At 70.0% G+C, this 113207-nt stretch carries 105 protein-coding genes and 1 pseudogene (2 of these 106 running past the window's edge); 59 read left to right on the top strand and 47 right to left on the bottom strand.

Going from position 1 to position 113207, the window contains the following annotated elements:
• The 4 genes from AC069H_RS07010 to AC069H_RS06995 form a co-directional block, all read right to left on the bottom strand.
• Positions 1 to 1029, bottom strand: partial view of a multicopper oxidase family protein gene (locus tag AC069H_RS07010; protein ID WP_478231639.1) — the 5' portion only. 396 nt of this gene lie to the left of the window's left edge; the window shows 1029 of its 1425 coding nt (coding positions 1–1029); it begins with the start codon at positions 1027 to 1029; the stop codon falls past the left edge of the window.
• Positions 1026 to 1817, bottom strand: a complete 792-nt coding sequence (locus tag AC069H_RS07005; RefSeq protein ID WP_478231638.1) for a hypothetical protein — start codon at positions 1815 to 1817, stop codon at positions 1026 to 1028. The genes AC069H_RS07010 and AC069H_RS07005 overlap by 4 nt, the downstream gene beginning before the upstream one ends.
• A 187-nt stretch (positions 1818 to 2004) precedes the next feature.
• The gene (locus AC069H_RS07000) at positions 2005 to 2241 is read right to left on the bottom strand and encodes a hypothetical protein (RefSeq protein ID WP_478231637.1); all 237 of its coding nucleotides are present in this window, start codon (positions 2239 to 2241) and stop codon (positions 2005 to 2007) included.
• A gap of 79 nt (positions 2242 to 2320) precedes the next feature.
• On the bottom strand, positions 2321 to 2443 hold the full coding sequence (locus AC069H_RS06995) for a hypothetical protein (RefSeq protein WP_478231636.1): 123 nt from the start codon (positions 2441 to 2443) through the stop codon (positions 2321 to 2323).
• 264 nt (positions 2444 to 2707) lie between these two features.
• Here AC069H_RS06995 and AC069H_RS06990 point away from each other — a divergent pair, with 264 nt between their 5' ends.
• The 5 genes from AC069H_RS06990 (at position 2708) to AC069H_RS06970 (ending at position 6440) form a co-directional block, all read left to right on the top strand.
• Entirely contained in the window at positions 2708 to 3916 is a 1209-nt protein-coding gene (locus AC069H_RS06990; protein WP_478231635.1) for a site-2 protease family protein, read from the top strand.
• Positions 3917 to 4367: 451 nt separating this feature from the next.
• The gene (locus tag AC069H_RS06985) at positions 4368 to 5114 is read left to right on the top strand and encodes a helix-turn-helix domain-containing protein (protein WP_478225825.1); all 747 of its coding nucleotides are present in this window, start codon (positions 4368 to 4370) and stop codon (positions 5112 to 5114) included.
• A 54-nt stretch (positions 5115 to 5168) separates the two neighbouring features.
• Positions 5169 to 5564 (top strand): VOC family protein, encoded by a 396-nt coding sequence (locus AC069H_RS06980; protein ID WP_340683479.1) that lies wholly within the window; start codon positions 5169 to 5171, stop codon positions 5562 to 5564.
• 58 nt (positions 5565 to 5622) lie between these two features.
• Complete coding sequence (locus AC069H_RS06975) at positions 5623 to 6027, top strand: hypothetical protein (RefSeq protein ID WP_340683478.1); 405 nt, start codon at positions 5623 to 5625, stop codon at positions 6025 to 6027.
• The gene (locus tag AC069H_RS06970; protein ID WP_478231634.1) at positions 6024 to 6440 is read left to right on the top strand and encodes a hypothetical protein; all 417 of its coding nucleotides are present in this window, start codon (positions 6024 to 6026) and stop codon (positions 6438 to 6440) included. Before AC069H_RS06975 ends, AC069H_RS06970 begins: the two co-directional genes overlap by 4 nt.
• Before the next feature lie 4 nt (positions 6441 to 6444).
• On the opposite strand, the gene AC069H_RS06965 is transcribed toward AC069H_RS06970, so the two are convergent.
• Positions 6445 to 7608, bottom strand: a complete 1164-nt coding sequence (locus AC069H_RS06965; protein ID WP_478231633.1) for a DUF418 domain-containing protein — start codon at positions 7606 to 7608, stop codon at positions 6445 to 6447.
• Positions 7609 to 7787: 179 nt separating this feature from the next.
• Here AC069H_RS06965 and AC069H_RS06960 point away from each other — a divergent pair, with 179 nt between their 5' ends.
• Positions 7788 to 8744, top strand: coding sequence for an alpha/beta hydrolase (locus tag AC069H_RS06960; RefSeq protein ID WP_478231632.1), 957 nt, complete (start codon positions 7788 to 7790; stop codon positions 8742 to 8744).
• Here AC069H_RS06960 and AC069H_RS06955 read toward each other — a convergent pair.
• Positions 8690 to 9373: a TetR/AcrR family transcriptional regulator gene (locus tag AC069H_RS06955; protein WP_478231631.1), complete on the bottom strand. Its 684-nt coding sequence runs from the start codon at positions 9371 to 9373 to the stop codon at positions 8690 to 8692. The two genes, AC069H_RS06960 and AC069H_RS06955, sit on opposite strands and share 55 nt — an antisense overlap.
• 103 nt (positions 9374 to 9476) lie before the next feature.
• Here AC069H_RS06955 and AC069H_RS06950 point away from each other — a divergent pair, with 103 nt between their 5' ends.
• Positions 9477 to 9902, top strand: coding sequence for a GNAT family N-acetyltransferase (locus tag AC069H_RS06950; RefSeq protein WP_340683474.1), 426 nt, complete (start codon positions 9477 to 9479; stop codon positions 9900 to 9902).
• A gap of 77 nt (positions 9903 to 9979) precedes the next feature.
• Here AC069H_RS06950 and AC069H_RS06945 read toward each other — a convergent pair whose 3' ends face one another.
• Positions 9980 to 10513, bottom strand: a complete 534-nt coding sequence (locus AC069H_RS06945) for a cysteine dioxygenase family protein (protein WP_478231630.1) — start codon at positions 10511 to 10513, stop codon at positions 9980 to 9982.
• A 92-nt stretch (positions 10514 to 10605) separates the two neighbouring features.
• Between AC069H_RS06945 and AC069H_RS06940 the strand changes: the two genes are divergently transcribed.
• Complete coding sequence (locus AC069H_RS06940) at positions 10606 to 11475, top strand: LysR family transcriptional regulator (RefSeq protein ID WP_478231629.1); 870 nt, start codon at positions 10606 to 10608, stop codon at positions 11473 to 11475.
• A 323-nt stretch (positions 11476 to 11798) separates the two neighbouring features.
• On the opposite strand, the gene AC069H_RS06935 is transcribed toward AC069H_RS06940, so the two are convergent.
• The gene (locus AC069H_RS06935) at positions 11799 to 13091 is read right to left on the bottom strand and encodes an amidase family protein (protein ID WP_478231628.1); all 1293 of its coding nucleotides are present in this window, start codon (positions 13089 to 13091) and stop codon (positions 11799 to 11801) included.
• A gap of 101 nt (positions 13092 to 13192) precedes the next feature.
• On the opposite strand from AC069H_RS06935, the gene AC069H_RS06930 reads away from it, so the two are divergent.
• From AC069H_RS06930 to AC069H_RS06915, 4 genes are read left to right on the top strand one after another with little or no spacing between them, the layout of a single operon-like run.
• Positions 13193 to 14176 carry an ornithine cyclodeaminase gene (locus AC069H_RS06930; protein ID WP_478225816.1) on the top strand — a complete coding sequence of 328 codons (984 nt, stop codon included), beginning with the start codon at positions 13193 to 13195 and terminating at the stop codon, positions 14174 to 14176.
• On the top strand, positions 14167 to 15513 hold the full coding sequence (locus tag AC069H_RS06925) for a type III PLP-dependent enzyme domain-containing protein (RefSeq protein ID WP_478231627.1): 1347 nt from the start codon (positions 14167 to 14169) through the stop codon (positions 15511 to 15513). Before AC069H_RS06930 ends, AC069H_RS06925 begins: the two co-directional genes overlap by 10 nt.
• Positions 15510 to 16562 (top strand): PLP-dependent cysteine synthase family protein, encoded by a 1053-nt coding sequence (locus tag AC069H_RS06920; protein ID WP_478231626.1) that lies wholly within the window; start codon positions 15510 to 15512, stop codon positions 16560 to 16562. Before AC069H_RS06925 ends, AC069H_RS06920 begins: the two co-directional genes overlap by 4 nt.
• Positions 16559 to 17941 (top strand): MATE family efflux transporter, encoded by a 1383-nt coding sequence (locus tag AC069H_RS06915; protein ID WP_478231625.1) that lies wholly within the window; start codon positions 16559 to 16561, stop codon positions 17939 to 17941. Before AC069H_RS06920 ends, AC069H_RS06915 begins: the two co-directional genes overlap by 4 nt.
• On the opposite strand, the gene AC069H_RS06910 is transcribed toward AC069H_RS06915, so the two are convergent.
• Positions 17917 to 18855 (bottom strand): tetratricopeptide repeat protein, encoded by a 939-nt coding sequence (locus tag AC069H_RS06910; protein ID WP_478231624.1) that lies wholly within the window; start codon positions 18853 to 18855, stop codon positions 17917 to 17919. The genes AC069H_RS06915 and AC069H_RS06910 overlap by 25 nt on opposite strands.
• Before the next feature lie 127 nt (positions 18856 to 18982).
• Here AC069H_RS06910 and AC069H_RS06905 point away from each other — a divergent pair, with 127 nt between their 5' ends.
• A complete protein-coding gene (locus tag AC069H_RS06905; protein ID WP_478225811.1) occupies positions 18983 to 19408 on the top strand; it encodes a Fur family transcriptional regulator in 426 nt (141 codons plus the stop codon).
• Positions 19409 to 19432: 24 nt separating this feature from the next.
• Positions 19433 to 21667 (top strand): catalase/peroxidase HPI, encoded by a 2235-nt coding sequence (gene katG / locus AC069H_RS06900; RefSeq protein WP_478231623.1) that lies wholly within the window; start codon positions 19433 to 19435, stop codon positions 21665 to 21667.
• Positions 21668 to 21730: 63 nt separating this feature from the next.
• Here katG and AC069H_RS06895 read toward each other — a convergent pair whose 3' ends face one another.
• The gene (locus AC069H_RS06895) at positions 21731 to 22513 is read right to left on the bottom strand and encodes an ANTAR domain-containing protein (RefSeq protein ID WP_478231938.1); all 783 of its coding nucleotides are present in this window, start codon (positions 22511 to 22513) and stop codon (positions 21731 to 21733) included.
• A gap of 84 nt (positions 22514 to 22597) precedes the next feature.
• The gene (locus AC069H_RS06890) at positions 22598 to 22975 is read right to left on the bottom strand and encodes a VOC family protein (RefSeq protein ID WP_478231622.1); all 378 of its coding nucleotides are present in this window, start codon (positions 22973 to 22975) and stop codon (positions 22598 to 22600) included.
• 140 nt (positions 22976 to 23115) lie between these two features.
• Between AC069H_RS06890 and AC069H_RS06885 the strand changes: the two genes are divergently transcribed.
• Positions 23116 to 23433 (top strand): hypothetical protein, encoded by a 318-nt coding sequence (locus AC069H_RS06885; RefSeq protein WP_478231937.1) that lies wholly within the window; start codon positions 23116 to 23118, stop codon positions 23431 to 23433.
• A 57-nt stretch (positions 23434 to 23490) separates the two neighbouring features.
• A complete protein-coding gene (locus tag AC069H_RS06880) occupies positions 23491 to 23835 on the top strand; it encodes an STAS domain-containing protein (RefSeq protein WP_478225807.1) in 345 nt (114 codons plus the stop codon).
• Here the strand turns inward: AC069H_RS06880 and AC069H_RS06875 are convergent.
• Both AC069H_RS06875 and AC069H_RS06870 read right to left on the bottom strand, forming a co-directional pair.
• A complete protein-coding gene (locus tag AC069H_RS06875) occupies positions 23832 to 25274 on the bottom strand; it encodes an aminotransferase class I/II-fold pyridoxal phosphate-dependent enzyme (RefSeq protein ID WP_478225806.1) in 1443 nt (480 codons plus the stop codon). The two genes, AC069H_RS06880 and AC069H_RS06875, sit on opposite strands and share 4 nt — an antisense overlap.
• 11 nt (positions 25275 to 25285) lie before the next feature.
• Positions 25286 to 25618: a plasmid stabilization protein gene (locus AC069H_RS06870; RefSeq protein ID WP_478231621.1), complete on the bottom strand. Its 333-nt coding sequence runs from the start codon at positions 25616 to 25618 to the stop codon at positions 25286 to 25288.
• A gap of 162 nt (positions 25619 to 25780) precedes the next feature.
• Between AC069H_RS06870 and AC069H_RS06865 the strand changes: the two genes are divergently transcribed.
• Positions 25781 to 26623: an RNA polymerase sigma factor SigF gene (locus AC069H_RS06865; RefSeq protein ID WP_478225804.1), complete on the top strand. Its 843-nt coding sequence runs from the start codon at positions 25781 to 25783 to the stop codon at positions 26621 to 26623.
• Here the strand turns inward: AC069H_RS06865 and AC069H_RS06860 are convergent.
• From AC069H_RS06860 to AC069H_RS06850, 3 genes are all read right to left on the bottom strand, one after another.
• The gene (locus tag AC069H_RS06860) at positions 26613 to 27350 is read right to left on the bottom strand and encodes a maleate cis-trans isomerase family protein (protein ID WP_478225803.1); all 738 of its coding nucleotides are present in this window, start codon (positions 27348 to 27350) and stop codon (positions 26613 to 26615) included. The genes AC069H_RS06865 and AC069H_RS06860 overlap by 11 nt on opposite strands.
• A gap of 53 nt (positions 27351 to 27403) precedes the next feature.
• A complete protein-coding gene (locus AC069H_RS06855; RefSeq protein ID WP_478225861.1) occupies positions 27404 to 27784 on the bottom strand; it encodes a DUF6292 family protein in 381 nt (126 codons plus the stop codon).
• A 77-nt stretch (positions 27785 to 27861) separates the two neighbouring features.
• Positions 27862 to 28302, bottom strand: a complete 441-nt coding sequence (locus AC069H_RS06850) for an Hsp20/alpha crystallin family protein (RefSeq protein ID WP_478225802.1) — start codon at positions 28300 to 28302, stop codon at positions 27862 to 27864.
• A gap of 105 nt (positions 28303 to 28407) precedes the next feature.
• Here AC069H_RS06850 and AC069H_RS06845 point away from each other — a divergent pair, with 105 nt between their 5' ends.
• Together AC069H_RS06845 and AC069H_RS06840 are read left to right on the top strand one after the other, a co-directional pair.
• Entirely contained in the window at positions 28408 to 29022 is a 615-nt protein-coding gene (locus AC069H_RS06845; protein WP_478231620.1) for an HSP18 transcriptional regulator, read from the top strand.
• 65 nt (positions 29023 to 29087) lie between these two features.
• Positions 29088 to 29276: a hypothetical protein gene (locus AC069H_RS06840; RefSeq protein ID WP_478231619.1), complete on the top strand. Its 189-nt coding sequence runs from the start codon at positions 29088 to 29090 to the stop codon at positions 29274 to 29276.
• A 93-nt stretch (positions 29277 to 29369) separates the two neighbouring features.
• On the opposite strand, the gene AC069H_RS06835 is transcribed toward AC069H_RS06840, so the two are convergent.
• On the bottom strand, positions 29370 to 29495 hold the full coding sequence (locus tag AC069H_RS06835) for a hypothetical protein (protein WP_007031507.1): 126 nt from the start codon (positions 29493 to 29495) through the stop codon (positions 29370 to 29372).
• Between the two features lies 1 nt (position 29496).
• Positions 29497 to 30264: pseudogene (locus AC069H_RS06830) on the bottom strand (nucleotidyltransferase domain-containing protein).
• A gap of 87 nt (positions 30265 to 30351) precedes the next feature.
• Between AC069H_RS06830 and AC069H_RS06825 the strand changes: the two are divergent.
• Positions 30352 to 30828 (top strand): TspO/MBR family protein, encoded by a 477-nt coding sequence (locus AC069H_RS06825; protein ID WP_478231618.1) that lies wholly within the window; start codon positions 30352 to 30354, stop codon positions 30826 to 30828.
• On the opposite strand, the gene AC069H_RS06820 is transcribed toward AC069H_RS06825, so the two are convergent.
• Positions 30821 to 32137, bottom strand: coding sequence for a type VII secretion protein EccE (locus AC069H_RS06820; RefSeq protein ID WP_478231617.1), 1317 nt, complete (start codon positions 32135 to 32137; stop codon positions 30821 to 30823). The genes AC069H_RS06825 and AC069H_RS06820 overlap by 8 nt on opposite strands.
• 129 nt (positions 32138 to 32266) lie before the next feature.
• On the opposite strand from AC069H_RS06820, the gene AC069H_RS06815 reads away from it, so the two are divergent.
• From AC069H_RS06815 to AC069H_RS06800, 4 genes are read left to right on the top strand one after another with little or no spacing between them, the layout of a single operon-like run.
• Positions 32267 to 34381 carry a fibronectin type III domain-containing protein gene (locus AC069H_RS06815; RefSeq protein ID WP_478231616.1) on the top strand — a complete coding sequence of 705 codons (2115 nt, stop codon included), beginning with the start codon at positions 32267 to 32269 and terminating at the stop codon, positions 34379 to 34381.
• Positions 34378 to 35331, top strand: coding sequence for an AAA family ATPase (locus tag AC069H_RS06810; RefSeq protein WP_125673415.1), 954 nt, complete (start codon positions 34378 to 34380; stop codon positions 35329 to 35331). The genes AC069H_RS06815 and AC069H_RS06810 overlap by 4 nt, the downstream gene beginning before the upstream one ends.
• Positions 35332 to 35333: 2 nt before the next feature.
• Positions 35334 to 36461, top strand: coding sequence for a DUF58 domain-containing protein (locus AC069H_RS06805; RefSeq protein WP_478231615.1), 1128 nt, complete (start codon positions 35334 to 35336; stop codon positions 36459 to 36461).
• Positions 36458 to 38641, top strand: a complete 2184-nt coding sequence (locus AC069H_RS06800; protein WP_478231614.1) for a transglutaminase TgpA family protein — start codon at positions 36458 to 36460, stop codon at positions 38639 to 38641. Before AC069H_RS06805 ends, AC069H_RS06800 begins: the two co-directional genes overlap by 4 nt.
• Before the next feature lie 48 nt (positions 38642 to 38689).
• On the opposite strand, the gene AC069H_RS06795 is transcribed toward AC069H_RS06800, so the two are convergent.
• Entirely contained in the window at positions 38690 to 40093 is a 1404-nt protein-coding gene (locus AC069H_RS06795; protein ID WP_478231613.1) for a serine/threonine protein kinase, read from the bottom strand.
• Positions 40094 to 40195: 102 nt separating this feature from the next.
• Here AC069H_RS06795 and eccD point away from each other — a divergent pair, with 102 nt between their 5' ends.
• Together eccD and eccB are read left to right on the top strand one after the other, a co-directional pair.
• Complete coding sequence (eccD, locus tag AC069H_RS06790; RefSeq protein WP_478231612.1) at positions 40196 to 41578, top strand: type VII secretion integral membrane protein EccD; 1383 nt, start codon at positions 40196 to 40198, stop codon at positions 41576 to 41578.
• A gap of 4 nt (positions 41579 to 41582) precedes the next feature.
• Positions 41583 to 43016 (top strand): type VII secretion protein EccB, encoded by a 1434-nt coding sequence (gene eccB / locus AC069H_RS06785; RefSeq protein WP_478231611.1) that lies wholly within the window; start codon positions 41583 to 41585, stop codon positions 43014 to 43016.
• A gap of 138 nt (positions 43017 to 43154) precedes the next feature.
• On the opposite strand, the gene AC069H_RS06780 is transcribed toward eccB, so the two are convergent.
• The 5 genes from AC069H_RS06780 to eccCa all read right to left on the bottom strand — a co-directional run bounded on the left by AC069H_RS06780 (position 43155) and on the right by eccCa (position 50695).
• Positions 43155 to 44369: a hypothetical protein gene (locus AC069H_RS06780; protein WP_478231610.1), complete on the bottom strand. Its 1215-nt coding sequence runs from the start codon at positions 44367 to 44369 to the stop codon at positions 43155 to 43157.
• Between the two features lie 10 nt (positions 44370 to 44379).
• Positions 44380 to 44796, bottom strand: a complete 417-nt coding sequence (locus AC069H_RS06775; protein ID WP_478225790.1) for a hypothetical protein — start codon at positions 44794 to 44796, stop codon at positions 44380 to 44382.
• A gap of 12 nt (positions 44797 to 44808) precedes the next feature.
• A complete protein-coding gene (locus AC069H_RS06770; protein ID WP_478225789.1) occupies positions 44809 to 46248 on the bottom strand; it encodes a hypothetical protein in 1440 nt (479 codons plus the stop codon).
• 10 nt (positions 46249 to 46258) lie between these two features.
• On the bottom strand, positions 46259 to 46636 hold the full coding sequence (locus tag AC069H_RS06765; RefSeq protein WP_478225788.1) for a hypothetical protein: 378 nt from the start codon (positions 46634 to 46636) through the stop codon (positions 46259 to 46261).
• 84 nt (positions 46637 to 46720) lie between these two features.
• Positions 46721 to 50695, bottom strand: a complete 3975-nt coding sequence (gene eccCa / locus AC069H_RS06760) for a type VII secretion protein EccCa (RefSeq protein WP_478231609.1) — start codon at positions 50693 to 50695, stop codon at positions 46721 to 46723.
• Between the two features lie 123 nt (positions 50696 to 50818).
• Here eccCa and AC069H_RS06755 point away from each other — a divergent pair, with 123 nt between their 5' ends.
• Together AC069H_RS06755 and AC069H_RS06750 are read left to right on the top strand one after the other, a co-directional pair.
• Complete coding sequence (locus AC069H_RS06755) at positions 50819 to 51148, top strand: hypothetical protein (protein ID WP_478225786.1); 330 nt, start codon at positions 50819 to 50821, stop codon at positions 51146 to 51148.
• 19 nt (positions 51149 to 51167) lie between these two features.
• Entirely contained in the window at positions 51168 to 51476 is a 309-nt protein-coding gene (locus tag AC069H_RS06750; RefSeq protein WP_478225785.1) for a hypothetical protein, read from the top strand.
• 161 nt (positions 51477 to 51637) lie between these two features.
• On the opposite strand, the gene mycP is transcribed toward AC069H_RS06750, so the two are convergent.
• Positions 51638 to 52903 (bottom strand): type VII secretion-associated serine protease mycosin, encoded by a 1266-nt coding sequence (gene mycP, locus AC069H_RS06745; RefSeq protein ID WP_478231936.1) that lies wholly within the window; start codon positions 52901 to 52903, stop codon positions 51638 to 51640.
• Between the two features lie 127 nt (positions 52904 to 53030).
• Here mycP and AC069H_RS06740 point away from each other — a divergent pair, with 127 nt between their 5' ends.
• Genes AC069H_RS06740 through AC069H_RS06725 form a run of 4 tightly spaced genes read left to right on the top strand, consistent with a single transcriptional unit; the run spans position 53031 to position 68979 of the window.
• Positions 53031 to 53390, top strand: a complete 360-nt coding sequence (locus AC069H_RS06740) for a YbaB/EbfC family nucleoid-associated protein (RefSeq protein ID WP_478225784.1) — start codon at positions 53031 to 53033, stop codon at positions 53388 to 53390.
• A complete protein-coding gene (locus AC069H_RS06735; protein ID WP_478231608.1) occupies positions 53387 to 53743 on the top strand; it encodes a hypothetical protein in 357 nt (118 codons plus the stop codon). The genes AC069H_RS06740 and AC069H_RS06735 overlap by 4 nt, the downstream gene beginning before the upstream one ends.
• A 15-nt stretch (positions 53744 to 53758) precedes the next feature.
• The gene (locus AC069H_RS06730) at positions 53759 to 66784 is read left to right on the top strand and encodes a toxin glutamine deamidase domain-containing protein (protein WP_478231607.1); all 13026 of its coding nucleotides are present in this window, start codon (positions 53759 to 53761) and stop codon (positions 66782 to 66784) included.
• A complete protein-coding gene (locus AC069H_RS06725) occupies positions 66781 to 68979 on the top strand; it encodes a YrhB domain-containing protein (protein ID WP_478231606.1) in 2199 nt (732 codons plus the stop codon). The genes AC069H_RS06730 and AC069H_RS06725 overlap by 4 nt, the downstream gene beginning before the upstream one ends.
• On the opposite strand, the gene AC069H_RS06720 is transcribed toward AC069H_RS06725, so the two are convergent.
• The 4 genes from AC069H_RS06720 to AC069H_RS06705 are packed head-to-tail and all read right to left on the bottom strand — an operon-like array spanning position 68980 to position 72165.
• On the bottom strand, positions 68980 to 69900 hold the full coding sequence (locus tag AC069H_RS06720) for a DUF6177 family protein (RefSeq protein WP_478231605.1): 921 nt from the start codon (positions 69898 to 69900) through the stop codon (positions 68980 to 68982).
• Complete coding sequence (locus tag AC069H_RS06715; RefSeq protein ID WP_478231604.1) at positions 69885 to 70241, bottom strand: hypothetical protein; 357 nt, start codon at positions 70239 to 70241, stop codon at positions 69885 to 69887. The genes AC069H_RS06720 and AC069H_RS06715 overlap by 16 nt, the downstream gene beginning before the upstream one ends.
• An 8-nt stretch (positions 70242 to 70249) precedes the next feature.
• Positions 70250 to 71503: a sensor histidine kinase gene (locus AC069H_RS06710; protein ID WP_478231603.1), complete on the bottom strand. Its 1254-nt coding sequence runs from the start codon at positions 71501 to 71503 to the stop codon at positions 70250 to 70252.
• On the bottom strand, positions 71500 to 72165 hold the full coding sequence (locus AC069H_RS06705; protein WP_478225777.1) for a response regulator transcription factor: 666 nt from the start codon (positions 72163 to 72165) through the stop codon (positions 71500 to 71502). The genes AC069H_RS06710 and AC069H_RS06705 overlap by 4 nt, the downstream gene beginning before the upstream one ends.
• Positions 72166 to 72324: 159 nt before the next feature.
• Here AC069H_RS06705 and AC069H_RS06700 point away from each other — a divergent pair, with 159 nt between their 5' ends.
• The 4 genes from AC069H_RS06700 (at position 72325) to AC069H_RS06685 (ending at position 75800) form a co-directional block, all read left to right on the top strand.
• Positions 72325 to 72978: a helix-turn-helix transcriptional regulator gene (locus tag AC069H_RS06700; RefSeq protein WP_478231602.1), complete on the top strand. Its 654-nt coding sequence runs from the start codon at positions 72325 to 72327 to the stop codon at positions 72976 to 72978.
• Positions 72978 to 74627 carry a right-handed parallel beta-helix repeat-containing protein gene (locus AC069H_RS06695; protein WP_478231601.1) on the top strand — a complete coding sequence of 550 codons (1650 nt, stop codon included), beginning with the start codon at positions 72978 to 72980 and terminating at the stop codon, positions 74625 to 74627. Before AC069H_RS06700 ends, AC069H_RS06695 begins: the two co-directional genes overlap by 1 nt.
• Before the next feature lie 9 nt (positions 74628 to 74636).
• A complete protein-coding gene (locus AC069H_RS06690) occupies positions 74637 to 75299 on the top strand; it encodes a winged helix-turn-helix domain-containing protein (protein WP_478225774.1) in 663 nt (220 codons plus the stop codon).
• A 108-nt stretch (positions 75300 to 75407) separates the two neighbouring features.
• Positions 75408 to 75800: a hypothetical protein gene (locus AC069H_RS06685; protein WP_478231600.1), complete on the top strand. Its 393-nt coding sequence runs from the start codon at positions 75408 to 75410 to the stop codon at positions 75798 to 75800.
• 72 nt (positions 75801 to 75872) lie between these two features.
• Here the strand turns inward: AC069H_RS06685 and AC069H_RS06680 are convergent, their stop codons facing one another.
• Entirely contained in the window at positions 75873 to 76574 is a 702-nt protein-coding gene (locus AC069H_RS06680) for an IclR family transcriptional regulator (RefSeq protein WP_007031477.1), read from the bottom strand.
• 79 nt (positions 76575 to 76653) lie between these two features.
• On the opposite strand from AC069H_RS06680, the gene leuC reads away from it, so the two are divergent.
• From leuC to AC069H_RS06665, 3 genes are all read left to right on the top strand, one after another.
• A complete protein-coding gene (gene leuC, locus AC069H_RS06675) occupies positions 76654 to 78072 on the top strand; it encodes a 3-isopropylmalate dehydratase large subunit (protein ID WP_478225772.1) in 1419 nt (472 codons plus the stop codon).
• 49 nt (positions 78073 to 78121) lie between these two features.
• Positions 78122 to 78724, top strand: coding sequence for a 3-isopropylmalate dehydratase small subunit (leuD, locus tag AC069H_RS06670; RefSeq protein ID WP_125673388.1), 603 nt, complete (start codon positions 78122 to 78124; stop codon positions 78722 to 78724).
• Between the two features lie 253 nt (positions 78725 to 78977).
• Entirely contained in the window at positions 78978 to 79643 is a 666-nt protein-coding gene (locus AC069H_RS06665) for an HU family DNA-binding protein (RefSeq protein ID WP_478225771.1), read from the top strand.
• 471 nt (positions 79644 to 80114) lie between these two features.
• On the opposite strand, the gene AC069H_RS06660 is transcribed toward AC069H_RS06665, so the two are convergent.
• From AC069H_RS06660 to cofC, 3 genes are read right to left on the bottom strand one after another with little or no spacing between them, the layout of a single operon-like run.
• The gene (locus tag AC069H_RS06660) at positions 80115 to 81050 is read right to left on the bottom strand and encodes an NUDIX hydrolase (protein WP_478225770.1); all 936 of its coding nucleotides are present in this window, start codon (positions 81048 to 81050) and stop codon (positions 80115 to 80117) included.
• Positions 81047 to 83347, bottom strand: a complete 2301-nt coding sequence (locus AC069H_RS06655; RefSeq protein ID WP_478231599.1) for an RNA degradosome polyphosphate kinase — start codon at positions 83345 to 83347, stop codon at positions 81047 to 81049. Before AC069H_RS06655 ends, AC069H_RS06660 begins: the two co-directional genes overlap by 4 nt.
• A gap of 58 nt (positions 83348 to 83405) precedes the next feature.
• Complete coding sequence (gene cofC / locus AC069H_RS06650) at positions 83406 to 84011, bottom strand: 2-phospho-L-lactate guanylyltransferase (RefSeq protein ID WP_478231598.1); 606 nt, start codon at positions 84009 to 84011, stop codon at positions 83406 to 83408.
• Between the two features lie 90 nt (positions 84012 to 84101).
• Between cofC and AC069H_RS06645 the strand changes: the two genes are divergently transcribed.
• The 3 genes from AC069H_RS06645 to AC069H_RS06635 all read left to right on the top strand — a co-directional run bounded on the left by AC069H_RS06645 (position 84102) and on the right by AC069H_RS06635 (position 86524).
• On the top strand, positions 84102 to 84845 hold the full coding sequence (locus AC069H_RS06645; RefSeq protein WP_340683420.1) for a lysophospholipid acyltransferase family protein: 744 nt from the start codon (positions 84102 to 84104) through the stop codon (positions 84843 to 84845).
• On the top strand, positions 84845 to 85858 hold the full coding sequence (locus AC069H_RS06640; protein ID WP_478231597.1) for an NAD(P)H-dependent glycerol-3-phosphate dehydrogenase: 1014 nt from the start codon (positions 84845 to 84847) through the stop codon (positions 85856 to 85858). Before AC069H_RS06645 ends, AC069H_RS06640 begins: the two co-directional genes overlap by 1 nt.
• A 186-nt stretch (positions 85859 to 86044) precedes the next feature.
• Complete coding sequence (locus AC069H_RS06635; protein ID WP_478231596.1) at positions 86045 to 86524, top strand: cysteine dioxygenase; 480 nt, start codon at positions 86045 to 86047, stop codon at positions 86522 to 86524.
• 74 nt (positions 86525 to 86598) lie between these two features.
• On the opposite strand, the gene AC069H_RS06630 is transcribed toward AC069H_RS06635, so the two are convergent.
• From AC069H_RS06630 to AC069H_RS06605, 6 genes are all read right to left on the bottom strand, one after another.
• Positions 86599 to 87612, bottom strand: coding sequence for an asparaginase (locus AC069H_RS06630; protein WP_478231595.1), 1014 nt, complete (start codon positions 87610 to 87612; stop codon positions 86599 to 86601).
• Positions 87613 to 87686: 74 nt separating this feature from the next.
• Positions 87687 to 88514 carry a class I SAM-dependent methyltransferase gene (locus tag AC069H_RS06625; RefSeq protein WP_478225764.1) on the bottom strand — a complete coding sequence of 276 codons (828 nt, stop codon included), beginning with the start codon at positions 88512 to 88514 and terminating at the stop codon, positions 87687 to 87689.
• Positions 88511 to 88891 (bottom strand): VOC family protein, encoded by a 381-nt coding sequence (locus AC069H_RS06620; RefSeq protein WP_478225763.1) that lies wholly within the window; start codon positions 88889 to 88891, stop codon positions 88511 to 88513. Before AC069H_RS06620 ends, AC069H_RS06625 begins: the two co-directional genes overlap by 4 nt.
• Before the next feature lie 70 nt (positions 88892 to 88961).
• Positions 88962 to 89699 (bottom strand): FAD:protein FMN transferase, encoded by a 738-nt coding sequence (locus AC069H_RS06615; protein ID WP_478231594.1) that lies wholly within the window; start codon positions 89697 to 89699, stop codon positions 88962 to 88964.
• Complete coding sequence (locus tag AC069H_RS06610) at positions 89696 to 90115, bottom strand: FMN-binding protein (protein WP_478231593.1); 420 nt, start codon at positions 90113 to 90115, stop codon at positions 89696 to 89698. The genes AC069H_RS06615 and AC069H_RS06610 overlap by 4 nt, the downstream gene beginning before the upstream one ends.
• A 17-nt stretch (positions 90116 to 90132) precedes the next feature.
• Positions 90133 to 91479 carry a ferredoxin reductase family protein gene (locus AC069H_RS06605; protein ID WP_478231592.1) on the bottom strand — a complete coding sequence of 449 codons (1347 nt, stop codon included), beginning with the start codon at positions 91477 to 91479 and terminating at the stop codon, positions 90133 to 90135.
• A gap of 136 nt (positions 91480 to 91615) precedes the next feature.
• On the opposite strand from AC069H_RS06605, the gene AC069H_RS06600 reads away from it, so the two are divergent.
• Both AC069H_RS06600 and AC069H_RS06595 read left to right on the top strand, forming a co-directional pair.
• On the top strand, positions 91616 to 92311 hold the full coding sequence (locus tag AC069H_RS06600; RefSeq protein WP_478225759.1) for a response regulator transcription factor: 696 nt from the start codon (positions 91616 to 91618) through the stop codon (positions 92309 to 92311).
• Positions 92308 to 93744 carry a sensor histidine kinase gene (locus tag AC069H_RS06595; RefSeq protein WP_478231591.1) on the top strand — a complete coding sequence of 479 codons (1437 nt, stop codon included), beginning with the start codon at positions 92308 to 92310 and terminating at the stop codon, positions 93742 to 93744. The genes AC069H_RS06600 and AC069H_RS06595 overlap by 4 nt, the downstream gene beginning before the upstream one ends.
• Before the next feature lie 81 nt (positions 93745 to 93825).
• Here the strand turns inward: AC069H_RS06595 and AC069H_RS06590 are convergent, their stop codons facing one another.
• Complete coding sequence (locus AC069H_RS06590) at positions 93826 to 94479, bottom strand: pyridoxamine 5'-phosphate oxidase family protein (RefSeq protein ID WP_478231590.1); 654 nt, start codon at positions 94477 to 94479, stop codon at positions 93826 to 93828.
• Between the two features lie 89 nt (positions 94480 to 94568).
• Here AC069H_RS06590 and pdxR point away from each other — a divergent pair, with 89 nt between their 5' ends.
• Both pdxR and AC069H_RS06580 read left to right on the top strand, forming a co-directional pair.
• The gene (pdxR, locus tag AC069H_RS06585) at positions 94569 to 95927 is read left to right on the top strand and encodes a MocR-like pyridoxine biosynthesis transcription factor PdxR (protein WP_478225756.1); all 1359 of its coding nucleotides are present in this window, start codon (positions 94569 to 94571) and stop codon (positions 95925 to 95927) included.
• 33 nt (positions 95928 to 95960) lie between these two features.
• Complete coding sequence (locus AC069H_RS06580; RefSeq protein WP_478231589.1) at positions 95961 to 96929, top strand: zinc-binding dehydrogenase; 969 nt, start codon at positions 95961 to 95963, stop codon at positions 96927 to 96929.
• 4 nt (positions 96930 to 96933) lie between these two features.
• Here AC069H_RS06580 and AC069H_RS06575 read toward each other — a convergent pair whose 3' ends face one another.
• The gene (locus AC069H_RS06575; RefSeq protein ID WP_478225754.1) at positions 96934 to 97476 is read right to left on the bottom strand and encodes a DUF3515 domain-containing protein; all 543 of its coding nucleotides are present in this window, start codon (positions 97474 to 97476) and stop codon (positions 96934 to 96936) included.
• 194 nt (positions 97477 to 97670) lie between these two features.
• Positions 97671 to 97904, bottom strand: a complete 234-nt coding sequence (locus AC069H_RS06570) for an Lrp/AsnC family transcriptional regulator (protein ID WP_007031456.1) — start codon at positions 97902 to 97904, stop codon at positions 97671 to 97673.
• Positions 97905 to 98037: 133 nt separating this feature from the next.
• Between AC069H_RS06570 and AC069H_RS06565 the strand changes: the two genes are divergently transcribed.
• The gene (locus AC069H_RS06565) at positions 98038 to 98994 is read left to right on the top strand and encodes a thiamine-phosphate kinase (RefSeq protein WP_478231588.1); all 957 of its coding nucleotides are present in this window, start codon (positions 98038 to 98040) and stop codon (positions 98992 to 98994) included.
• Here AC069H_RS06565 and AC069H_RS06560 read toward each other — a convergent pair.
• Positions 98991 to 99737 (bottom strand): GNAT family N-acetyltransferase, encoded by a 747-nt coding sequence (locus AC069H_RS06560; RefSeq protein WP_478231587.1) that lies wholly within the window; start codon positions 99735 to 99737, stop codon positions 98991 to 98993. The genes AC069H_RS06565 and AC069H_RS06560 overlap by 4 nt on opposite strands.
• A gap of 51 nt (positions 99738 to 99788) precedes the next feature.
• Between AC069H_RS06560 and AC069H_RS06555 the strand changes: the two genes are divergently transcribed.
• From AC069H_RS06555 to AC069H_RS06545, 3 genes are read left to right on the top strand one after another with little or no spacing between them, the layout of a single operon-like run.
• Positions 99789 to 100259, top strand: coding sequence for a GNAT family N-acetyltransferase (locus AC069H_RS06555; protein ID WP_478231586.1), 471 nt, complete (start codon positions 99789 to 99791; stop codon positions 100257 to 100259).
• A gap of 8 nt (positions 100260 to 100267) precedes the next feature.
• Entirely contained in the window at positions 100268 to 100813 is a 546-nt protein-coding gene (locus tag AC069H_RS06550; RefSeq protein WP_478225750.1) for a gamma carbonic anhydrase family protein, read from the top strand.
• 11 nt (positions 100814 to 100824) lie between these two features.
• Complete coding sequence (locus AC069H_RS06545) at positions 100825 to 101502, top strand: uracil-DNA glycosylase (protein WP_034320386.1); 678 nt, start codon at positions 100825 to 100827, stop codon at positions 101500 to 101502.
• A gap of 238 nt (positions 101503 to 101740) precedes the next feature.
• Here AC069H_RS06545 and rpmB read toward each other — a convergent pair whose 3' ends face one another.
• A complete protein-coding gene (rpmB, locus tag AC069H_RS06540; protein ID WP_007031450.1) occupies positions 101741 to 101932 on the bottom strand; it encodes a 50S ribosomal protein L28 in 192 nt (63 codons plus the stop codon).
• A gap of 133 nt (positions 101933 to 102065) precedes the next feature.
• Between rpmB and AC069H_RS06535 the strand changes: the two genes are divergently transcribed.
• The 6 genes from AC069H_RS06535 (at position 102066) to AC069H_RS06510 (ending at position 108498) form a co-directional block, all read left to right on the top strand.
• On the top strand, positions 102066 to 103649 hold the full coding sequence (locus tag AC069H_RS06535; protein ID WP_478231585.1) for a DAK2 domain-containing protein: 1584 nt from the start codon (positions 102066 to 102068) through the stop codon (positions 103647 to 103649).
• 4 nt (positions 103650 to 103653) lie between these two features.
• Positions 103654 to 105807: an ATP-dependent DNA helicase RecG gene (gene recG / locus AC069H_RS06530; RefSeq protein ID WP_478231584.1), complete on the top strand. Its 2154-nt coding sequence runs from the start codon at positions 103654 to 103656 to the stop codon at positions 105805 to 105807.
• Positions 105808 to 105891: 84 nt separating this feature from the next.
• On the top strand, positions 105892 to 106272 hold the full coding sequence (locus AC069H_RS06525) for a hypothetical protein (protein WP_478231583.1): 381 nt from the start codon (positions 105892 to 105894) through the stop codon (positions 106270 to 106272).
• On the top strand, positions 106269 to 107597 hold the full coding sequence (locus tag AC069H_RS06520) for a caspase family protein (RefSeq protein WP_478231582.1): 1329 nt from the start codon (positions 106269 to 106271) through the stop codon (positions 107595 to 107597). Before AC069H_RS06525 ends, AC069H_RS06520 begins: the two co-directional genes overlap by 4 nt.
• Positions 107543 to 107992 carry a hypothetical protein gene (locus AC069H_RS06515; RefSeq protein WP_478231581.1) on the top strand — a complete coding sequence of 150 codons (450 nt, stop codon included), beginning with the start codon at positions 107543 to 107545 and terminating at the stop codon, positions 107990 to 107992. The genes AC069H_RS06520 and AC069H_RS06515 overlap by 55 nt, the downstream gene beginning before the upstream one ends.
• Before the next feature lie 2 nt (positions 107993 to 107994).
• On the top strand, positions 107995 to 108498 hold the full coding sequence (locus tag AC069H_RS06510) for an N-acetyltransferase family protein (RefSeq protein ID WP_478231580.1): 504 nt from the start codon (positions 107995 to 107997) through the stop codon (positions 108496 to 108498).
• On the opposite strand, the gene AC069H_RS06505 is transcribed toward AC069H_RS06510, so the two are convergent.
• Both AC069H_RS06505 and AC069H_RS06500 read right to left on the bottom strand, forming a co-directional pair.
• On the bottom strand, positions 108488 to 108895 hold the full coding sequence (locus AC069H_RS06505) for a hypothetical protein (protein WP_478231579.1): 408 nt from the start codon (positions 108893 to 108895) through the stop codon (positions 108488 to 108490). The two genes, AC069H_RS06510 and AC069H_RS06505, sit on opposite strands and share 11 nt — an antisense overlap.
• A gap of 144 nt (positions 108896 to 109039) precedes the next feature.
• A complete protein-coding gene (locus AC069H_RS06500; RefSeq protein WP_478231578.1) occupies positions 109040 to 109657 on the bottom strand; it encodes a TetR/AcrR family transcriptional regulator in 618 nt (205 codons plus the stop codon).
• A gap of 31 nt (positions 109658 to 109688) precedes the next feature.
• Here AC069H_RS06500 and AC069H_RS06495 point away from each other — a divergent pair, with 31 nt between their 5' ends.
• From AC069H_RS06495 to AC069H_RS06485, 3 genes are all read left to right on the top strand, one after another.
• Positions 109689 to 110849: an erythromycin esterase family protein gene (locus AC069H_RS06495; protein WP_478231577.1), complete on the top strand. Its 1161-nt coding sequence runs from the start codon at positions 109689 to 109691 to the stop codon at positions 110847 to 110849.
• A gap of 70 nt (positions 110850 to 110919) precedes the next feature.
• On the top strand, positions 110920 to 111819 hold the full coding sequence (locus AC069H_RS06490; protein ID WP_478231935.1) for a S8 family peptidase: 900 nt from the start codon (positions 110920 to 110922) through the stop codon (positions 111817 to 111819).
• 88 nt (positions 111820 to 111907) lie between these two features.
• A protein-coding gene (locus AC069H_RS06485) for a pyruvate carboxylase (protein ID WP_478231576.1) crosses the window boundary here: on the top strand, positions 111908 to 113207 show its start. The gene runs 2078 nt beyond the window's last position; the window shows 1300 of its 3378 coding nt (coding positions 1–1300); it begins with the start codon at positions 111908 to 111910; its stop codon lies beyond the right edge, outside the window.

The raw sequence follows: 113207 nt of genomic DNA, 5'->3' as shown, positions 1-113207 counted from the left end.
AGGCTTCCCGCGCAGCTCGTCCGGACGAATCGACGGCGGGGGAGCGGTGCCGCGGCCGGTGCGCACCAGCGCGAAAGCAGCACCCTCCTTGCCCTCCGCCTGTGCCACCAACGGGAACACGCCGTCGGACAGGGTGATCAGCACGTCGTAGCGCTCGCCCATGCCGATGAGCAGTGCGTCGGTGTCGACCGGTGTGACCGGGAAGCCGTCGGTGTGGGTGACGGTCATGCGGTGGCCGCCGAGCGCGACCCGGAACGCGGTGTCGGAGCCGGCGTTGATGAACCGGATCCGCACGCGGTGCGCGGGCTTGGCGGTGAACGTCGCCGGTGCGCCGTCGACGCGGCCGTTGAGCAGGTAGTGCGGGTAGGTGACGTCTCCGTCCAGTGTTCGGCCGCCCATACCGTGCATCGAGTGACCGCCGCCCCGCTGAAGAGTCGCGAGGACCTGGTCTGGAGTGGTGCCGGTGCCGTCGATCCAGTCGTCGAGCACGACCGTCCACTCCGCGTCGTAGCCGCCGGGTTCTCCCGGGTCCTCGACGATCAGCGGCGCGTACAGGCCACGGTCGAGCTGTGTGCCGGTGTGCGGATGGAACCAGTAGGTGCCCGGCGTCGGCACCGCGAAGCGGTAGGTGAACTCCTCTCCCGGCTTGATCTGGGCTTGGGTGAGGCCGGGAACTCCGTCCATGTCGTTGCGCAGCGCCAGGCCGTGCCAGTGGATCGAGGTGTCCACGGGCAGCCGGTTGACCAGCCGCGCCTCGAGCAGGTCGCCCGCGGTCACGCGGATTTCGCGGCCGGGCGCGACGCCGTCATAGGTCCACGTGTCGACCACGGGGCCGCCGAGGTCGACCTGGCTTGTGGTCGCGGTGAGTGTGGCCGATCGGGTGTGGCCGGTGCCGCCGCGCGCCGTTTCGGTCCTGCCCACCAGTGGGTCGGTGGGCAGGATCAGCGGGTTCTCCGTCGAGCAGGCGGTCAGCCCGGTCACGGCCAATGCGGTCGTGCCGAGAAAGGCGCGGCGGGTGAACGGGCTCATGCGACCGCCTTTCGGAACAACCCGGTCGCCGCCAGCCCGAGCCCGAGCAGCAACGGTCCCGTCTCGTCGAAGCTCGCGGTCAGTCCGCCGTCGAGCAGCACGCGATCGGCGCCGTAGCCGGGCAGGAACCGGGCCCAGTCCGGTGGTTCGCCGCGCAACATCGGGCTCTGCGCGATTCCGACATCGAGGAACGGCACGAGGAACGCGATGAGCACACCGGACACGCGGCCGAAGATCGGGCCGATGCACACGCCGATGAGGGCGTAGATCGCGGCCAGCAACAGGTTGCCGCCCGCGTAGACGATCCACTGCTCGGCATCGAACACGGTGATGGTGACGGCGAGGGACGCCGCGGTCACCAGCAGGACGGTGAAGCCGATCACGCTGAGACGCGCCGACAACAGGGCGCCGGCGCGGAGCCCGGCCAGGGTGAGCCGCCGGTCGCCGGTGCGGGCGTCGAGCACGATGAACAGCCCGGCGAGTGTGGCGAGCGAGGCGACCGCGATCGGTGTCATGGTTCCGGCGTGGACGTCCGGCAGCCAGAACGAGAACCTGCCGCCACCGGTCGCGGCACGCACATCCGCGTGTAGTCGCCTGCGCCGGCGCAGTTCGGCGAAGAGCCCGACCTGGGTGCCGAATCCGCCCAGGATCAGCACCAGCCATGGCCAGTCTTCGACCGCCTGCCGCCCCAGGTGCTCAAGTCCTCCCGCGACACCGACGACCACCGCGTAGAACAGGGCGAGGGCCACGGCTCCGGCGAGTCCCGCGCGCACCGCGTTCGTGCTCATCGCCACCTCCGGGATCGTTCATCTGACGTCGCTCGCGGCCGGGGGAGGAATGCCGGGACACGCGCGGCGTACGCGGTCCACTGCTCGCCGAACCGTTGCGCGACTTCACGTTCCTCGTTGCGAGCCAGCCGCGTGTAGAACATGATCAGGGTGGGAATGGTCGGCCATTGCAGCAGGAACCCGATCATCACCAGCAGGAAGCCGTCGTACTGCGGGTGCCGGACCCGCGCGTGGCCGGCAGCGGGAAGCGCGAGCCGAGCCAACTGCCCATCTCGGTGAACAACGCCACCAGGAACGCGGTGAACGCACCCATCGCCCGCCAGTCGCGCTTCGTATGCGGCCGGAAGAAGCTCATCGCGAACACGACGAACAGCGCGATGTTCAGGATGACCAGAGGCCACAGCCCGTACGCCGCGTCGGCCATTACGACCGGCCGGAGGTGTGGTGGTGATCGCGGTCCTGGTCGCCGGATCCGCCGTGCCCGCCCATCATGAACAGCATCATCAGGGGCAGGCCAGTACCGCCAGGCCGATCAGAATCGTGGTGAGCGGAACTCCGGCGTAGGCGAGCCCGACGATCAAGATCGCCACGGCGATCGCGTACAGCCCGAGGTGTTGGCGCTTCATGATGTTCTCATTTCGTCGGCGGTCTTCGAGCATCACCTTCTGCACCGGTCGGCGTCAGGGCTGGTTGTCGCGAACGGGGAATCCGAAGGTCCCCATCCGCTGCGGACGAAGGCCTCTGACGCACTTCTACTATCTTGGATAGCAGAGCCTTCCCGGTGATGGCGCTTGACGCGGTATGGGACCTTGGGCCGTTCTGGCGGCGACGTTGGGCCCTGCGCTTCAACGAGATGCGCGGTGACTCTGAAATATGCCCTTGGGGACGTGATGACGTCATCTGTGTCGATCGACGGCGAGCGGAGTCCGGACATGGGAGAAGACATCAAACTCGGCCACCTGGCCGGTTTCCCGCTACGCCTCAACTGGAGCGTGCTGGTCGTCCTGTGGTTGTTCACGTGGAGCCTGGCCGGTTACACGCTGCCAGTCGACGCGCCGGGGCATGCGCCCGCGACGTACTGGCTGGCCGGTCTCGGTGGTGCGGTGGTGTTCCTCGGTTCCATCCTGGCTCACGAGCTGGCCCACGCCGTCGTCGCCCGCCGCGCCGGTGTGGAGGTCAAGAGTCTGACCCTGTGGATGTTCGGTGGTATCGCCGCCTTCGGCTCCTCGCCGAAGACTCCGGGAAAGGACTTCCGCATCGCCGCGGCCGGCCCGGCGACGAGCCTCGCGCTCGCGGCGGTCTTCGCCGGTATCGCCGCCGGGCTCGGCGCGTTCGGGGTAGCGCATATCGTCGTCAGTGTCGGCTGGTGGTTGTCGGGTATCAATCTGCTGCTCGGTCTGTTCAACCTGCTGCCCGGCGCGCCGTTGGACGGCGGGCGGATCCTGCGCGCCTACCTGTGGCACCGGCGCGGGGACTTCACGCGGGCTGCACTCGGCGCGGCCCGCACGGGACGCGGCATCGCGTTCGGGCTCATCGCGCTCGGGTTGTTCCAGTTCCTGGCAGGCTCCGGCATGGGTGGTCTGTGGATGGTGTTCATCGGCTGGTTCCTGTTCACCGCCGCCCGTGCCGAAGAGACGGACGTGCTCGCCCGGCAGGCACTGGCCGGAGTCCGTGTCGCCGACGTGATGAGCGCGAACCCGCACACCGGCCCCGGCTGGTTCACCGTCGACGCGTTCATCGAACGCTATGTGCTGGGGCACCGGTATTCGGCTTACCCGGTCGAGCGAGCCGACGGCGGAATCGACGGACTGATCACCCTGGCGCAACTGCGGGCCGTCCCCCGCACCGAGCGGGCCACGACCTCTGTGCGTGACATCGCGATCCCGCTCGCCGACGTGCCGACGGCGGCACCGGAGCAGCCGCTCACCGAGTTGCTCGAGCATCTTTCCCCGGCCACCGGCGGGCGAGTGCTCGTTTTCGACAACGGTGGACTCGTCGGCATCGTCACCCCGACCGACATCGCGCGGACAATCGAGATCAGGATCTCAACGCGCTGCCGCCCGCAGCCGAACACCACCACTGAGCTCACCGACACCTGACGGTGACGAGGGCTCGCCTTCACAATCAGGGGCCTACGACCTCGCATGGTAGCCCGTTGGGCCCTGCAGCCTCGACGGCGTCGGAGAGAGTTGACGCCGCTTGGCTCTGCTGTTCCGCGCGAAGGCGAACAAGGCACTGGATCGCGCTGAGGATCCTCGCGAGATCCTCGACTGCTCAGGGCGGAGGACCAGCGCAGGTGAGTGCTTGCGGCGCTGGTGCTCGCCATGCTGATGAACGCGTTGGCCACCACAATCGTGAACGTCGCGCTGCCGACGATCGCCACGAAGCTGTCACCTCGGGATTCAGGGCCGTGTGGGCGCGGCAGCCCCTCAGTGGACCCGCGGCCGTGTGTCGAAACCGACTGAGGCGAGATTCCCGTCCGGTCCGTTTCCGAATCGCGCTCTTCGCACTCGTGGTGGTAGGTGCCTGTGAACCGCTAGCGTCTTGACCGTGAGTCTTGATCCGGCCAGTGGCGTCGAGCAGCGCCCGTCCGATTCTCCGTATGTGGAGCGGGTTTACCGGGCCGGTACGGAGGCCGTGACGATGCCCGCGCGGATGCGGTCCATCGCGAACTCGAACTGGGAGCTCGTGGTATGGCGTGACCGGGGCGAGACGCATGTGGCGGTGCGTGGCCCGGAGACGAGCCCCACGGTCCTGGACCTGGGCCCCGGCGAAGGTGAAACGGTCGGGATCATCTTCCGGCACGGTGCGTTTTTGGCGCCGATGCCGGTGCCGGACCTGGTCGACACCGCCGTGACGAGTCCGCACACCACGGCTCGCTCGTTCGTCCTGCAGGGGGAGGAGTGGGAAACACCGACTTACGACAACGCCGACGTCTTCGTGGATCGGCTGGTCCGCGCCGGGGTGCTGATGCGTGATCCGCTGGTCACCGATGTGCTTCGCGGCGACGCGGCCACGCTGGTCACACCGAGGTCGGTGCAGCGGCGGGTGGCCGCGGCCACCGGGCTGACCCAGGGGGCGATCCGGCAGATCGAACGAGCGAGGCAGGCCGTGATGCTGCTGGGGCAGGGGATGGCCGCGGTCGAGGTCGTGCAGCGGGCCGGGTATCACGACCAGCCGCACCTGGCGCGCTCACTGACCCGGTTCACCGGCTGCACGGCCTCCCGGCTGCGGCGGGCCGACGGCGACGAGATGCTGTCGCTTCTGTACAAGACCGACGTCGCGGTCCGCCCCTAGATTCGTGGTGACGCCGGGACCACCCGGCACCCGAAACGTCCTGGAGGGCATGTCATGGCCATCGCGCAAATCTACGTCAACCTGCCGGTCACCGACCTGGAGGCGAGCACGAAGGTCTACCTGGCGATGGGGGGAACGGTCAATCCCGATTTCAGTGGTGACACCTCCGTCCAGGTGGCGTTCGCCGACACGATCCTGGTGCAGCTGATGACCCGTGAGACGTTCGCGACGTTCACCAAGCGGTCCACATCGGACGGACCGATCGAGGTGATCAACGCACTGGCCGCCGGATCGCGCGAAGAAGTGGACCGCCTGGCCGACGCGGCGCTGGCCGCGGGTGCCACCGAGCCACGCGAGGCCCAGGACATGGGCTGGCTGTACAACCGGGCCGTCGACGACCCGGACGGCCACTGCTGGGAGCTGCTGGCCTACGACCCGAGCGCCCTGTGACGGACCGCACGGGTCCCCGCGTTGACCTCGAGTTCGGTCGAGGTCCGACCATGAGGCCATGACCCTCGAAGCAGACGAAATGCTCCTGTTCCGGAACACCATGCGGATCACCGACGGCCACCTGGAGGAGTTCACCGCCGCCGTCCGGGAAGCCATCGACTTCGTCGAGCGCAACGCGCCGCAGGTCATGGTGCAGACGTTCGTGGACGCCGATCGCATGCTGGCCTACAGCTACCAGATGTACGCCGATTCGGACGCGGTCCTCGAACACTGGCGGATCTCCGAGAACCACATCAACGCCGTGTCGGCGCACTGCACGGTGGTGGACTTCCAAGTGCACGGATCGCCGGACGAACGAGTGCTGGCGGGGATGCGCGGCATGATCGACGACGGCACCGCTGTCGTCACACCACGGATCGCGGGTTTCGTGCGCCCTCTGCCGAGTCCGCGGGCTGGTCGATGACATCCGCTGACGCGGCCATTCCGCCGACGCTGCTGAGCGCGGTCGTGGCGATCGGCCGCCAGGCCAGGCGGCCGGTCTCGGCCTGGTTCTCGGGGACCGGGCTCCTCGACGACGTCGATGTCCGCGTGGCGCTGGATCAAGCCAGGACGGTGCTCCGCAGGGCCGTCGCGGCGATACCCGACCGGCCACTCGGCCTCGAGGTCACTTCACCGCGGAGGGGCTGGACGGGGTGCGGGAGCCTGATCGCGCCGGAGCGGACCAGGCCCGGAGTCGTGGCCGCGGTGGAGGCGCTGCTGAACACGCACCTCCACCGCCCGGGAGGCCCTCTGGTGGAGGGCATCGACGGCCACCAAGGGCCGAACCGGACACGTTCCGCTTCGGTACTGAAGGACTACACGGCCGTCGCACGCTGAGCCGTCATCGCGCGTAGAGGCGATGCATGAGCAGTTCCAAGGGACCGCGGTCGAAGCGCCGGAGCCACAGGACGGCGAAGCCGATGTTCGTCAGCCCGACGAAGACCCAGAGGCCGACGATCCACCATGGACGGACATCCGCGAAACGCTCGGCGAGGCCGAGACCCCAGCCGTAACACAGGGCGCCGGCCAGCAGGTTCTGCAGTACGTAACAGGAGAGCGCGGTGCGGCCGACCGCGATCAGTCCACTTCGGACCGCTCCGGCCCGCTCGCGCATCCGGAGGGTGAGGTGCGTGACCAGGGCGAGCAGACCCACGGCGACGAGCGGGGGCAACAGGTACCGGTCGACGAGCAGCCAGTCCGGGCCGCCGAACCCGGTCAGCACGTTCAGCGGCAGGCCGACGGCGAAGCCGAGTACGAGCAGGCGCGAGCGGAGCCGTGCTCCCTTGTCCGTGTCGTCGAAAACGCCTGCCCTGCGGAGGCGGGAACCCAGCAGGAACAAGACGACGGCGGAGGGCACGATCAGCACGATCTCCGCCCGCAGCAAGAAGAAATCGTTCAGCCGGACGGCGACCTGTTCGGGCCAGTTCGCGGTCGCGGAGGGGGCGACCGGGGCAGGCTCTCCGGAGACCTCCGGTGTGGCGACGAGCAACGCGGTCGCGGCGAGCAAAAGCGCCACGTACGTGCCGCCCACCACGACGACGACGTTCCGCACGACCCGATCGTTCCGGCCGACGAGGTACGCGACGAGCAGCGAGGTGAGCCCGTAGGCCATGAGCACGTCGCCTTCGAACACGAGCAGGAAGTGCGCGACCCCTTCCAGGAACAGAATTCCCGCCCGGAGCGGATACCTGCCCGGCCAGGGGGCACCGCGCCGCCGGGCGGACTGGTACTGCAATTCCAGGCCCACGCCGAACAGGATCGTCAGCAGCGCGAGGAACTTGCCGTTGGTCAGCACACGTAAGCCGACCTCGGCCCGCTCGGCGAAGGTCGTCGCTGTGCCGACGAAGTCTTGGAAGAAACCCGCGGGCCCGCCGGGATGGGCGAACAGGAACACGTTCGTGCCGAACGTGCCGAGTATCGCCACCCCTCGGAGCAGGTCCAGAGAGGAGATCCGCCCGCCGCGGGAATGCCGCGAGGCAGCGACTGCCGACGTCTGGTGACTCATGGTGTCGAGCCTGTCACCGCACGCTTCCGGCTTCGTCCGTCGTTAGGACGACTCCGCCCCGTCACTTCGTAGCACGCCTGATCGGTGATGCGCTTGCCGTTGCACGCACTGCGTGCATAATGGCGAAGGGGTCCTGGCCAAGACGAGCCCGGTGTGAAGCCGGGAGGGGAGCGGAAGAGATGACCGACGAGATCGCCGCCGAGCTACGACCGCGGGAGCCGGACTTCTCGACGATCACGACCGAGGAGCTGATGGCCTACCGTGAAGCGGAAAACCGGGCACGGGCGTCCAAGGCGGCCCGGGCGTTCCTCGGGGAGCCGGACGACGGCGCCCTGATCGACTGGCGGGAGATCCCGTTGCCCGGCCGCGATCTGCCGGTCCGGGTGTACCGCCCGGCCGTCGGCGGCGACGTCGCCCTGCCGCTCGTGGTCCACGTCCACGGAGGCTGCTTCGTCGGTACCGCGGTGCAATGCGACTGGCCCAACAGTCATTTCGCCGCGCGGCTGCCCGCGGTGGTGGTTTCGGTCGAGCATCGCCTCGTCTCGCCGGGGGTTCCGCTCCCGTTCGCGGCCGACGACGGCTGGGACACGCTGGTGCACGTGGTGCGTCACGCCGCCGAATGGGGTGTCGACCCGGAACGGGTTGCCGTGGTCGGCGAGAGCTTCGGTGGGTTGATCAGCGCGCTGACCGCCATCCGGTCCAGGGAGGGTGGTCCGCGGCTCAAGGCGCAGGTACTGGTCAATCCGGCGGTCGACGTGACCGAGTCGATGTACGACCATCCCTCGATCGCCGAGTACGCCTACAGCCCGACCCGGGCACTGCCCCAACTCCAGCTCGTCCAACGGCTTTCGGTCCCGCCGGGGGTCGACGCCCGCGCGTGGTCGCCCATCCATGCCGACGACCTGAGCGGACTCGCGCCCGCGCTCGTGGTGGTGCCCACCCGCGACGCCCTCGCGGATCACGGTCGTCGCTACGCGGAACGGCTGCGCGAAGCCGGGACCGAGGTGCGGCTTTCCGAATATCCGGGAGCGAGGCACGGATTCCTCACGTTGCCCGGGGTGGAGCCGCAGGCCGCGGCCGCTCAGGCGGAGATATCCGAGTTCCTGCGCGAGGCGCTCGCTTCGACCTCGATCTGATCGAGGTGCGCGGCGAGGATGTCCGCGTAGGCGTCCCGGCGGTCGGCGCCGAGCGGGAGGATTTCACGGGCGAAACGGGCCACCGCGGGGAAGCGTTCCGGGTCGGCCCCGAGGACGGCGACCCGGAACGATTCCATGCCGTGCTCGCGCTCTTCCGCGGCGAGGGTGCCGATACCGCCGTCCGCGGCGTTCAGCGCGGTCACGAGAACCGCGATCCGGTGATAGTGGGCGGGGACCCGCTCATCGGGCAGACCTGATGAGCGCAAAGCCTGGAGCAGTGCTTCCATGACGGCACGCGATCCGCCGCCGCCCGAGGCGTAGCGCCCCCAGACGGTGGCGATCTGGGGCTGCCGGGCGAAGACCTCGCGGAGCCGGAACGCGATGTCGGTGACGCACTGTTTCCAGTCGCCTACGGGTTCGTAGCCCTCCATGGCCGTGAGGAGGGCGCGGTCGGCGACGGCGCGCAGGAGTTCGGTCTTGTTCCGGAAATGCCGGTACAGACTCGAGGAATCGGTGCCGAGCATCGCGGCGAGCTTGCGCACGCTGAACGCCTCCGCGTCGCCGCCCTCCAGGAGTTTTCCTGCCGCGTCGAGGATGTCGTCGCTGGACCAGCGCCGTCGACCTGTCATCACCGGTACTTCTTCCTGTCGCCGTCAGTGGCACAGTTTACGATCGCACGCGCCGGGTGCAACGCCGTCGGCGCGCTGGTTCCCGGGAAAGGGGCAAACGGTCATGGACGACTCCTACCGCCTGGAAGCAGGCTCGCCGTCGGTCGACGACTACCTGCGGCTGCGCCGCGAGGCGGGCCTCACCGAACCGGCGAGGGAGCAGGCCGAGCGTGGGGTCGACGGCGCTTGGGCCTCGGTCAAGGTGATCCACCGGGCCACCGATGAGACCGTCGGGATGGGCCGGGTGATCAGCGACGGCGGGTGGTACTTCCACATCGTCGACATGGCCGTCCTCCCCGCCCATCAGCGGCGCGGTATCGGGGACGCCGTCCTCGACGCCCTCCTCGCCGAGATCGACGCCGCGGCTCCGGGCGCGTACGTCAATCTTCTCGGTGACCCACCCGGGTGGCGGCTTTACCGGCGGCATGGTTTCGTCGAGACCGCTCCCGGGACCGTCGGTATGCGGCGCACGATCGAGGGGAACTCCTGACAAAAGTCCGCGCCGGGAATTGACCGGGTGCCGGTGCCGGAGGCAATAGGCGAAATGGACCCAAATGCTTACGCCTTTTACTGCGAATCGGCGCGCATCCGGTAATTGCGGCGCACGCTGGTCCCCTTGGCGAGGTCGGCGCCGTAGACGTGCAAGGTGATGGCGACGGTGTCGCCTTCGTTGTGCACCTGGTGGATGTCGTCGGGTGGCGCGACGCCGCTGACCGACCCGGCGGGCCGCCGCCGCTGCTCCGTCCGGACGAGCCGGTCGCCGTCGATGTCGAAGATGTTCTCGGTCTCGGTTCCTTGGAGGACAAGGAATGTGCACCACACCAGGTGATCGTGGATCTCGGTGAGCTGGCCGGGCCGCCAGGCCAGCGCGACGATCGAGAAGGCGGACTCGGTGTGCAGGGTGGTGCGGGTGTACCCCTCGGGGGACCCGGCTCGTTCCGCCGCGGTGAGCAGCCGCGAAGTCGGCCGGAGTTCGGTGAGAACGGCCGCCACGGCCTGCGCGGTGGCCAGGGGTTCCGACGTTCTTCCGGTGCATTGGCGAAGACGTTTTATCAGCTCGGCGAGGCCGGGTCTGGCGGCGGTTTCGGGTGCGACGGTCATTTGTTCTCCTTCTCGTCGCTTCTCATCGTGTTCCGTTGTCCGCCCGGCGTCCAATGATGAAGTTCTTCCCTTCGTATAGGTATTCTTTATCCATGCTGAACCTGGTGCAGCTCACGGTGCTGGCGGCGGTCGCCAGGCACGGTTCGATGACCGCGGCGGCGAAGGAACTGCATTACACGCAGCCGGCGGTGAGCCACCATCTCGCGAGGTTGGAGGCCGCGACGGGGGCGAAGCTGGTCCAGCGGATCGGCCGCGGCATCCGGCTCACCCCCGAGGGCGAACTGCTCGCCGCGCGCGCGGCCGAGATCGTCGGCCGGGTCGAAGGCGCCGAGGCCGAGCTGGCCGCGCAGGTGGGCTTGCGCGCCGGGCGGGTCCGGCTGGCGGGGTTCCAGTCGATCCTGAGCACCGTCGTCCCCGATGCGGCCGCCGCGCTGGCCCGCGACCATCCCGGACTCGAATTGGGACTGGTCGACGAACATCCGGGTGAAGCGCTGCGCATGCTGCGGGAAGGGCGGATCGACGTCGCCCTGATCTTCCGGTACGCCGACACTCCGCGCGAGGAGCGGGGACTCCGGCTGGTGCACCTGCTGGAGGATCCGATCTACCTGCTCACCAGCGAACCGGGGCAGACCATCGCCGATCACCGCGACTCGACCTGGATCGGCGGCTGCGCCCGATGCCAGGACGAACTCGTCACGATCTGCGGGCGGGCCGGGTTCGCTCCGCGGATCTCGATGGTGAGCGACGACATCGTCGTCATGCAGGCGCTGGTCGCGGCCCGGATGGGCGTGACCACGCTGCCGCGGCTCGCCCTCCGCGCCCACCGGATGCCGGGCGTCCACGCCACCGAACTGGCCGAGGATCCCCGCCAGATCTACGCCGTCACCTACGGCGACCCACCCGACCCGCCCGCCGCGGTCGCGCTCATCGACGCACTCCGGGCCAGCATCCGGGCCCAGTGAGTCGACTTCGGCCCTGGGTCTCGTGAGTGGTAAGGACGGTTCTAACCGTCCTTACCACTCACGAGGCATGCCCGACCACGCCACCGCTCACCTTGCTCGCCCCTGCACCCCTTCCTGCGGCGCCGCTGTGACTGCTGAGGCTGCTGGTGTTGCTGAGGCTGCTGGTGTTGCTGGGGCTGCGGGTGGCGATCGCGTAGTCCGTGAAGGCCTCCTTCCCTACCTTCAGGGTAGGGAAGGTGGCCTTCACGGACCTGCGACGTCCTTACCACTCACGAGGCAGGGCGGCGAACGCGGTGGTCGGAGCCAGTGTCTCTTGTGGACGGTCACGGGCCATCGAGGATCCGTTCGACGAAAGCTCCGGCCGCCAGCAGGTTCCGGTCATCGCCGACGGCGCCGTCGAGGGCCAGCCCGGCGGGCAGGCCGTCGCGGTCGCGCCCCATCGGGACGGTCAGTCCCGGGAAGCCCGCGATGCTGCCGGGCTGGCAATTGCGGATGAAGGTCGGGAAGGTCGGGACCGCGCGCCCGCGGTGGGCGAACTTCTCGACGGCCGAGAAATCCCGGGCTGTCGCGGGGGTGGTGGGGAAGGCCAGCGCGTCGATCCCGCTGTCGGTGAAGATCTTCGCGTAGGCGTCACGCAAGGCCGAGCGGGTGGCGAGCGCCGCCTCGTAGACGGCCGGCTCGACGCCCGGCACGATCGCCTCGGCGAAGATCGCCCGGACGTCGGCCGCGGCGACTTCGGCGACGAGCCGTTCGAAGGAGACCGCGGGCACGTATTCGGCGAGGTAGGACCGGAGTGCGACGCCCGCTTCATGGATCACCAGCGGCATTCCCTGGTCGGCGACGAGTTCGGCGAGGGGTGTGTCGTCGATCGGCACGAGGACGACTCCTGCCGAACGCAACCGGGCGAGCGCGGCGTCCCATAGTTCTTCGACGTCCTCGGCGAGGTCACCGGTCAGGAAGCCGTGCGGCACACCCAGCCGGATCGCTGAACTCTCGATCAAGGGTTCCGGCGCTTCTCCCGCGAGCACCGCGTCGAGAAGGGCGAGATCGGCGACCGTGCGGGCGATCGGCCCGGCCGTGTCCCGGGTGGTGCTCAACGGGGTCATACCGCCGGACGGATAGCGGCCCGAGGTCGGCCGGAAACCGCAAACCCCGTTGAGCGCGGCGGGAACACGCACCGAACCCCCAGTGTCGGTGGCCAGCCCCGCCGGAACGATGCCCGCCGCGACGGCGACCGCGGTCCCGCCGCTGCTTCCCCCGGCGAACCGGGACGGGTCGCGGGCGTTGCGCACCGGGCCCAGCGGGGTCGTGTCGCAGGTGATGCCGAACGCGAGTTCGTGCATGGCCGCCTTGCCGATGACGACGGCGCCCGCGTCGACCAGGCGCCGGACCACCTCCGCGTGCTCGCGCGGAACGTGGTCCGCCAGCGCCGGGGTGCCCGCGGTGTTCGGCATCCCCGCGACGTGGATGTTGTCCTTGACCACCAACGGGATACCGGTGAGCGGGCCACTCGTCTCCGGTGTGCCGTCGTCCGTCGCGAGATGGCTGATCGCGTTGAGGTGCCGGACTTCTTCCGCGCGCGAGCGGCTTTTCGAAGCGCTCCAAGGTCCACTCACGGTCGCCAGCCTAGCGTGACAAGAACCACAGTCACTGAAAAAGACAATCGTTTTCATTAAGCTGCGGCGCGCCACCTTCCCACGAGAAAGGTCGATCGTTCATGAGCTCTGGTCCCTCGCTGCACATTCTCACGCGCTCGGATCTGCGCAACCTCGAACTCACCCCGGACGAGGCGATCACCATGGTCGAAGACGGCTACCTGGCGTACGCGTCCGGAGCCTCGCGGAACCCGGCGAAGCTGATGGTGCCGATGCCGGATCCCGCGCGGGACGCTGTCGCGTACTCGATGCTCGGCTACGACGGCTCCCTCGAGCAGGCCGCGTTCAAGACGAGCTACCGCCAAGGCAGCACGTCGGCCGAGAAGTACTACACGACGATCACCCTCTACGACGACACCACCGGTCTGCCGTTCGCGCTCATGGACTGCCACCGCGTCGGCGCCACCCGCACGCCCGCCAGCACCGCGCTGATCGCGCGTTCCTGCGCCCGGCCCGGCGCGCGATCCGCGCTCATGGTCGGCACCGGCGCACAGGGGATCCGGACGCTGCCGTACCTGCTCACCGCGCTGCCGGAACTGGAGCGGCTCCGGTTGTTCGGCACGCATCCCGACGGCCTGCGCGACAGCGTCGCCGCGGTGAAGGAGCGGTTCCCGGACCGCGAGGTCGAACTCGTCGACGACGTGGAGGCCGCGGCGCGCGAGTCCGACATCGTGGTCGCGGCCTCGGGCCGCGCGGCCCACCCGAAGATCCGGCTCGGCTGGCTGCCGCCGGGCGGGCTGCTGATCTCGGTCGCCAGCAAGGGAGTCCAGGAGGGCACGCTCGCCGAGGCCGACTACACCGTGGCCACCAGCGGCGCGCAGGTCGAGGTGACCGGGCAGCGGATGGCGGGCCCGGACGGCGTGTTCCGGATCGACGCCGAACTGCCGGAGATCCTCGCCGGTCGCGCGCCCGGCCGTCGCGGCGACGACGACCGGGTGTTCGCCTTCAGCAGCGGCATGATCATCACCGACATCCCGGTGGCGCACGCGCTGGCCGCCCGTGCCATCGCGGCGGGCCGCGGCCGCGAGGTGGCCCTGTGGACCTGATCGACACCCTTTCCCCGCCCCTGCCCGCGCTCGAACGCCCGTGGGCGCCGCGTTTGCGTGACTCGGACACCCTGTGGGAGATCGCCCGCGCTGTCGGCGGCGGGCCGTTCCACGTGGTCCATCCGGCCACTTTCGCCGAGAACCTCGGGGGAATGGTCGCGGCGCTCGCGGCCGAGCGCGTCGAAGGCACCGTCTACTACGGGAAGAAGGCCAACAAGGCGGCGGCGTGGCTGCGGGAATGCACCCGGCCCGGCACGGGCGTCGACGTCGCGAGCGTGCCCGAACTGGTGCACGCCCTCGGCAACGGCCTGCGCGGGGAGGCGATCGGGGTCACCGGCGCCGCCAAACCGGACGGCCTGCTCTGGCTCGCCCTGCGGCATCGCTGTCTCATCGCGGTGGACGCGGCCGACGAACTGGAACGCGTCGCGCGCATGGCCATCGAACTCGGGGAGACGGCCCAGGTGCTGCTGCGGGTGAGGCCGCCGTCCGCGCCGGGGAGCAGGTTCGGCTTCGCGCCCGACGCCTTGAAAGCGGCTGTGCGGCAGTGCGCCGAATCGGTCGTCCTGCGCGGTTTCTCGTTCCATCTCGACGGCTACGCGCCCGAGCCGCGGGCGGAACTGGCCGCGTACCTGATCGATCTGTGCCACGACGCCCGCGCGCTCGGCCGGCCCGCGTCGAAGATCAGTATCGGCGGCGGGATCGCCGTGTCCTATGTGGACGCCGGTGACTGGGCGCGGTTCGAGTCCGGCAGGCACGACGGCTGGTTCCACGCCGGCCGCAACCCGGCCCGGACCTACCCGTACCACCAGGCGCCTGCCGGGGCGGCCATGGTGACCGCGATCCTGCGGCACGAGATCGCCGGGAAACCGCTCGCGGAGCGCCTGCGCGCGGCCGGGATCGAGCTGCTGCTCGAACCGGGCCGGGCCCTCGTCGACGGCGCCGGGTTCTCGGTGTTCCCGGTGCTGGGCTGCAAACCCGCCGAAGACCACCTGATCACCACGGTCGCGGGTCTGTCCATGAGCCTGTCCGAACAGTGGAAGGGCAGCGAATTCCTGCCCGACCCGCTCCTCGTGAGCCGGGAAGCAGTCGACGGCACGCCGGTGCGCACCGTCGTCGCCGGTTCGAGCTGCATGGAGTACGACGTGCTGACCTGGCGCGCGGTCGAGCTGCCCGCGCGGCCGAGGACCGGCGATCTGCTCGTGTACCCCAACACGGCCGGCTACCAGATGGACAAGAACGAGAGCGGCTTCCATCAGCTTCCCCTGCCCCCGAAGGTGGTGGTCGACGGCGACCGCTGGCATGTCGACACCGACTATCCGATCCAGGAGATCCGATGACGATCGTCCGGCGCGCGTCCGAGCTGATCGGGAACACGCCGCTGCTGGAGCTCGCGCGCACCGGCACCGGGACGCGTCTCCTGCTCAAACTCGACCACCTCAACCCGACCGGCTCGTGCAAGGTGCGCATGGCCAGGCAGATGATCGACGAGGCGGAACTCGAAGGACGGCTGCGGCCGGGCGGGCATATCGTCGAACCCACCTCCGGCAACACCGGCAACGGGCTCGCGCTGGTGGCGCTGGAACGCGGCTACCGGTTCACGGCCGTGGTCGACCATCACGCCGCCCGGGAGAAGCTCCGGATGCTGCGCGCGCTCGGCGCGGAACTGGTGTTCGTCGACGGCCCGCCGGACGGCGGGGTCAGTTCGGTCCAGCGGCGGCGGGTCGCGGCCCGGATCGCCGCGGAAACCGGCGCCTACCATCCGGATCAGCACAACCATCCCGGCAACGGCAACGGGTACGCCGGTCTGGCGCGGGAACTGCTCGGGCAGCTCGGCGACGTCGACGTGCTCGTCGCGGCGATCGGTACCGGCGGCTCCCTGTGCGGGACGGCGCGCTTCCTGCGCGCGGCGGGGGCGGGCACCCGCGCGGTCGCGATCGAACCCGTCGGCTCGATCATCTTCGGTGGCGCGCCGGGGATCTACCACCAGACCGGGGCGGGCAGTCCGGCCGGTTTCCCGGTCGGGGACAACGTCGACCGGTCGGTGATCGACGAAGCCCATCGAGTGTCCGACAGCGACGCCTTCGCCGGGGCTCGCGTCGTCGCCCGGCGCACGGGCGTCCTGGTCGGCGGGACCACCGGCGGCGCGATCCACGTCGCGCTCCGGCGGCTCTACGCGTATCCGGCCGGGAGCGTCGTCGTGGTGCTGTGCAACGACGCGGGGGAGAAGTACCTCGACTCGGTCTACGACGACGAATGGCTGCGTGCCAGGGGAGTGCTCGACGAACTGGCCCATCGCCGGATGGAGCGCTGGTTCGCCACCTACGCCGCGTCCGTGCGAGCGGCCACCCGCGACCGGACGGCTCGTCCGGTGGCGGTGGGCGTATGAGCACGGCGGTGGCGGCCCGCGGATACCGCGCGCTCGTCGCGCTGGCCGCGCCCATCGCGGGAATCCAGCTGGCGCAGGTGGCGCTCACCAGTGTCGACCTGGCCATGCTCGGGCTGCTCGGCGTGACCGCGGTGGCGGCGGGCGGGCTGGCGATCCTGCTCTACAACCAGATCCGCACCATGTGCGTCGGCATGGTCACCGGCGTCGGGAATCTCGTGGCCACGGCGGCCGGGGCGGGGGAACTCCGCACCGGCACCGGTGAACTCGACGAGCGGGCGCGGGACGAGATCCGGTCGCTCCTGCGGTCCGCGCTGCTCGTCGCAACCCTGACCGCGGCGATGGGCGCGTCCGTCCTTTGTGGACTGGCGGCCGCCTTGCCGTTGCTCGGACAGAAACCGGAGATCGTGTCGCTCGCCAGGGCGATGATGTTCGCGCTGGCGGGCGGGCTGTTCCCCATGGTGTGGCTGAACGTGATGCGCCAGTTCGCCGTCGGGCTGCGGCGCCCGGGTTCCCTCCTCGCCGTGACCTTGGTGTCGATCGCGGTCAACGCCTTCCTCAACGCGGCGTTCGTCTACGGCTGGGCGGGCCTGCCCGAGCTGGGCGTCGCCGGGATCGGCCTGGCGACGACGCTGGTCCAGTTCTTCACGCTCGCCGTGTTCGCCTCGGCCGTCCGGCGGGATCCCCTGCTGCGTCCCATGGTTTCGCTCGCGCTCTGGCGCGCGGATCCGGTGGTGGCCCGGCGCATCGTCTGGCACGGGACCCCGATCTGTTTCACCTACGGGTCGGAAGCCGCGATCACCTCGATCGCGACCATGCTGATGGGCGCCTTCGGCCCGGCGATGCTCGCCGCGTCGAACGTCGCGAACCAGCTCGCGTACATCGTCTACCAGGCCAACATCGGTCTGTCGCAGGGATCGTCCATTTTGGTCAGTCGCGCGGTCGCCCACGGCGATCGCGGGCGGGCGCCGGTGATCGCCCGCCAGGCGCTCACCCTTTCCTGGTCACTCATGGCGGTGGTGAGCCTGGCGTACCTGGTGGTGCCGGAGGTGCTGTTGTGGCCGTTCCTGCACGACGAGGCCGACACGGTGGTGGTCGGCACGGCGTCGGCCCTGCTGGTGTTCGCCATCGCGCAGCAGTACAGCAAGGGAACGCAGAACATCCTCGTCGGCTTGCTGCGCGGGCTCGGTGACACCGTTTCCGGCCTCCGCTGCACTCTCGTGGGGTACTGGGCGGTGGGTGTGCCGGCGATGTTCTTGTGCGCCTACGTGTTCGCTTGGGGCGGCTGGGGTGTCTGGGCCGGTCTGTGTCTCGGCTTCGCGGCGACCGCGGTCCTGCTCGGACGGCGGTTCGCCGGTCAAGGGCTCGGTTCGGCGCGATAGCCGTCGATCCGGGCGAGCAGGTCGCGGGACGCTGGATCGGTGTGTCGGCGCGGGAGGGCCGCCAGCGGCGCGAGCCGATCCTTGGTGCGGGTGGAACCGAGGCCGCGCGCGAGGTCCAGCGCCTCGGTGCCGGTGCGGACGGCTTCGTCGAAATCGCCCTGGAGCGCGTGGTTCTGCGCGAGCATGATCAAGGTGAGCGCGAGGCTGCGGGACATTTCCTTGCCGTAGCCGCCGACGGCGTCGCGTAGCCGCGCGATCGCCTCTTCGCTGTGCCGGGAGGTGGCCGTCCTGGCCAATTCGGTCAGGACGGTCCCGTGCATCGCGGCCATGTCCGTGGTGCCGAAGAAGGCTTCCCAGGGTCGTGCCGCCGCCCAGGTGTCCGCGCTCTCGAACTGACACTCCGCCCGTGTCAAGCTCGCGAGGGCGGCGCGCTCGTCGCCTGCCTTGGCCAGTGCCCACGCCTCGTTGATCGTCAGGATCGCCTGTGCTCGCAGGGAACCGGAGCGATGGGCGGCGGCATGGCCCTGGCGGAGATGGTCCAACCCGCCCTCGACATCGTCATGGTGCAGCGCCAGCCTGCCGAGGCGGTAACAGATGTTGGCCATGAGATTGTCGTTGCCCGCCGCGGCGGCGAGACCGAGGGCGCGGTCGAACCGGAGCCGCGCCGGAATCCGGCGGCCGATATCGAATTCCGTCCAGCCGAGCAGATTGTGCAGATCGGCGAGCACCGTCAGCAGCCGCGACCGGAGCGTGCCGGGGACCGTCCCCCAATTGAGCGGCAGGCTGACCGATTTCACGACGTGCACCACGTCGCGGGAAAAGGCGCCGCCCTGCCGGTAGTCCAGCGCGCGCAGGACGTCGATGGCGTTTTCGAGACTTTCGACGTCGGTGGTGCCTCTTCCGGTCGTTGTCATGGACTCACCTCACGCAAGTCATGGCCCGGTTCACCGGCTACCCGGAGTCGCCCGGCCCGAAACCGGCCCTCACTCCTCGGGGGTCTTGATTTGACCGGTTCCAGAGACGCTCTTATCGTCCATGGTGATGTCCGACTTCGAGGCACAGCTGCGAGCGGTTTCGCTGCGCGTGACTCGGCCCCGGCTGGCCGTGCTCGCGGCGCTGCGCGATCATCCGCACGTCGACACCGAAACGGTGATAGCGCTGGTGCGGGCCGACCTTCCCACGGTCTCCCACCAGGCGGTCTACGACGTGTTGCGGGCGCTCACCGAAACCGGTCTGATCCGGCGTATCCAGCCCGCCGGCGCGCTCGCCCGTTACGAGACCCGGGTGGGGGACAACCATCACCATGTCGTCTGCCGTTCCTGCGGTGCGATCGCGGACGTCGACTGCGCCGTCGGCCATGCCCCCTGTCTCACCGCCTCGGACGATCACGGGTTCGTGATCGACGAGGCGGAGGTCGTCTACTGGGGCCTGTGTCCCGGCTGCGCGGCCGACCCCGTCCAGCGATGAATTCGCCTGCCCGGAAGGAAAGAAATGAGTGACACCCCGGAGAAGGGCTGCCCCGTGGCCCACGACTCCGTAACCGCGCACGGTAGCGAGAGCGAGAACCCGGCGATCGACTCGCCGACACCGAAAACGGGTGGCCGCCCGCGTACCAACAAGGACTGGTGGCCCAACCAGCTCGATCTGTCGGTGCTGCACGCCCACTCGCCCAAGGCCAACCCGCTCGGCGAGGACTTCAGCTACGCCGAGGAATTCGCCAAACTCGACGTCGAGGCCCTCAAACGGGACATCGTCGAGGTGCTCACCACCTCGCAGGACTGGTGGCCCGCCGACTTCGGCCACTACGGCGGCCTGATGATCCGGATGAGCTGGCACGCCGCGGGCACCTACCGCATCCACGACGGCCGCGGCGGCGCCGGTGACGGCGCGCAGCGGTTCGCCCCGCTCAACAGCTGGCCAGACAACGCCAACCTCGACAAGGCGCGGCGGCTGCTGTGGCCGGTCAAGGAGAAGTACGGCCAGCAGATCTCGTGGGCCGACCTGCTCGTGCTCGCGGGGAACGTCGCACTGGAATCGATGGGGTTCAAGACGTTCGGCTTCGGCTTCGGCCGGGTGGACACCTGGGAGCCCGAGGAGATCTTCTGGGGCCCGGAGGACACCTGGCTGGGTGACGAGCGCTACGCCAATGACACCGAGATGGTGCCCGACGTCGGCGCGACCGAGATGGGCCTCATCTACGTCAACCCGGAGGGGCCGCGCGGCAACGCCGACCCGGCCGCGGCGGCGCATTTCATCCGGGAGACCTTCGCCAGGATGGCGATGAACGACGAGGAGACCGTCGCGCTCATCGCCGGCGGGCACACCTTCGGCAAGACCCACGGCGCGGGTATCGCCGACGACCACGTCGGCCCGGAGCCCGAAGCCGCCCCGATCGAGACGCAGGGCCTCGGCTGGCTGAGCAGCCACGGCAGCGGCAAGGGCGCCGACACGATCACCAGTGGTCTCGAAGTGACGTGGACCGACAAGCCGACGCAGTGGAGCAACCGGTTCTTCGAGATCCTCTTCGGCTACGAGTGGGAGCTCACCACGAGCCCCGGCGGCGCGAAGCAGTACGTCGCCAAGGATGCCGAGGCGATCATCCCGGACGCGCACGACCCGGCCAAGAAGCACAAGCCGACCATGCTCACGACGGATCTGGCGCTGCGCGTCGACCCGGCGTACGAGAAGATCTCGCGCCGCTTCCTGGAAAACCCGGACGCGTTCGCCCTCGCTTTCGCCAAGGCCTGGTATAAGCTGCTGCACCGCGACATGGGCCCGGTCAGCCGCTTCCTGGGGCCGTGGGTCCCCGAGCCGCAGCTGTGGCAGGACCCGGTGCCGGACGTCGACCACGAGCTCGTGGGGGACGCCGACATCGCCGCCCTCAAGACGAAGGTGCTCGAGTCGGGGCTCACGGTCGGCCAGCTCGTCGGCACCGCGTGGGCGTCCGCGGCGAGCTTCCGCTCCACCGACAAACGCGGTGGTGCCAACGGCGCGCGGATCCGCCTGGAACCCCAGCGTGACTGGGAAGTCAACCAGCCGGAGCAACTCAGGACCGTCCTGGAGACGCTGGAAGGCATCCAGCGCGAGTTCAACGACGCCGGTGGCGCCAAGATCTCGCTAGCCGACCTGATCGTGCTGGCGGGCTCCGCCGCCGTCGAGAAGGCCGCGCGTGACGCCGGCACCGAGGTGAGCGTCGCTTTCCACCCCGGCCGCACCGACGCCACGCAGGAGGACACCGACGCCGAGTCGTTCGCGCTGCTCGAACCGCGCGCCGACGGGTTCCGCAACTACCTGCGTCCCGAGGAGAAGCTGCAGCCGGAGGTCCTGCTCGTCGAGCGCGCGTACATGCTCGACCTGACCGCGCCGGAGATGACCGTCCTCGTCGGAGGCCTGCGTTCGCTCGGGATCACCGCCGGTGACACCCGCCACGGTGTCTTCACCGACCGGCCGGGCGTGCTCACCAACGACTTCTTCACCAACCTCCTCTCGCCGGGTACGAAGTGGAAGGTGTCGGAGTCCGAGGAGAACGTGTACGAGATCCGCGACTTCACCACGGACGCGGTGAAGTGGACGGCCACCGCGGTCGACCTCGTCTTCGGTTCGAACTCCCAGCTGAGGGCGCTCTCCGAGGTCTACGCGGGGCAGGCCGCGCGGGAGCGGTTCGCCGCGGACTTCGCCAAGGCCTGGACGAAGGTCATGGAACTGGACCGGTTCGACCTCGCCTGAGGCCGTTGCGCGTGAAGGCCCCCTTCCCTCGGCTCAGCCGAGGGAAGGGGGCCTTCACGCGCTTCACGGGATGTCGAGCTCCGTGTGCCGGGTCGCCAGGGTGCGGGCGAGTTCGGCGAGTTTGACGTTGAGGTCCTGGGAGGTGCGGCGCAGCAGGTCGAAGGCCTCGTCGGCGGTCAGGCCGCGTCGTTGCATGAGGATCCCCTTCGCCTGCCCGATGACGTCGCGCGATTCGACCGCCCGCCGGAGATGGCTCGCTTCCAGCTCCGCCCGGCTCACCGCGTTGGTGGTCGTCAGCGCGAGCGAGCCGTGGGTCGCCAGCAGCAACGCGGTGTCCTGTGCCCGCGAATCGAGCGCTCCGGGGCGGCGGCTGTAGATGTTCAGCGCGCCGGGCAGCCTCGGTGGAGCCGCGTCGGGCACCAGCACGGTGGACAGGATCGCGGTGAAACCGTGCCGCACGGCGACCCGGGAGAAGTCCGGCCACCTCTTCTCCGCCTTCAGGTCCTCACTGCGGATGTACCCGGGACTTTCGCAGTCGGCGGCGTCGACGCACGGCCCCGTGCCCGCCCGGTACTGCACGTCGTCGAGCTCCAGCGCCACTTCGCCGGTCGAGACGGGGGTGTGGAAGCTCCCGTCCGGGGCCCGCAGGGTGACCGACACCAGGTCCGCGCCCGGGACGACCCGGTACGCGGCGGCGACGATCTGCCGCAGGACCTGGGCGGGTGTCGAGGCGGCCAGCAGCAGGCGCGTGAGTTCGACGAACTGCTCGGCCAGCGGGCCCGCCGACATGGTCTCGCCTGAGCCGAATCCGGCCTTGTCGCGCTGCCACAGTCGTTCGTCCGCCATCGCTGACCATCCAGTCATGTTCGGTGTTCTCCACCGGGTACCCCGCGGCGTCATCCGCCAATCGAGTCCGATGTGGACAGTGCCTCAGGGATCGACCCGTGCGCGGAGAAGACAGAACACGTTTCCCTCGGGGTCGGCGAGCACATGCCACGACTCTTCCCCCGTCTGGCCGACGTCGGCGGGCCGCGCCCCGGCGGCGAGCAACCGCTCCAGTTCCGCGTCCTGATCGCGGTCGGTGGGGTTCACGTCGAGGTGCAGCGGGAGCTTGCCCGGCTTCGGATCTTCGCTGCGGCTCAGGATCAACGTGGGCTGAGGTCCGCCGAAGCCGACGCCGGGCGGCCCGATCTCGACGTCGTCGCCGTCCTTGCCGATTTCGACGTAGCCGAGCACTTCGCACCAGAAGGCCGCCATCCGGACCGGGTCGGCGCAGTCGAGGATGAGCTCGGTGATACGGCAGGCCATACGGCGAGGATAGCCCCGATTCGGCGCATGAATCCGCGGGGAGTGGGTATCCGGGGGCGTCGGGTTGATCGCGCACCGAGGAGGCGGACGAGGCCGAAGACGTCGCGCACGGTCAAAAGGAGCACGCCGAGGCCGAGCAACTGCTCGTGAAGCTGAACGGCACCGAACCCGAATCGGCGGAGTTCGACAAGGTGCTCTCCGACCTCGTCGAGGCGGTCACGCATCACGTGGAGGAAGAGGAATCCACCGTACTGCCGAAAATGCGGCGCGAACTGGGCGAAGCACGGCGCCGCGAACGGGGGAAGGCCTTCGTGGACAGCCGGGCGTCGCATCTCGGCGACCGTCCCGGTGAGGCCACCAAACGAGAACTGCTGACCCAGGCGCGCAACGCGGGTGTGACGGGTGCCTCGAAGATGGACAAGGACGAGATCGCGCGCGAGGTGGCCAAGTCGTCCTGAGCGGACTGACCTGTCGCGACGGTTGCGGTCCTGGCCACACCCTTCTACCTTCGATGGATGGCGATCGATACCGAAGCCGGGCAGGCCGCTCCTCTCGTCGTGGTCGAGATGGCCCGTTCGGAAGAAGCGATCACCGTCGAAGTGGCGGGTGACATCGATATTTCGACCAGTCCTCGGCTCCGGGCCGGGCTCTTCGAACTGCTGGCCGACGGCCCCGGCGCCGCGGTGATCGACATGACCGGAGTCGGCTTCTGCGATTCCTCGGGTCTTTCCGTGCTGGTGCAGCTGAATCGTCACTGCGCGGAGGCCGGGATCGACCTGAGTTTCGCGCCGTCCAAGGTACTGCGGCGGGCCATCGAACTCACCGGACTGATGCCCACGCTGAAAGTGGTCGGCGGCTAAGCGACGACGCGGACCGTGCCCAGCTCGGGATCCGCGGCGTCGTAGACGAACATGCCGGCGCGGACGCCGGTGTGGAGATAATCGATGATCGCGTCGGTGAACACTTCACCGGGAGCGATCGCCGGGACACCCGGCGGGTAGGGGCTGACCATCTCCGCGCTGACGCGCCCCTCGGCCTTGTCGAGCGGCACGTGCTCGGCGTCGGCGAAGAACGCGTCGCGGGGCGACATCCGCATTTCCAGGGTCAGTTCGGCGGCCGAAGGCAGGTCGACCGCCGGCCGCCGCTCGAAATCGTGTCCTGCCAGCCCGCGCAGGCCGCTCATCAGGGCGGACACGGTTTCCTCGTCGTCGGCGTGGGTGATCTGCACCGCGATCCGCCGGTGGTCGGACAGCCCGGTGTGCAGATGGCGTTCGGCGAGATGGTCGGCCGCCTGGTAGCCGGTGATGCCGAGGCCGGCGACGTCGACCACGATCTTGAGGGGGTCGTGTTCGAACGCGAGCGGGCGGAATTCCGCGGCCGGCGCGTGCAGGCCCGGGATGTCTTCGATCTCCGCTCGTAGGCGGGAGGCCAGCGACAGCGCGTTGCCCAGCAGTTCTTCGCCGTGCTCGACCATCTGCCTGCGCCAGCCGTCGAGGGAGGCGTACAACAGGGCGGAAGTGCTCGTGGTGCCGAGAAGATCCTCCCTGGCCTTGAGCACGTCGGGGGAGACCCGGTCGCCTCGCAGGTGGAACACCGACGCCTGTTCGAGCCCGCCGCCCATCTTGTGCGTGCTCGTGACGCAGAGGTCGGCTTCGCCGTCCATCGCCCAGGTCGGCAGGTCGTCGTGGAACGGGTAGTGGGCACCCCACGCCTCGTCGACGATCAGCGGCTTGTCCGCGGCATGGCAGACGCGGGCGACACCGCGGATGTCGGCGCAGGTGCCGTAGTCGGTCGGGGTGATCAGCAGCATGCCTTTGACGCCGGGCGCGTCCGCCAGCGCGGCCTCGACCTCTTCCGGGCCGGGAGGATGCGCGAGATGGTGCTCCTCGTCGTACCGGGGGCGGACCCAGACCGGGTGCACACCGCTGATCACCAGGCCGGCGACGACCGATTTGTGGGCGTTGCGGGACACCAGGAGACGTTCACCCGGTCCGGCGACGGCGAGCATGGCGCTCTTGACCGAGAGTGAACTTCCGCAGGTGGAGAAGAAGGTGTGCTCCGCGTCCACCGCGTCGGCCATCAGGTCCTGTGCCTGGCTGAGGATCCCACGCGACATCCTGCGGTCGTCCAAACCGTTGAGGGTGAGCAGGTCCGACGCGAACGCGTCCCGGCCGAGCAGCTCCAGTACGCGCGGATCCGCGCCGCGGCCTTGTTTGTGACCCGGTGGGGTGAAGGCGAGCCCGCCCGCGCGGCGGTAGGCCTCGATGGCTTCCAGCACCGGTGCGCGCGAGTGGTCCATCCTGCCTCCGATCAGCGGCCGAGGGCGTTCTGCAGTTCCTTCTTGGTCATGGTGGACCGGCCTTTGATGTTGCGCTTCTTCGCTTCGTTGTAGAGCTGGTCCTTGGTCGGCCCGCCGGGACCCTTCCGGTTACCGGACCGTTGGCCGCCGCGTTTCTGCGGCGACTTGTCCCTGGTCGAACTCTTGCTCGTGGTCTTGGATTCACCGGATTGGGCGCGGTTCTTGTTCACCGTGCGTGCGGCGATCTCCTCGGCGCGGCCGCTACTCGCGCCGCGTTTCTTCTGAGAGGACTTGATGTGCTCGTACTGACGTTCGCGTTTGTCGCTCCAGCTCTGTTCAGGCACGGCTCCTCCTTCGTCTTGACCTGCGGATACCCGTTCGGCCCAGCGGTCAATCGAAAGATCGCCCGTCCAGGGCAGATGTTTACCGTCCCCGCCCGTCGGGTATCAAAACGGTGACGAGGGGAGCGGATTCATGTCGGTCCACAAAGGACGAAGGTGACTTTGGTGAACGCTACGTCGCTCATGGAAGACATCGATCACGTCGTCCTGCGGGAAGAGGCGGTCCCGGCTCCTCGTGACCGCCGTTCACGGCGCAGGGACGATTACTCCCATTGCCGTCCCTGGTTCGACGAGATGGCCGCATTACCCGCCGGTCACCCGGAACGGGAGCGTCTGCGGGAACGCCTGATCCTCGAACTGCTGCCGGTCGCCGAGCACATCGCCGTCCGGTTCAGCGGACGAGGGCAGCCGCGGGAAGACCTGATCCAGGTGGCGCGGATCGGCCTGATGAAGGCCGTGGACCGGTTCGATCCGGGGCAGGGCGGGGATTTCCTGGCGTACGCGGTGCCGACGGTGATGGGCGAGGTGCGGCGTTTCTTCCGTGACACCGGCTGGGCGGTCCACGTCCCGCGCGGAATGCAGGAACTGCGCACCCGGCTTTCGCGGGCGACCACGGAACTCACCCAGACCCTCGGCCGCGCGCCGACTCCCACCGAACTCGCCGAGCATCTCGACGTGGACGCCGACACCGTCCGCGAAGGGCTGCTCGCCGCGAACAGCTACCAGACGTCGTCCCTGGACCGGCCGGTCAACGACGGCGAGGGTTCGCTTCCGCTGTCCGACGTGGTGGGAGAACTGGATTCCCGCTTCGAGCACATCGAGGACCGGCACACCGTGGTCCCGCTGCTCCAACGGCTGCCGGAGCGGGAGCGGGCGATCGTGACGATGCGGTTCTTCGACGGGATGACCCAATCCCAGATCGCCGAACGCGTCGGGATCTCCCAGATGCACGTTTCCCGCCTGCTCACGAAGGTCCTGCAGGATCTGCGCGGCAGGCTCAACGGCTGAACAACTCGCCGAGGCCCTGCCGGATCGGCGGGGTGCCCAGCGCCCGCAGGGAATCCCAGAGGGTCACCGCGGTGGCCGTCAGCACGGGTTTGCCGAGGCCGGTTTCGAGGTCTTCGAGCAACGGCGTCGTGTGTAGGGCTGTTTCGGGGATCAGCAGCGCTTCGGCCTCGTCGTGGTCGGCCGCCGCGGCGAGTTCGGTGATGCGGCGGCCGTCCCAGGCCGCGAGCGCCCGGTCCGAAGGCGCGTCGGCGGAGACCGAATGAACGGTGGAGACACCCGCCTCCGCGAGGAAACCGGCGAAAGTCGCGGTCGTGTCGCGGTGATAGACCGAGGCGAGCGCCACGCGCCTGGTGCCCAAGTGGGCGAGCGCGGTGAGGTACGCCAGCGAAGTGCTGCGCGCCGGGACACCGAGCCGTTCGCCGAGCACACGCGACTGTTCGAGCGCGCCGTCGAGGCCGCGCGTGAAGCTGCAACTGGAGCAGGCCCAGCTGACGACGTCCGGCGCCGTGCCGAACCGCGCGGCGGACACGAGCCTGCCCGGCGCGCCGAGTTCGCGCACGGCTTCGTGTTTTCCGGCCGCGTCGAGGTCATCGACCCGGCCGACGTTGTCGCCCCACGGGACATAGGCGAAGTCCACGGTGAGGCCGGGACTCAGTTTTCCCGCCAGGGCGAGGAAATCGTCCTCACCGCAGTCCCGCGTCGGGTACAGCAGGCCGATACTGGTCACGGCTCACTCCTTCCGGGTCGAAGCCCTTCGGAGGTACCCGACGCGAGCCGCGGTCACTCGTGCGCGGCGGACAGGACGCCGAAATCCGGCGGGGTGAGCTGCCCGACGCTGTGGTCGTCCTCGCGGACGGCCCTGAGGAAGCGCGCGACCTGGGCGGGACGCGGGGTGGCGGTCTTCCCGCCCAGGTAGCGGAGGACGATGAGATCCTCGCCGGAGTGGGTCTCGATCGCCACGGCCCAGCCGTGGATCTCGTCCCACAGCAGCGCGACGTCGCGCTCAGGATGGGTGGGGAGCCGCTCGTCGAGCGCGACGTACGCCGAAACCGGGCTGTCGTGGTCGACGGTGCAGGATTCGAGGCCGACGCCGAGGACCTCGGTGACTTCGGCGAGATACCCCCACACGGCGTCGCGGGTGTGCGGGTGGCGGACAGGCATGGTGAGCAACGAGGACTTCCCTTTCTTTCCCCGGCCTCGTCCGGTGCGGGACCCGGGGCCCGCACCGGACGGGACACTCAGGCCTGGATCTCCTTGCGGTCCGACGTGGAACCGGTGATTTCGATGCGCCGCGGCTTGGCCTTCTCGGCGATCGGGATGCGCAGGGTCAGCACGCCCGCTTCGTAGCCGGCCGCGATGTTGTCGGTGTCGAGCGCTTCGCCGAGGAACAGTTGGCGGGAGAAGACACCGAGCGGACGTTCGGAAACCTGCATCTGGACGTCTTTCCCGGCGAACGGGCGCCGCTCGGCCTTGACGGTCAGGACGTTGCGTTCGACGTCCAGCTCGATCGCCTCGGCGGTGACACCGGGAAGATCGAAGCAGACGACGAACTCGTCGCCTTCGCGGTACGCGTCCATCGGCATGGTGGCCGGCTTGGACCAGGTGCCCGGATTCGCGGTGCCGAACATGTGCTGGGTCAGCCTGTCCAGTTCGCGGAACGGGTCGGTGCGCATCAACATCGGGTTCCACCTCCTGGGTCGTTGTCATTGGTGTCAACACGCACTACTGTTCTAACATGTCATCGGAACGATGACAACCGTCGAGTCGTCGATTGGATGACAGGCATGGACGAAGACCCCGCCCAGACCGTGCGCACCGTGCGCGACGTGGTGGCCGAGGCCCGCTCCGGCGTTTCGGAACCGGAGAGGCTCCTGGCTGCGCTGGTCGCGTTGAAGACGGTCCGTGAGCAACTGGCGGCTTGGGAGCCGGAGCTGATCGCTGCCGCTCGCGCGGGCGGCACCAGCTGGACGGCGCTCGCGCGAGCGCTGGGGGTCGCGAGCCGTCAGGCGGCGGAGCGGCGGTTCCTGCGGTTGCGGCCGTCCGACGGCGGGGAGAGCACGGGGGAGGCGCGGGTCGACGCTGAACGAGACCGGCGGGCGGGTGATCGCGCGGTGGCCGAGTGGGCGCGGCGCAACTCGGCGATCCTGCGGCAGCTGGCCGGTCAGGCGGGCGCGCTGGACGGATTGAACGCCAAGGCCAAGGAAAGCGCCGAGAGGCTGAGCGCGGTGCTCGGCGAGGACGACGTCACCGGTCTTCTGGCGCCGCTGGCCGACCTTCGCGCCCATCTGCCCCGCGAGCACACCGGATTCGCCGAACGGCTCGGCGAGATCGGCATGCACACCGAGCAGGTCCGGCGGTCCGCCGTCGACGACAGGAGGGATCGCAACTCTTCGCGGTGAGGGTGTGAACACGGCGCCGGGCGGGTACCCGGTGCCGTTCGCCGAGCGAGCCGGGAGGTTCTTCGATGCTGGTCCGACCCGATTCCCAGCCGGCCGCCGACGTCGTCGAGCTGGCGTTGAAAGTGCTTGCCGCGGAAGGCCTGCACGGGCAGGCCGCACAGGCGGCCCTCGAAGCGATGGCGCGGGAAAGGGGCCTGCCGGTCAAGCGGTGCGCCGAGCTCATCGTGGCGGCCGTCGACGGGCGAGCGAACTGAGGCCGGGCCGACTCGGTCCCGGAACGCCGTGAAGGCCTCCTTCCCTACCCTGAGGGTAGGCAAGGAGGCCTTCACGGACACGCGGCCGCAGCCCTACTGGCAGGCTTCGCAGTCCGGGTCGTCGATGCGGCAGGCGGCACCATCGGTGAGCGGGAAGTCGAAGTCGTCGAGAGCGGGGACGGCCAGAGCGGTTTCTTCCGGCGTGGCGGTGGCGGACATGTCACTCCCTTGGTACGGAACGGGTCTTATCTCTCTGTAGCGCTGACGATCGCCGGTCATTCCGTGACGCGCGCCACAGGGTTCCGGTGGCCGTCCGGAGCAGCGTCTCCGCGTCGTCCAGCGCCTTGGCGAGGGCGTCCGGGTCCGCGCGCAAACCCGCGACGACCGTGTCGATCTCGCGCAATCCCGCGCGCAGCCATCGCGGCGGTGGCCAGCGCGCCCGCGACCTCCGCGGCCTGCCCGCGCGGGACGAAGGCGCCACGGGTGTAACGCAGGGTCAGTTCGGCGCGGCCTCGCCACATCGCCGGGGCCGTTTCCCGCAGCGCTTCCGGGTAGTCCGGCCGCGGCAGGTCGCCGCGCAGCACGCGGTTGACCGCGAGTTCGGCGACGGGCAGTAACTCGGGACGCCCGCGAGGTGGAACATCAACGGCTCCCAGTGGAACCGGCCTTCTCGCGCTTCGGCGAGATGGTGTCCGACGGAGCCGAGGTCGCGGTAGTGGACGTCGACGTGCCTGCCGTCGATCGTGAGCCAGGCACCGCCGTCGAACACGCCGCCGCCCCACGCGCCGAGTTCGGAGACCTCGCCGTCCCAGCCGACGGCCCGGAGGTCGGCCGGATCGAAGCCGCCGCGGTAGTAGACGGCGAAATCCCAGTCGCTGCCGGGGCCGTGCGTGTCCTGCGCGCGGGACCCGCCGAGGGTGACGGCGTGCACCGAGGGAAGCGCGGCCAGCGTGTCGGCCACGTGGGCAAGGAAAGTGTCGTCGTTCATCGCGCGGACGAGCTCAGGGTCGTGCCCGCGCGGACGCGATCGGGTTTTGAGCGCGCGAGAGCGTGTTCGCGGCCGTACGCTCGAAAGATGACTGCGATCCCAGGACGACTCCGCGCACCGCTGGCGTTCCTCTCGTTCCTGGCCGCGGTCGCGGTGGTCGCACTCGTCGGCGGACTCGCCGCGGCCGACGCCCGCTCTGTCTACAGTGGACTCGAACGGCCGTCGTTCGCACCGCCCGCGTGGTTGTTCGGTCCGGTGTGGACGGTTCTGTACCTCGCCATCGCGGTGTCGGGCTGGCTGTACTGGAAAGCGGGTGGCGACCGCCGGGGGCTGACCTGGTACGCGGTACAACTGGTGCTGAACGCCGCGTGGACGCCGCTGTTCTTCGCGGCCGGCGCCTACGGCCTCGCCCTCGCCGACATCGTCCTGCTCGACGTCGCGATCGTCGTCACCGCTCTGTACTTCCGCCGGTCTTCCCGGGTTTCGGCCGCGTTGCTGCTGCCGTACCTCGCCTGGACGCTGTACGCGACCGCGCTCACCGCCGCGATCGTCGTGCTCAACTGACCCCGAGCGGAAGCGTGGCGGCCACTCCCTTGGCGTGCCTGCCGTCGAGCCGGTCCAGGGTGAGCCCGCCCCGGCGGGCGGCGAGTTCCAGGTCCCGCACCGCGTGTTCCACCGCCTGGGTTCCCGCGGCGGCGATCCGGATCGAGGCACTGACGCGCGGTTCGGTCTCGGCGGCGCTCCGGCGGGCGGTCACGGCCAGTGTCACCGCGGAACCGGGGGCGGCGGCGAGCAGACGGCGCGAGAGATCCGCCGCGAGTACCGGGGAAAGCGCGTCCCAGCCGTCGAGGCGGAACGTCGCCTGGCAGATCGGGCCGCTGTGCCAGAACCGCCAGTCCTCGCGGATGCGCGCCCGGCCGGCCGTGACGTGCGCCAGCGAGGCGAGTACGCCGAGGACCTCGTTTTCGGCGAGCGCCCGCACCGGCAGTCCGCCGCGACGGAGCTGCCGCCGCACCCGCCGGACCGTGTTCCCGAGTGCCTGCCGCACATCCGCGTCGCGGTGGGCGTCGACGGTGCGCAGCGCCTGCAACGCGACCCAGCCCCGTGGTGGCCGTGAACGGTCCGCGCCGACGTGGTGGATGACCTGCGCGGCGACGTCCGACGCCTGTTCGCGGGCCGGCGGCAGCAAGGTCAGCGGCGACGGCATCGGCTGTTCGCGTACGGCCGATTTCGGTTGCAGCACAGCGGTGATCCCGTCGGCACGGCTGACCATGAACACCGTCTCGTCGCCGATCTCGCCCGCCGTCCCCGCCGCTTCCGGCGACAGCAGGCGCAGCAGCGCCCGGCCCGCCTCTCCCGCGTTCCGGAGATCCCGGTCACGGTCCCGCGTCAGATAGCCGGACGCCGAACCGAGCCAGGCGTAGAGCCAGCGGCCGCGGATCCGCACGGTGGTCAGCGCGAGGACCACGACGGCGGCGGTGACCACCACGGCCGCCAGCGGCCATGGCCGCCCCGCCACCAGGACGAGCGCGACGAGGACGAGTTGCCAGCACACGATCTGCGCCACCCCGATCCCGCCGAACCGTCCGGACCGCCGCACCGCGACGGGCGCCGGTGGATTCGGCCGTGGCGCACCGGGCACCGTGGCGGGTACGGGTACCACCGCGAATCCTCGCGGTCGCTGCTCCGCCTGGCGAGCGGCGGTGAGCGCGGCCAGCGCGGCCTCACGGGCGGCGGCCCGCGCGGCCGGCGCGGCGTAGGCGAGCGGATCGGGAATGGCCTCGGCCCGCGGTGCGGCCGGTGCGGCTTGGGGAAGCGGCGGGGGCGGCGCGTGGTACCGCCCGCCCGTCCTGGCCGCGCCGAGATCGGTCATCGTCCTGCCTCCTCAACCGTGTCGCCTCAGGCTGCCCCGGCCAACATGATGTTTCGATGACACGGCGCCCGCGAGCGGCGAGACAGGCTGTTTCATCGAAATTTCATGGTCGCTCTCTAGCTTGATCGCGTGAACACCGAGAAGCGGTTCAGCGCGGTGGCCAGGACGAGAATGGCCGTGGCGCTGGTGGTCGCGGGCTGCCTGGCGCTGGTCGGCCTCGCCGTGACCGGACAGGCGGCGACCCCCGAGCGGCTGGAGTTCGTCCAGGTCGGTCACTGGGTCTACAACGACGCCGCCCAGTCCGCGTTCCACGTCGACGGTTCGACGAACCGCGTCGACGCGCGCGCGGACGTGCCCGGCGCGAACGGCAGCCAGGTCGCGCAGGGGGACGGTTCCGGCTACGTGGTCGAGCGGAACCGCATCACGGAGTTCGACAAGGCGACCTTGAGCGTGGAGGAGTCCGTGCCGCCGCCCGCGCCGGAAACCCCGTTCGTGATGGAGGTCGCGGGCGGTCCGTACCTGGTCTACCGCAACGCCGGCCAGATCGTGCGTCTCGGGGACCCGGCCGCGACAGTGCCCGCAGGGGGGCCACTGTCCCGGCCGGTCGCGACGACCGAGGGAACGGTGTGGACGCACCGCGTCGACAACGGCTCGGTCTGCGAACTGCCCAAGGGCGCCGCCGTCATGACCTGCCCCGCGCAGCTCCCGCCCGGACACGGCGGCGGGCTGACGCTCGTCGGCGACCAGCCGGTCGTGCTCGACACCACCGGCGACAGCCTCCACCGCGTCGGCCCGGACGGGCTCGGCGACGGTCTTCCGCTCGGCATCAAGCTCTCGCCGTCGGCGCAGGTCGCCAACAGCGCCGTCGGCGACCGGCTGGCCATCGCCGATCCGGAGCGCAATCAGCTCCACCTCATCGACATCAGCGGCCTCGACCAGGACCGCCCGTCCGCGAAGCCGATTTCGGTCGAGCTGTCCAAGGGCAGCCGGTTCAACGGGCCGCTCTCCTCGTCGAACGTCGTCGCCATGGTCGACGAGACCCGGGGTGAGGTGCTGACCTACGACGCCACCGGCAAGCTCCGGTCGACCACGAAGGTGCCGGGCCAGGGAACGGCGCCGAGGCTGGCCAAGGGCGAGGACAACCGGATCTACGTCGACAGCTCCGACGGCTCGCACGTCCTGGTCGTCAACGGCGACGACGGCACGGTGGTCGACGTCGACGTCGACAAGGCGGCCAGCAGCCAGACCGCGGGCGCGCCGTCGGCCGGTCCGGAACCATCCGGCGACCAGCCCCCGCCATCGCAACAACAGCAGCAGGCTCCGCCGAACACCCAGCAGGCGCCCCCGCCCGTGGCGAAGGCGACCCCGCCCGGCGCGCCGAGGAAGGTGAGCGCGTCGTCCGGGGACGGCTCGATCAAGGTCTCGTGGAGCCCGGCCGCGGACAACGGCGCGCGGATCACCGGCTACCGGGTGACCTGGACAGGAGGGTCCACGCGTGTCGGCGGATCGTCACGAGGGACGACGATTTCCGGGCTGCGCAACGGAACCCCGTATGTGCTCACCGTGGTCGCGGAGAACTCGGCGGGGATCGGCCCCAGCGCCAGCGCCAAGGCGGTCATCCCAGGACCCGCGAACCGGCCGGCCGGGGCGCCGGTCGTCACCGCGAACGCCACCGCGGCAGGCAAGGTTTCGGTGAGCTGGACCCAGCCCGACCTCCGCGGCGGCACGCTGGTGCACTACCTGGTCAGCGTGACGGGCAAGGGCCAGCGCACGGTTTCGGGCACGTCCGCGGAATTCACCGGGGTCACGGGCACCGCGACCGTCACGGTCCGCGCGGTGACGAAGTTCGGTTCGGGCTCCACGCTCACCGGCGCCACCGGCAGCCGGAAGGTCACCGTGCCGGTGCCGTCGGATCCGCCGACCATCACCATCACCGGTGTCCGGGTGGGGACCGGCCTGATCGTCGACATTACGGCCAACGGGAAGGGTGCGTCCGCGACCTGCCAGGCGAAGTACGGTGACGCCGTCTCGGCCTCGAAGGCCTGCTCCGGTGCCACCAGTCTGCCCATCAACAACGTGGTCTATTTCGGCGCCATTACGGTGACCGCCACCATCAAGACGGCCGGGGGCACGGCTTCGGACAGCTGGACCGGGGTGCCGTCGATGAACGGCGGCGCGCTGGTCTGGCTCGGCCCGATGGCACTGGCCGGCCTGCGCCGACGAAAGGAAAAGGAACTTCTGTGACGCTCACACCCAGGGTCGCCTACGAGCAGATCGCCGAGAACGTGCAATCGGTGGTGCGCGGCAAACCGGAGGTCGTCCGGCTCACCGTGGCCGCGCTGTTCGCCGAAGGGCATCTGCTGATGGAGGACGTGCCCGGCGTCGGGAAGACGACGATCGCGCGCTGTGTCGCCGCCAGCATCGGCGGCCGGTGGAGCCGGATCCAGTTCACCCCCGACCTGCTGCCCGGCGACATCACCGGCGTGATGGTCTACCACCAGAACGCCGAACGCTTCCAGTTCCACCCCGGCGGCATCTTCGCCAACGTGGTGCTGGCGGACGAGATCAACCGGGGTACGCCGAAGACGCAGGCCGCGCTGCTGGAGGTGATGGCGGAACGCCGCGTCACCGTCGATTCGGTCGGACAGGCGGTGCCGAGGCCGTTCCTCGTGGTGGCCACGCAGAACCCGATCGAGCTGGAGGGCACCTACCGGCTGCCCGAGGCGCAGCTGGACCGGTTCCTCATGCGCATTTCGGTCGGCTACCCGGATCTGGAATCCGAGATGCGCGTGGTCATGGGCGACTGCGCCGGGGTGACGCCGGACGAGCTGAAGCCGGTGCTGAGCATCGCCGACGTCCAGTCGGTCATCGACGAGGTCCGGAAGTCCCATCTGGCACCGGAGATCGTCAACTACGCGGTCCGGCTGGCCGCGTCGAGCCGGTCGCATCCGGACGTCCGCTACGGCGCGAGCCCGCGCGGCAGCATCGCGCTGATCCGGGCGGCGCAAGGGCTCGCGGCCACCTTCGGCCGCGACTTCGTCACCCCCGACGACGTCAAGGACGTCGCGCATCCGGTGCTCGACCACCGGCTCGTGCTGACCCCCGACGCGGAACTCAACCAGCGGCGGACCGCCGACATCGTCGACGAACTCCTGGGCGCGACGGCCGCTCCCATGGCCGCGATGGGGAGGTAGGCGTGCGGCTCACCCGCCGCGGCGTCATCGTGCTGGCCTTCGCCGCCGGGTCCTACGCCCTCGGCGAACTGGCCGGGTACACGTTTTTCCGTTCCTTCGCGGGGATCGCGGCGGGCGCGGTGCTGATCGCGCTGGTCACCACCAGGTTCCGGCCGCGGGTGGAGATCGGCCGGACCGTCCAGCCGGACCGGGTCGAACGGGGGAAACCCGCGCTGGCCTCGCTCGTCGTGCGCAACACCGGTTCGCGGCGGCACGGCGGTTTCGCCGCGGGGGACGGGATCGGGAACGAAACGCACCGACTGCGGGTCCGCCCGCTCGCACCCGGCGCCGAAGCGACGTACCACTACGAGCTCCCGACGGCGACACGCGGGAAACTGCGCGTCGGCCCGCTCGTCGTGCACCGGCCCGACCTGTTCGACCTCGCTCGCGGAGACCGGACCGTCGGGGATTCCGCGTGGTTGTGGGTGCATCCGCGACGGCACTCGGTGCGCGCGGCGCAGGCCGGGCACCCGAGGCACCACCACGAAGGCCCGATCACCGACCCGCCACTGCGTGGTTCGGCGGATCTGCGCGCGGTGCGGGAGTACGTGATCGGGGACGAGGTCCGGCATCTGCACTGGAAGGCGACGGCCAGGACCGGACGGCTCATGGTGCGCGAGTACGCCGACCCCGCCCAGCCCCGGTTCACCACCGTGCTCGACACGCGGCCCGCGTCGATGACGCCCGCCGTTTTCGAAGAGGCCGTCGAGGTGGCGGCTTCCCTGTTCTACGCGTCGGCGTCGGCTGGGCAGCACTGCCGCCTGATCACCTCCGCCGGCGCGGACACGCCGACCGACAGCGGGGTGCGCGCGGCGAGGACGCTGCTGGACGAACTCGCGCTCGTCACGCAGGACGCGGCGGACGACGCGCCGTTGCTGCCCTCGGTCCTGGCCGCCGCCGAACGCCCCGGCGGGGTGCTCGTGGTGGTCACCGGCCCGGACGCCGATCTCGGCCACACGGCCCGCTGGCGGCCCGACACCGTGGTCCGGCTCGGTGACCTCAGGCCGTCGGCCGGCTCCGGTGGACTGATCATCGCGGTCGACGCCGCCGGTGCCGCGGCCCAATGGAACTCCTTGGTGGGGAAGGCATGAGCGCCCGGTTCGATCGGCTCGCGGTCGCCGGGCTGCTCGGCGCGACAGGCGTCGCCGGGATGCTGTTCGCGCCCGTGTTCGGCTGGGCGGAACTGCTGGTGCCGGTACTCGTGGTCGTCCTGGTCGCGTACGGCTGCGCCGAACTGACCGCGAAGTTCCCCAAGCTGACTCCCTATCGGCCCGTGCTCGTCGCGGTGCTCGGTCTGCTCGGGCTGATCGAGACGGTGCTGACGTCGACCACGCTCGCCGCCCTGCCGACCGGCGCTTCGGTGCGCGGGCTGGCGCGCGGCTTCACCGAAGGCTGGCAGCTCACGCTGCAGTCCACCTGGCCCGCGCTGCCGGTCCCCGAACAGCTGCTCTTCGTGCCGCTGTCGGTGCTGCTCGCCGTCGTGCTCGGGCTTGAACTGGTGCTGCGACTGAAGAAGCCGCTCGTGGCGCTCGTGCCCAGCCTGGCCGTCGCCGGGTTGGCGCAGGCGTATGAGGCGTTGACGGGACTCGTCGCGGTGGCGGCGGCGCTGGGGTTCGCGCTGCCCGCCGGGCTCCTGCTGTGGTCGGGGCGCCGCGTCCGGTCCGTGAGCCGGGCACCCGGCGTGCCGCGTTCCTGGCGGGTGACGGGATCGGCGGTCTGGCCCGCACTGTCCACTGTGGTCGCCCTGGTCGCCGGATCGGTCGCGTTCGCCGTGCTCGATCCGGCCGGCCGCGATCCGCTGACGCTCAAGGACACCCAGGCCGCGCCGCCGCCGCGAAGCAGGGTCGCCAACCCGCTGGACGAGATCGCCCAGCGGCTCATCCGGCCCGGCGAGGAGGTGTTCCGGTACCGCGGCGACACCCCGGTTGACCAGTGGCGCCTGATCGTGCTCAACGGTTTCGACGGCGCGAACTGGCTGTCCGATTCCCGGCTCCACCGGCTCGGCGCCGGTCTGGACGGCGCTCCCGGCGGTGCGGGCGGCAGCGCCGAACTCAAGGTGCGCGGGCTTTCGGGACCCTGGCTGCCGAGCCATCAGGATCTGACCGGGGTGGACGGTCTGACCCCGCTGGTGGACCAGTCCGCGGGCACGCTGATGCTGGAATCGCCGTCCAGTACCTCGGTGCGGGACTACCGGCTCAGCTGGTCGTCACCCGAGGTCGATCTCGGCTCCGGCGAAGTCGACGCGCGCGCACCGGGCGGGCTCGGCGGACTCGGCGCGGTGCCGCCCGACGTCGAGCAGGTGGCGAAGGACGCCGTGCGCGGCCTGCGCCCGACGTTCCAGTCCGCGTTGCAGCTGGAACGGTTCCTCAGCACGAACTACCAGGTCGCGACGGGCACGGAGGAACTGCCGACCGGGCACGGCTGGCCGCAGCTTCGGCACTTCCTGCTGGAGAGCAAGCGAGGGACGAGCGAGCAGTTCGCCGCCGCGTACGTGGTCTTGGCGCGGATGAGCGGGATCCCGGCGCGGCTCGTCGTCGGATTCCGCGGTTCGGCCGAGAAAGACGGCGACACGCACGTCGTCCGGAACCGCGATGTCCTGGCGTGGCCCGAAGTCGCGGTCGCCGGGGCGGGCTGGGTCGCGCTCGACCCCACCGCCGCGGCCGTGGGATCGAGCCGGAGCCAGGCGGGCCCCGGCAAGGCGGTCGCCAAGGCGAGGGCCCAGCTGCCCGCCGAACAGCAACTGCGGCCGCCTCAGCTCCCGCCGGGCACGCAGCCGGACTCCGCCGAAGACCAGAACGCGGAAGCGGGGGTCAGCTGGTGGTGGCCCGCCCTCGTCGGCGCGATCGTCCTTTTCGGACTCCTGTGGCTCGTGGGGGTTCCGGCGGCGAAGGTGATCCGCGCACGACGGCGCCGCCGGCGGACCGGCGAGGAAGGGGTGCTCGGCGCCTGGGACGAGATCCGTGACCGGCTGCGCGCGCACGGGGTGCCGTTCCGGATCGGGATGACCCCGCGCGATCTCGCCGAATCGGCCGGATCGCTTGCCGGGGAAGGGATTCGCGAGCCGGTCGCCAGGCTGGCCAAGGTGCTGGACGTGACGCTGTGGTCCGGCGTCCCGGTGGGCGACGGCGCGGTCCGGCGAGCGTGGCAGGAAGTCGGCGAGGTACGCCGGGGCCTGGCCACCAGACCGTTCGCGGCTCGGGTGCTGGCGGCACTCGAGCCGCGAACCCTGGTGCCGGTCAAGGGACGGGCCGGGGGATCCAAGGCCTCGTGAGTGGTAAGGACGGTTAGAACCGTCCTTACCACTCACGAGACGAAACGCTCACGGGTTGCAGCGGGCGCCGCGGATCGAGACCGGCTCGGTGGTGTAGATGTGGCGGCCGTCGGTCGCCCTGAGCTGGAAGCAGTACCGGCGCGCCGGGTCGACCGGGACGTCGAGACTGCGCTGGCGGTGGGCGACGAGCTGTTTCGTCTCGAGCCGCTCGCCCGCCATGATCACGACGAAGTCCAGTTCGCCTTCCGCGGTCCAGGTCAGCTGCACGTGATCGCTCTGGTCGCGCGGCGGGGCGAGAGCCAGTTTGACGTCCGGCGCCGGAGCGGAAGCCGGTGCGGGCGGCGGGATCGCGGCCGCGACCGGGACGGCCTGCCCGCCGATCTCCGCCGGGACGAGGACCAGCGGCACCACGGCCAGCCCGGCGGCGAGCACTCCGGCGCCCGCCAGCGCGATGGGCTTCCAGGGAAGCCGCCGCTCGGTCTTGAGCGGACCGCTGAACTCGCGGATCAGGGTCCGGCCGCCCGAGGGCGGCGTTCGCACCACCTGGACCGGCGACGGGGCGGCGGGCTGCCGGATCACGGCGAAGTCGTCGAATTCGACGTCGGCGTCTTCTTCTTCGGCCGATACGTCGACAGGTTCCCCGGTGACGACTTCGCCGCCGGGCTGCCGCAGCTTCGTGAACAACCGCGCCAGCGAAGCGACGTCCTGCGGCCGGTCGGCCGGTTCCTTGGCCAGCAACCGAAAGATCGTGGCGGAAAGCTCACTCGGGACGCCCGGGTCCTGGATCGGCGCGACCGGTTCCCGTAGCACCTGGAGGATCCGTTCACCGGGCTGTTGCCCGGTGTGCCGGGGAAAGGGCGGTGTGCCGGTCAACGCGGCGTAGAGCACCGCGCCGAGTCCATAAAGGTCGGACGCGGGGGAAAGCGTGTCGTCGCGCAGGGTTTCCGGCGCGGTGTACTCGACCGCGTACATCGGGTCGCGCGGGAATCGCCGACGCAGGGCCACCCCGAAATCGGCGAGCACGAATTCGCCGGAGGCGCGGTACAGCACGTTGTGCGGGCTCACCCCGCCGTGCACGACGTCCGCGCCGTGCGCCGCGGCGAGTGCCGACGCGATCGCGGCGCCGAGCGCGAGCACGTCGGGAACACCCAGCCTGGCACCGGAATCCAGCAGACCGGCGAGTGAACCAGGGCACAGTTCGCGGCGGATCCCGGATCGGCCGCCCGCGTCGGTCAGGACGTCGTCGATCTGCAGCACCGAGCGCGTCGAGCGCACGGCGGCCAGCGCCTTCCGTTCGCGTTCCAGCCACGCGGAGGTCTCGCGGTCGAAGGCGCCGGGGAACATCTTGATCGCGAAGTCGTTGCCCGTAGCGGGATCCCGGCCCGCGTAGACGGTGGCGATGGGGCCCTGGGCGAGCAGCCTCGGTCCGCCGACTCCTGTCTCGATGCTCATGACCCCATTGTCGCGCAAGAAGACCCGATTCGGAGTACTTTCCCGGCGGCAGGTTCCTGCCGCGGCGGCCCGGCGCGCGGGCCGCTGGCCGACCCTTTTCCCATGCAGACTGCCGGCCTGGTCAGGGTCACCATCACCACTCCGCACCGGCGCATCGACATGGCGCTGCCGGAACACGCGTCCGTCGCCGAAATCCTCCCCGGCCTGCTCGCGCGGGCGGGCGAGGGAATGGCCGACGACGGGGTCGCCGGCGGCGGCTGGCAGTTGCGCCGCGCCGACGGGACACCCTTCGATCTGGACCGGACGCTGGGCGCGCACCGGGTCCGGGACGGGGAGATCCTCCATCTGACGCCGCGCCGCGCGGAATGGCCGGAGCCCGAGTACGACGACCTGGTGGACGCGATCGCCACCGGCTCCGGCCGCACCGGCAAGGCCTGGGGGCCGCGGCACACGCGGCAGGCGGGCCTGGCCGTCGGCGGGGTGGCGATGTCCTTCGGTCTGCTCGCCGTACTGCGCGCCGGCCCGCCGTGGACGTCACCGGCGTCCTGGGCGCTGGCGGTCTCCGCGCTGCTGCTGGCCGCGGGTGTCCTGCTCGCGCGGGCGCTGCGCGACGCCGGTGCCGGGGCGGTGCTCGCCGCCGTCGCGCTTCCGTTCGCCTTCGCCGGCGGCGGTCTCCTGCTGGCGGGCGACGACCCGATCGGCGCGCTGTCCGCCGGTCATCTGCTGCTGGCGAGCGCGGCGCTGCTGCTCGCGGCCGTCGTCGGCCATCTGGGGGTGGTCGCCGCGCCCGAACTGTTCGCGGGGGCCGCCACCGTCGGTCTGCTCGGGGTGCTCGGCGGCTGGCTGGCCACCTTCGACGACCTGGCGGGGTACCGGTCGGCGGCCGTGCTCGGCGGCGGGGTCCTCGTGCTCTCGACCACGTTCGCGCCGCTGGCGCTGCGGCTCGGCCGGGTGCCGATGCCGGTGCTGCCGCGGTCGACCGCGGACCTGGTCCGCGACGATCCCCAGCCACCGCTCGATCTCGTGCACGCCGCCGTCGCCAGAGCGGACGCGCTGCTCACCGGAATGCTGGGCGGCGCGGCGATCGTCGTCATGTACTGCCAGCTGCAGCTGATCCGCAGCGACAGCGAAGCCGCCGTCGTGCTCGTCGCCCTGCTCGCGGCGGGTTTCCTGGTGCGGGCGCGGTTGTACCCGATCCTGCGGCAGCGGCTGCTGGTGCTGGTGACCGGGATCTTCGGCGCCGGGTGCCTGCTGGCCGGCCCGCTCATGGCGGACCGTTCGCTGCTGCTCGTCCTGGCCGGGCCGCTGTCCTTGGCGGTGGCGGCGGGCGTGACCGCCTCCGGCGTCGTGCTGAGCACCCGCGCCGCCAACCCGTATCTCGGCCGGATCGCCGAATACTTCGAGATCCTGGTGACGATCGCCGTCGTCCCGGTGGCGTGTTCGGTGCTCGGCCTGTACGGCTACGTGCGCGGACTGGGGGGCTGAAACGATGGCGTCCAAACGGGATCAACTGCAGGCGTACCAATTCCTGGTACAGCGCGCGATCTCCGCGCTCGTGACGAGGGAGACCGACCCGGAACAGCCACCGTTCCGGCGGCCGTCCGGTGCCGCGTTCGCCAGTGTCGCACTGGCGATCGTGGCGCTGGCGTGCGTCGGGGTCTACGGGATGATCGTGCCGGGCGGGAACAACGCCTGGCGCAAGAACGCCGCCGTCATCGTGGAGAAGGAGAGCGGGACGCGGTACGTCTACCTGGACGAACGGCTGCACCCCGTCGCGAACTACGCGTCCGCGCTGTTGCTGCTCGGCGAACACGGCACCACGGAACGGGTTTCGCGCGATTCGCTCGCCGGAGTCCCGCGAGGGCCCCGGATCGGCATCGCCGACGCGCCGGACGGCTTGCCCGGCCCGGAAAAGCTGCTCACCGGATCATGGTCGCTGTGCTCGGCGCCCGCGAGCGACCTTGCGGGCAGCCGGATCGAGGAATCGGTACTGCTGGCGGGCGCGTCGCCGTCGGGCGGCGCGGAACTGGGAGACCAGGCGCTGCTGGTGGAATCGACGTCGACCGGCGACCGCTTCGTCGTGTGGCGCGGGCATCGGCACCGGATCAACGACTACGGCGCCGTCGGCACGGGGCTCGCGCTCACCGCCGAACCGTGGGCGCGGGTGGGCCGGGCGTGGCTCGACGTGCTCCCGGAAGGCACGCCGATCGGCCCGCTCCCGGTCGCGGCGGCGGGCGAGGTGTCCACCGCGGTACCCGGCCGGACCGACATCCGGAACGGGATGCTGCTGATGGTGCGGACCTCCGGCGGCGGACAGCAGCACTACCTCGCCGAGCGGGACGCTTTGCGCCCCATCACCGAACTGCAGTACGACGTCCAGCGCGCGAGCGTCCAGATGCTCGCCGCCTATCCCGGTACCGAACCGAAGACCGTGCCGCTGCCACCTTCGCTGGCGACCATGTCCCGTCAGCTGGACCCGGTCCGGGCCGACGCCGGCGCGGCACCCGCGACCCGTCCGGCCATCGCGCGCCTGCGCGACCAGGACGCCACCGTGTGCGCCACCTTCGGCGACGGCTCCGCGGCGCCCGCGCTGACCGTCGACCCCGCACTGCCCGCCGCGGACCCGATGTCCACCACCGCCCGCCGGACCGCCGCCGGGACCCCGCTCGCGGACCGCGTCCATGTTCCGCCGGGCAGCGCGATCGTCGTCGAGGCGATGCCCTCCGCACAGGCCCCGGCCGGGACGCTGACCGTCGTGACCGACATGGGGCGCCGCTATCCGCTGGCTTCACCCGACGTGCTGAAGATGCTCGGCTACCCATCGGCGCGACCGGTGCGCCTTCCCGCCGGTCTGGTCGCGCGCCTGCCCGAGGGCCCGAGCCTCGACCCGGCCGCCGCGCGGCGCCAAACCCTGGGCGGCTGACCCGCCGCTGGCCGTGACTCGCGTGCTTGAAGGCGCAACACGCGAGTTACGCCCCCAATCACGCGAGATACGGGAACGACGTGAAGGCCCCCTTCACTGCGTCTAGCGCAGTGAAGGGGGCCTTCACGTACAAGCGGCTCAGCGGGAGTTCGGCCGCCACAGGTCTTCGTCGAGCATCTGCACCGAACCCGACTCGGACTCACCTGGCCGCCGTCCGCGCGTCAGCGTGAACCCGGCGTCCGGATTGCCGTTGGCGGCCCGGCCGCGCAGCTTCGCCGGAACACCGTCGCTTCCCCCGGACGACGTCCTGCGTGACGCGCCGTTCCGCCCGGTCGGCTGGTCGCTCGAGCCGGGCCGCAGCGTGCCCGCGGTGGCCTGGCCCCCGCCGCCGTGGGGCGACATCATCGGTGGAACCCCCGTCCCCGCGGACTTGGTCCCGGAAGGGCTCGCGGCGCCCGGCTGGACCTCGGACGCCAGGCTGGGGGCCCGCTTTCCGACGACCGGTTTGGCCGCGCCGCCGAGCCCGCCGAGCCCGCCGGCCGCACCGATCCCGCCGAGCAGCCCCGACGGAATCGGCGGGACGCCGGAACCGCCGGGGAGACCGCCGAGCGACGGGAGCGAGCCCGCCGTGGGCGGCAGGGGAGCGAGCCCTGCCAAGGAGATCCCGGACGAGCCGTTCTGCGAACCCAGCCCGCTCAGGCCCTCGGATGCCGGAAGCCCGGTTCCTGCCCCGCCGCCGAACGATCCCGCTGTCTCCGCGAGGCTCTGCAGTTCGGTGAGCGCGTTCATCCCGGCCTCGGCGGCGGCGAGGAAGTCCGTCGGTGAGTTCCCCTCCGCCGACACGGCTTGCTGCTCGGGCAACAGGTCTGCCGGGGACTCGATCCCCGCGGCCGCGCAGACACTGAGCATCGAGAGGTCGAAATGCCCCCCGAGTTCGGTCATCTTCATGCCCGATGCCTGCTGAAGTGCGAAAGCCGCGGGCGCGGCGAGCGGGTTGAGCGCGATGAGCCGGTACTCCGCGTAGAGAGCCGCCACCGCCGCCGCGGTCGCCGTGACGTCGGAAGCGAGCGTCGTCAGCGTTTCGGCGGGTTTGGCCAGATCGATCCGGTCGCCCCAGAACTTGAGTTCGGCCAGCGTTCGCTGGGCCTGCTCTTCGTGCAGCCGCCCGGCGTCGTCCGTCCATTCCGGAGAGAGCTCGCCGACCCGGGTGCTGATCTCCGCCGCGGTGGTGTCGATCCAGCCGCGCACTTCGGTCCACATGTTCGCGGCATCGAGCAGGGCCTGGGCCTTGCCGGCTTCGGCACGGGCCATCGCGTCGTGCATTTCGATGGGGAGCAGCTGGTAGGGAATCATCGGTGGCTCCTCACACACTCGCCTGCGAGCCGTCGGCCGCAGATGCCTCGGTGGATTCGTTCTGGGACTTCGGGGCCTGGCTGATCGAGCTCGATGCCTGCTTCAGCAGGCTCAAGCCCTTCTCCGCGACTTTGAAGGACGACGTGGCCAGGGACAGCGCGCTCGCCGCGTCCGCGGCCGTGTAGCCGGCGGCGATGGTCTTCACCTTCGTCGAATCCGTGACGAGTTCTTCGGTGATCTTCGTCAGGAAGGCCGTCATCTCGGCGGTCGCGGCCTTGTCCAGCAAGGACATCGCGATGCCCTCGAACAACCCGGACGCGTTCAGGCCGTGTCCCAGCCTGCTCAACGAACCCGGCAGGTCCGGCGCCTTGAGCTGCCCCGAGTAGGCGGCCATCGCTTCGGGGTCACCATCGACGAAATCGGGCATGAGCCCCCTCCTTTACTGTCCGGTGCGGTACTTCGGTTCGTCGTACCCGGTCGGGCCGACCTGCCACAGTTCCTCGTCGAGCAACTGGACGGTGTTCTCGCCGTCCCATCGCCGTTCGGCGGCGGGCGGCGGGGTGGTGGCGCCGGCTCGTCCGGTCCGGCCCCGCAGCGATACACCCGGTGTGCTGTCGGGCTTCCGCGACCGGACGGCGTTGACCTGCTCGGCGGCTCCGGGCCGGATCCCGCTCGACGAACCGCCCCCGCCGGCATGCGGCGAGTGCATTGCGGGCATCATCCCCGGGCCTGCCATCCCTCCTGCCGCAGCGCGCGACGCGCCCGTCGCCCCCGCCGTCGTTCCGGTCCCGGGAAGCGGGGCTCCGGGCATCGAAGCGCCGAGGCCTGCCGTGCCGGATACGGGCACCGGGCCCGCCGTCGACGGCGCGCCACCTCCTCCGCCGCCGATGCCAGCCGCGCCGGCGTCGAGGCCTGCCAGGCTGGGCAAACCGGACGTGCCGAGGGGGTCGATTCCGGGCAGCGGGCTCCAAGGCGTCAATTCGCCGGGTTCGAGGGGGGTCAGGTCGCCGGTCGGATCCGTGCTGCCACCACCGAATTGCCCCAGCAGCCCGCTTGCCGCGTCCAACGCCTGGGAGCCACTGTCCAGTAGTGAGGAAGCGGCGGCCATGATCTCTTGTGGGGAATCCGGATCTCCGGTGTCTTCCGGGGAATCCGGGGTGGTCGGTTCCGTCGGCGCGGCCGGTTCGACCGGCGTCCCGTCCGTCCCGGCGCCATTCGTTCCGTCGCCCGCCCCGCCGGTGCCCCAGTCGGTCGTGGACGCGGTGGGTGCCGGATTCTGCGGTGCCGCACGGGGCCCGCTCCACGGTGCGCCGAGTGCGTTCCTCATCACGTACTGCGCGCTGAAGTAGTTGATTCCGAGCGAGGTGAGATGATCGATGATCTTCCGCTGGTAGTCCGGCTCGTGCTTTGCTTTCGCGTCGGCGTCGGCGCCGTATTTGAGGTGGAAGTCATCGCGCAGGAGTTTCACGTTGTTGTACGTGGTCTGGATGTCACCGGCCAGCTTTCGCAGCGCGTCGGCCACGCCGGACCTGGTTATGCCCGCCGTGGAGCCGACGGAGATCCCCACCTGTCCGAGGTTGGTGTTGTCGTTGTACATCGGGATCGGATAGCCGGGGACCTCGGCCGTGGCCTGGGTCCACGAGCGCAACGACTCGAGGTCCTTTTCCGCCTGTGCGGCGAAAAGCTCACCCGCGGTATCCGTCCACCCGCCTTCGCTTCTGAGGCTTTGCAGTTCGCCGCGGAAACGAGCGAGCTTGTCGTCGATCCATTCCCGTGCCGCGTCCCACATCTTCGCCGCGTCGTCGAGTCTGTTGACATGCGGGAGTTCCGCCTCGATCCGCTTCAGCAACTGGTCGACCGAGAGCCCTTCGTACGCCATCGGAATCCTCCTACTTCGGCTGGTCCGCTGGGACCGGGAACTCCGGCGCGACGGTCGGCAGTCCGGTGTCCTGCCGGTCGCGCAGACCCTGGAGAATGGTCTTTTTGGCATTTTCGGCGGCCGCGAGGTACTTCACGCCTTCGTCACGGACGAACAGGGCGTAGGCACTGAACCCGTAAATGACGTCCGTGATGAACTTCTGTAGCTGTTTGGTGACTTCGGCGTCCATGCCGGCCAGGTCGCCACACTGAACCAGACCGTTGGCGCACGCCGGATCCACGCCACGACGGAGTGCTCCGCCGGGAACCTCGGCGACGAGCGCCGAAACCCGTTGGGAGAACACCTCCATGGCACTGGTGTCTCCGTCGATCTCATCGCCAAGCCCCATTTTCCACCCCTGAATTCGAGTCTTCGCCGAAAGGCAATCACTTCGCCCGCCCCGGCGGGCCGCCGCGACAGGAACCGGCCAGAGCTACTCCTCCGGCGGCAGCCAGGCCAGCTGGACCAGGCCCTTGCTCCCGCGCCGGTCGATCAGCCAGCCCCGGCCCGGCGGCAGCACCTGCGCCCGCATCCCGCCGAGCAACGGGCCTTCGTCCCGGTCACCCGACATCATCAGACCGGGGGCGCCGACTTCCCTGACCCGGCCGAACAACGGTTCGAAGATCCCGCGCCCGGCGCCGCCGGTCCTGCGGGCGAGCACGAGGTGAAGACCGACGTCCGCCCCGTGCGCGACCAGGTTCAGCAGCGGTAGCAACGGATGTTCCTTGTGAGTGGCCACCATGTCGTAGTCGTCGACCAGGACGAAGATCTCCGGGCCCTGCCACCAGTTGCGCGCCCGCAATTCTTCCGGAGTGATATCCGGGCCGGGCAGCCGTTTTTCGCAGATCCCGGCCAATTCGGTCAGCAGGCCACGGCTGTGCGTGTCGCTGGTGCCATAGGCGAGCAGGTGGTCGTCCCCGACCTCGCCGAGCAGGCCGCGGCGGTGGTCGATGAGCACGATCTTGGCCTGCTCGGGGGTATAGGCCCGGGTGATCCGGCGTGCCAGCAGCCGCAGGAACGAGGTCTTGCCCGATTCGGTGTCGGCGAGGAGGAGGAAATGCGGGTCGGCGGTGAAGTCGAGCCGGAAGGGGGAGAGATCCTTTTCGTGGATCCCGACGGCGAGGCCCGCCTCGGGACCGCTGATCTCGTCGGATTCGGGAAGTTCCTCGTAGCGCAGGACGCCGGGCAGGAGGCGGACCGACGGCGCGGGTTCACCCGGCCATCCCGTGCGGACGGTTTCGACCAGCGCGGCGAGCCCATCGGCGAGATCGCCCGCCTCGGCCTTGCCGTCGACACGAGGCAGGGCGATCAGCATTTGGTGCCCCTGCATGGCGAGCCCCCGGCCCGGTGCTCCGGACGGGACGCTCATCGCGGCGCGTCGGTCGATGGCCGAGTCGATCGGGTCACCGATCTTGAGTTCGAGCCTGCTGGCGAACAGATCCCGCACGTTCATCCGCAGATCGAAGGAGCGTGTGCACGAAGCCACCACGTGCACACCGAACGACAGGCCGCGCGCGATGATGTCGTTGACGGTCTCTTCCAGTTCGGGGAAGTCGTTCCGCAGCGTCAGCCAGCCGTCGACCACCAGGAACACGTCGCCGTGCGGGTCTTCGGGGAATCCGCTGCCCGCCCGGAGCCGCCGGTAGGTGGCGATCCCGTCGATCCGGTGCTCGGCGAACATCCGTTCCCGCTGGGCGAGCAGGGCGGCCACCTCGGCGACCGTGCGGCGGACCGCGCCGGTGTCGAGCCGCCCGGACATGCCGGAGACGTGGGGCAGGCCGCTGATCGAGGCGAGCGTGCCGCCGCCGAAGTCCAGGCAGTAGAACTGCACTTCACGCGGAGTGTGGGTGAGAGCGAGGCTCGTGATCAGCGTGCGCACGGCGGTGCTCTTGCCGGTCTGCGGCGCGCCGAGCACCATCAGATGGCCCGCCGCGCCGGACAGATCGAGTGTCAGCAGGTCGCGGCGCTGCTCGAACGGCCGGTCGACGATCCCGAGCACCGGCCGCAATGCCCCGGCGAGTTCGGGTGGGCCGGCGGTCGCGCCACGTCCCGGGTGGACGGTCAGGCCGGGCAGGAGCGCGTCGAGAGTGGGCGATTCGTCCAGCGGCGGCAGCCATACCTGGTGCGCCGGGGTGCCTTGACCCTCCAGCCGGTCGACGAGGATGTCGAGGAGCGTCTCGCCGACGGCTGTATCCTGGTCTTCGGCCGGGACGGTTTCCGCCACCTCGTCGGAACCGACCTCCGGAGCGACATAGGCCGTCGTGTATTCGTGCAGTTGCAGCTGTTCCCGTCCGGTCGACGGCACCGGGATCCCGTTGTCGCGCTGGTAGACCCCGGAGACGTATGCGGCGCGGAACCGGTCCATCGGCTCGGTGCCGACCTTGAGGAAACCGTGCCCGGGAGCGCGGGGCAGGTGGAACGCGTCGGCCACCCCGAGGACCGCACGGCTGTCCATTTCGGAGAAGGTCCGCAATCCGACGCGATAGGACAGATGGGCTTCGAGCCCGCGAAGCCTGCCTTCGTCGAGCCGCTGTGAGGCAAGGAGCAGGTGGACCCCCAGCGAGCGGCCGACTCGGCCGATCTGGACGAACATGTCGATGAAGTCGGGTTTGGCGGACAGCAGTTCCGAGAACTCGTCGCAGATCACCAGGAGCGTAGGTACTTCGGGCAGCGGGGCGCCCGCCGCCCGTGCCTTCTCGTAGTCCCGCAGCGAAGAGAAATTTCCCGCCGCACGCAACAGTTCCTGGCGGCGGATGAGCTCGCCGTTGATCGCGTCGGTCATCCGGTCGACCAGATGCAGCTCGTCGGCGAGATTCGTGATCACGGCGCTGGTGTGCGGAAGCGCGTCCAGGCGGGCGAAAGTGGCACCGCCCTTGAAGTCGACGAGGGCGAAGTTCAACGAGTTCGGCGGATGGGTGACGGCCAGCGCCAAAACGAGGGTGCGGAGGAGTTCGGACTTGCCGGAACCGGTCGCGCCGATCAGGAGGCCATGCGGGCCCATTCCCTCCTGGGCCGACTCCTTCAGGTCGATCTCGATCGGGGTGCCGTCTTCCTGGATCCCGAGCTGCACCCGCAGCCGGTCCCGGTTCGGCCGGGGCAACCAGGTGTCGGCCGGGTCGAATTCGTAGGGATCCCCGAGCTGCAACAGTTCGGCGAGTCCCAGTTCCGAGGTCAGCGTGGCCTCACCGCGCAGACCCGCCGTCAGCCGGAGCGGGGCCAGTTGCCTGGCCAGCCCCTCCGTCGCCGCAGGGCCGAGCGTGTCGGCCTGCCCGAGTGGGGCTTCCCCGTCGATGGTTTCGCTGACCAGTCCACCCTCGGCGTCCACCGCGAGCACCACGGAGGTCCGGTCCAGCGCGCGCGGGGGCATCGTGGTGAGGTCGACCACCGTCACCCCTTCGACACCACCACCGGTCATCAGGTGGTCGGAGCCCGCGATCGAGCCGCCGTCGAGGACGACCACCACATGCGGGCCGGGAACCCGGACGTCCACCTCGGGGTCGAAGCGCGGACGTTTGACCAATTCCTCTTCCAACATCGACTCGAGCGCCTGGATGCCCGGCGCGACGAGGCGCAGCGGGCCGAGCGCGTCGGTGCGTTCCGGATGCAGCCCATGTGGCAGCCACTTGACCCAGTCCCAATCGACGACCCGATCCTGCCCGGCACAGACCGCGATGCGGAGGTCGTCCGGGGAATGCAGGGTGACCAGCTGCGCCAGCATCGCGCGCAGGACGCCGAGTGACGTGGTGCGGTCGCCGCGGAGGAAGATCCGGCTGAAACCGTTGACCGCGATCGCGATCGGCAGCCTGTGCACCGTGGTGTACGTCGTGATGAACCGGCGTAAGGCCAGCGCCGACAACGGTTCCAGATCTTCGAGCGGTTTGGTGTCCGGCGCGATCAGGCCGAGTGAAGGCGTCTGCGGGCCCCGGCCGATCCGGGCGATGCCGAAGTCCTGGTCGTTCTTCCTCCGCTCCCATAGGCGGTAGCTCGAAGCCAGCGACCACAACGTGCTGGGATCCGGATGCAGGTACTCCATCGCCTCGCGCTGCCTTCGCACCGACCGGCGCAGCCGCAGCCGGTGCTGGGACAGGTGGCGCAGGTACTTCCGCCGGGCGTAGGCCATCTCTCGTTTGCTCGGCCCACCGCCCTGGAGGAAGCCGGTGACGACCATCCCGAGCATGCCGACGCCCATCAGGCCGTAGATGACGAACCGGATCTGCCCGGTCATGCTGCCGGAGTACATCAACAGCATCGCCGCCATCATCGCCACCATCGGCAGCACCATGAAGATCTGCGTCCACTGCCGCGCGGGCGGCGGCGGGATCTCCGGCGGCGGCTGCAGGATCAGCTCGCCGGCAGGCATTTCCGGAGCCGGCCGACGGCTCGGCCGTTTCACCATGATTGTCGCCACGGTCCCGATCGTCTGGGAAAACGAGCGGCACCAGACGGCGTTGGCAGGAACTTGCCGCGGGCCGGGATACGGCGGCCGGGCGGCCTAGATTCCGGAGGACAGGTACGGAAAGGAGAACCGAGCATGTCGTATTGGGATCTGATCGACGACGACGTCACCGCGTTGCGTGCGCAAGCGGTGCGTCACCAAGACTTCGGCCAGGGCATGGCGGATGGTTCGACGCAGGTCGCGAAAGCGGTCGAGAACGGAGCTTCCGCGTGCAGCGGTGTTTTCGTTCCCGCCATGTGTGACGTGGACACGTCGCGGCACGGGACGACCACCTTCAATGTCGGGGTGGCGACCGATACTTCGGACGCCATGACGAAGGGCGGCGACGTCATCCTCGACTACGACTCGAGCGCGGCCGGGACGGTACAGAAATCAGTGGACTACAACCTCGCCAACAGGTTGTGACTCGGAAGGGAGACAGGCAATGGGGATGAGTTCCGAGCGGGTCACCGCACACCGGGAAACCGGCGACATGATGGTGACGGCCATCAACTCCGACGCGAACACCCAGATCGACAATGTCGCTCTGCAACGACAGGAAGTCGGCTTCCTGTACGACTCGGACGTCAAGTCCGGGTTCGGTCACGACCTGAACGAGCTGGTGCAGAGCAACATGGCGAAGGCCAACGAGACCTTCCAGACCCAGCTCGGACAGGCCCAAGGCGTGCGCGGTGCGTTCGAGACCGTGCTGGACGCGCCCCGCGCGGCCGCCCAGCTGCTCAGGGGGCTCTGAGTGCGCTGACCACTGAGGACGAGAGGCCCCGGCGAGCTTGGCTCGGCGGGGCCTCTCGTCTCGTGAGCGGTAAGTGTCCTTGCTACCCACCTGTACCGAACGGCCGGTTCGTTCGACTGGATGGACGACACGCGTGCCGCCATCCAGTCAAACGAAATAGCTCACCGCTTGGTGAGCAGGAACATCTGTTCCGGTGGCTCGACAGTGGCAGGCTCGGCGGGCAGCGGAGCGACCCGGCCGGGACGCCACCGCCGTCGACGCCCGCGAATCACGACGGCCACCCCGACAGCGGACGCTACGATCGCGGCGATGGCGGCGGCGGTCAGCCATTTCGCGGCCGACCCGGTCTCCCTCAGCCGTTCGGCCCGGTCAAGGGCCGCCTGGTCGACCGGCCCCGGAGCAAAGGCAGGCAGAGCCGCGGGTTTCTCGGGGGCGAGTCCGTCGGTCACCGCGCGGTAGGGGTCGGCCAGCCCCGCGCCGTACGCGGTGCTCGCCCGGCCGCCTCGTGCAGGGTTCGCGGTCGCCTTCAGCCGCTGGATCACTTGCGCGGCGGACAAATCCGGCCACGCGGACCGCACCAGCGCTGCTGTCGCGGAGACGAACGGCGCGGCGAAACTGGTTCCGTCGACGTAGGCATGGCCCGCCACGCGGGTTGTCGCGAGCACCTTCGCGCCCGGCGCCATGATCCCGACGTAGGGGCCGATCTGCGAAGCGTTCATCCGGGCACCGTCGATGTCCACGGCGCCCACCCCGAGCACGCCGGGATAGCCGGCCGGGTAGGACGGCAGTCCGGAGTTCGTGTCCCGTTGTGAGTTGCCCGCGGCGGCGACGACCACCGCGTCTTTCCAGACGGCGTACGCGACCGCGTCACGGATGACGGGGAAGTCGCTCAGCCCGGCCAGGGAAAGGTTGATCACCTTCGCGTTCTGGTCCGCCGCGTACCGGATCCCGTTCGCCACCACCTGCGGGTCGACCCGCAGTGAGTCGCCTTGGTCGCTCAGGTCGCGGTCGGTGATCCGGACCGGGAGGATCTCCGCGTCCGGGGCGATGCCGTGGAAACCGATGCCCGGCACCGGATCGGCGGCGATGACACCTGCCACCCCGGTGCCGTGCGAGACACAGTCGAACGAACCCGGCAGTCCGCCCGGCAGGTAGAAATCCCTGCCCTGGCGTACCTTCCCCGGCCTGCTGAGCTGAGGGTGGTCGGCGTCGACCCCGGAGTCCACCACCGCCACCAGTACCCCGGCGCCGCGACTGCGCGGCCAAACCCGTTCCGGGGAGAGCAAGTGCTGTGCCCAGGGTTCCGCCTGAACCTCCGCGTGCGCCGGCTCCGGATCACGGCAGGCGCCCGCGGGCGGTGCCGCATACGCCGGTGCCGCGACCGTGCCGCAGTGAAGCGCGACCAGGGCCGTCGCGGCGGCGAGCATCCGATGTCTTTTCACCCTGGCAATAGTCGGACGAGGACCGGGGGGTCGGCGGCCGCTGGCCGCAACCTGCCACCCGCCCACGACAGTCGCGTGACGGCCACAGACTGAGCCGGAGACAGGAGGCATCGTGGAGAGGTACGACGACTACCGGCGAATGGCCGGGGAACTCCGTGCGGCCCAGGAGCGGATCGCGGAACTGCGGGCCACCGCCGAATCCGATGACGGGCTGATCAGTGCGACGGCCGGTGGCTACGGCGAACTGGTCGAGCTGCGCTTGGATCCGCGTATCTACCGCGTTCCCGATTCCGCTGAGCTGGCCCGGGCCATCAAGGACACGATCCACCGCGCCGCCGAACGCGCCCAGGAGCGGTGCGCCGCGGTCGTCGCCGGACACCTGCCGGACAACCCCGAGGCCGGACCGGCCGATCTGCGGTTCGGGCCCGCTTTGCACGTCCTCGACCGGGAGATCGCGGGGGAGCGCCGATGACCTGGCTCAGCCTGAACGGTGGCGACGACGTCGCCGACATGGACCCGGACGCGACCGGTTCCTTCATGGGGAATCTGCGCGGCGCGTCCGCCGATCTCCACGATGGCTGGACGCGCGACAACAAGCGGATGGTCGCCGCCAACCAGCTCGGCCGCGGCCCACTGGGCGAGGCGTTCACCAGCCTGCTCAAGGGCAAAGACGGGGAATTCGCACCGGACAAGGCAAGGGCGGCCGCGGAGTCGGTCCCCGGTTTCTACGTCAAGGTCGCGGAACTCGGTGAACTGCTGGTGCCGGTCTATGTGGCCCATGACGCCGAGGCCGCCAGTGCCATCTGGTCGTCGGTCCGCGGCTGATCGGCGCTCGCGGTCATGGAGGACAAAGGCCCGCCGTCGGGCGATTTCTGGAACTTGATCCTTTCCGAAGGCGGCGAGTCCGCGGACGTCTACTACCCGCCGGACAGCGCGGTCCACGCGCACGAGAAGGCCGAGGCGTTCAAATCGGGCGCGAACCACGTGCGGCAGGCCGTGACGGCCACGAACGACATCGTGACCCGGCTGCACAGCACCGCGTGGCGCGACAGGGGCGGCGCGAGCATGCGCGACCTCGTCCAGAACAACAACAACGGCGAGAACGGCATCATTCAGATCGCCACCGGCCTGGATTCGATCGGCGGTGCGTACGAGTCCTACGCGAACCTTCTCGTCGACATCAAGAACAAGATCCACGACACCTACGACCGCAACCACCTGATCTACATCGCGCTGGGCTGCAATCTGCCGGGAGTGAGGAGTTACTACCGGCGGAAGCTGGCGGAGGGGGTGGCCAAGGACCTCGCCGACATGATCCGCGAGACCGCGCACAACATGCTGAATCCGCAGGGGGAGGTGGACACGACACCGCACGACGGGTTTTTCGGCGGCCTCTGGGACTCGGCGGTGGTCCAACTCGAAGCGCTCGCCGGGCTGGCCGGTTTCGGCGAAGGCGGTTTTTCCCTCTACACCGCCCAGCAGGCATGGGGAAACCTCGGCATGCTGGTCGGCGGCGCGGTGCTGTACGGCCTCGACCCGAAGCTGGGCGAGTTCGTCGACGACAAGCTGTTCAAGGGCGTGCTCGGTGACACGCTCACGGAATTCGGCAAGAACTTCATCGCCTACGACGAGTGGAAAACCGACTGGAAGCACGCCCTGGGTTACACCACCGGCAACGTCGTCGGTCTGCTCGGAACCCGTGGCGTCGGCGCCGGGATCACTCGTGGCGCACGCGCACTGGGGAAAGGGGCGAAGGCGGCCGACCTCACCGGATTCCCCAAGGGGCTCCACAAGGTCGGTGACGTGGTCCGCGAGGCCAACCTCACCGGGGTGGCGAAATACGGTCTGGGCAAGGCGGCCGATGTCGTCGACGGTTACCGGAATTCCCGCCGGGGAGACGATGGCGCGCCCGGTGCCCCCCACGTCAAGGAATCCTCGCCCGCACCGAGGCCGGAGGACCCGGGGCCGGCCGGGACGCGCCCGGCCGGCGATCCGGGCGGGAACCCGCCGCCCGGCCCCAAACAACCCGCTGGTCCGCCGGGCGGAACCCCCGTGGAACCACACGGGCGAGGACCGGACGGCCCTGGGAACCAGCACCCCGGTGGCGAGCGGACTCCGACCGTTCCGGACCGGGAAGGCTCTCCTGTGCACCGGCCGGAACAGCCGGTCCAGCATCCTTCCGAGGCGGCGACCCGGAAACCGCCCGAGGTGGACACGCCATCGAGGGAGGTACAGGGAAGCCGGCCCGCGTCCCACGTGCCGGAGGAGTTCCAGCGCTCGCCGGGCGGCACCGTTCCCGAACACGCCCCGGAGCGCGGGGCGCCGGCCGCGGACGCGGCGAAGAACGAAGGTCTGTCTCCCAGCCCGCGAGGCGCGGAAAGCGCGGCGCCGTCCATGAACGGCCGGGGCGAGGGCGCTCCGGCCCCGATGTCGCGCGAGGTGTTCAGCCACACCGATGTCATGAACGCGACGCGAGGATCGGAACCGGTGATGCACCGGGTGGTGGAGCGGGATCTGCTGGATTCCGCCCGTCCCGGCGCCCAGCGGGCCGTCGATTCCTGGTTCGGCAAGGAGGCCGGAGCGGGCAGGACCCCGCATCGTGGGGACACGCCTCCGCCGGGGCCGCCGCCCGGAGCGGACAAACCGGCCAAGGCCGAACCGTGGGCCGAAGCGGCGAAGCAACGGCAGGACCTGCGGAACATGCGGGAACTCATCGACGCGGCGGCCCGTGAGGAGCGAGCAGCCGAGGCGTCGCGTGTCGGTGAGGCCGACAAGCCGGGCGGACGGACGACCGAACCGGCGCCCACACGTGAGATCAGCGCCGCCGAACGGGCTCGCTGGGAGCAGACCTGGGCCCACTTGGACGAGGTGCGCCCTCGGCTCGACGAGTTGCATGAGCGGCAAGGAGGTCTGCCGGGCGAGGCTTCGGAGTCCCTCAAGTTGATGGACAAGCTGCTGATGGGCGGGCTCACCGAGGCCGCGAACAGGGCGGGCTGGGACGCTCTCGGGGCGCGGCTGAGGGAAGGAACCGGTCCGGCCGCGGCGGTGCACGGTGCCGAGTCGTCGGGCCGCCGCTTCGACGGGATGTGGCGCGACCTGGAGGGGCTCAAGAAGGAGCTGGACGGGTTGCTGGAGAAGGCCCCCGCACCGGGCGCGCGGACCGAGATACCCATCGGGCCGAGGGAAAGCGTCGCTCCGGAACGGGGGCCGTCAACCAGGACTTCCGAACCGCCGAGCCGAACCGCCGCCGAGCCTGCCGGGCAGCCTCGTGGCGGCGGGCCGCCGGTGTTGTCCCCGCCACGGGAGCCGGCCGGGTTGGCGGATCCCGCGGCCAAGGCGGGCGCGCTGGATCTGGCCAGGGCCGAGCGGCTGATGAAGGCGGACAGCGAAGCCGCTTTGAAGCATCCGGGTGAGCCGGTGTCCGTACGTCCGGTCAACGCGGCGGAACGCGCCCGGTGGGAGAAGGTGTCGGCCGGGTTCGACGAGGTGCGCCCTCGCCTGGACGAGTTGCGGGACAGGCACGGTGGGCTGCCGAAGGAGGCTTCGGAGTCCGTTCGGCTGCTGGACGACATGATGTTCGGCGGCTCGGGCAAAGAGGCCGAAGGACTCGCGGGCCGGCGGTCACTGGACGAGTGGGTCAAAGGGGAAACGCGGTCCGCGCACGGCGTCGAATCCTCGGCCAAGCGGTTCGACGAGGTGTGGTCCGACCTGAAGGGGATCAAAGCCGAACTCGACGGATTACTGGAGAAGGCACCTCCTCCGGGGACACGGGCGGAGGGACCGATCGCTCCGAGGGAAAGCGCCGTACCGGAACGGAGCCCGGCGCACAGATCCGTCGACGCGCCGACTCCGGAACCCGCCGCCCGGCCTCGTGACGGCGGGCCGCCGGTGCTGTCTCCGGCCCGGGAGGTCCGGGATCCGTTCGGAATCGTGGATGCCGTCAACAAGGCCAACGCGCTCGAGCGAGCGGCCGCTGAACGGATCATCAAGGAACAGATAGCCGCCGCCGAGGCTCCGCGTGCCGTCGAGGTGAAGCCTGAAGAGGCCGTTCCTCATCGCCCGCTCAGTGAGGGCGAACGCGTTCGATGGGAGTCCGCGCGGACGACGTTGGACGAGATGAAACCCCGCTTCGGCGAGCTGAGGGAAAAATGGGGCGAGATGCCGAAAGCGGCGTCGGATTCCTTGCGTTTGCTGGACGAGTGGTCGGGTGGCGGGCTGACGGAGGCCGCGCGCGAGACCGGCCGGCATTCCCTCGTGGACTGGGTTCGAAACGAGGGGAAGCCCGCGGAAGCCGGGTCGCTGCGGAAGCGGTTCGACGAGCTGTGGCCCAACCTGGACGGCCTGAAGGCCGAACTGAACGGCTTGCTGGAAAAGGGACCCGCGCCGGTCAACGGCCCGCGAGCCGAGGGCGTGCCCCGGCTGAGTGTCGTCGGTCCCGACCACGGTTTGCCGCGCGCCGTCGGCGACGGCGTCGTCCCGCCCGCGGCGCGAGGGCTCCAGGATTCGCCAGGGCTGAGAGGAGAGACCAAACCGGACCGGCCCCTGGTCGGCTTGCCCTCGAACACGGGGGAAGTGAAGGTCAGCCCAGCGGAGAAGCTCGATCTCCTGGGATCGATGGTGCACGACTTCCGGGCAGGGCGGATCGACCCGTCGTCGGGCCCTTTCCTCCGGGCCTTGACGGATCAGCTCGGTGCGTGGCTGGACCAGCGGGCCGTGGGACAGCTCGACGTGGGGCCGCCGACCAGAGCCGTGCACGACGAGATCGTGCAGTCGCGGAACCGGCTGGTCACGATGGCGGCCGAACTGCGCGGCGCGCCGCACGTGGAGCCCATACCCGCGAGCCATGGCGGCCGGCCGGGGACGCTGACCGCCCACCTTCGCGAGGCGCGGGCCGCGCTGGAAGAGCTGAAGACGGGCACGCTGAAGTTCTTGCACGACAACAGGAGCCGGTTCGATACGGACCTGCCCGCGCCTTGGTCGGCGGAGGCGCTGGCCCACCTCATCGACGAGGAACGCGGACGTGCCGCCCAGCCCTCTTCCGTAACCGAGCCGCGAACGGCACACCCGTTGCCGGACAAGGCGATCATCACAAATCCGGACGGCACCATCGAGCCGGTGCGGGAAAGTCCGGTGCGCCCTTCGCAGCCGGAGCGAGGAGCGCCGCCGGTACCCGGTTGGACCGAGGTCCCGGCGGTCGGCCGACCCGTGACTCCCGACGTCGGCAGGCCGGTGGGGCCAGTGCCCGGCGACCCCGAGATCTGGGTGCCCGGCGAGCCCGCGCCCCCAGGGCCCGGCTTTCCAGAACCGCCGTCCACGAACCCGGTCCGGCCGGAACCTGAAACGAGCCCGCTGCCAGGCGCTCCGAAAGAACCGGCTCGGCCACCCGAGCGGTCTCCGGAGATCGCGCCGCCCGAAACCGAGACCCCGGTCAGGCCGCTCACCCCGTTCGGTCCCGCGCGCCCCGATCCGGAAGACCCGGCGCGGCCGTTGGAGATCCAGCCGTTGCCCGGTTTCGTCGGCGACCGGCCGGGGGAGCCCGGCGACCGGCCACCGGTCCCTGTCCGGCCGCTGACGCCGGGTGGACGCGAACGCCCTGGCCCGGAAATCCGTACCGACGTCCCGATCGAGCTCCGCGATCCCGAAGTCCCGCCGGAATTGTCCGCACCGGATCCGGACGTGAGCGGCCGTCCGCCGTCCGCCGCGCCCGACCCCCGCTGGCCGTTCCCGGCACCGCCACGCGCGGCCTCCGATCCGGAACCCCCGGCCGAGCCCGTCGACGAAGCACGGGAGACCCATCTCGACAAGGTGGCGCTCGGGCTGGAGCCCGGCCGGGATCTCACCCCCGACGAGCTCGCGAAGCTGACGGCGCGGGACGTCCAGTCTCCGGAGCTGCCGGTTCTTCGCCGCGCGCTCGGCGACCTCCTGGAGAGGCTCCGGAATTCGTTCCCCGACGACTATCCCGCGATCCTCGCGGATCTCGCGAACGACAAGTACCCGATGGAGGAACGGATTCTCCTCGCGGGCAGGTACCTGGATCTCGTGGCGCCGAAAAGGTCCGGTTCACATCCGCCGGACGAGCTTCCGAGGCAGGTCGAAGAGGCCGCCCCGAAGGCCGTCGCCCGATTGGACCGAGAGGTCGCCGATGGCCTGCTTTCGAGCGAGGAAGCGCAGCGGCGGGCGGAATCGTGGGCGGGTTTCGTCGCGCGGGCCGCCGAGGTGCGGAAGGCGATCGCCGTTGCGGAAAGCACGGGGGAGGTGCGGCCCCTGCTGGACGAGCTCCGCGCCTTCAGCGAGTCTTTGCGTGCGTACGCCAGGGAACACGCGGATTCCGCGGTTCCCGCGTGGGTGGAGATCATCGGCTTCGACCTCCTGGATCCGCACCGCATGCGGTTCCTGCAGCCGTCGGTGACGGCGAGCGGCCGATTCGACGCCGTGACCCGTGCGATCGTCCTGCACTGGCTCGAAACGATCTTCGGCAGGCCGGGAGCCGATTTCGTGCAGCGCATGCTGGACAACGTGGTGCCGTGGGAAAAGGAGTCCCTCGAAAAGCACCCGAGGCGACCGGAGATCCTGGACGCGCTGGCGGAGGCTGGTGAACTGCCGCGTCACGGGGTCGCCCTCCCGGAGCTGGGGCTGGGCCTGGTCCGGCCGCGGATCGGCATGGGTGAGTTCCTCACCACCCTGCTGCACGAGTTCGCCGTCCACCTGCTGCAAGAGCCGAAACCCGCCGTGCCGCCCGGAAACGCCGCCGCTGCGTGGCTCGATGCACTGCTCCATGCCTCCCACGAGTTCCAGGGCCGAAGCGGCGAATTGCTGGCCGTCGAGGCGTTGCGCACCGCCGCGGAAACCTCTGTCGTTCCTCGGGAGCTTCGTGGCGAGGTCGTTCCCGTCGGCCTGAGGATTCCTTCGGGCGACTGGGATTCCCACTGGATGAAGCGCGTCGTCGATCTCGAGTTCGGTGGCCTTCCCGAAGCCCGCCGGGCGACTTTGCTGGAGCAGCTGCGAGCCATCGGATTCGATCACGAAAGCGACATCGCCCAGATCCGCCAGGCCGTCACCGACGACGGGCATCCGCCGATCCTGACCCCGGCGATCCAGGCGTTCAAAGCCGATCCTGCGGAGTTCACGGCCAAGTATCCGCCGCCGCCGGTCGGAGGGTACGGCGGTCCGGTGCACGTGCCGTGGTCGGACCCCATGATCGACGGACCCGGTCGTGGGCACGGACTTCCCTTCGAGCAGGACCCCCGGCGGCGGCCGCGGCACCCGCAACGGCAGGCACCGCATCCGCCGCGGCGCGGGGCACCCGTCGCGGAACCGTCGACCCCGCCCGGTCTGCCGGCCGAGCTGAAGCCACTGTGGACGGTATTGGGAGCCGAAGAACAACGGGCTCTGGCGGATCTCACCGCCGAAGTGGGCCCCAGGGGCGGACTTCCCGTGCTGAAGAACTTCACCACGTTGCTGGCACGGAAGAACGGTTTTCCGGAGGAAGCCGGCGCGGCCCTCGCCCACTGGCTGGCGCGGGTCGCACCGCCGACCGGCCTGCCCGCCGAATGGACCCTGGTCTGGCACGCGCTTCCGGGTGCCGTGCAGCAGGCGTTCTCGACGTTGATCGCGGCCGTCGGCGCCACCGCGGCGACCGCGGAGCTGGCCGACCGGATCGCGGGCCTGACCACGAGTGAAGGCGGGATCCTCGAACAGATCTTGGACCTGCTGGGATACCCGGAGCGGGTCGACGTGCTCGGCAGGCAACTGACCGACTCGGTCGTCCCGCTGTCGGCGGGCGTGCCGACAGCGGTTTGGGCGGTGTTGACCGATGTCGAGCGGAGCGCGCTCACCGACATCGGCCGCGTGGACGGTTTGAACGCTGTCGGGACACTGGCCGGTTTGACCGCGGCCGTGGCACGGCACGAGAAACCTCCGGCCGCCGCCGAACTGCCCGCGATGCTGACGTCTTTCCCGCCGGAGACGCGCCGGGAACTCACGCGCCTGTTGACCGGCTTCCTCGGCCCTGGTGCGGCGGAACCCCGGCCACTCGCGCCGGCTCCACCGCCTGCGACCTACGCTCCGGTACCCATCGAGGCGGGCAAGCCGGTCACCGGGAAGACGATTCCCGCGGCGGCCGAGCAGGCGTTGTGGCGTGTGCTCCCTGAAGCGGTGAAGGCCGCCGGAATGACCATCGTCGGCCAGTACCCCAGGTCGGTCCTGCTCGCGGATCCGGACGGCCGCAGGTTCAGCGTCGTCCTCGACGGTGCCGCCGACCTCGGTGACGCGACCGGCCAGTGGTCGATTCCCCTGCGCTACTCGGGGAACGACCTGATGGGCACCATCAGGATCACGGCGTCGAGCCGGATGCCCGCCGATCTCGCGCTCCGCGTGGTGGTGCACGGTCTCGCCGCCGGGTACGGGAGCCTGACGGGCGACCGCGCCGCCGACCCCGGTGCGAGGTTCCTGAGCCCGGAAGGGAATCTGGACGCGACACCGGAACCGACCCCCGCGGACCGGGGTTATCTGGCCCAGCTCGCCGTCCTGGACCGCGCGCTCGATGGCGCCAGGTGGAATCCGCCGAAGCGAATCCGCCTGCGCAAGGAAATCCGCGAAGTGCTGGCGAAGCTCGGCCTCGATCCGAACCAGGCGAACAATGGGTACCGCCAGGCGGCGCTGGAGAACGATCCCGTCAGGTCGGTGGTCACGCGCCATCTCCCGTCGACGGTGAGGAGCGACTATCCGCTGACCGGGACCCATGTCGCCACTGGTCTCATCACCGGATTCCTGCCCTCCGGCAGCGCGGCGGCGGTCTTCGCGGCGTCGGGCTCGCCCGCCAGCGGGATCGCCTGGGGCGTCTTCGGCCTGGTCAACGCCGTCTACAACGGATTCCTCGCCCGCGAGTGGGAGATCAAGAAGGACGAGCAGATCGCCGAGGCGCGCAAATACGACGCCAGGGCGCGCGAGATCGACGCCGCCGCGGCACCCGCCAAGCGGGTGCGTTCGTTGCTGGAGATCCTGGGCTGGGCACCCGAAGACGGTCCCGGTCCGCCGGAGGGCAAGCCGATGAGCGAGCAGACGATGGGGCCGAGGCCCGATCTCGCCCAGCCTCTCGGCAAGCACGGTGCCCGGTTCAGCGTCCCGCCGTTGGCGTCGCTCGCGGCGGGGACCGCGGTCGCCGCTCCCTTCGAACTCTGGGGTAGCGGGATCGGGCTGGCGTCCTGGCTCAGCCTCCTCGTGTACGCGGCGGGTGCCGCGGTCTGGCTGCCCTTCGCCGAACGCGCGCGCACGCGGGTCCAGAAGGGAGAGGAACTCAAGGAGATCGACAAGCGGGCCAGGGGACTGGACAAGGTCGAGGCGGCTGTCTATGCCGCCATGGGGCAGCGACTCGGTTTGGAGCGGCCACCCGAACCGAGCGAGGTGCCCGATCCGGACGATGTCCACCTGTCCGTGCCTGAGCTGAGCCTCGCGGCCAATCTGCCGGATTTCGTCCAGTACGTGAGCGAGATCCTGCGGCGAGGACTGCGGCCGACCGCGGCGGGCACCTTCGACAACTCCGCGCCGCCGGCCCAGGAGTTGACGTCGCCCCAGGAGCCGGCGTCGGTACAGGTGTTGACGCTGTTCCAGGTATTGGCCACCTACGGGGACGGGAAGAGCCTGCACCGGAACCCCGCGCCGCCTGCCCCGGAGTTGACGCAGGCCCAGGAGCTGACACTGTTCCAAGCGTTGGCCGCCTACGCGGACGGGGAGAGCCTGCATCGGAACTCCGCGCAGGCCTATGACTTGACGCTGTTCCAGGCGCTGGCCGCTTACGGGATCGGGAAGAGCCTGCTCATGTTGCCGATCGCGATCTGGCAGTTGAATCAGCTGGATCAGCGCGAACTTGAGTACACAGTAGACAGAAGGTTCTTCGACGAGCGGGACATCCGCCGGTTGATGAGGCGGGACGTGCTCGCGGAGCGAATGGAGTTGCTCGACCGCGTCGAGAAGCTGGTCAATCCTCCGAAGCCCAGCCTGTGGCGACGGCTGCGTGAGGCGATTCCTTTCGTCGGGCAACCTCGGCCGGAGCCAGTGCGCCCGGTCGTGCCCGGCGAGCCGGCCACCGAGACACGGCCCGGGTTCACCCCGCGTGCCGAGTTCATGAAGACCTACACGAGGCTTTCGGTCGGCAGCGCCGGGGTGACCACCGGGTTCGTGGAATTGTTCGGTGTCAGCCATTCGCTGGCGATGGCCGCGCTGACGGCGGGCTTGTCCGGGCCACTGATCGGCTGGCGCAAGTGGTGGCACCGGAAGAACGAGTTGGAACTCGGCGACAAGAACATCGCCGAGACCAATCAGGGGAAGGCGGCCGAGCGCGCGGCGGTACAGAACGCCGCGTCGGCTTTCTCGGACTCCCAGGTGATCATGGCCGCCGCGACGGTGGCGGCCGAGCTGGAGCGGCCCGGCCGGTCGGTCGCGCGCCAGGCCGTCCCGGCGAGGACGGTCGTTCCGGAGTTCACCGCGATCAAGATCAAGGCGCACGAGTATCCCTACGGTGACTGGGCGAGCGCCTATCAGGACGCGCTTCGGGAGCTGAGGCCTTCCCTCGACGCGGAGGCGGCCCGGCTCGATCCGGATGAGCCCAACCTGGACTGGGGTGATCACCGGACGCTTGGCGAGCGACGGGTGGCGATCGAGAAACTCGTCGCTCTCGCCGAACGGGCGGCCGGGTACCTCGACGCCTATTTCCGTACGGGGAAGGGGCTGCCGGTCTGGGAGGCGAACGCCGACCTGGCCAACGCCATCGACCACTACAACTGGCTGAATTCGCCGGGGTGGCCGAAGGAACTGGACCCGGCGCCGGACGCTCCCCGCCGTCCCGGCGACGACCCTGAGGTGAAGAGGGCCGAGGAAGCCGCCGTCAGACATCTCCAGTACCGCGATCCACCGGTCCGGAGGAACTCGATCGACCACCGAGGAGGGTGGCAGGGCTCGCCCGAACAAGGGCGAGGACGTCCGGGCGACGCCGGCCGGGCCTACGGTGCCGGGGACGGTCGCTATATCGACCCGTTGATCGGCAGCACGGAACTGCACACCCTGCCGGCGATCCACGCCGGTGTCCCGAGCGCGGGAAAGTACGGCATCGCGCGGTACATCCGGGAACACCACCCCGAATTACCTCGCACGAACCCGAACTACCACGCTCCCGACGCGTACCTGGACGGCTACTGGACCAACTGCACCCGCGACGTCGTCTATTACGTGCGGAGGCTGCGCGGCGAGGACGTGACGGCTCCGCCACTCAGCCCCGAGGACTCTGTGGTCCTGGGCACTCTGGAGTACATCTCGGAGCGGCTCGGCGGGATCTGGGAGCACGATCACGGTACGAGTTACGACAGTGTCATCGGCGCGATGATGGACCGGCCCCCCGGCGCGATGGCCGTGCTGGCCATGGAATACCGCGGGGAGAAGAACGAGATCAAGCGGCATGTGGCGCTGGTGGCCAACGACGAGGGCCGGATCGTGTTCCTCGACCCGCAGGACGGCTGGCTGCTGAGCCTGCCGGAGAACCTGATCAAGCTCGACCTGCTGCCCTTCACCGATGCGGACCTGCCCCCCGTGGGTGTGCCGAAGGGCGCCCGGCCGCCGAGAGGAGATCTTCACCTGCCGGAGCCGCGACTATCCCCGGAGCCAGAACCCCTGCCCGAGCCTCGGGTCGTCGTGGTTTCGCCGGAGGGAACCGCCCAGTTCCGCTCACTTCTCGATTTGGGGAGGGAACAGGGATACAACGGCAAGGACGACGTGTCGCTCGGCTCGGCCGAGGTCGAAGCGGTCCACGCGCGGGAAACGGGCCACGCCGCCTACCGGGAGACCGGGAATCCGGCGGCACCCGTGCCGCACCAGGACTCCGCGTTGTTCCGGACGACGGCCCGGAACGCGCTGCCGGCGATGCACGCGAAGACCGTGATCGGCCGTTGGGCGGCAGCCGTGTCCTACCTGCGCGCGCGGCATCCCCAGCTTCCCGCGACCAATCCTCACTACTACGCACCCGACGCCCTCGACGACGGATACCTGACCAACTGCACCCGTGCTGTCGTCTACTACGTGCGGCGTTTGCGCGGCGAGGACGTGACGGCGCCGCCGGTGCCGCTGGACCGGCTGCTGGAGATGTCCAGCCTGGAGTACATTTCCGATCGGCTCGGCGGAGCCTGGGACCACGGTCATGGCACGAGTTTCGACAGCGTCGTCGCCGCGATGACGGACCGGCCGGTCGGGGCGCTGGCCGTCATCCACGTGACCTCCACCGAACGCGGTGGATCGGTCCGCGACCATGTGGCGCTGGTGAGCCGGGACGCGAACGGTGTCGTTTTCCTGGAGCCGCACAACGGCTGGCTGATGCGCTTGCCGAAGCGGGTGACCGGAATCGGCCTGCTGACCTTCACCGACGCCGAACTGCCGCCGCGCGGTCGCGCCGCCATCCTCACGGAGGCGGTCGCCGAAGTCGCGCGGCGCGGGGCCGAGGCGATCCTGAGGGAGAGCGTGCTGGCACCCCGTCCCGGTCCGATCGACCTGACCGACGCGCAGTGGACCTCGGTCCGGACGGTGCGTGGAGGCATCGTGTCGTTCCCGGACAGTCCGCCCGTGCAGTCCGTCCCCGCGTCGCCCGAAGACCACGACCGGCTGGGCGACTTCGCCGACTGGCTGGCGAAAGCCGCCGGTGGCACCGCCGTCCGTCGTGACGAGGCGCCGGAGGCCCCCGACCTCGCGACCGCGTTCGTGGCCTTCGACAAGGTTTCCTGGGCTTATCAGGCCTTGGACGTCGTCCGGGAGCGGCTGGGTACCGAACCGATGGAGATCGTGAGCCTCGACGACCGGTTCGTCCGGCCGCGCCACGACGGATACCGCGATCTCCGGCTGGTTCTGCGGATGCCGAGCGGCCACCTGGCCGAACTCCAGTTGCGGCTCAAGGCCATCGAGGAGGTCTTGGAGACCGCGCGGGTGCTCGACGAAACCGTCGGCACGCTGATCGGCCGGGACGAAGACCGGACGCGGCCGCTGTCCCCTGACCAGGAGGCCTTGGAGGTGACGATCCTGCGGCGGCAGGCAGAATTGTTCGACGAGGCGACGAGGCGAGGCCTTCCCCCACCTCCGCCGCCGGGGCCGGAAACCTTCGGGGACGCGGCCGAGGGCGCCGTGATGGCGGCCGAACCGCTGGACTGCGTCGAGTTCGGCGACGGCCGCCAGAGCGCCAACGCCACCTATCACCTGACCTACGCCGACCATCCGCGAACGATCTACAAACCGGCCTCGGGCGAGACCCGCGCGCTGGGAGGGCATCTTCCCTTGGAAGGGCAGGGATATCGTGAGGTCGCCCTGTACCGGTTGGCGCGAGCCGTCGGCTCGGACGCCGTCCCGCCGACCGCGTACATCGACGGGCCGCTGGGACCCGGCTCCGCCCAGGTGTGGCGGGAAGACGCCGGTCCCGCGGTGGAGGTGGCGGCCTATCCGCGCGAACAGCAACAGTTGATCGCGTTCCTGGACTACGTCGCGGCCAGCCTGGACAGAAGCGCGAGTGACTGCTTGACCGGCCCCGGCGGGGAAGCGATCGTGATCGACAACGGTCAGTCCTTCCCGGACTACGCCGACCCGCTGATCGGGATCAGGTCCGGCTTCGTTGCCGCCTGGTTCGACGTACCGTTCGACGCGGAAGTGCTCGCGGCGGTCCGGATGATCGACCCGGCCTGGCTGGTACGGATGCTCGTCGCGACCGGCATCGGCGAAGAGGCGGCCGAAGCCGCACGCGAACGGCTGGAAGAGAGCCAGCGGCTGGGCAGGATCGCCGGGCAGACGTGGCCCGCCCGCATCTGGGACCACGAGTGGAAACTGGTGAGGGAGTTCAAGTGACGGAGACGGCGGGAGGACTGATCATGCGGGCTTCCGAGGCGATCGCCAGGGTCGAACAGTGGCTGAGGGCGGGAAATCCGGTCGATTTGACCCGCGGGAAGCACGCGGTGCGGGTCGACCACGAAAGCCTGGTGCGGATCCCGGAGGGCTGGTTCGTGCCCTACGACGCGGTTCGAGCGCTGGATGGCGGCGAGCGGCTCGCCGCCCTCGTGCCCAAACCCGCGTTGATCGTGCGCGAGGACGGGAGCCTGCGCCATCCGGATCCCGGCCCCGACGGCACCGGGCCGAGTATCGCGGTCACCGTCGCCGGTCAGGAGGACTGGCAGGAGATCGTGGAACCCGAGTTCGCGCGCAGCGGGGTGGCCCATCTGGGGGTCCCGGCCAGCGCCGTCATGGCGTGGCGCAATCGCGGCCCCCGGGGTGGTGAGATCCGGGTCAACCCGCATTACCGGCTCGGTCCCGAACGACTCGGTCACCCGGCCATGGACACCACCGCGGAGCACCTGCTCGGCTGCCTGGAGACAGGGCGGTTCGACCGGCCGCGCTACCTGGCCGGTCTGCTGACCGCGGAGCTCTACTGCCCTGTCGATCACCGGACCGAGCAGCCTCTTGCCCCACTATGGCAAGAGAATCCGCGCACGATGACGATGTTCAGTTCGCGCAGGCGGCTGCCGCCCGGCACCTCGAAATGGGTGCGAACGGACGTGCTGTCGTTCGCCGTGGAGTTCCCCGGAACCGGGTTGTCGATCAATCCAGGCTCGTTCCCTTCGGACGTGGTGACCGAAGGCGAACTCACGCGAACCCGTGAGCAGTGGCCGAATTTCCGGGCGGTCGTCCGGGTCGTGGAGGTTTCACCCGAGTACTCCAGGGAAGTGGCGGAGACAGCGGAAGGGATCCGGGTGGAACTCGGGCTCGCCGAACCCGTCTCCGGGCTTCCGGTAGCGGCGGCCAAGGCCAGGGCCGCGGGGTTCGAATTGTCCACTGAGGACTGCAAGCGGTTCGTCCGTGGCCGGGGCTGGGAACAGCGCAACCGGGTGGCGCACGCCGGTGTCGACTCACCGGACGACGACGTCTCCGGTCAGCGGTGGCCGTCAGACCTGCGGGCCAACGGCCTGGTCGCGGGATACGACGCGGCCGGGCGGATCCGGCCGCACGCGGCGACCTCCGGCAAGTTCTTCCGCCAGGACGTCGACGGCGCGGGATTCGCCTGGCACCGTGTCGCGGGCGCGTTCGCCGGATTCGCACTCGGGGAGTCGCTTGGTTCGGCCGTGGACACCCTGAGCCTGCCGGAGATCCGCGCGCGGTTCGGCGAGGACGGCGTCCTCGAACCGACCGGGGCGATCGGCCCGCTGACCCGGCGACTGCTGTTCCACACCGAGGGTTTGTTGCGGGGGCTGCCAGCCCGGTTCGGCGAGGCGGCCCCGGGCGGGCTGATGGCGTTGAGCGCACTGTCCGAGCAGCGACGGCTGGACGCCCAGCGGGGAGAGCGCGACGGCTGGCTCTCCCATGTCCCCGAACTGTGCGTTCCGGGAGAAGACGCGCCGTCGACCGGGGACGACGTCGCTTTTCTCGTGCCGGGAATGGTCGCGGCGCTCTGCGGTGGCGGGCCGGAATCCGACGCGGACACCGCGGTGCGAGTGGGCCGCCTGCTAGCGGCGGGTGGAGGCGCCGACGGCCCCACCGCCGAAGCCGCCGGGGCGGTCGCCGCGTTGTTCGGCCGGTTGTTCCGGCGCGGGGAACAGTCGCCGCCGCACGCTGTGCTCCGGGAGATCGTCGAGAGGGGCTCCGTCCGCGGCCCGGTGACGGACGCGCTGGCCAACGCGGTGCGCGCGCGGACGGAACTGGTCCGCACCGATCCCGAAGAACTCGACGCCGCGGGCAGGGGAGACACCGCCGTCGGCGCACTCGGCCGGGCCATGATCGCGGTGACGCGCCGGTTCTTCGACCCCCAGTGGGCCATGCAGGCCGCTGTCGACCATTCCGGGCGTAGCTCGATCACCGGGGCGATCGCCGGCGCGGTGATCGGCGCGAGGGTCGGGATCCCCGGCCTGCCGTCCGGCTGGCTCGACCGGCTCGACCTGGCCGACCTGGTGGAAACCGTCGCAGGGGACGCGTTTTGGCACTTCTCGGCGCAGCCCCCCTCGGAGGACCGGCGCTATGCCGCGGAATGGGCCCGGCGATACCCGCGTAACTAACTAGGCGCTGTCCTGCGCCGCGGCACCGAAGTGCCGAAGGATTTCGTCGAGTTCCTCGAAGGAGGAACGACGACCGGAGTCGAGCCGGAACCAGGCTGCCTCCCATCCCTCGCCGTCGTACATCTTCACTTCGGCGTCCGGAAGAGCTACCTTCCGGACGCCGATTTCGTGTCCGATGAGGATTCCGTAGGGCACGGCGGGCATGGTCGGCGAGCTGGAGCGCAGGCCGTCCCACCTGCCGGGGTGGACGGCGACCAGCATCTGCCGGACGAGCGGGGCAAGCGCCGCGGCCAGCGTCTCGACGGCCTCCTGCCGCACCGTACCGGCCGCCGGTCCGCCGAGTTCGATCTCTTCGAGCACACCGCCATCCACTGTGGACACGCGCAGCCGTCCGGCGATACCGGGGCCCACGACGACCAGCCCAGTCGGTTCAGGAGAGCGGCCCCGGCAGAACGCGGTGAGATCGGCCGCCGACCAGGGTTCGGTCGCAGGCTCGGCGACACCCCAGCCGGCCGGCTCGGCGCCGGCGAGCACCGCCATGGCGGCCTCGACGATCTTGCCGAGCCGGAGCGGCTCACCGGCCGGGTGGAGGGCGGTGATCTGGACTTCCAGCTCTCCCGAGCTTCCAGTGCCGCCGACTGGGGAAGGCGCTGCGTCCTCATCGCGCTCGAACCGGCCGCCGTTCCCGGTGAGCGTGACTCTGCGATGCCTCCCCTGATCGTCGCGCACCACCCACTCGCCCCCGATCTCCGAGAGCAGCTTTTCGAGCGGATAGGTGATTCCACTGTCTTCGGCGGTGACCACCTGGAGCGTCCGCCCGGACTCGACCGCCGCCCAAGCGGCGTCGATCAGCCTGGGGGAGGCCGGGACCACGGTGCGGAACTGCTCGAAGACCAGCGCTTCTCTCAGCGGTTCGACCATGACAGCCCTCCGGTCCCGGCGACCAGCGCCGTGGTGAACATTCTGGCGACGGTCTCCGCTTCAGGATCGCCCTCGGGAGCGTGGACTTCCACCCACCACACCGGATGCGGCACCTCGACGTCGTCGCCGATGCCGAGCACCCGCCGTGCTTCGCCGTCGACCCGGACCAGGTGGACGTTTTCGACGGTGGCCATGAGCCTGCCGTCGGGGTGGAGCAGCCGGATGAGCGGCGGCTCATCCCGGAAGTCGGCCCGCAGTTCCTCGCCCGCCGCCGCCAAAGCCGGGAGGACGGTGGCCGGGCCGGGTTCGTCGCGGCACAGGCCGATGATGTCGAAGGTCATGCCTCTCCTCAGTTCGGGCTGACCGGGAACCGCAGTTCGAAGATCGCGCCGCCCTCGTCGGCGTTGTACACCGCGAGGGTGCCGCCGTGCGCCTGCGCGACCCACCGCACGATCGACAGCCCGAGCCCGGAAGATCCGCCGGTGCTGGCGAACCGGTCGAAGGCGTCGCCCGCCATCGTCGTGTCGATACCCGGGCCGTGGTCCGCGACGGTCACGGTGCCGCCGGCGACGGTCAGGTGCACGAACGCCTTCGAGCCCGGGTGACGGCCGTAGCGCATGGCGTTGTCGAGAAGGTTGCCGATCGCCCGTTGCAGCAGCGCGGGATCGGCGTTGACCTTGGTGGGCGCGGCGGTGACGGTGACTTCGGCGCCGTCGGTCGCGGTGTCCTCGACGATGCCCACCACCAGCTGATCGAGCCAGATCGGCTGGATGCTCAGCTGTTCCACGCCGGCGGCGAGCCGGGCGCGGACGAGGAGGTCGTCGATGATCCCGCCCATTCTCGCGGCGAGCCGGACGGTGCGCGGCAGGAGTTCCGCCGACTGCGCGGGGTTGGCCATCGCGGTTTCGGCGAGCGCGCGCAGGGCGGCGACCGGGGTGCGGAGATCGTGCGCGGTTTCGGCCAGCAGGACCTCCTGCTGCTGCAAGGCCGCGGCCGCGGGACGGATCGAGCGGCCGGACAGCAGGTGGCCCGCGAAGCCCAGTATCGCGACCAGCAGCACGGTGCCGCCGATCACCAGCAGCGTGAACCGCGTGTGCGCGGCGTCTTCGACCTCGGTGGACTGCACCGCGACGACGGCCGCGAACGTCTTGCCGTCGCCGTCGCGCAGCGGTTCGGCGCGGACCTTGACCATGTCGCCGTCGGTGGCCTTTTGATGCCCTTGTATCAGCCTGCCGGTTTTCACCGCCTCGGTGGCGAGGCCGTTCAACAGTTGCATGCTCATCGGGACGCAGTTCGCCCGCGAAAAGTGCGGCTGGAACGCGGGCGCCCCGCCGGGCAGGATCGCGAACTGGGGGCAGCGGTCGTTCAGCACGTCGGTGTTGACCAGCCCGAAGCCGACGGTGCCGTCGTAGGCGACCAGCCTGCTGACCGACGACGTGACCTGGGTCAGCGCGGCGTCGATCCGTTCCTCGCCCTGATCACCGTCTTCGGTGATGAGCAGCCACGCGAAGACGACCAGCCCGAGGGTGTTCATCACGGTGAACAACGCGGTCAGCGTCCAGCGCAGCTTGCGCAGCCGATCGGCCGAGGAGTGGGTGTTCACCGCGAGCCCAGCCGGTAGCCGAGGCCTCGGACGGCGTGGATCAGTTCGGGTTCCTTCAGCTTGCGGCGCAACCGCTTCACCACCACATCGACCACATTGGACATCGGATCGGCCTGCGCGTCCCAGCAGTGCTCGATCAGGTCGGCCCGCTGCACCGGCAGGCCCGCCCTGGTCAGCAGGTATTCGAGCACGGCGTACTCCTTGTTGGTCAAGGTGAGCAGCACACCCGCCCGGCGCACCTCGCGCCGCGCGCAGTCCATCACCAGGTCTTCGTGATGCAGCACCGAGGGCCGGTCGAAGGCCGACCGGTGACACAGGTTGGCCACCCGCTCGGTCAGCTCGGCCATCACGAACGGCTTCACGAGGTAGTCGTCGCCGCCGTGCTCGAATCCGGCCACGCGGTCGGCGAGCGCGTCGCGGGCGGTGAGGAACAGCACCGGCGCCCGCCAGCCCAGCTGCCGTCGCATGTGGACGTACTCGATGGCGTCGCCGTCCGGCAGCATCCGGTCCAGCACCACGCAGTCGTGGTGCGTTCCGCGCAGCAGCCGGTCCGCGGTCGCGATGTCGCCCGCCTCGTCGACGACGAAGCCGGCCGCGCGGAGCTGCGTGACCAGCGCGAGCCGCAGATTCTCGTCGTCTTCGACGACCATCACCCGTGTCATCAAAACCTCATGTTCGGACAGCGAAAGTAGACGCGTGCAGTTCCCGGAGCCCCTGAACGCTAACGCGTCGGGTGCCCGCGGCCGCCCGGACGGCGGGGAACTGGCATGAACAGGACGTCGTCGGCGGCACCGCGCCGGGGGAAGAGGGAGGTACCTGCGATGACCGTGCAGACCGGCCAGCTCAGCCTGGTCACGGGAACGGGCCCGGGCAGCGACCGGGCGGGGCTCGGCGAGCTTCTCGCGGAAGCGACCGGCGAGGTGCTCGTCATGAGCACGGGAACGGACACCGCGTTCCAGCGGATCGCGCTCGGAGGCGTGCGCCCCGGCGTGCGGCACAAGGTGCTCTTCCCCGACTCCGCGCGGATGTCCGGCGTGCTCAACCGCCTGTCGCGGGCGGGCGCCGAGGTGCGGACGGACGCCGAGGTGCCGATGGACGCGCTGGTGATCGACCGGACCTCGGTGGTTCTCCCGGCGGAAGGCAGGCAGGCCGGTTCCGCGGTGTTCCGGCTGCCCGGCGTGGTCACCGCGACGGTCGGGCTGTTCGAGCGGATCTGGCAGGCCGCCGCCCCGCTCGTCCCGCTGGATCTCCCGGGCACCGGGAACGCTTCGATCCTGTCCTGCCGCGAGCAGGAGCTGCTGACGCTGCTCTTCTCCGGCACCACCGACGAATCGGCTGCCTCACGCCTCGGTGTCTCCGTGCGCACGGTGCGCCGGATGGTCGCCGACATCATGAACCGGCTCGGCGCCCGCAGCCGGTTCCAGGCGGGCGCCAAGGCCGTCGACCGCGGCTGGCTGATGGCGAAGGCGGGCTGATGACGACTTCGACTCCCGGCCGTGTCCTGCTGGTGGCCCAGCGGCCAGGCGCGTACCCGACCATCGGCGACGCTTTGACGGCAGCGTCCGACGGCGCCGTCATCACCATCGCGGGCGGTGAATACGCTGAAACCGTCGAACTGACCGGCCTCCGGGTGACGCTGGCCGCGGCGGACGGCGCCACCGTCGTCGTCGACGGCCGGGGCGCGGACCGGCCCGTTTTCCGCGGCACCGGCGGGGTGCTCGTCCTCGAAGGGATCGAAGTCCTGGCGGGCGGCGCGTCCGCGATCCAGGCCGACGACGTGGAACTGGCGGTCCGGAACTGCACCGTCTCCGGCGGGCGCGGCCCGGCGATCGCGATCCGCGGCACGACGGCGTTCACCGTGAGCGGTTGCGTGATCTCGGGGGCGGAACAGGGGATCGTCGTCGACGGCTCGCCAGGGCGGATCGAGGACACCACCGTCGAAGACGTGACGGGCGACGGCATCACCCTCGGGCAGGGCGCGGATCCGGTCGTGCTCCGCTGCACGGTCACCGGCTGCGGGCTGAGGGGAATCTACGTCTACCAGTACGCCCGGCCGGTCGTCGAAGGCTGCACCGTCTCGCACACCGGTCACGAAGGCATCGCCGTCGCGCACCACGGGGTGCCGGTCCTCAGGCGGTGCACGGTCACCGACACCCGGGGCCCGGGGATCTCGTTCGCTTCCGGTTGCGGTGGCGAGATCTCCGGATGCCGCGTATCGAACACCGCGGAACCGGGGATCGCGATCGCCGAAGGGGCGACGCCGGCGATCGGTGAGGCCGCGGACCCCGGCACCGTGGGGGACAACGCGTTGGACGAGATGCTCGCCGAACTCGACGCGATGATCGGCCTTCCCGGGGTCAAGGAAGAGGTCCGCTCGCTGGTCGACGAGTTGCAGGTCAACGAATGGCGCCGCCGGGCCGGGCTGCCCGTCGGCGCGGCCGGGCACCATCTGATCTTCGCGGGCGCGCCCGGCACCGGGAAGACGACGGTCGCGCGGATCTACGGCAAACTCTTGAAGGCGCTGGGAGTCCTGCCGGTCGGCCAGTTCCGGGAGGTGTCCCGCCGGGATCTCGTCGGGCAGTACATCGGGCACACCGCGGAGAAGACCGCGACGGTGTTCGAGGAGGCCAAGGGCGGCGTCCTGTTCATCGACGAGGCGTACACGCTGACGCGGCTCGCCGGCTCCGGCGGCGATTTCGGCCAGGAGGCGATCGACACCCTGGTCCCGTTGATGGAGGAACATCGCGACGAAGTGGCCGTGATCGTGGCCGGATACACCGGCGAGATGGTCGACTTCCTCGCCGCCAACCCCGGTCTCGCGTCCCGTTTCGGCAAGACGATCGAGTTCGAGAACTACAGTCCCGACGAACTGCTCGCCATCTTCGGGCGGATGGCGTCCGCCGGCGACTACGAAGTCGATCCCGCCGCCGGCCCGGTGCTCACCGGCCACTTCCGCCGCGTCTCCGGCGACGTCAACTTCGGCAACGCCCGGGATGCACGCCTGCTGTTCGAGAAGGCGCGTACGGCTCAGTCACAACGGTTGCGGCTGCTGGGCCGGATGCCCGCGATCGAAGAACTGCGCGGGTTGCACGTGGCCGACGTGGAGGCCGCGATCACGCGATAACGTTCTCGTGTGCGGGTGCTGGTGACCGAGGACGACGAGAACTTGCGGGTGGCGCTGGAATTCGCGCTGCGCGGGGACGGGTTCGCGGTGGACACCGCCGCCGACCTGCCCGGCGCGGACGAGGCGCTGATGGTGAACGCCTACGACTGCGCGGTGTTCGACCGGATGCTGCCTTCGGGCGACGCGCTGGCCTATGTGCGCAACCGGCGCGGCGCCGGATGGCCGATGCCCGTGCTGTTCCTGACCGCGCGCGACAGCGTCGCCGACCGGATCGACGGGTTGCGCGTCGGCGGCGGTGACTACCTGGTCAAACCCTTCGCGATGCCGGAACTGATCGCGCGGGTGCGCAGCCTGTGCCGCCGCGACATGGCCGGGCAGGCGGTGGTCCTGCGGTGCGCCGACGTCGAACTCGACACCGGCAGGCATCAGATCTCCCGTGCGGGCGTGCTGCTCACCGTGACGCGCAAGGAGTATCTCGTCATGGAGCGGCTGATGGCCGCGACCGGGCGGCCGGTCTCGCGGCGGGAACTGATCCGGTACGCGTGGGACGAGATGGCGGATCCGGCGTCCAACGTGCTGGACGTCGTGATCGCGCGGCTGCGGCGGAAGCTCAAGGACCCGCCGCTGATCCACACCGTGCGGGGGTCTGGTTACCGGATGGCGCCGCTTTAGCCCCTCTCGGGGATGAACCGCCCCAGAACGAGACCATCGACACTCCGTCCGTCCCGGATGTGCCATGCTCGACAGCGCACGAGGCGGCGAAACCGAGAGGTGACGAGGGTGTCCATCTGGGCAGGCGTGATCAATTTCGTCCGGGCGCGGTACGAGGTGCTCGAAGAGCGGGACGACTGGCTCCGGTTCCGGGTCGACACCGGCGACGGCCGCGGCCAGCAGGTGTCCTTGCACCACTTGCCCGACCACGACGGCGCGGAGTGGGTGGAGATCTCGTCTCCGGTCGGCTGGGCCGACAAGATCGATCTGCGGCGCCTGCTCGAACTGGCAGGCGGGGATTCGGTCGGCGGCGCGGCGGTGGTGGACGGTGTCGCGCTGCTCAAGCACACGATCCCGCTGGTCGACCTGAACCTGGTCAACGAGTTCGAACACCCGCTGAAGGCTCTCGTCACGCGTGCCGACACCTTCGAACACGAGCTCACCAAGGCCGACGAGTTCTGATCCGGCCCTTCCTTTCGGGACGGGAACAGTGAAGGCCCCCTGCGCCGCAGGGGGCCTTCACTCGTCTTGAGCTCAGAGACGCTCCTGCAGCGCGTCCGCGGCGGCGAGGAGGTCCGCGGCCCAGCGCGCCCCCGGTTTACGCCCTATACGTTCGATGGGCCCGGAAACCGACACCGCGGCGACGACGGTGCCCGTCGAATCCCGTACGGGCGCCGAGACACTCGCCACACCGGGTTCCCGTTCCGCCACGCTCTGGGCCCAGCCGCGGCGGCGGACTTCGAGCAGGGTGCGCTCGCCGTACACCGCCTCGGTGAGGATCGTGCGCTGTGTGTGCGGATCCGACCACGCGGCGAGCACCTTCGCGCCGGAGCCCGCGGTCATCGGCAGCCGTGAACCGATCGGCACCGTGTCACGGAGTCCGCTCGGCGGTTCCGCGGTCGAGACGCAGACGCGCTGGACGCCGTCGCGGCGGTACAGCTGAACGCTTTCGCCGGTGATGTCGCGCAATTTCGGCAGCACCGAACTCGCCGCGTCGAGCAGCGGGTCGGTCGAACCGCCCGCCAGTTCCGCGAGCGCGGTACCCGGACGCCAGCGCCCGTCGGGGCCGCGGCGCAACAGGCGATGCACTTCGAGGCCGACCGCGAGCCGATGCGCCGTCGCGCGCGGCAAACCGGTCCGCGTGCACAGTTCCGCCAGGCCACAAGGATCTTCGGCCACGGCCTGAAGCACGGCCACGGCCTTGTCGAGTACTCCGATACCGCTATGCTGTCCCACAAGCCGATACTATCTTCCCGAAGTTTGAGATGTCCAGATGGTGGGAAGTACCGATTTCACCGCATGTGAGGAGCCGGAAATGCCCCGGACACTGGCCGAGAAAGTGTGGGAGTCGCACCTGGTGCGGCGAGGCGAGGGGGCCGAGCCCGACCTGCTCTACATCGATCTCCACCTGCTGCACGAGGTCACCAGCCCGCAGGCGTTCGACGGACTCCGCCTGGCGGGCCGGAAACTGCGCCGCCCCGACCTCACCATCGCGACCGAGGACCACAACGTCCCGACGATCGACATCGAGCTGCCGATCGCGGATCCCGTGTCCCGCACCCAGGTCGACACCCTTCGCGCCAACTGCAAGGAGTTCGGTGTCCGGCTGCACCCGATGGGCGACGCCGAGCAGGGCATCGTGCACGTCATCGGCCCGCAGCTGGGCCTGACGCAGCCCGGGATGACCGTGGTGTGCGGCGACAGTCACACCTCGACGCACGGTGCCTTCGGCGCCATGGCGTTCGGCATCGGCACCTCCGAGGTCGAACACGTGATGGCGACCCAGACCCTGCCGCTCCGTCCATTCAAGACGATGGCGATCACGGTCGACGGGGCCCTGCGCCCCGGTGTCACGGCGAAGGACATCATCCTCGCGGTGATCGCGAAGATCGGCACCGGCGGCGGGCAGGGCTACGTCCTCGAGTACCGCGGCGAGGCCATCGAAAAGCTGTCGATGGAAGCCCGGATGACGGTGTGCAACATGTCCATCGAAGCGGGCGCGCGCGCCGGGCTCATCGCGCCGGACGAGACGACGTTCGCGTATCTGAAGGGCCGTCCGCACGCGCCGCGGGGCGCCGATTGGGACGCCGCCGTCGAAAACTGGCGCGAACTGCGCACGGACGAGGACGCCGTCTTCGACGCCGAGGTGCGCCTGAACGCCGACGAGCTCACGCCTTTCGTGACCTGGGGCACGAACCCTGGCCAGGGGCTCCCGCTGGGCGCCGAGGTGCCCGACCCGGAGCGGATCGGCGACGAGAACGAGCGCATCGCCGCTGAAAAGGCCCTGTCCTATATGGACCTGAAGCCGGGCACGCCGCTGCGCGAGATCGCGGTGGACACCGTCTTCCTCGGCTCGTGCACGAACGGCCGGATCGAGGATCTGAGGGCCGCCGCGGACGTCCTGCGCGGGCACAAGGTCGCCGATTCGGTCCGGATGCTCGTCGTCCCCGGCTCGATGCGCGTCCGCCAGGCGGCGGAAGCCGAAGGGCTGGACCGGGTCTTCACCGAAGCGGGCGCGGAATGGCGGCAGGCCGGCTGCTCGATGTGCCTCGGCATGAACCCGGATCAGCTCAAGCCGGGCGAGCGGAGCGCGTCGACCTCGAACCGCAACTTCGAAGGCAGGCAGGGCAAGGGCGGCCGGACGCACCTGGTCTCGCCGCTCGTGGCGGCCGCCACGGCCGTGCGGGGCACGCTGTCCAGCCCCGAAGACCTGCAGCCCGCCGCCGCCCGCTGACGGCGCTGACGGCACTGACATCGCTGACATCCGCGAAGGAGTTCCCAACATGGACGCGTTCACCCACCACACCGGCGTCGGGGTCCCGCTGCGCAGGTCCAACGTGGACACTGACCAGATCATCCCGGCGGTCTACCTCAAGCGCGTGAGCCGCACCGGCTTCGAGGACGGGCTCTTCGCCGCCTGGCGTTCCGACGAGTCGTTCATCCTCAACCAAGAGCCCTTCAAGAACGGGTCGGTCCTGGTCGCGGGCCCGGACTTCGGCACCGGTTCCTCCCGCGAGCACGCGGTGTGGGCCTTGATGGACTACGGATTCCGGGTCGTGATCTCCTCCCGGTTCGCGGACATCTTCCGCGGCAACTCGGGCAAGCAGGGCCTTGTCGCCGCTCAGGTCGAGCAGGCGGACGTCGAACTGCTGTGGAAGCTGCTCGAAAACGAGCCCGGGACGGAGGTCACGGTGGACCTCGAGTCGAAGACGGTACGAGCCAAGGACTTCACCGCGCCCTTCCAGATCGACGACTACACCCGCTGGCGGCTCCTCGAAGGGCTCGACGACATCGCCCTGACACTCCGCCACGCGGAGGAGATCGACACTTTCGAGACCCGGCGCCCCTCCTGGAAGCCGGTGACCCTCCCGGCGGCCTCCTCCTAAGGCGGTCCGAAGGGGGCGGATTCCCTTGCTGAGCAGGGAATCCGCACCCCGGCCGGGGTCCTCCACGTCAGCCCCGAAACCACACCGAACGGCACCTCGAGAGGCCCTGAAGGGGTCCCTCGGGAGGCGGAACAGCCCCCGAGACAAGGGAAATTTCCGCGCGTCGTTTGGAATTTGTGCTGCATTGGTAATACCGTGTGCGCTAAGTCGGCCGACGGGGCCGTGTACAAGTAGTTCTTCTTGGAGGACTGGAATGGCCAACAAGGCCCAGCTGATCGAGGCGCTGTCGGAGCGCCTGGGCGACAAGAAGGTCGCGTCGGAGGCCGTCGATGGCCTTGTCGACATCATCATCCGGACGGTCAACAAGGGCGAGAAGGTGAACATCACCGGCTTCGGTGTGTTCGAGAAGCGCGCCCGCGCCGCCCGCACCGCGCGGAACCCGCGCACCGGTGAGACCGTTCGCGTCAAGAAGACCAACGTGCCCGCGTTCCGCGCCGGCACGACCTTCAAGGACGTCATCAGTGGTTCGAAGAAGCTGCCGAAGGCCACCGCTGTGAAGCGCGCGACCGCCGGCACCTCCACTCGCGCCACCGCCACCCGCGCGACGACGACCCGGACGGCCGCCAGCCGCCCGGCCGCGACGCGTTCCACGACCACGCGGACCCGCGCCGCCGCCACGACGACGCGTGCCGCCGCGAAGCCGGCCGCCAAGGCGACCGCGACCAAGGCGGCGGCCAAGACGACCGCCACCAAGGCCGCGCCGAAGACCGCCGCCAAGGCCACGACTCGCGCCACCACGGCCAAGAAGGCGACCGCCACCAAGGCCGCCGCGAAGCCGGCCGCCAAGGCGACCGCCGCCAAGGCTCCCGCGAAGAAGGCTCCGGCCAAGCGGACTTCGGCCGCCGCGAAGAAGAAGTAAGCTCTCTCCTCACGAGTGAGCCAACGGCAGGGCCCCGCGCACGGCACGGGGCCCTGCCGCATTTCCGGCCGGTATGCCGTGCGACCGCCTGGTTTCCCCCGACGCGCTCGCGCAGGACGTCTTGGGGATTCATGTCCCGGAACGGATCCGCGGTGGCCCAGCGGCGGATGTGACGCGATTCTCGTGCCGTGGGCGAGTCGCGGAAAAGAATCCGCTTCGCCCGGTCACTCCGATGGACGCATCACCGCGGTTTCCCGGCGCCGCCCTCCACAGTGGAGCGACGATCGACATGGCGCGAGACACAGCCGGAGTAGGGCACGTCACCCACGTGGGGGAGCGTGCGCAAAGACGAAACTCGCGTGATCAGGGACGTAACTCGCGTGATCGGAAGCCGAACTCGCGAGTTACGGCTCCAGACACGCGAGTTACGGCTCCAAACACGCGAGTTCGGCGATAAGCGCTGGCGAAACGTCAGGGATGTGCGGGAGCGGGCGTGGGCAAAGGCGACGCGAAGTAGTCCGCCGCCACCAGCATCGGTCCGTCCTGTTCGGTCGGGGGCCGGAACGACAGCACCCAGAACGAACCCTTCTTCGACGGGACCACACCGCCACGAGCGGCGGTCAGGTCGACGCCGTCGCGGTCGGCCAGCGCGCTGACGACGTCCGGGATCACCCCGCCCTGACTGGAGATCACCGGCGTCCCGCCGTCACCGGCGATGGCCAGCAGCCGCGCGACACCGAGCACCGGGTCCGGCCAGTAGCCCTCTTCCGACAGCAGCGGCTCGTGCCGGATCTCGACTCCGAGGTCTTCGGCGAGCCCGTTCACCGTCTGGACACAGCGAAGCCGCGGCGCCGAGAGCACTCTGCCGGGCGCGTAGAGCCGCAGCAGCGACCGCAGCGCTTCGGCCTGGCGCTGGCCCGCGTCCGACAGCGGCCGCAGGTCGTCGTCGCCGTTCCACTCGTCGCGTTTACCCGCTTTGGCGTGCCGCACCAGGATCACCGTGGTGAGTTCGGGCGGCAGCGCGGAGAACTCGCGCAGCACCCTGACGTCCTCGTGCCGCGTCAGCAGTTTCTCCGCCGCCTCCGCGTCGAGCCAGCGCAGCTCGTCGACTTCCTCGTTCGGCGCGAAAGCACCGGAAACGGCGTGCGCGGAGAAGTAGTCGACCGTTTTCGGCACTCCCGCGACGGTGTATTCGGTCCGGACCAGATAGCGGCCGAGGACCGCCTCGAATCCGGTCTCCTCTTCGATCTCCCGGACCGCCGCGCCCGCGATGGTCTCGCCCGGATCCAGCTTTCCCTTCGGCAGCGACCAATCGTCGTAGCGCGGCCGGTGGACCAGCGCGACCTCGATCCGGTCCCCGTCACGCCGCCAGAGAACGGCTCCCGCCGCTCGGATGACCCCGCTCATCCCGCCGCCCCGTGTCGCTTCGCCAGCTCGACCTGGTGGTCGCGGACGTCGTCACCGGAGGCGGGGAACGGGCTCCACTCGCCGGTCGAGTTCAGCACCCAGCACCGGGTCGAGGGATGCAACGCGGATTCGAAGATGTAGTCCAGTTGCGCCGTCAGCTTCGGATCCTTGACCCGCACCAGCGCTTCGATCCGGCGGTCCAGGTTGCGGTGCATCATGTCCGCGCTGCCGATCCACCGCGTGCCGCCCGCGAGGAAGGTGAAGACGCGCGAGTGTTCCAGGAAGCGGCCGAGGATGGACCGCACGTGGATGTTCTCGCTCAGTCCCTCCACACCCGGTTTCAGCGAGCAGATCCCGCGCACCACGATGTCGACCGGCACCCCGGCCTGTGAGGCGTGGTACAGCGCGTCGATCACCTGCTCGTCGACGAGCGAGTTGCACTTGATCCGGATCCCGGCGGTCTGGCCGGCGCGGGCGAGTTCGATCTCCTCGCCGATCGCGCGCACGATGCCGCGGCGGATCCCGTGCGGCGACGTGAGGATGTTGCGGTAGGTGTCCTGGCGGGAGTACCCGGTCAGCACGTTGAACAGATCCGTCAGATCCGCGCCGATCGTCGGGTCGGCGGTCAGGATGCCGAGGTCCTCGTACAGGCGCGCGGTCTTCGGGTTGTAGTTACCGGTGCCGATATGGCAGTAGCGGCGGATGGTCGAACCCTCCTGGCGCACCACCATCGACACCTTGCAGTGCGTCTTCAGCCCGACGAGCCCGTAGACCACGTGCACGCCCGCGCGTTCCAGTGTGCGGGCCCAGGTGATGTTGGCCTGTTCGTCGAACCGTGCCTTGATCTCGACCAGCGCGACGACCTGTTTGCCGGCCTCGGCGGCGTCGATCAGCGCGTCGACGATCGGGGAGTCGCCGGAGGTGCGGTACAGCGTCTGCTTGATCGCCAGCACCTTGTCGTCCGCGGCGGCCTGTTCGATGAACCGCTGGACGCTGGTGGAGAACGAGTCGTACGGGTGGTGCACTAGGACGTCGCCCTCGCGCAACGTCGCGAACACCGACTTCGGCGTCTCGCGCTCACCGAACGCCGGATGCGTGGCGGGAACGAAAGGGCGGTCCTTGAGTTCCTTCCGGTCGACACCGGACAACTGGTGCAGACAGGTGAGATCCAGCAGACCGGGGACCTCGACGACGTCGCGCGGGTCGACCTCCAGTTCGCGCAGCAGCAGTTCGAGCATGTGCTCGCTCATGTCCTGCGCCACTTCGAGCCGCACCGGCGGGCCGAACCGGCGCTGGGCCAGTTCGCGTTCCAGCGCCTGGAGAAGATCCTCGTCCCGGTCCTCTTCGACCTCGAAGTCCGCGTTGCGGGTGACCCGGAAGGCGTGGTGCTCGGTGACCTCCATCCCGGTGAACAGCTCGCCGAGATGGGCGGCGATCAGTTCCTCCAGCGGAAGGAACGTCGCGGTGCGGCTCTCCCGCGGCTGCTGCTCGATCCGCATGAGGCGCGGCACGTTGCTCGGCACCTTGACCCGCGCGAACCGCTCCGTGCCGGCTTCGGGGTCCCGGACGGTGATGGCCAGGTTGAGCGAAAGGCCGGAGATGTAGGGGAACGGGTGCGCGGGATCCACGGCCAGCGGTGTGAGCACCGGGAAGATCTGCTCGCTGAAGTAGTTGGACAGCCGGAGCTGATCGGCGCCGGCCAGGTCGTTCCAGCCGACGATGCGGATGTCTTCGGCCGCCAGTTGCGGCCGCAGATGCAGTTCGAAGGCGTTCGTGTGCCGCTCGACCAGGTCCTGGTTGCGTTTGGCGATGTAGGCCAGCTGCTCGCGCGGGGTGAGCCCGTCCGCGCTGCGGACCGGCAGCCCGGTCTCGTCGCGGCGCTTCAGCCCGGCGACCCGCACCATGTAGAACTCGTCCAAATTGGACGCGAAGATCGCCAGGAACTTGGCGCGTTCGAGCAGCGGCTGCGACTCGTCCTCGGCCAGCGCGAGCACGCGCGCGTTGAAGTCCTGCCATGACAGCTCACGGTTGAAGTACCGGTCGTCGGGCAGGGTTTCGACCGCGGTGGGCGCCGACGTCACCGCGGGAGGCGCGGCGGGCAGCGCGCGGAACTCCTGGGCGGGACGGCTCGCCGAACCACCACGCGTCGCGCGCGGGGAGGTCTTCGCGGCGGGAGAGGCCTTCCTCGCCCTGGCGGGTTTCGCCGTGCCGTTGTCCGGTTCCGGTTTCGTGGCGGAGGTCTTCCGCTTCCTTGCCGAGTTCGGGGTGCCGCCGTCATTTGTGCTCACGGGCTTCATTGTTCACCACTCGGGGCGATTATGTGCGCCGCGCGCGGGTCGCCAGGGTGAACTCTCGTCACATCACCACGCAGGGTATTCCCAACAGCGTTGAAGTGCGCTTTCCGACACCCAGGGTGCGAACGTGAGCGAGATCATCCGCGGTGTCCACGTCCGCCCTGAGCGATTCCGCGGCGATCGTGAGCGGGGTCGCACCGGACGCGGTGTGCGCCCGCGCGGAACCCGCGCCGAACCGGGGTGCCAGCGCGCGGCCCGCCCCCGCGAGCAACAGGGTCGTACCCGTTCCCTGCCGGTCCGCGACGAACGCTCGTTGCCCGGCGGCTTCGGCGAGGGCGGCGGTGAGGTCTTCGGTCCGCAGCGCGGGCAGGTCGGCCTGCAGCGCGCCGACGAGACCCGACGGCGAGTCCCGGCGGAGCAGTTCTTCGCCGTGGCGCAGGGCCGCGTTCAATCCGCCGCGCGACGGTTCGGTGACGATCTCGACGCCCAGCTCGGTGAGATCCGCCACCGACGCCGGGTCGGCGGCGACCACCAGCACCCGCCGGACCCCGTCCGCCGAGGTCGCCGCGGACAGCGTGTCGTAGGCCAGCGCCAGCACCAGTTCGGGGTGCCGCTCGGGCACGACCGCGCCGCGAAGCCGGGACTTGCCCTCGGCGGGGCGTTTCATCGGCACTATCAGGTCAAAGCCCACACAGTCCACATCTCACTTCTTACCCGACCCTCCCTGGACCGCGCTCGGATGCGCGCGGCAGGATCAGTGGCCTGGGACGACACGTGTGACTTCGAGGAGGACGAATTGGCCCGGCGTGAGAAGGGCGGCATCTGGGTGGGCATCGCCGCCGCACTGTTCTACCCGGCGACGGCCATCGGCAAGCGGGTCTACCGCAACGCCGAGCGGATCCCCCGCGAAGGCGGCGCGCTGCTCCTGCTCAACCACGTGTCCCACATGGACCCGGCGGTGGACGCGGTGTTCGTGCACCGCCAGAAGCGGGTGCCGCGGTTCCTCGGCAAGGAGAGCCTGACCAGGGCGCCGGTCTTCGGCAAGATCTTCGTCGGCGCCGGGCAGATCCCGGTCTCCCGCGGTTCGGCCGCCGCCGGCGACAGCCTCAAGGCCGCCCACCAGGCGTTGCGTGACGGCAAGGTCGTCGTGATCTACCCGGAGGGGACGATCACCAAGGATCCGGACGGCTGGCCGAAGAAGCCGTTCACCGGGGCCGCGCGGCTCGCGCTGGAGACCGACGTGCCGGTGATCCCGATCGCCCGCTGGGGCACGAACCACATCTTCAACGGCTACACGAAGAAGTTCACGCCTTTCCCGCGCAAGAAGATCACGCACCTGGTCGGCGAGCCGATGGATCTTTCCGCCTACAAGAACGGTTCGACCCGCAGCGCGTCCAAGCTGCGCGAGGTCACCGAGCTGATGATGACCGAGATCACCGCGCTGCTCGCGGAGATCCGCCAGGAGGAACCGCCCGCGAAGAAGCCGGAGGACGACGCCTGATGGCCGAGGTCCAGCGGGTGACCGTGCTCGGCGCCGGATCGTGGGGGACGGCGTTCGCGAAGGTGCTCGGCGACGCCGGACGGGACGTGACCATCTGGGCCCGTCGGCCCGAGGTCGCGACCGACATCCGGGAACGGCACCGCAATTCGTCCTATTTACCCGATATCGAACTGCCGGAGCGGATCACCGCGACGGCGGATCCGGCCGAGGCCCTCGCCGGGGCGCAGGCCGTGGTGCTCGCGGTGCCGAGCCAGACGTTGCGGACCAATCTGTCGGAGTGGTCCGGTCTGCTGCCGACCGACGCGATCCTGGTGAGCCTCGCGAAGGGCGTCGAACTCGGCACGCTCAAGCGGATGAGCGAGGTCATCGCCGAGATCGCCCGCGTCGACGCCGGGCAGATCGTGGTCGTGTCCGGGCCGAACCTGGCGAAGGAGATCGCGCTGGGGCAGCCGGCGGCGGCGGTGCTGGCCTGCACCGACCACGACAACGCCAAGGCGATCCAGCGGGCGAGCTTCAACCAGTACTTCCGTCCGTACACCAACACCGACGTCGTCGGCTGCGAGCTGGGCGGGGCGTGCAAGAACGTCATCGCGCTCAGTTGCGGGATGGCGGCCGGGCTCGGGCTCGGCGCGAACACCGTGGCCACCCTGATCACCCGCGGGCTGGCCGAGATGGCCCGGCTCGGCGCGAAACTGGGTGCCGACCCGCTGACCTTCGCCGGGCTCGCCGGCGTCGGCGACCTGGTGGCGACCTGCTCGTCGCCGTTGTCGCGCAACCGGACCTTCGGCGAGCGGCTCGGCCGGGGCGAGACGCTGGAGCAGGCGCTCGCGGCCACCGGCGGTCAGGTCGCCGAGGGCGTCAAATCGTGCACGTCGATCCGGGAACTCGCGATGGGGCTCGGTGTCGACATGCCGATCACCGACGCGATGCACCGCGTGTGCCATGAAGGGGTCGACCCGCGGCGCGCGGGAGCCGAGCTGCTCGGACGGTCGCAGAAGCACGAGTGGTCCTGAGGCGCGGTCCACGGAGTGGGATCGGTTGACCGGCGGGCTCCGCGCTGGTTCGCTGAGCGCATGTTCGCACGTGGGATGACTGTGTCGCGGGACCGCTCGGGTCTTGGCGTGGTCGCGTGTCGCTGTTGTCGGTGAACCCCGCCCCGGCCCAGCTCGACTCCTTCTTCCTTCTGCGAGGACCTCTCCATGTTCGCCGTCCCGGACAACACGCTCGTCGTTCCCGAAAACCCCGCCCTGCGCCACCCGGTGCGCGTCGCGCTCGAATTCGCCGCGGACCGTGACCGCTGGCGGCACCTGCTGCGTTACGACCCCGAGGAGCGTTTTTCCGCGCTCGTCGACGCGGACGAACTGCAGGAGATCTGGTTGATGAGCTGGCTGCCCGGCCAGCGCACCGACCTGCACGACCACGAATTCGCCGCGGGCGCGTTCACCGTGGTCGGCGGCAAGCTGAGCGAGACCGTCGCCCGGCGCGCCGTCGACGGGCGGGCCGTCACCGAGCTGCACTCGCTGTCGGAAGGCCAGTCTCGCGTCTTCGGTCCCGGCTACGTCCACGAAGTGCGCAACGACGGCCCGGATCCCGCCGTCAGCGTGCACGTCTACCGGCACCGGCCCCGCGCCATGCGGCCGTACCACCTGGACCCCGTCTCCGGCCCGGTCCGGGACTGACACCTCCCGCATTTAGTCCTCTGAATGCGTTCCTTGCGCGTGCAACTACCGCATTCAGAGGACGAAATGCCGGGTCAGGCGAGGTCGCCCCGGAGCCGGAATTCGGCCTCGACGCGGTCTCGTGAAGCGCCGGTGGCGAGCAGGGTGTGCAGCAGGAGCCGGGATTTGCGCGGGTCCAGCCAGCCGGCCATGGTCACGCCCATCGCGATCAGATCCGATTCGGAACCGCGGAAGCCGTAGGTGCCGCGGAACGTCGGCCCGGCGCCGGTGCGGCCGGCGACCACGATCGGCACCTCGGGCAGGACCCGCTCGATCACGTCGGCGGACCCCGCCGAAACGTGCCCGGCGCCGTTCGCGGCGAGCACCACGCCCTTCACTCCGGCCTTGACCAGCGTTTCCAGGAGTTCGCCGGTGTCCTCGACACCGCTCTCGACGATCGGCACCAGCCCGGAGAAGTCCGCGTTCTCCAGCGGCAACGCCGCCGGGCGGGCGGCGACCGGATGGAAGTAGTGCACCAAGCCCTCGCTGAGCAGCGCGAGGGGCCCGGCGGGATTCGAGGAGAACGCCTCGACATGGCTCGAATGCGCCTTGCGCACCCAGCGCGCGGCGTGGACGTCGTCGTTGAACGCGACCAGCGAGCCGCGGCCCCGGCTGCGGGGATCGGCGGCGACGGTCAACGCGGCAAGCAGGTTCCCCGCGCCGTCGGCGCTGGGCAGGCTGGGGTTGCGCATCGCGCCGGTGATCACGATCGGCGCCTCGGAAGCCCATGTCAGTTCGAAGAAGTACGCGGTCTCTTCGAGCGTGTCCGTGCCCTGAACCACGACGACACCTTCGGCGCCCTCGTCGACGGCCTTGGCCGCCCAGTCCCTTGTCCTGAGCAGGGTCGCGAAATCCATCGACGCGCTGGAAATCCCCGCGAGCGTCTCCGCGCGGACGTCCATCTCGAGGCTCTCGCCCAGGTCGCCGAGCAGGTCGGCGGCGGTGAGCCGGGGGACGGCGTGGTCCTCGCCGTCGCCGGGGACCATCGAGATGGTGCCGCCCAGGGCGGCGACGGCGACCAGGGGCCGTTTCTCAGGGGAGACGCTCATGAGGACATTCTTCCAAAGTCTCGTGAGTGGTAAGGACGGTTCTAACCGTCCTTACCACTCACGACCCCCAATGCTCACCGCCGCCCCTTCACTGCTTCGATCGTGAAACTGGCCGCCAGCCGCCGTGGATCCTCGGTCAGCCGCCATTCCTCGGTCGCCTCGTTCAGGGTCATGAACCCGGGCAGCGCGTTCCACGGCACGCTGTCGTGTTCCACCAGCCGCGTCAGGGTCAGCCCCGCGTCGAGCAGCGAAGTGACGATCTCGCCGAGCCCGTGGTTCCATTCGTGCGTCCGGTTGTGCTGGAACGAGACGTCGGTGTCCACATAGGTCCCCGGTTCGTCGAACACCAGCGGTTCGGCCTGCTCGAAGTACGGGTAGCGCGGCGTGATGAGCGGTTGTGTCTCGTCGAGGGTGCCCAGCATCGGGTGCATGTCGCGGATGAACAGCCGCCCGCCCGGCCGCAGCAACGCGCCGACGACCTGTCCCCAGCGGGCGATGTCCGGCAGCCAGCAGAGCGCGCCGATCCCCGTGTAGACGAGGTCGAACTCCCCGGCGCCCAGCACATCGGCGGCACTGTACACATCGGATTCGTGGTAGTCGATCCCGGCGCCGGTCTCGGCGGCAAGGCGTCGCGCGATCTCCAGCGCGGGCGCGGAAAAGTCGAGGCCGGTCATCCGTGCGCCGAGGCGGGAAAGGGAAAGCGTGTCCGTGCCGATATGGCACTGCAGGTGCACTCCCCGGGCGCCGGAGACGTCGCCGAGCAGCGGCCGGTCGAAGGTGACCACGCCGCTGAGATGCGTGGGGTCCGCGACGAACTTCTCGTAGCCGTAGTCCGCCGAAGCGGCGTGCGCCGGAGCGCGTTCGTCCCAGTTCGCCCGGTTGACGGTCAGATAGTCCGTCACGAGGTGGCGGCCTTTTCGGCGGCGCTGCGCAGGACGCAGAATTCGTTGCCCTCGGGGTCGGCGAGGACGGCCCAGCCCGTGCCGTCCGGGTTGCGGCGGTCGTGGAGGAGGGTCGCGCCGAGTTTCAGCAGGCGCTCCACCTCCTCGTCGCGCGGGATGTCCGGCTGGAGGCAGAGGTGGATCCGGTTCTTCACCGTCTTCGGCTCCGGGACCTGCCCGAAGAACAGGGTGACACCGTTGTCCATCTCGATGATCGCTTCGGGATCGCCCGGCACGTCGTCGTCGGCCATCGGTTTGCCGACGACGCCGCTCCAGAAGCGGCCCAGTTCGTAGGCGTCGGCGCAGTCGAAGAAGAAGTTCTGTACGACAGAGGTCATGACGCCGCAGTCTGCCTGAGCCCGCGAAGCCCGGCCAACGGTTTAAACCGGCGGTGAGCCGACACGCCGTTCAAGCGAGCCGAAGCCCCGGCGACCGGTGCACCTGCCGCTCCGCGTCTATGACCAGCACCTGGCACCCCGGTTGCGAGGCGACCCAGGCGATCCCCTCGGTCCCCATCGCGAAAGCGGCCGTGGCGAGGGAATCCGCGGTGACGAGGTCGTCGGCCGCGACCGTGACGCTCAGCAGGCCGACGGGCGGGCGCCCGGTCCTGCCGTCCAGGATGTGCGCGCCGCGTTCGTATTCCGCCGAGGTCGCGACCGCGCCACCGGACGATTCGACCACGGCACAGACCGCGCCGGGCCGTTCGGGATGCCGGATGCCGACCCGCCAGGCGCGGCCGGGTTCCGGTTCGCCGGCGGTGACCACGTCCCCGCCCGCGTTGATACAGAACACGTCCAGGCCCTCGGCCAGTAACAGGGACGCCGCCCGCTGCACCGCCCAGCCCTTCACCACCGCGTTCGGATCGAGCCGCCGCCCGGGGAGCCGGGCGGTGAACGCCCCGCCGGACAACCGTTCGTAGTGATCGCACAGCGACAGGACTTCCAGGAGGTCGTCGCTCAGTTCCGAAGGCGCGAGTTCGCCGCGGTCGTAGCGGCAGACCTCGCTGTCGGCCTTGAACGGACTGAACCGGGCGTCGACCTCCCGCAGCCAGCCGAAAACTCCGTCGATCGCGTGGTCGACGAGGTCACCGCCCGCCCGGACGTCGACCGAGACCGGCAGCCCCATCACCTGTTCGATGTGGTTCATCTGGCGTCCAGCGCCGCCTGCAGCGATTTGACGTACGACTCGCTCGTCGACGTGGCCCCGGAGACGGTGTCGATGTCGGCGCTCTGCGCGGTCAGCGTCTCCTCCTGCAGGATCGGGATCGCGGCGACCCCGCGGCCGCTGGTCGGCCGTTGCAGCAGGCGGACTTCGGAGATCCTGTCCTCGGCCGAGATCACCAGCCGCACCTGGACGGTGCCGTACCGGTTGCTCTCCACCGAACCGTCGACGGTGCGCTCGGCACCTTCGGATGCCCCACCGTCCGAAGTAGACACAGCGGACGGTACGGGCGCGGCGACGGCCACGGTCTCCGAGCCGAGCGGACCGGGTTCGTACAGCCAGACACCGAGGAAGCCGGCGGCCGAAAGGGCGACCGTGGCGGCGACGATGGTCTTCTTCATGATCGGGACTCCCTGACTCAGGCGGCGAGGCTGAAGCGTTCGGCGTGGACCTGCTGGGACGGCACCCGCAGCTGCCGCAGGCTGCGCAGCGTCGCCGAGGTCATTCCGGGCGGGCCACAGACGAAGACGTCCCGGTCGGTGATGTCCGGGACCATCCGCCGCAGGTTGGGCGCGCCGAGGATCGGACCGGCCTGATCGGACGGTCCACTGAGGACCCGGACGACCGCGCCGCGCGCCCGCGCCAGCCCGATCAGCTCGGGCAGGAGGACGGCGTCGCGTTCGTCGCGGACGCGGTAGAGCACCACGACGTGTCCGGAGATCTCCTCCAGCAGCGCGCGGATCGGGGTGATCCCGACGCCGCCCGCGACGAGCAACGCGTCCGGTTTCTGTTGGTGCATCGTGGTGAACGCGCCGTACGGCCCTTCGGCGAACACCCGGGTGCCGACCTTCAGCGACCGCAGGGACGCGCTGCCGTCACCGGCGGCTTTCGCGGTCAGCCGCAGGGTACGGCCGTCCGGCGCGGCCGAGAGCGAGAACGGATTCGCCTGCCACCAGCGATCCCGGGTCATGAAGCGCCACAGGAAGAACTGGCCCGCCCGCGCGGGCATCTTGTCGAGGTGCTTGCCGGAGATGTACACCGAGACGACGTCGCGCGATTCGGGGACGACGGCGACGACCTTCAACCGGTGACGCAGGTTACGCGCCAGCGGCAGCACCACCCGGCCGGCGACGACGGAACCGAGCGCGACGCCCCACACCGCCCACCAGTAGGCCTGAGCCCCCGGCGACGACGCGAACGATCCGCCCAGCGCGATCTGATGGCTGAACGCCAGCACGACCGCGGCGTAGGTGTAGAGGTGAAGGAAATGCCAGGTCTCGTACGCCAGACGGCGGCGGGCGAACCGGGCGGAAACGGCGCCGACGAGGAGGATCAGCGCGAACGCGACGACCGCGCGCAGAATCCCCTCCAGTTTGGTCACCATCGTGACGAACTCGTCGGCCACGCCGTTGTCCTCCACCTGCGCGTAGCCGAAGACGATGAAGACGAAGTGGGCGAGCAGCGTCCACAGCAGGCTGAACCCGGTCCAGCGGTGCCAGCCGGTGAGCCGGTCCATGCCGAGACGGCGGTCGAGCCACGGCAGCCGGGCGACCAGCAGCAGCTGGAACGCCATCGCCAGCGCCCCGTACAGCCCGGCGAGCCTGCCGATGCTGATCAGCACGTTGTCCGACGGCCCGGCGGCGAAGAAGAGCATGGTCACGGTGGCCACGTTGGCCCCGAGGAAGAGGAAGAGCCCGGCGCGTGCGGCGATCCTGGGACGGATCGCCGGGCGCGGTCTCACGGCGGTCTGCGTCATGATGGTCACACGTGGTTCCTTCCGGTCCGGTTCAAGCGCCGAGCCTGCTGTGCCAACCTGTGACCTTTCTTGGCGGAACCTGTCGGCTTCCTGTCGTGTGCGCTCCCGCCTCGCCCTCGCGCGCGCGTTCACGGAGGATGGCCTTGTGAACACCGAGAACCCCGTCCGCCTGCTGGTGGTGGACGACGAGCCGCATATCGCCGACCTGGTGGCCACCGTCGCCCGCTACGAGGGCTGGCAGGCCGTCACCGCCGGATCGGGGGAGGCCGCGCTCGAGCGTGCCGCCGAATTCGGGCCCGACATCGTCGTACTCGACCTGATGCTGCCCGGGATCGACGGGTTCACCGTGCTGGACAAGCTCCGCGAGTCCGGGACGGCGGTGCCCGTGGTCTTCCTCACCGCGAAGGACGCGACCGCGGACCGGGTCGCCGGGCTCACCCGCGGCGGCGACGACTACCTCGTGAAGCCGTTCTCCGTCGAGGAACTGATGGCACGGCTGCGCGCCGTTCTGCGGCGGAGCACCAATCAGGCCAAGGCCGCGATGCTGCGGGTCGGTGACCTGACCCTGAACGAGGACACCCGCGAGGTCGCCCGTGGCGGCAAACCCGCCGAGCTGACCCCGACCGAGTACGAACTGCTGCGCTACCTCATGCGGCGTTCGCCTTCGGTGCTGACCAAGGCGCAGATCCTCGACCACGTCTGGGAATACGATTTCGGCGGCCGGTCCAATGTGGTCGAACTCGTCATCTCGCATCTGCGCCGCAAACTCGACGCGGGGAACGAGCCGTTGATCCACACCGTGCGCGGTGTCGGCTACGTCGTCCGGCAGGCGGCGAGATGAAAATACTGCGCCGGTGGTACGACGCCTGGCGCCGGTCGAGGCTCGGCACGCGGCTGGCGCTCGGGCTCGGCGCGCTGGCGCTGGTCGTGTTCGCCGTCGTCGGGACCGTGATGGTCGGCATCATGAAGGGCTACCTGAACGACCGGCTCGACGAGCAGCTCGCCAAGACCCAGATCAGCCAGGTGCCGTCGCTGCGCACCACGCACGGCGGGAAACCGCAGCAGGCGTACGGCTGGTTCTCCGCTGTTTTCGCCGTGCGGGACGGTGACGCGCTGCCGCAGGCGGGCGGTTCCCTGCCGCCGGACACGAAGGCGCTCGAAAAGGTCGCCGAGGACGCGACGCGGACCGAGGTCCTGCGCACCGTCTACATCGAGGACAAGGGCACCTACCGCGTCCGGGCCTGCCCGATCGAACCGGCGCAGAACATCGTGCTGGTCAGCGCCGCGCCGCAGGCCGATCTGGACCGGACGGTCAGCCAGCTGATCATGGTCGAGGTCGTCGCGTTCCTGCTGGCGCTGGCGGTGCTGGTGATCGCGGGACGGCTGGTGCTGCGGCGGGGGCTGCGGCCGCTGAGCGACATGGCCGGGACCGCGCACGACATCGCTTCGCACGACCTCACCACGAACGCCGATCTCCCGGTGCGCGCGCAGGCGAGCGGCGGCGGTGCCGAGGTCGAGGAACTGCGGACGGCGTTCAACGTGATGCTGGCGCACCTCGATTCCTCACTGGTAGCGCGCCGGGAGGCGAACGAGCGGCTCCGGCGGTTCATCGCCGACGCCTCCCACGAACTGCGCACGCCGCTGACGTCGATCCGGGGCTACGCCGAGCTTTTCCGCTACGCCGCGGCGAACGAACCCGCCGAACGCGACGCACACCTGTCGAAGATCCGGGAGGAGACGCAGCGGATGAGCGTGCTCGTCGACGACCTTCTGCTCCTCGCGCGCCTCGACGCGCCGGAGACCGAGGCGCCGCTGCGGCTGGTCGACGTCGACGTCGCCGAGCTGATCACCGACGCGGGGGAGGCCTTCGCCGCCGGCCGCCCGGAACATCCGCTGAGCATCGGCGCGGTACCGGAAGGTGTTGTCCTGCAAGCGGATCCGGTGCGGCTACGGCAGGTGCTGGACAATCTGCTCGCCAATGCCGCGGTGCACACGCCGCCAGGGACGCCGGTGACGCTGTCGGCTTCGGCTTCGGACTCGGAGGTCGTCCTGCGGGTGGGCGACGCCGGGCCCGGGATCCCGCCGGAGGCGCGGGAGCGGATCTTCGACCGGTTCTACCGGGTCGACACCGCCCGCACGCGCGGCAACGGCGGGACCGGGCTCGGGCTTTCGGTGGTGCTGTCGCTGGTTTCGGCGCACGGCGGGACGATCGAGGTCGAGAGCGTGCCGGGGGCGACGACGTTCACCGTGCGGCTGCCGCGCCACCGCTCGTGACCCCCTCTCGCGCGTGCAATGAAGGACGCTTTCCTTGCGAAATCTGCCATGAAAGCGTCCTTCATTGCAGGCTGGCGGCGGCTACCCGACCCGCCGCTTCACGTGGTCCGGCACCGTCCAGTCACTGACGAGATCCGCCGACGGCTCCGGTTCCCCGAACACGGTCCGCACCGGCAGTACCCCCGCCCACGAGAGATCGGCCGCGACCTCGTCCTCGGGATCGTCGGGCCCCTCGCCGCGCATCTTCACCGAAGCCTCGGTGAGGTCCAGCTCCAGCACCGAAACGGACGCGAACTCTTTCGCGTTGATGTCCCTCGCGTGCTCCCACGAACCGGGCGCGAGGTGGTCGGTCAGCACGTGGAGGCCGTGCATCTTGCGTTCGCGATCGGTCACCGCGGCCGCCTTGCCCAGGATGACCGCGCTGCGGTAGTTCATCGAGTGGTTGTTGACCGAGCGCGCGTAGACGATGCCGTCGAGCAGGGTCACCGTGACACACACCTCGACGCCGTCGGAGTCGCGCATGCTCCTCGCGCCGGTCGATCCGTGCAGGTAGAGCGTGTCGCCGTCGCGTCCGTAGCCGGTCGGGATGACCAGCGGGACGCCGTCGCGCACCACGCCGAGGTGGCAGATCAGGGCTTCGTCGAGCACCGAGTACAGCGCCGAGCGGCCGGTGAGGGCGCGGTTCTTCTTGCGGCCGAGAGTGGTCCGGTCGGTAGGTGAGAGCGGGGTGGACATGCGAGTAGTCTCACCCCGAGAGTGGCCTGTAATAATGTCCAATTCTCCTATACTTGTGAAGGCCACTTCGGGAAAGTGTGGAGAACACCATGTCCGACACCGCTCTGCCGGTCAGTCTCGACCGCGATTCGCTCGTCCCGCTCGCGGTCCAGCTGGCCGACGCGTTGCGCGCGGCCGCGGGCGACGGACATCTGCGCGGCGGCGACAGGCTGCCCTCGACCAGGGCGCTCGCGAGCCGTCTCGGCGTCAGCCGCACGGTGACGTCGGCGGCGTACGAACAGCTTCACGCGGAGGGCTGGATCGCCGGCCGCCACGGCTCCGGCACGTACGTCACCACCACACCGCCCGCGGACAGGCCGTCGAAAGGGCCGGCGCCGGGCGCACCGGCCGCGCCCCCGACGCTGGTCGACCTCACCCCGGGCGTCCCATGGGCCGACGGCATCGAGAAAGCCGCCTGGCGCCGCGCGTGGCGGGCCGCCGCCGACCCCCGCCCGACCTATCGCGAGGACAGGGCAGGTCTGCCCGCGTACCGGGACGCCGTGTCCGAGCATCTGCTGCGGCACCGCGGTCTCGCGGCCGGAACGGTGCTCGCGACCGGCGGGACGACGGCCGCGGTGATCGAACTCGCGGGCGCGGTGCTCTCGCGCGGCGACCGGGTCGCGATCGAGGAGCCGGCTTACCAGCGCGCGGTGCAGGCGTTCCGGCGGGCGGGGATGGCGGTCGTGCCCGTCCCGGTCGACGAGGAGGGGCTGCGCCCGGACGCCGTTCCCGCCGACGTTCGCGCGGTGTACTGCTCGCCCGCGCACCAGTATCCGCTCGGCAGCCGGATGAGCGCGTCCCGCCGCGTCGACCTGGTCGAACTCGCGCGCGACAACGGCATGCTGGTGATCGAGGACGACTACGACGGCGAGCTGCGGTTCGACGTCGCGCCGCTGCCGCTGCTGGCCGCGCTCGCGCCCGACGTCGTCGCGCATCTCGGGACCACGAGCAAGATCCTCACACCGGCGCTGGGCGCTGGCTGGATGGTCGCGCCGTCCCAGGTCGCGGCCGCGGTGCTGGAGTACCGCGAAGCGACCGGGACGCGTCCTTCGCCCGCGGGACAGCGGGTGCTCGCCGAACTGGCGCGGCACGGCGATCTGGGGCGGCATCTGCGGAAGCTCCGGCGGGAGCTGTCGGAGCGCCGGTCCCTGGTTTCGGCCGCGCTGACGTCGGCGGGGATCCCGGTGCTCGGCGACGACGCGGGCGCGCATCTGGTCGTCCCGTGCGGATCGGCGGCCGACGAGGCGGCGCGGATGGCGGCGGCGGAACGCGCCGGGATCCGGCTCGACGGGCTGGCCCGGCATTTCGCCGGGACGCCGACGGTGTTCGGGAATCTCATCGGCTACGCGGGCTGCTCGCGCGAGGCGCTGCGATCCGCGCTCAAACCGCTGATCCCCGTCCTCGCTTGACCTCCAGCGAACTGGAGGTCATAGCTTGCGATCATGCGTGAGATCAGAGTGTCCCGGTTCGGCGATCCCGGAGTCCTGGAGCAGGTCGAAGTGCCGACCCCCGAACCGGCGGAGGGTGAGCTTCGCGTCGCGGTGACGGCGGCAGGCGTCGGCTGGCTCGACGCCCTCATCCGGCGAGGCGACGGTCCCGACGTGTTCGCGGTCGAGCCGCCGTACGTGCCGGGCGGGTCGGTGGCGGGCACCGTCGACGCGGTGGGAGCCGGAGTCGACGAAACCTGGCTGGGAAAGCAGGTCCTCACCCACGCGCCCGGCGGGTACGGCGGGGGATACGCGGACACGGTCGTCGCGCTGCCGGACGACACGTTCCCGATTCCGGACGGGCTGGATCCCCGGCACGCGGTGGCCCTGTTCGACGACGGCAGTACCGCACTGGCGTTGCTGGAGAAGACCCCGGTCACCGCCGGGGAGCGGATCCTGGTGGCGCCCGGCGTCGGCGGGCTCGGCAGCGTGCTGGCGCAGCTCGCCCGCGCGACGGGCGCGACCGTCTTCGCGGCGGTCCGCGGCGACGAAAAGGCGGCGATCGCGCGGAAACTGGGGGCCGAGCCGGTCGACTACTCGGTGGCGGACTGGACGGGAGAGGTCCTCGCCCTCACCGGCGGCCACCGTCTGGACGTGGTCTTCGACGGCGTCGGCGGCGAACTCGGCGCGGCCTCCCTGGCGTTGCTGAGGAACGGCGGCCGCTTCTCCGGCTACGGCATGTCCAGTGGCGCGGAGACCGTGATCGGCGACGCCGACCGCGCCCGGCTGTCCGTTGTGGACATGTCGCAGCTGGTCGGGTTCTGGCCCGACAACCCGCGCCGGGTCCGGGAAGTGCTGCGGCAGGCGGCCGACGGGAAGCTCACGCCGATCATCGGCCGGACGTACCCGCTGGCGGAGGCGGCCGCCGCGCATTCGGACATCGAAGCGCGGCGGTACACCGGCAAGAGCCTGCTCCTGCCCTGAGCGCTCAGAACCGCAGCGGCACCGCGGGGAGATTGGCGGCGACGACCTCGGAAACGGTCTGGAGCGGCCCGGTCCCCGCGGTGTCCGGCACGGTGAGCGCCGTGTAGACGGGACGATCCACCACGAACCACGTCGCGGTGCCCTCACCCTCGACCTGCAGCCACTGGACGCCGTTGATCGTCCGCAGCTGCGAGGTCCGGGTGAGTTCCGGCGGCTTGCCGAGACCGCACCGCAGGACGACCGGGTCGCCGGTGCCCCAGCCGATCGTCGCCTCGGGGGCGGGATCGGCCGGCTTCCGCCGGACCAGCGTGTTCCCGGACGACGTGAGCTCGTGCGGGAGCGCGCCGATGAGTTTCGCGCATTCGGGTGACCCCGACTGCGGTGCCGGGACCGGGACGAGCGGGAGCGGACCGTCGGCGGCCGGGGCGTCGGATTCCGCGCCGCGGGTCAGCCCGAAGACGGCCACGCCCGCGACGAGCAGGATCGCCAGGCAGGCGGCCGCGATCAGCAGGGGTTTCGGCGGTGCGCCGGTGTCCGTGTCAGCCACCGGACAACTACACCACTTCGGAATTCCGGTGGTGAACCCGCGTCCGCGATCGACGTCGGCAGGACGCTGCCCGGTCGTTCACGTCGCCGATGCGGAGACGGCGTCCTGCCACCGCGATAGCGGGGCCTCCGGCCAGGGCGGGTTCACGCGTATGGGCACTTTCGGAGTGCATTCTCGGCTCCGCCGACAGGCACTCAGAGATGCACGACCGGGCAGGTCAGCGTCCGCGTGATGCCCTCCACGTTCTGCACCTTGGCGACCACGAGCTGGCCCAGCTGATCGACGGTGTCGGCCGCGGCCTTGACGATGACGTCGTACGGGCCGGTGACATCCTCCGAACTGGTGACACCGGGGATGGTGGAGATCTCCGCGGCGACCGCGGCCGCTTTGCCGACCTCGGTCTGGATGAGGATGTATGCGTGGACCACGGCGCGCCCCTTCGTAAAAGTCGGCTCAAGGTAGGAACGTTGTAGCAACGTATCGCCAGCCCCGGGAAAAACCTAGGGCTTCCGACTATCGGTGATCGATATTTGTCCGGACAAGGGAAAGTGGAGGTGACGGGTGTCACCGAACGACGGCACGGTCGCCGGGACCGGTGAATTCCGGTTGATCGAGGCGGTGACCGCCGGCCGGAAACAGCCGGAGACGACACTGCTCGGACCGGGGGACGACGCGGCCGTCGTGGCCACCCCGGACGGGCGGACGGTGGCGTCCACCGACGTCCTCGTGCAGGGCGTCCACTTCCGGCTCGACTGGTCCAGCGCCGAGCAGGTGGGGCGCAAGGCGGTCGCGGTGAACCTCACCGACATCGCCGCCATGGGCGCGCGCCCGACGTCCGTCCTCATGGGATTCGCGTGCCCCTCGGACACGCCGACGTCACTCGTCACCGAACTCACCCAGGGCATGTGGCTCGAAGCCGACCGCGCGGGGATCGGGATCGTCGGCGGCGACATGGTGCGCGCCGACCAGATCGTGATCAGTGTCACCGCGCTCGGCGACCTCGGCGGCCGGGAACCCGTGACCCGGTCCGGCGCGCGTCCCGGCGACGTCGTCGCGGTCTGCGGGCGGCTCGGCTGGGCGGCCGCCGGGCTCGCCGTGCTCGGGCGGGGGTTCCGCTCACCGGTCAGCGTGGTCAACGCGCAGCGCTGCCCCGAGCCGGACTACGAGGCGGGGATCCGCGCGGCCGACGGCGGCGCGACGTCGATGATCGACGTGTCCGACGGGCTCCTGTCCGATCTCGGTCACATCGCCGAGGCCTCCGGCGTCGGGATCGACGTCCGGACGGCGGACCTCGACGTGTCGAGCAGGCTGACCGAGGTCGGCACCGCGCTCGGCGCCGACCCGCTGAAATGGGTGCTCACCGGCGGCGAGGACCACGCTTTCGCGGCGACCTTCCCTTCCTTCGCCGAACTGCCGGAAGGCTGGACCGAGATCGGCGTCGTCACCATGCCGGATTCGGGGGTGACGGTGGACGGGAAGCGGTACGGGCACGAGAGCGGCTGGCAGCACTGGCGCTAGGAGCGTGAGGCCCACCAGGTCGACTCCGCGGCGGCGGTGAAGCCGAGCGATTCGTACAGCGGCTTGCCCAGCCGGGACGCGGTGAGGGTGACCGGCAGCCCCGCCAGCGGGGCGAGGGAGCCGAGCATCACGGCTCGTCCCACGCCCCGCGAGCGGAAGGCGTCCGGCGTGCCGACCCAGTAGTGGCTGCCGAATCCGTTGCCGGCGACGGTGACGCACGCCCCGGCGACCTCGCCGTCGAGCCGCGCGATGAACACCTCGACGCCCGGCTGGTCGAGGATGGCCGTGGGGAACATCTCACCCGGCCGGAAGCGCGCGAGTTCGAAGGCTTCGATCACCACGCGCTCGGCCGCTTTCAGGTCCGCGTCCTCGCGCACCCGGACCACCTCCATCGCGGGTTCGGCGACCGGTGCGGGTGGGCGCAGCATGACGGGCATCCGCCAGCTGCGCATATCCCCGAGATGGTTCAGATCGGTGGCGCTGAAGGGATCCTCGGCCTCCACCGGCCCCGTCGCCCGTGCGGCGAGCTCGGTGATTTCCGCCAGCTCGCCGTCGGTGAGGACGGGCTCCTGGATCAGGACGCGCAGCCCCGCGCGCTCGTCGCCGTCGACGGCGAGAAAGCCGCGACGGCGGATCACTTCGTGGCCGCGGGACCGGCCGGTCGCGGCCCAGAACGCGGCGGAATTGCGTGCCTGGCGCAGTGGAGCCTCGGCGAGTCCGGTGATGGACGTCTCGATCGACATGAACGCAATCTACTTTGGGGAATGGCAAGTCTTCTCGCTAATGTCGCGCCCATGGACCTTCGCGTGCTGGCCTACGACCACCCCGACGCGGTGAAGCTGCTGGCCGAAGCGCAGCTCGAACTGGCCGCCCGGTACGGCAGTGAAGACGAGACACCGATGGACGAGGCGCAGTTCGCCCCGCCGAAGGGGCTGTTCATGGCCGCCTACCTCGACGACGTCCCGGTCGCGTGCGGTGCCTGGCGGGCGCACGACGGGCCGGAACCCTTGCTGCCGGGCGATGCCGAGATCAAGCGCATGTTCGTGATGGCTTCGGCGCGGGGCCGCGGGTTCGCGAGGGCGATCCTCGCCGACCTGGAGCGGACGGCCGCCGAGGCCGGACGGCGGCGCATGGTGCTCGAGACCGGCGACAAGCAGCCGGAGGCCATCGCGCTGTACGAGTCGGCCGGTTACCGGGAGATACCGGGTTTCGGGTACTACAAGGACGAGCCGGAAAGCATCTGCTACGGCAAGCCGCTGGGCTAGGAGAACGCATGCCGATCTACGCACTGGGCGGCCTCGAACCCTCGATCCACCCGGACGCCTACGTCCACCCCGACGCGACGGTGATCGGCGACGTCCGGATCGCGGCGTTCGCGTCGGTGTGGCCGCAGACCGTGCTGCGCGGCGACCACGGATACATCGAGATCGGCGAGCGGTCCAACGTCCAGGACGGTTGCGTGCTGCACTGCACTCGCAAGGAGCCGACGATCATCGGTAAGTCCTCCGCCGTCGGGCATTCGGTGCACATCGAGGGCGCGCGGATCGGCGAGGGCTGCCTGATCGCGTCGGGATCGGTGGTGCTGAACGGAACCGTCGTCGAGGACGGCGGGATGGTCGGCGCCGGCGCGGTTCTCTCTTATGGGTCCTATGTGGACAGTGGACACATCGCGCTCGGCGTCCCGGCGAAGACGCGGCCGAACACTTCGTTCGGGCCGGACAAGATCAAGCTCGTCGTCGACGGTTATGTCGAGCGTGCGGCCCTTTTTCGTAGAGAACTCCGTCGGGTCGAACTCCGGCGGCTCGACGGACGTGAGTAAGCTCGCACGCCGTGACCGCACGACCGCTGCAGGACATCGTCGAAGCAGGCTGGGCGCAGGCCCTCGAACCGGTGGCGCCGCAGGTCGCCGCGATGGGGGAATTCCTCCGCGCGGAGATCGCCGCGGGCCGGACCTATCTCCCGGCGGGTGAACACGTGCTGCGGGCGTTCCAGCAGCCGTTCCACGACGTGCGGGTGCTGATCGTCGGCCAGGACCCGTACCCGACGCCCGGGCACGCCGTCGGGCTGAGCTTTTCGGTGGCGCCGGACGTCCGGCCGATCCCGAAGAGCCTGATCAACATCTACAAGGAGTACTGCGAGGACCTCGGGCACCCGTTGCCGTCGAACGGCGACCTGACGCCGTGGGCAGACCAGGGTGTCCTGCTGCTCAACAGGTCGCTGACGGTGCAGCCCGGGAAGTCGAACTCGCACCAGGGCAAGGGCTGGGAAGCCGTCACCGAGCAGGCCATCAAGGCCCTCGCCGCCCGGGACGAGCCGATGGTGGCGATCCTGTGGGGCCGCAACGCGCGGAACCTGAAGCCGATGCTGGGGAAGGTGCCGTGCATCGAGTCGGCGCACCCGAGCCCGCTTTCGGCGCACGCCGGTTTCTTCGGCTCGCGACCCTTCAGCCGGGCGAACCAGCTGCTGGAGCAGCAGGGCGCCGGTCCCGTGGACTGGAAGCTCCCCTGACTCTCTTGTGGCAGCAGTGACCGATGTGACTCCTGAGGTGAAGCCGCCGTCCGTGAAGGCCTCCTTCACTACCTTCAGGGTAGGGAAGGAGGCCTTCACGACATCTTGGCTCGGCAAGGCGGCCTTTCGCGGAAGGCGGCCCCACTGGCCGGCCCGGCCCCGGTCCCGCGAAGAACCCACCCCGCACAAAAAATGGCGGGTGCTCCGAAGAGCACCCGCCATTCCCCAAAAAACCGGCTCAGCCGCGAACGACCTTGCCCGCCTTGATGCACGAGGTGCAGGCGTTCAGGCGCTTGCGCTGGGACAGACCGATCTTGGCGTGAACGGTCTGGATGTTCGGGTTCCACCGGCGGTTGGTACGCCGGTGGGAGTGCGAGACCGACTTGCCAAAGCCCGGTCCCTTGCCACAGACGTCGCACACGGCAGCCACGTCGAACTCCTCTGGATCTGGGACAAAGAATGATGCGCCCAGCATGCTGGGCAACTCGACCATAGTAACCAGTGGCTCAGAGCCCTCCGGCACCGGGTCGATACCCTCGCTGGAACAGCTAGGAGGTTACGCGGTGCGGGTGCTGGACGTGGCGGCGGTGTCGGCTTGGTCGGCGGCCTGTGTGCACAGCTTGGCGGTGCTCCGGCCGGCGATCGACGGCATCAACGTCTACCCGGTCGCCGACTCCGACACCGGCTCCAACCTGCTGTTCACCATGACCGCGGCCCGTGACGCGCTGGCCGAGGCCGAGCCCGCGACGGCCGCCGAGGCGCTGTCGGTGTTCGCCAAGGGCGCGGTCGCGGCGGCCAAGGGCAACTCGGGCGTGATCATGTCGCAGGTCGTGCGCGGGATCGCCGAGTCGGCGGCCGTGAGGGAACTCGACGGGCCGGGGCTCGCGGAGGCGCTCGGCTGCGCGGACAGGGCCGCCACGGGGGCGGTGAGCCGTCCGGTGGCCGGGACCATCTTGACCGTCCTCCACACTGTCGCCGCCGCCGTCCGTGACGTGACAGGGTCACTCGAAGAGGTGGCCGCCGCGGCGGCGAGCATCGCCGCCGAAGCTCTCGAAGAGACCCCGAAGCAGCTGCCAGTCCTGGCGGTGGCCGGTGTGGTCGACGCGGGCGCCCGCGGCCTCGTCGCGGTCCTCGATGCTCTTTCCGGCGTGATCTCCGGCGGCCTCACCGAGCCGGAGCACCCGCTCGAGGCGCATCACCATCACACGATCGAGGCGCCGACGGCCTGGGAGGTCATGTACCTGCTCGACGGCGTCGACGAAACCAGTCTCCCCGGGCTTCGCAAGACCCTCAGCGGCCTCGGCGACAGCGTCACGGTCGCCGGGGACGGCGCCGGCGCGTATGCCGTCCACGTCCATTGCGCGGACATCGGCGCGGCACTGGAGGCCGGGATCGAGCTCGGCCGCCCCCGCCGGGTCCGGGTCGAGCCGCTGATCACGCCCACCCCGGTCGAGGTCGGCGGCGGGATCGACCGTTCGGTGGTCGCCGTGGTCCACGGTGGGCCGCTGGCCGAACTCCTCCGCGCGGAGGGGGTCGCGGTGCTTTCGGTGCCGCACGGGGTCGAGCCGACGGTCGAGGAGATGCTGGGCCTGATCAACGAGGCCGCCGGGCATCACGTCACCCTCCTTCCCGGCGGTCAGGAGCTGACCGCGGCGGCCGACGCGGCGGCGGGTCACGCGATGGCCGCGGATCGCGACGTCGTCGTCATCCCGTGCGTGTCACCCGTCCAGGTGCTCGCCGCGCTGGCCGTCCACGACCAGGACCGCCGCACCAACGACGACGTGGTCGCGATGGCCGAAGCGGCCGCCGCCACCAGGCGTGGCGAACTGAGGATCGCGCAAGAGGAGTCGCTAACCTGGGTGGGCCGGGCGCAGGCCGGTGACGTCGTCGGTCTCGTCGACGGCGAGGTCGTGCTGATCGAGCCCGCGCCCGCCTCGGAGACGAGCCTGGTCGCGGCGGCGGTCGGCGTGCTGAACCGGATGCTGGCCCTCGGCGGCGAGCTGGTCACCGTGCTGACCGGGCTCGACGCGCCGGTCCGGCTGCCCGGTGAGCTGGCCGATCAGCTGCGCCTGGAGCATCCCGAGGTCGAAGTGACGAGTTACGCGGGCGGCCAAACCGACGCCGTGCTGCTGATGGGGGTGGAGTGACCGCATGACCAACCTGCGCGCGGACCTCAAGCTGGTCGTCGGCGCGGCGACGGCGAAGGCCCTCGCCAAGGGCCTCAAGATCGAGACGGTCAGCGACCTCCTGCGCCACTACCCGCGTCGTTACGCCGAGCGCGGCCAGCTCACCGACATCGCCGGGCTCGAACTCGGCGAGCACGCCACCGTGATGGCGCGCATCGAGCGCGTCAACAAGCGCCGGATGAAGGCGCGCAGCGGCACCCTGCTCGAAATGGTGATCACCGACGGCAAACGCCGCCTGCAGTGCACCTTCTTCAACCAGGCCTGGCGCGAAAAGGAACTCGTGCCCGGCAAGAACGGGCTCTTCGCGGGCAAGGTCACCGCCTTCCGCGACGTCCTGCAGCTGGCGAACCCCGAGTACGAGCTGTTCGACGCCGATCGTCAGGCCGAGGCGATGGACGACTTCCTCGCCGAGATCATCCCGGTGTACCCGGCGGCGCAGGGGATCCCGACCTGGGTGATCGCCAAGGCCGTCCGGCAGGTGCTGGACGTGCTGGAGGTCGACGAGGACCCGATGCCGATCGAGCTGCTCGCCCGATACGGCCTGCCCAGCCTGGAGAGCGCGCTGCGCGGTATCCACCGCCCGTCGAGCTGGCAGGCGCTGAACTCCGCGCGTGACCGGCTCAAATGGGACGAAGCCATGGCGGTGCAGCTGATTTTCGCGCAGCGCAGGCATTCCCTGGTCTCGCGGCCCGCGAAGGCCTGCCCGCACAAGGACGACGGCATCCTCGACGCCTTCGACAAACGGCTCCCGTTCGCGCTGACGTCGGGCCAGCAGGAGATCGGCGATGAGATCTCCAGGGATCTGTCCACCGAGCATCCGATGAACCGGTTGCTGCAGGGAGAGGTCGGTTCCGGCAAGACCGTGGTCGCGTTGCGCGCCATGCTGCAGGTCGTCGATTCCGGGCGGCAGGCGGCGATGCTCGCGCCGACGGAGGTCCTCGCCGCTCAGCACGCCCGATCGCTGCGCGAGATGCTCGGCGACCTCGGGCAGGCGGGCGAGCTCGGCGGCGCGGAGAACGCGACGCGCGTGACCCTGCTGACCGGTTCGATGGGCGCCAAGGAACGCAAGAAGGCGTTGCTGGAGACGGTCAGCGGTGAGGCCGGGATCATCGTCGGCACGCACGCGCTCATCCAGGACACGGTGTCGTTCGCGGATCTCGGCCTGGCCGTGGTCGACGAGCAGCACCGCTTCGGGGTGGAGCAGCGAGACGCGCTGCGCTCCCGCGGCTCCGACGAGACCAGCCCGCACGTGCTCGTCATGACCGCGACGCCCATTCCGCGCACGGTCGCGATGACCGTCTACGGCGATCTGGAGATCTCCGCGCTGCGCGAGATGCCGGTCGGCCGGTCGCCGATCAAGACGTCGGTGGTGCCGGTCGCGGAGCGGCCGGCCTGGCTGGACAGGGCGTGGCAGCGGGTCCGCGAGGAATGCGGCAAGGGCCACCAGGCGTACATCGTCTGCCCGCGTATCGGCGACGAACCGGCGTCGGACAAGGGTGACAAGCGGCCCGCGCTGGCGGTCCTCGACGTGGCGCCCGAGCTGGCCGAAGGACCGTTGAAGGGCTTGAAGATCGGGGTCCTGCACGGCCGGATGCCCGCCGACGACAAGGACGCCGTGATGCAGGCGTTCTCCAGGGGTGACCTGGACGTGCTCGTCGCCACCACCGTGATCGAGGTCGGCGTGAACGTGCCGAACGCGACCGCGATGGTGATCATGGACGCCGACCGGTTCGGCATCAGCCAGCTGCACCAGCTGCGCGGCCGGGTCGGCCGGGGCAGTGTGCCGGGGCTTTGCCTGCTGGTCACCGAAACCCTGGACGGGACGACCACCCGCGAGCGGCTGGCCGCCGTCGAGTCCACGACGGACGGTTTCGAACTGTCCAGAATGGACCTGGAACTGCGCCGCGAGGGCGACATCCTCGGTGCCGCGCAGTCGGGGAAGAAGTCGACCCTGAAGCTGCTGTCGCTGCTGCGCGACGAGGACGTCATCGCCGAGGCGAGGGCCCGCGCGTTGGAAATCGTCGAGAAGGATCCGGCCTTGGGTAATTACTTGGGGCTGGCGCATATGATCGCCGACGTCGTCGACGAAGATCGCGTGGAATACCTGGAAAAAAGCTGACGTGAACATCTCTGCCCGATCGGACCTTGCCGCCGGGCGGGCCGCGGGGTTCCGTACGTTCCGTACGGGCGAGGGAGGCCGGGGATGACAGCAGCGGTGCGGGTCCGGTTCGGTGAGGACGGGGCCGACGCGGAACGGGTCGACCAGCTCACCGGGTACCTCCGAAGCGAACTGATCGATCGCGGGGTCGCCGAGGTCAAGGCGCTGCCCGCCGGTCCGGCGCCGCCCGGCTCGCGGGGATTCGACGTCGCGACGGTGGGCGGACTGCTGGTCACGCTGGGACAGTCCACCGAGGGACTGCGTTCGGTCGTCGCGGCCGTGCGGGAGTGGCTTTCGCGCGGCGGACGGGTGAAGCGCACGGTGCGGCTGGAGATCGACGGCGACGTGCTGGAGCTGTCCGAAGCGACGCTCACCGATCAGGACAAGCTCGTCGATCTCTTCGTGAGCAGGCATTCGTCGTCATGACCGGCGAGCGGCGTGCCTTGATCATCGCCACCGGGGAGTACGACAACCCCGGGCTGAGCGCGCTGCGGTCCCCGGCCGCCGACGCCGAAGCGCTCGCCGAGGTCCTCGCCGACCGTGCCATCAGCGAATTCGACGTCCAGGTGGTGCGCGACGAGACCGCGCACGTGATCGCGGGCCGGGTCGAGGACCTGTTCGCCGACAGCGCGCCGGACGACGTCCTGCTGGTGCATTTCTCTTGCCACGGCTTGAAAAGCGAATCGGGTGAGCTGTTCTTCGCCGCCCGTAACACCCGGCCGGAGCGGCTCGCGTCGACCGCCGTCCCCGCCGATTTCGTCCAGCGCTGCATGCGGATGAGCCGGTCGCGGAGCATCGTCCTCCTGCTGGATTGCTGCTACGGCGGCGCTTTCAGTCAAGGGGTCGCCGTGCGCGCCACCGGTGAGGCCAACGTGCTCGACGCGTTCCCGGTCGGCGGTTTCGGCGGCCGCGGCCGTGCGGTGATCACCGCGTCGAACTCCATCGAGTACGCCTTCGAAGGCGATCACCTCGCCGACGATCACGTCCGCCCGTCGGTGTTCACGTCGGCACTGGTCGACGGGCTCCGGACCGGCGACGCGGACCGCGACGAGGACGGCTGGGTCGCGCTCGGCGAACTGTACGACTACCTGTTCGACAGCGTCCGGGAGCGGAACCCGAACCAGACCCCCAGTCGCGACATCGAGATGCAGGGCGAGCTGTACCTGGCCAGGAGCAGGCGCCGCCGGATCAAACCGTCGCCGGTCCCGGCCGATCTGCGTGCGGCGAGCGAGGATCCGAACATGTTCACCCGCCTCGGCGCGGTGACGGAACTCCAGCGGCGGCTGGCGAGCGAGAATCTTTCCGTCGCCATCGGCGCGCACGAAGTGCTCACCACGATGGCGCAGACCGACATCCGGCACGTCGCCGAGGCCGCCGACCTGGCGCGGCGGGAAGCGCGGGTGCGAACCGAGCCCGAGGTGGTCCGGTTCGGTGAGGTCCACCGCCGAAGGCCGATCCGTTCGCCGTCGCCGCCGCGATCCTCGCGTTCGCGGCCGCGGTGTACCTCGTGGTCATCGCCTTCTCGCTCAGCAGCAGCGTGGAGGACTTCTTCGAAGACGGCGGCTGGACGGTCTCGCCGCTCGTCGTCTTCGCGACCGCGGCGGGGATCGCGATGCTCCTGCCGAACACGCGCCGGATGGTGGGGCCGGGAGCGCTGTGCGGACTGGCGCTGCTCTCGGCTATTCCGTCCGGCCCGGTGGTCCTCGTCCTCTCCGACGGCTGCCTGTTCGCCGGGGCCGTCTGCGCGCTGATCGCGGTGCGACGTGACCGGAGTTTCCGCCTCGGGCTGGGGAAGCCGAGGGATGGACTCGCCATCGCGGCCCTCGTGGCCGGGACCGCCGGTGCGGCCGGACTGGTGACGGAGGCCGTCGAATTGGTGGACTACTCGTCGAGCCGGGCCGACGAGGCCGCGATCTACCTCGTGCTCTCGGTGGTGCTCCTGATCGGGACGCTGCTGCGGCCGGCGGCCTTCGGGGTCGCCTTCCTCGGTGGGGTGGCCGGAGGCGGCATCGTCATGCTGTGCGCGCTCTTCTACGCGATGCCGAGCAGTTCGAGCGTGACCGGCGCCGGCTGGGGGATCGCGCTGTCGATGGTGCTCGCGCTGGCCATCGTGACCGGTTTCGCCGCCCGCAAGGCGAAAGGCTGACGATGGCCACGATCCGCCCCGCGACCGTCGAGGACGCCTGGCCTATCGCCGAAGTGAACGTGCGATCGTGGCAGGCGGCGTATCAGGGCCTGTTGCCCGAGCTTTACCTGCGCGATCTTTCCGTCGAGGGCAGGGCCGCCCGCTGGCAGCGGACCCTCGCCGATCCCGTCAACCGGGGCGACATCCTGGTCCTGGTCGAAGACGGATCGCTCCTCGGCTTCACCGCCGTCGACCGGATCCGCGGCGAACTGCGCGCGATCTACCTCGACCCGGAGCGCTGGGGCACGGGACTGGGCAAGCTGCTGCTTGACACCGCAGTTGCCGCGTTGCGGGAATCGGGGCACCGCGAGGCGACGCTCTGGGTGCTCGACACCAACAAGCGTGCCCGGCGTTTGTACGCGGCAGGGGGATGGGTTCCGGACGGGGCGACCAAGACCGACACCATGCCCGGCGAGGACGTCCCGCTTTCCGAAGTGCGTTACCGGATCGACCTCGTCAGCGCCTGAACCAGGCGCTTTCCTCGGGTTTGGTGAGGACGACGATGACGCCGACGGCGATGCCCATCCCGATCAGCTGGGTGATCGCCCCGCCGTTGACCAGGCTGACCAGCCCCATGACCACGACCAGCCCCTCCACGGCGATGACCGTCGGCCGCACCCATGGTGAACCGCGCGAAATCCTTACCGCACAAGCGATCAGGACGACGGCGATCACGAGACCGAGGAGCGCCAGCGCCAAGGCGAGGCCCGCCTCCTCGTTGCCGTGCTCGAGCTCGTTGACCGCGAGGACGGTCACGAGCACGCTCGCGAGGACGTTGAGGACCGCTTGCACCCAAAGGAAACCGCGGACGATCTTGAGCCTGCCCGGCATCTCCCGCGGCAGGTTCCGGACTTCCTCGGTCATGACGGTCCCCTCTCGTGGCACGGAGAGCCCAGTCTGGCCCGGGAAATTCTCGGCGCTGACGGTAAAACTGTCCTCAGCGCGTGACCAACCCCCTCCCGCATTCAGAGGACTAAATGCGGTCGTTGGCACCCCGAACTACCTCATTTAGTCCTCTGAATGCGGGAGGGGGACGAAGGCGCCGGACACGGCAGCGGCGGCCACGGCCCGTGCGATGACCCGCGCCTCCGCCACCGTGACGCTTTCCCGCGACAGGAAAAGCCGGTAGAAGATCGGTCCGCACACCGCCCGCACCAGCTCGTCGCCGTCCGTGCCGGAAGGGATCTCGCCCCGCGCGACGGCTCGCTCCGCGATCGGCGCCATGCGCAGGTGCCGGTCGGCGTAGAAGTCGTGCAGTGCCTCGGCCGCTTGCGGCGACTGGAACGCCGCCAGCACCGACGCCGTGGGCAGTTCCTTCAGCGCGGGCTCGGTGAAGTACCGCACGACCTCGGCGGCCACTTCGTACAGATCGTCTTCGAGCGAACCGGTGTCGGGCGCCGTCCAGTCGTCCTCCGCGCCCATCTGCAGCGCGGCACCGACGAGGCCGTCCGGCGAGGACCAGCGCCGGTACACCGTGGTCTTGTGCACCCCGGACCGCTCGGCGACCGCGTCCACGGTCAGTTCGCCGAACCCGCGTTCGGCCAGCAGGTCGAGGGTGGCGTGCAGCACGGCCTGGCGGGTGCGTTCGGTCCGGCCGCCGGGCCGCTGGGTACCGGAGGTTGCCAATTGCTACTCCTGTTGCGTTAGTGTGAGCAGTATGTCAGACCCAGCGAAGATCGCCGAACTCATCGGTGACGCGACGATCGTCGCCATCGGTGAGAACAACCACCACATCCACGAGTTCGGCGACCTGCGCAATCGTTTGCTCCAGCACCTCGTCGAGCAGCACGGCTTCCGGGTCGTGGCCTTCGAATCCGGCTTCGCCGAGGGCAAGCTCGTCGAAGACTGGCTGAACGGCGCCCCGGGCGACGTCGCCGACATCGGCCGCGACGGCTTCACCTTCTCGCTCGGGGAATCGCCTGAGGCCCACGAAATGCTCACGTGGCTCCGCGAACGGGGCGACGTCCGGTACTACGGCCTCGACGTGCCGAGTTCCGCGGGCTCGCCGTTGCCGTCGCTCGACGCGGTCCGCGCGTACCTGTCCACTGTGGACGACGCCGCGGTGAGCCTGGTCGACGCGGCGATCGAGGCGACCAAGGGGTACGCGTCGGTCAGCAGCGCGGAGGCGCCCGCCAAGTACGCCGCGCTCGACGACGCGGCCAAGGACAAGGCGACCGCGGCGCTCACCCGGCTCAAAACGCACCTGACCTCGTTGCGTCCCGTCTACGGGGACACGGCCGTCGCGGAGCACCACGTCGAAGGCGCATTACGCGTCGACGCGTACCTCGCCGAGGTCGCTGCGATGATGTCCGGCGACGCGCCTGCCCTGCAGAGCGGTTCGCGTGACGCGTACATGGCGGAGACCGTCCGGCTGATCAGGCGGCTGCACGGCGACGACACGAAGATCGTCGTGATGCTCCACAACGGACACCTCCAGCGCGTCCCGTTCTCGCCGTTCCCCGGCCTCACCTCACCTTCGGCCGGCACGCATCTGGCGGCCGAGTTCGGCGACGACTACTTCGCGCTGGGCCTCACCGCGGTCGAGGGTGAGACCACCGGGCTCAAGCCCGATCCGGCCGCGCGGCTCGGTTTCACCGTGTACCGCCAAGAACTGGACGCACCGGCCGAAGGCAGCGTCGAAGCCGAAGGCCCCGGGCTCGTGGACCTCCGCGCACGACGGGGAACCGCGGGACCCCAGAGCATCCGGCACGCGCATCTGTTCAACCCCGTCGACGTCGCCGACGCCTTCGACGCGCTGGTCTGCTTCCCGAAATCGACGGTCAGCGGCCATATCGGGCAAGACCAGTCGAACGGGTGACATTCCGGGGTTGCCGCCCCCCGGTGGACAGGCGTAGAGCCAAGGCATGATCATTCGACTGGTACGGGTCATGGCCGCGCTGGCGCTCCTGGTGCTGGTGGCGCCGCCAGCCTCCGCGACGGAAGTCCAGCAGAACCCGCCGAACTGGGGGCTGGACCGGATCGACCAGCGAACGGGTCTCGACCAGCGCTACCACTACGAGACCGACGCGAAGGACGTCACGGTCTACGTGATCGACAGCGGGGTCGACGCGGCGCATCCGGACTTCGGCGGCCGGGTGAAGCCCGGTAAGGACTTCCTCGACGGCGGCACGGACACCACCGACACCAATGGTCACGGCACGTACCTGGCCGGTGTCGCCGCGTCGAGGACCTTCGGGGTCGCGAAGGGCGCGCAGATCGTCCCGGTCCGGGTGATCGACGCACAGGGCGGCGGCGCGACGGACAAGATCATCGCGGGTATCGACTGGGTGACGCGGAACGCGCAGCAGCCCGCCGTCGCCGTCCTCGGTATCGGCGGCACGGCCAACGACCAGCTCGACGCCGCCGTCCGCGCGCTCGCGGCGGTCGTCCCGGTCGCCCTCCCGGCGGGCGGCGAGGCCACCGACGCGGGAAAGTTCTCCCCCGGACGGGTCACCGAGGCGCTCACCGTCGGATCGACCGACGCCAGTGACCAGGTCGGGTCGACGTCGAACCACGGCGAGGTCGTCGACCTGTTCGCACCCGGCGTGGACGTGCCGGGACCCAACGCCGGGGGCAGCGGCGGCAGGGTGCTCAGCGGCACGTCGTCGGCCGCCGCGCACGTCGCCGGGGTGGCCGCGCTGTACCGGTCCCTGCATCCCGCGGTCTCCGCGCCGGACGTCGCGAAGGCGCTCGTGGACCTCGCCGCGGTCGACGTGCTGACCGGTGTCCACGAGGGCACCGCGAACCGGCTGCTCCAGAGTCCGGGTGTGCAACTCAGGCGGGGATGATGTCCATCACCTGGGCAACGACTCCCGTCCTGCGGGACCGAACAGGTAACGTGCCTCACCTACCGATCCGATGATGGGAAGGACCGGCATGTTCCGCAAGGTACTGGTCGCCAACCGGGGTGAGATCGCCATCCGCGCGTTCCGCGCCGGATTCGAGCTCGGCGCGGGCACGGTGGCTGTGTTCCCGCACGAAGACCGCAATTCGCTCCACCGGCTGAAGGCCGACGAGGCCTATGAGATCGGCGAACCCGGTCACCCGGTGCGGGCCTATCTGTCGGTCGAGGAGATCGTCGCGGCCGCCAAGAAGGCGGGCGCGGACGCCGTTTACCCCGGCTACGGCTTCCTCTCCGAGAACCCGGACCTCGCGCGCGCGTGCGAGGACGAAGGCATCACCTTCGTCGGACCGAGCGCGGACATCCTCGAACTGACCGGTAACAAGGCCCGCGCGGTCAAGGCCGCGCGCGAGGCCGGGGTGCCGGTGCTGGGTTCTTCCGAACCCTCCTCCGACGTCGACGCGCTGATCGCCGCCGCCGAGGAGATCGGCTTCCCGGTCTTCGTGAAGGCCGTCGCCGGTGGTGGCGGACGCGGTATGCGCCGCGTCCAGGAGCCCGCGCAGCTGCGCGAGTCCATCGAGGCCGCCGCGCGTGAGGCCGAGTCGGCCTTCGGCGACCCGACGGTGTTCATCGAGAAGGCCGTCGTCGAGCCGCGCCACATCGAGGTCCAGATCCTCGCCGACGGCGCGGGCAACGTGATCCACCTCTTCGAACGCGACTGCTCGGTCCAGCGGCGGCACCAGAAGGTCGTCGAGCTGGCCCCCGCGCCGAACCTGCCGTCCGAACTGCGGGACCGGATCTGCTCCGACGCGGTGAAGTTCGCCCGCCAGATCGGTTATCGCAACGCCGGCACCGTCGAGTTCCTGCTCGACCGGGACGGCAACCACGTCTTCATCGAGATGAACCCGCGCATCCAGGTCGAGCACACGGTGACCGAAGAGGTCACCGACGTCGACCTCGTCCAGTCGCAGCTGCGCATCGCCTCCGGCGAGACGCTCGACGACCTGGGGCTGTCGCAGGACAAGGTGTACCTGCGCGGCGCCGCCCTGCAGTGCCGCATCACCACCGAGGATCCCGCCAACGGCTTCCGCCCGGACACCGGGATGATCAGCGCGTACCGCTCGCCCGGTGGCTCCGGTATCCGTCTCGACGGCGGGACGGCGTTCTCCGGCACCGAGATCAGCGCGCACTTCGACTCGCTGCTGGTGAAGCTCACCTGCCGCGGCCGCGACTTCAAGACCGCCGTCGGCCGCGCCCGCCGCGCCGTCGCCGAGTTCCGGATCCGCGGTGTGGCCACGAACATCCCGTTCCTGCAGGCCGTGCTCGACGACCCGG

The sequence above is a fragment of the Amycolatopsis sp. NPDC043887 genome (assembly GCF_056435665.1).
Note: the sequence above shows the minus strand (reverse complement) of the source record. Positions and strands in the feature narration are given on the sequence as shown.

Excerpts from the sequence above, each read along its gene's own strand:
- AC069H_RS07005 (WP_478231638.1), bottom strand. The coding sequence starts at position 1,817 with ATGAGCACGAACGCGGTGCGCGCGGGACTCGCCGGAGCCGTGGCCCTC.
- AC069H_RS07000 (WP_478231637.1), bottom strand. The coding sequence starts at position 2,241 with ATGGCCGACGCGGCGTACGGGCTGTGGCCTCTGGTCATCCTGAACATC.
- AC069H_RS06995 (WP_478231636.1), bottom strand. The coding sequence starts at position 2,443 with ATGAAGCGCCAACACCTCGGGCTGTACGCGATCGCCGTGGCGATCTTG.
- AC069H_RS06990 (WP_478231635.1), top strand. The coding sequence starts at position 2,708 with ATGACGTCATCTGTGTCGATCGACGGCGAGCGGAGTCCGGACATGGGA.
- AC069H_RS06980 (WP_340683479.1), top strand. The coding sequence starts at position 5,169 with ATGGCCATCGCGCAAATCTACGTCAACCTGCCGGTCACCGACCTGGAG.
- AC069H_RS06975 (WP_340683478.1), top strand. The coding sequence starts at position 5,623 with ATGACCCTCGAAGCAGACGAAATGCTCCTGTTCCGGAACACCATGCGG.
- AC069H_RS06970 (WP_478231634.1), top strand. The coding sequence starts at position 6,024 with ATGACATCCGCTGACGCGGCCATTCCGCCGACGCTGCTGAGCGCGGTC.
- AC069H_RS06965 (WP_478231633.1), bottom strand. The coding sequence starts at position 7,608 with ATGAGTCACCAGACGTCGGCAGTCGCTGCCTCGCGGCATTCCCGCGGC.
- AC069H_RS06960 (WP_478231632.1), top strand. The coding sequence starts at position 7,788 with ATGACCGACGAGATCGCCGCCGAGCTACGACCGCGGGAGCCGGACTTC.
- AC069H_RS06955 (WP_478231631.1), bottom strand. The coding sequence starts at position 9,373 with ATGACAGGTCGACGGCGCTGGTCCAGCGACGACATCCTCGACGCGGCA.
- AC069H_RS06950 (WP_340683474.1), top strand. The coding sequence starts at position 9,477 with ATGGACGACTCCTACCGCCTGGAAGCAGGCTCGCCGTCGGTCGACGAC.
- AC069H_RS06945 (WP_478231630.1), bottom strand. The coding sequence starts at position 10,513 with ATGACCGTCGCACCCGAAACCGCCGCCAGACCCGGCCTCGCCGAGCTG.
- AC069H_RS06940 (WP_478231629.1), top strand. The coding sequence starts at position 10,606 with ATGCTGAACCTGGTGCAGCTCACGGTGCTGGCGGCGGTCGCCAGGCAC.
- AC069H_RS06930 (WP_478225816.1), top strand. The coding sequence starts at position 13,193 with ATGAGCTCTGGTCCCTCGCTGCACATTCTCACGCGCTCGGATCTGCGC.
- AC069H_RS06920 (WP_478231626.1), top strand. The coding sequence starts at position 15,510 with ATGACGATCGTCCGGCGCGCGTCCGAGCTGATCGGGAACACGCCGCTG.
- AC069H_RS06915 (WP_478231625.1), top strand. The coding sequence starts at position 16,559 with ATGAGCACGGCGGTGGCGGCCCGCGGATACCGCGCGCTCGTCGCGCTG.
- AC069H_RS06910 (WP_478231624.1), bottom strand. The coding sequence starts at position 18,855 with ATGACAACGACCGGAAGAGGCACCACCGACGTCGAAAGTCTCGAAAAC.
- AC069H_RS06905 (WP_478225811.1), top strand. The coding sequence starts at position 18,983 with ATGTCCGACTTCGAGGCACAGCTGCGAGCGGTTTCGCTGCGCGTGACT.
- katG (WP_478231623.1), top strand. The coding sequence starts at position 19,433 with ATGAGTGACACCCCGGAGAAGGGCTGCCCCGTGGCCCACGACTCCGTA.
- AC069H_RS06895 (WP_478231938.1), bottom strand. The coding sequence starts at position 22,513 with ATGGCGGACGAACGACTGTGGCAGCGCGACAAGGCCGGATTCGGCTCA.
- AC069H_RS06890 (WP_478231622.1), bottom strand. The coding sequence starts at position 22,975 with ATGGCCTGCCGTATCACCGAGCTCATCCTCGACTGCGCCGACCCGGTC.
- AC069H_RS06880 (WP_478225807.1), top strand. The coding sequence starts at position 23,491 with ATGGCGATCGATACCGAAGCCGGGCAGGCCGCTCCTCTCGTCGTGGTC.
- AC069H_RS06875 (WP_478225806.1), bottom strand. The coding sequence starts at position 25,274 with ATGGACCACTCGCGCGCACCGGTGCTGGAAGCCATCGAGGCCTACCGC.
- AC069H_RS06855 (WP_478225861.1), bottom strand. The coding sequence starts at position 27,784 with ATGCCTGTCCGCCACCCGCACACCCGCGACGCCGTGTGGGGGTATCTC.
- AC069H_RS06850 (WP_478225802.1), bottom strand. The coding sequence starts at position 28,302 with ATGTTGATGCGCACCGACCCGTTCCGCGAACTGGACAGGCTGACCCAG.
- AC069H_RS06845 (WP_478231620.1), top strand. The coding sequence starts at position 28,408 with ATGGACGAAGACCCCGCCCAGACCGTGCGCACCGTGCGCGACGTGGTG.
- AC069H_RS06840 (WP_478231619.1), top strand. The coding sequence starts at position 29,088 with ATGCTGGTCCGACCCGATTCCCAGCCGGCCGCCGACGTCGTCGAGCTG.
- AC069H_RS06835 (WP_007031507.1), bottom strand. The coding sequence starts at position 29,495 with ATGTCCGCCACCGCCACGCCGGAAGAAACCGCTCTGGCCGTCCCCGCT.
- AC069H_RS06825 (WP_478231618.1), top strand. The coding sequence starts at position 30,352 with ATGACTGCGATCCCAGGACGACTCCGCGCACCGCTGGCGTTCCTCTCG.
- AC069H_RS06820 (WP_478231617.1), bottom strand. The coding sequence starts at position 32,137 with ATGACCGATCTCGGCGCGGCCAGGACGGGCGGGCGGTACCACGCGCCG.
- AC069H_RS06800 (WP_478231614.1), top strand. The coding sequence starts at position 36,458 with ATGAGCGCCCGGTTCGATCGGCTCGCGGTCGCCGGGCTGCTCGGCGCG.
- AC069H_RS06795 (WP_478231613.1), bottom strand. The coding sequence starts at position 40,093 with ATGAGCATCGAGACAGGAGTCGGCGGACCGAGGCTGCTCGCCCAGGGC.
- eccD (WP_478231612.1), top strand. The coding sequence starts at position 40,196 with ATGCAGACTGCCGGCCTGGTCAGGGTCACCATCACCACTCCGCACCGG.
- eccB (WP_478231611.1), top strand. The coding sequence starts at position 41,583 with ATGGCGTCCAAACGGGATCAACTGCAGGCGTACCAATTCCTGGTACAG.
- AC069H_RS06780 (WP_478231610.1), bottom strand. The coding sequence starts at position 44,369 with ATGATTCCCTACCAGCTGCTCCCCATCGAAATGCACGACGCGATGGCC.
- AC069H_RS06775 (WP_478225790.1), bottom strand. The coding sequence starts at position 44,796 with ATGCCCGATTTCGTCGATGGTGACCCCGAAGCGATGGCCGCCTACTCG.
- AC069H_RS06770 (WP_478225789.1), bottom strand. The coding sequence starts at position 46,248 with ATGGCGTACGAAGGGCTCTCGGTCGACCAGTTGCTGAAGCGGATCGAG.
- AC069H_RS06765 (WP_478225788.1), bottom strand. The coding sequence starts at position 46,636 with ATGGGGCTTGGCGATGAGATCGACGGAGACACCAGTGCCATGGAGGTG.
- AC069H_RS06755 (WP_478225786.1), top strand. The coding sequence starts at position 50,819 with ATGTCGTATTGGGATCTGATCGACGACGACGTCACCGCGTTGCGTGCG.
- AC069H_RS06750 (WP_478225785.1), top strand. The coding sequence starts at position 51,168 with ATGGGGATGAGTTCCGAGCGGGTCACCGCACACCGGGAAACCGGCGAC.
- mycP (WP_478231936.1), bottom strand. The coding sequence starts at position 52,903 with ATGCTCGCCGCCGCGACGGCCCTGGTCGCGCTTCACTGCGGCACGGTC.
- AC069H_RS06735 (WP_478231608.1), top strand. The coding sequence starts at position 53,387 with ATGACCTGGCTCAGCCTGAACGGTGGCGACGACGTCGCCGACATGGAC.
- AC069H_RS06730 (WP_478231607.1), top strand. The coding sequence starts at position 53,759 with ATGGAGGACAAAGGCCCGCCGTCGGGCGATTTCTGGAACTTGATCCTT.
- AC069H_RS06720 (WP_478231605.1), bottom strand. The coding sequence starts at position 69,900 with ATGGTCGAACCGCTGAGAGAAGCGCTGGTCTTCGAGCAGTTCCGCACC.
- AC069H_RS06715 (WP_478231604.1), bottom strand. The coding sequence starts at position 70,241 with ATGACCTTCGACATCATCGGCCTGTGCCGCGACGAACCCGGCCCGGCC.
- AC069H_RS06705 (WP_478225777.1), bottom strand. The coding sequence starts at position 72,165 with ATGACACGGGTGATGGTCGTCGAAGACGACGAGAATCTGCGGCTCGCG.
- AC069H_RS06700 (WP_478231602.1), top strand. The coding sequence starts at position 72,325 with ATGACCGTGCAGACCGGCCAGCTCAGCCTGGTCACGGGAACGGGCCCG.
- AC069H_RS06695 (WP_478231601.1), top strand. The coding sequence starts at position 72,978 with ATGACGACTTCGACTCCCGGCCGTGTCCTGCTGGTGGCCCAGCGGCCA.
- leuC (WP_478225772.1), top strand. The coding sequence starts at position 76,654 with ATGCCCCGGACACTGGCCGAGAAAGTGTGGGAGTCGCACCTGGTGCGG.
- leuD (WP_125673388.1), top strand. The coding sequence starts at position 78,122 with ATGGACGCGTTCACCCACCACACCGGCGTCGGGGTCCCGCTGCGCAGG.
- AC069H_RS06665 (WP_478225771.1), top strand. The coding sequence starts at position 78,978 with ATGGCCAACAAGGCCCAGCTGATCGAGGCGCTGTCGGAGCGCCTGGGC.
- AC069H_RS06660 (WP_478225770.1), bottom strand. The coding sequence starts at position 81,050 with ATGAGCGGGGTCATCCGAGCGGCGGGAGCCGTTCTCTGGCGGCGTGAC.
- AC069H_RS06655 (WP_478231599.1), bottom strand. The coding sequence starts at position 83,347 with ATGAAGCCCGTGAGCACAAATGACGGCGGCACCCCGAACTCGGCAAGG.
- cofC (WP_478231598.1), bottom strand. The coding sequence starts at position 84,011 with ATGAAACGCCCCGCCGAGGGCAAGTCCCGGCTTCGCGGCGCGGTCGTG.
- AC069H_RS06640 (WP_478231597.1), top strand. The coding sequence starts at position 84,845 with ATGGCCGAGGTCCAGCGGGTGACCGTGCTCGGCGCCGGATCGTGGGGG.
- AC069H_RS06635 (WP_478231596.1), top strand. The coding sequence starts at position 86,045 with ATGTTCGCCGTCCCGGACAACACGCTCGTCGTTCCCGAAAACCCCGCC.
- AC069H_RS06630 (WP_478231595.1), bottom strand. The coding sequence starts at position 87,612 with ATGAGCGTCTCCCCTGAGAAACGGCCCCTGGTCGCCGTCGCCGCCCTG.
- AC069H_RS06620 (WP_478225763.1), bottom strand. The coding sequence starts at position 88,891 with ATGACCTCTGTCGTACAGAACTTCTTCTTCGACTGCGCCGACGCCTAC.
- AC069H_RS06615 (WP_478231594.1), bottom strand. The coding sequence starts at position 89,699 with ATGAACCACATCGAACAGGTGATGGGGCTGCCGGTCTCGGTCGACGTC.
- AC069H_RS06610 (WP_478231593.1), bottom strand. The coding sequence starts at position 90,115 with ATGAAGAAGACCATCGTCGCCGCCACGGTCGCCCTTTCGGCCGCCGGC.
- AC069H_RS06595 (WP_478231591.1), top strand. The coding sequence starts at position 92,308 with ATGAAAATACTGCGCCGGTGGTACGACGCCTGGCGCCGGTCGAGGCTC.
- AC069H_RS06590 (WP_478231590.1), bottom strand. The coding sequence starts at position 94,479 with ATGTCCACCCCGCTCTCACCTACCGACCGGACCACTCTCGGCCGCAAG.
- pdxR (WP_478225756.1), top strand. The coding sequence starts at position 94,569 with ATGTCCGACACCGCTCTGCCGGTCAGTCTCGACCGCGATTCGCTCGTC.
- AC069H_RS06580 (WP_478231589.1), top strand. The coding sequence starts at position 95,961 with ATGCGTGAGATCAGAGTGTCCCGGTTCGGCGATCCCGGAGTCCTGGAG.
- AC069H_RS06560 (WP_478231587.1), bottom strand. The coding sequence starts at position 99,737 with ATGTCGATCGAGACGTCCATCACCGGACTCGCCGAGGCTCCACTGCGC.
- AC069H_RS06555 (WP_478231586.1), top strand. The coding sequence starts at position 99,789 with ATGGACCTTCGCGTGCTGGCCTACGACCACCCCGACGCGGTGAAGCTG.
- AC069H_RS06550 (WP_478225750.1), top strand. The coding sequence starts at position 100,268 with ATGCCGATCTACGCACTGGGCGGCCTCGAACCCTCGATCCACCCGGAC.
- recG (WP_478231584.1), top strand. The coding sequence starts at position 103,654 with ATGACCAACCTGCGCGCGGACCTCAAGCTGGTCGTCGGCGCGGCGACG.
- AC069H_RS06525 (WP_478231583.1), top strand. The coding sequence starts at position 105,892 with ATGACAGCAGCGGTGCGGGTCCGGTTCGGTGAGGACGGGGCCGACGCG.
- AC069H_RS06520 (WP_478231582.1), top strand. The coding sequence starts at position 106,269 with ATGACCGGCGAGCGGCGTGCCTTGATCATCGCCACCGGGGAGTACGAC.
- AC069H_RS06510 (WP_478231580.1), top strand. The coding sequence starts at position 107,995 with ATGGCCACGATCCGCCCCGCGACCGTCGAGGACGCCTGGCCTATCGCC.
- AC069H_RS06505 (WP_478231579.1), bottom strand. The coding sequence starts at position 108,895 with ATGACCGAGGAAGTCCGGAACCTGCCGCGGGAGATGCCGGGCAGGCTC.
- AC069H_RS06495 (WP_478231577.1), top strand. The coding sequence starts at position 109,689 with ATGTCAGACCCAGCGAAGATCGCCGAACTCATCGGTGACGCGACGATC.
- AC069H_RS06490 (WP_478231935.1), top strand. The coding sequence starts at position 110,920 with ATGGCCGCGCTGGCGCTCCTGGTGCTGGTGGCGCCGCCAGCCTCCGCG.